The organism is Streptomyces sp. NPDC055962 (assembly GCF_042270185.1).
Classification (GTDB): Bacteria; Actinomycetota; Actinomycetes; order Streptomycetales; family Streptomycetaceae; genus Streptomyces.
Genome location: NZ_JBHJYN010000011.1, coordinates 1 through 112,466 on the forward strand (window position 1 = coordinate 1; position 112,466 = coordinate 112,466).

The 112,466-nt window shown below is 71.4% G+C and carries 101 protein-coding genes and 4 pseudogenes (1 of these 105 running past the window's edge); 51 read left to right on the top strand and 54 right to left on the bottom strand.

Annotated features, from left to right (window positions below; translation table 11 throughout):
• From ACFC51_RS26735 to ACFC51_RS26750, 4 genes and pseudogenes are all read right to left on the bottom strand, one after another.
• Positions 1–101: pseudogene (locus tag ACFC51_RS26735) on the bottom strand (ABC transporter); the annotation flags it as partial.
• A 134-nt stretch (positions 102–235) separates the two neighbouring features.
• Positions 236–625, bottom strand: a complete 390-nt coding sequence (locus tag ACFC51_RS26740) for a VOC family protein (RefSeq protein WP_376381157.1) — start codon at positions 623–625, stop codon at positions 236–238.
• A gap of 244 nt (positions 626–869) precedes the next feature.
• Positions 870–2,867, bottom strand: coding sequence for an NAD-binding lipoprotein (locus tag ACFC51_RS26745; protein ID WP_376531212.1), 1,998 nt, complete (start codon positions 2,865–2,867; stop codon positions 870–872).
• A 280-nt stretch (positions 2,868–3,147) separates the two neighbouring features.
• Positions 3,148–3,666: a GNAT family N-acetyltransferase gene (locus ACFC51_RS26750; RefSeq protein ID WP_376531214.1), complete on the bottom strand. Its 519-nt coding sequence runs from the start codon at positions 3,664–3,666 to the stop codon at positions 3,148–3,150.
• On the opposite strand from ACFC51_RS26750, the gene ACFC51_RS26755 reads away from it, so the two are divergent.
• The 6 genes from ACFC51_RS26755 (at position 3,665) to ACFC51_RS26780 (ending at position 10,154) form a co-directional block, all read left to right on the top strand.
• Positions 3,665–4,273, top strand: a complete 609-nt coding sequence (locus ACFC51_RS26755; RefSeq protein WP_376381148.1) for a helix-turn-helix domain-containing protein — start codon at positions 3,665–3,667, stop codon at positions 4,271–4,273. The two genes, ACFC51_RS26750 and ACFC51_RS26755, sit on opposite strands and share 2 nt — an antisense overlap.
• Complete coding sequence (locus ACFC51_RS26760; RefSeq protein ID WP_376381146.1) at positions 4,270–5,442, top strand: MFS transporter; 1,173 nt, start codon at positions 4,270–4,272, stop codon at positions 5,440–5,442. The genes ACFC51_RS26755 and ACFC51_RS26760 overlap by 4 nt, the downstream gene beginning before the upstream one ends.
• Positions 5,443–5,622: 180 nt before the next feature.
• Complete coding sequence (locus ACFC51_RS26765; protein WP_376531216.1) at positions 5,623–6,822, top strand: 4-hydroxybenzoate 3-monooxygenase; 1,200 nt, start codon at positions 5,623–5,625, stop codon at positions 6,820–6,822.
• A 269-nt stretch (positions 6,823–7,091) separates the two neighbouring features.
• On the top strand, positions 7,092–8,435 hold the full coding sequence (locus ACFC51_RS26770) for an MFS transporter (protein WP_376531218.1): 1,344 nt from the start codon (positions 7,092–7,094) through the stop codon (positions 8,433–8,435).
• A 79-nt stretch (positions 8,436–8,514) separates the two neighbouring features.
• A complete protein-coding gene (locus ACFC51_RS26775) occupies positions 8,515–9,309 on the top strand; it encodes an inositol monophosphatase family protein (RefSeq protein WP_376531220.1) in 795 nt (264 codons plus the stop codon).
• A 206-nt stretch (positions 9,310–9,515) separates the two neighbouring features.
• Complete coding sequence (locus tag ACFC51_RS26780; RefSeq protein ID WP_376377064.1) at positions 9,516–10,154, top strand: Dps family protein; 639 nt, start codon at positions 9,516–9,518, stop codon at positions 10,152–10,154.
• A 119-nt stretch (positions 10,155–10,273) separates the two neighbouring features.
• On the opposite strand, the gene ACFC51_RS26785 is transcribed toward ACFC51_RS26780, so the two are convergent.
• The 3 genes from ACFC51_RS26785 to ACFC51_RS26795 are packed head-to-tail and all read right to left on the bottom strand — an operon-like array spanning position 10,274 to position 14,951.
• Complete coding sequence (locus ACFC51_RS26785) at positions 10,274–11,845, bottom strand: GMC family oxidoreductase (RefSeq protein ID WP_376531222.1); 1,572 nt, start codon at positions 11,843–11,845, stop codon at positions 10,274–10,276.
• A gap of 44 nt (positions 11,846–11,889) precedes the next feature.
• Complete coding sequence (locus ACFC51_RS26790) at positions 11,890–13,485, bottom strand: APC family permease (RefSeq protein WP_376531224.1); 1,596 nt, start codon at positions 13,483–13,485, stop codon at positions 11,890–11,892.
• Positions 13,482–14,951, bottom strand: a complete 1,470-nt coding sequence (locus tag ACFC51_RS26795) for an aldehyde dehydrogenase family protein (protein WP_376531227.1) — start codon at positions 14,949–14,951, stop codon at positions 13,482–13,484. Before ACFC51_RS26795 ends, ACFC51_RS26790 begins: the two co-directional genes overlap by 4 nt.
• A gap of 436 nt (positions 14,952–15,387) precedes the next feature.
• Between ACFC51_RS26795 and ACFC51_RS26800 the strand changes: the two genes are divergently transcribed.
• Together ACFC51_RS26800 and ACFC51_RS26805 are read left to right on the top strand one after the other, a co-directional pair.
• Complete coding sequence (locus ACFC51_RS26800) at positions 15,388–15,819, top strand: subtilase-type protease inhibitor (protein ID WP_376531229.1); 432 nt, start codon at positions 15,388–15,390, stop codon at positions 15,817–15,819.
• 318 nt (positions 15,820–16,137) lie between these two features.
• Positions 16,138–16,830, top strand: coding sequence for a hypothetical protein (locus ACFC51_RS26805; protein WP_376531231.1), 693 nt, complete (start codon positions 16,138–16,140; stop codon positions 16,828–16,830).
• A 212-nt stretch (positions 16,831–17,042) separates the two neighbouring features.
• Here ACFC51_RS26805 and ACFC51_RS26810 read toward each other — a convergent pair whose 3' ends face one another.
• Both ACFC51_RS26810 and ACFC51_RS26815 read right to left on the bottom strand, forming a co-directional pair.
• Positions 17,043–20,051 carry a family 16 glycoside hydrolase gene (locus ACFC51_RS26810; protein ID WP_376531234.1) on the bottom strand — a complete coding sequence of 1,003 codons (3,009 nt, stop codon included), beginning with the start codon at positions 20,049–20,051 and terminating at the stop codon, positions 17,043–17,045.
• A gap of 258 nt (positions 20,052–20,309) precedes the next feature.
• Positions 20,310–21,923 (bottom strand): ATP-binding protein, encoded by a 1,614-nt coding sequence (locus ACFC51_RS26815; RefSeq protein ID WP_376531236.1) that lies wholly within the window; start codon positions 21,921–21,923, stop codon positions 20,310–20,312.
• A 105-nt stretch (positions 21,924–22,028) separates the two neighbouring features.
• Between ACFC51_RS26815 and ACFC51_RS26820 the strand changes: the two genes are divergently transcribed.
• Positions 22,029–22,847 (top strand): response regulator, encoded by an 819-nt coding sequence (locus ACFC51_RS26820; RefSeq protein ID WP_376377078.1) that lies wholly within the window; start codon positions 22,029–22,031, stop codon positions 22,845–22,847.
• 37 nt (positions 22,848–22,884) lie between these two features.
• On the opposite strand, the gene ACFC51_RS26825 is transcribed toward ACFC51_RS26820, so the two are convergent.
• Positions 22,885–23,925 carry an NAD(P)-dependent alcohol dehydrogenase gene (locus tag ACFC51_RS26825; protein ID WP_376377080.1) on the bottom strand — a complete coding sequence of 347 codons (1,041 nt, stop codon included), beginning with the start codon at positions 23,923–23,925 and terminating at the stop codon, positions 22,885–22,887.
• Between the two features lie 171 nt (positions 23,926–24,096).
• On the opposite strand from ACFC51_RS26825, the gene ACFC51_RS26830 reads away from it, so the two are divergent.
• The 6 genes from ACFC51_RS26830 to manD all read left to right on the top strand — a co-directional run bounded on the left by ACFC51_RS26830 (position 24,097) and on the right by manD (position 30,580).
• Positions 24,097–25,041 (top strand): helix-turn-helix transcriptional regulator, encoded by a 945-nt coding sequence (locus ACFC51_RS26830; RefSeq protein ID WP_376531238.1) that lies wholly within the window; start codon positions 24,097–24,099, stop codon positions 25,039–25,041.
• A gap of 68 nt (positions 25,042–25,109) precedes the next feature.
• The gene (locus ACFC51_RS26835) at positions 25,110–25,901 is read left to right on the top strand and encodes a FadR/GntR family transcriptional regulator (RefSeq protein ID WP_376531241.1); all 792 of its coding nucleotides are present in this window, start codon (positions 25,110–25,112) and stop codon (positions 25,899–25,901) included.
• A 294-nt stretch (positions 25,902–26,195) separates the two neighbouring features.
• Complete coding sequence (locus ACFC51_RS26840) at positions 26,196–27,515, top strand: ABC transporter substrate-binding protein (RefSeq protein ID WP_376377086.1); 1,320 nt, start codon at positions 26,196–26,198, stop codon at positions 27,513–27,515.
• Positions 27,515–28,477, top strand: coding sequence for a carbohydrate ABC transporter permease (locus tag ACFC51_RS26845; protein WP_376531244.1), 963 nt, complete (start codon positions 27,515–27,517; stop codon positions 28,475–28,477). Before ACFC51_RS26840 ends, ACFC51_RS26845 begins: the two co-directional genes overlap by 1 nt.
• Positions 28,474–29,328, top strand: a complete 855-nt coding sequence (locus tag ACFC51_RS26850; protein WP_376531246.1) for a carbohydrate ABC transporter permease — start codon at positions 28,474–28,476, stop codon at positions 29,326–29,328. Before ACFC51_RS26845 ends, ACFC51_RS26850 begins: the two co-directional genes overlap by 4 nt.
• A 37-nt stretch (positions 29,329–29,365) precedes the next feature.
• Entirely contained in the window at positions 29,366–30,580 is a 1,215-nt protein-coding gene (gene manD, locus ACFC51_RS26855) for a D-mannonate dehydratase ManD (RefSeq protein ID WP_376377092.1), read from the top strand.
• Positions 30,581–30,656: 76 nt separating this feature from the next.
• Here the strand turns inward: manD and ACFC51_RS26860 are convergent, their stop codons facing one another.
• Positions 30,657–31,157 (bottom strand): metallophosphoesterase family protein, encoded by a 501-nt coding sequence (locus ACFC51_RS26860; RefSeq protein WP_376531248.1) that lies wholly within the window; start codon positions 31,155–31,157, stop codon positions 30,657–30,659.
• A 210-nt stretch (positions 31,158–31,367) separates the two neighbouring features.
• On the opposite strand from ACFC51_RS26860, the gene ACFC51_RS26865 reads away from it, so the two are divergent.
• The gene (locus ACFC51_RS26865; protein WP_376531250.1) at positions 31,368–33,377 is read left to right on the top strand and encodes a GxGYxYP domain-containing protein; all 2,010 of its coding nucleotides are present in this window, start codon (positions 31,368–31,370) and stop codon (positions 33,375–33,377) included.
• Positions 33,378–33,492: 115 nt separating this feature from the next.
• Here ACFC51_RS26865 and ACFC51_RS26870 read toward each other — a convergent pair whose 3' ends face one another.
• Both ACFC51_RS26870 and ACFC51_RS26875 read right to left on the bottom strand, forming a co-directional pair.
• Positions 33,493–33,963, bottom strand: coding sequence for a hypothetical protein (locus tag ACFC51_RS26870; RefSeq protein WP_376531252.1), 471 nt, complete (start codon positions 33,961–33,963; stop codon positions 33,493–33,495).
• 180 nt (positions 33,964–34,143) lie between these two features.
• Entirely contained in the window at positions 34,144–35,040 is an 897-nt protein-coding gene (locus tag ACFC51_RS26875; RefSeq protein WP_376377100.1) for a helix-turn-helix domain-containing protein, read from the bottom strand.
• Positions 35,041–35,169: 129 nt separating this feature from the next.
• Here ACFC51_RS26875 and ACFC51_RS26880 point away from each other — a divergent pair, with 129 nt between their 5' ends.
• On the top strand, positions 35,170–36,939 hold the full coding sequence (locus tag ACFC51_RS26880; protein WP_376377102.1) for a beta-galactosidase: 1,770 nt from the start codon (positions 35,170–35,172) through the stop codon (positions 36,937–36,939).
• A 95-nt stretch (positions 36,940–37,034) separates the two neighbouring features.
• Here ACFC51_RS26880 and ACFC51_RS26885 read toward each other — a convergent pair whose 3' ends face one another.
• On the bottom strand, positions 37,035–40,118 hold the full coding sequence (locus ACFC51_RS26885; protein WP_376531254.1) for an endo-alpha-N-acetylgalactosaminidase family protein: 3,084 nt from the start codon (positions 40,116–40,118) through the stop codon (positions 37,035–37,037).
• Between the two features lie 244 nt (positions 40,119–40,362).
• Positions 40,363–40,737, bottom strand: a complete 375-nt coding sequence (locus tag ACFC51_RS26890) for a hypothetical protein (protein ID WP_376531256.1) — start codon at positions 40,735–40,737, stop codon at positions 40,363–40,365.
• Positions 40,738–40,884: 147 nt separating this feature from the next.
• Between ACFC51_RS26890 and ACFC51_RS26895 the strand changes: the two genes are divergently transcribed.
• Together ACFC51_RS26895 and ACFC51_RS26900 are read left to right on the top strand one after the other, a co-directional pair.
• Entirely contained in the window at positions 40,885–41,973 is a 1,089-nt protein-coding gene (locus tag ACFC51_RS26895; protein WP_376377108.1) for a magnesium and cobalt transport protein CorA, read from the top strand.
• A 169-nt stretch (positions 41,974–42,142) separates the two neighbouring features.
• A complete protein-coding gene (locus tag ACFC51_RS26900) occupies positions 42,143–42,757 on the top strand; it encodes a cysteine hydrolase family protein (protein WP_376531258.1) in 615 nt (204 codons plus the stop codon).
• Between the two features lie 264 nt (positions 42,758–43,021).
• Here the strand turns inward: ACFC51_RS26900 and ACFC51_RS26905 are convergent, their stop codons facing one another.
• On the bottom strand, positions 43,022–43,597 hold the full coding sequence (locus ACFC51_RS26905; protein WP_376377112.1) for a GNAT family N-acetyltransferase: 576 nt from the start codon (positions 43,595–43,597) through the stop codon (positions 43,022–43,024).
• Positions 43,598–43,711: 114 nt separating this feature from the next.
• On the opposite strand from ACFC51_RS26905, the pseudogene ACFC51_RS26910 reads away from it, so the two are divergent.
• The 5 genes and pseudogenes from ACFC51_RS26910 to ACFC51_RS26930 all read left to right on the top strand — a co-directional run bounded on the left by ACFC51_RS26910 (position 43,712) and on the right by ACFC51_RS26930 (position 50,911).
• Positions 43,712–44,260 (top strand): annotated as a pseudogene (locus ACFC51_RS26910) (hypothetical protein).
• Positions 44,261–44,860: 600 nt separating this feature from the next.
• Positions 44,861–47,683, top strand: coding sequence for a PQQ-dependent sugar dehydrogenase (locus ACFC51_RS26915; protein WP_376531260.1), 2,823 nt, complete (start codon positions 44,861–44,863; stop codon positions 47,681–47,683).
• The gene (locus ACFC51_RS26920) at positions 47,680–49,443 is read left to right on the top strand and encodes a ThuA domain-containing protein (protein WP_376377116.1); all 1,764 of its coding nucleotides are present in this window, start codon (positions 47,680–47,682) and stop codon (positions 49,441–49,443) included. Before ACFC51_RS26915 ends, ACFC51_RS26920 begins: the two co-directional genes overlap by 4 nt.
• Before the next feature lie 286 nt (positions 49,444–49,729).
• Positions 49,730–50,233, top strand: a complete 504-nt coding sequence (locus tag ACFC51_RS26925; protein ID WP_376381367.1) for a DinB family protein — start codon at positions 49,730–49,732, stop codon at positions 50,231–50,233.
• 462 nt (positions 50,234–50,695) lie between these two features.
• Positions 50,696–50,911: a DUF6243 family protein gene (locus ACFC51_RS26930; protein ID WP_376381364.1), complete on the top strand. Its 216-nt coding sequence runs from the start codon at positions 50,696–50,698 to the stop codon at positions 50,909–50,911.
• Positions 50,912–51,088: 177 nt separating this feature from the next.
• Here the strand turns inward: ACFC51_RS26930 and ACFC51_RS26935 are convergent, their stop codons facing one another.
• The 3 genes from ACFC51_RS26935 to ACFC51_RS26945 all read right to left on the bottom strand — a co-directional run bounded on the left by ACFC51_RS26935 (position 51,089) and on the right by ACFC51_RS26945 (position 52,938).
• Positions 51,089–51,304: a hypothetical protein gene (locus tag ACFC51_RS26935; protein WP_376531262.1), complete on the bottom strand. Its 216-nt coding sequence runs from the start codon at positions 51,302–51,304 to the stop codon at positions 51,089–51,091.
• A 305-nt stretch (positions 51,305–51,609) separates the two neighbouring features.
• Positions 51,610–52,341 (bottom strand): 3-keto-5-aminohexanoate cleavage protein, encoded by a 732-nt coding sequence (locus ACFC51_RS26940; RefSeq protein ID WP_376380582.1) that lies wholly within the window; start codon positions 52,339–52,341, stop codon positions 51,610–51,612.
• Positions 52,342–52,389: 48 nt separating this feature from the next.
• Positions 52,390–52,938 carry a GNAT family N-acetyltransferase gene (locus ACFC51_RS26945; protein ID WP_376531264.1) on the bottom strand — a complete coding sequence of 183 codons (549 nt, stop codon included), beginning with the start codon at positions 52,936–52,938 and terminating at the stop codon, positions 52,390–52,392.
• Between the two features lie 52 nt (positions 52,939–52,990).
• Between ACFC51_RS26945 and ACFC51_RS26950 the strand changes: the two genes are divergently transcribed.
• Positions 52,991–53,587, top strand: a complete 597-nt coding sequence (locus ACFC51_RS26950; protein WP_376380576.1) for a TetR/AcrR family transcriptional regulator — start codon at positions 52,991–52,993, stop codon at positions 53,585–53,587.
• 196 nt (positions 53,588–53,783) lie between these two features.
• On the opposite strand, the gene ACFC51_RS26955 is transcribed toward ACFC51_RS26950, so the two are convergent.
• Entirely contained in the window at positions 53,784–54,599 is an 816-nt protein-coding gene (locus tag ACFC51_RS26955; RefSeq protein WP_376380575.1) for a hypothetical protein, read from the bottom strand.
• 157 nt (positions 54,600–54,756) lie between these two features.
• On the bottom strand, positions 54,757–55,440 hold the full coding sequence (locus tag ACFC51_RS26960; protein WP_376380572.1) for an alpha/beta fold hydrolase: 684 nt from the start codon (positions 55,438–55,440) through the stop codon (positions 54,757–54,759).
• Between the two features lie 218 nt (positions 55,441–55,658).
• Here ACFC51_RS26960 and ACFC51_RS26965 point away from each other — a divergent pair, with 218 nt between their 5' ends.
• From ACFC51_RS26965 to ACFC51_RS26975, 3 genes are all read left to right on the top strand, one after another.
• A complete protein-coding gene (locus ACFC51_RS26965) occupies positions 55,659–55,979 on the top strand; it encodes an STAS domain-containing protein (RefSeq protein WP_376531267.1) in 321 nt (106 codons plus the stop codon).
• Positions 55,980–56,095: 116 nt separating this feature from the next.
• Positions 56,096–56,575, top strand: a complete 480-nt coding sequence (locus tag ACFC51_RS26970; RefSeq protein WP_376380566.1) for an ATP-binding protein — start codon at positions 56,096–56,098, stop codon at positions 56,573–56,575.
• A 241-nt stretch (positions 56,576–56,816) separates the two neighbouring features.
• Complete coding sequence (locus tag ACFC51_RS26975) at positions 56,817–58,079, top strand: DUF6357 family protein (RefSeq protein WP_376531270.1); 1,263 nt, start codon at positions 56,817–56,819, stop codon at positions 58,077–58,079.
• 356 nt (positions 58,080–58,435) lie between these two features.
• On the opposite strand, the gene ACFC51_RS26980 is transcribed toward ACFC51_RS26975, so the two are convergent.
• Both ACFC51_RS26980 and ACFC51_RS26985 read right to left on the bottom strand, forming a co-directional pair.
• A complete protein-coding gene (locus ACFC51_RS26980; protein WP_376531273.1) occupies positions 58,436–59,863 on the bottom strand; it encodes an MFS transporter in 1,428 nt (475 codons plus the stop codon).
• A 296-nt stretch (positions 59,864–60,159) separates the two neighbouring features.
• Positions 60,160–60,600: an ATP-binding protein gene (locus tag ACFC51_RS26985; protein WP_376531276.1), complete on the bottom strand. Its 441-nt coding sequence runs from the start codon at positions 60,598–60,600 to the stop codon at positions 60,160–60,162.
• Between the two features lie 333 nt (positions 60,601–60,933).
• Here ACFC51_RS26985 and ACFC51_RS26990 point away from each other — a divergent pair, with 333 nt between their 5' ends.
• Together ACFC51_RS26990 and ACFC51_RS26995 are read left to right on the top strand one after the other, a co-directional pair.
• Positions 60,934–61,602 (top strand): IclR family transcriptional regulator, encoded by a 669-nt coding sequence (locus ACFC51_RS26990; protein ID WP_376531279.1) that lies wholly within the window; start codon positions 60,934–60,936, stop codon positions 61,600–61,602.
• A gap of 157 nt (positions 61,603–61,759) precedes the next feature.
• Positions 61,760–62,227, top strand: a complete 468-nt coding sequence (locus ACFC51_RS26995; RefSeq protein ID WP_376380551.1) for a hypothetical protein — start codon at positions 61,760–61,762, stop codon at positions 62,225–62,227.
• On the opposite strand, the gene ACFC51_RS27000 is transcribed toward ACFC51_RS26995, so the two are convergent.
• Positions 62,133–63,731, bottom strand: coding sequence for a dihydrolipoyl dehydrogenase family protein (locus ACFC51_RS27000; protein WP_376531282.1), 1,599 nt, complete (start codon positions 63,729–63,731; stop codon positions 62,133–62,135). The two genes, ACFC51_RS26995 and ACFC51_RS27000, sit on opposite strands and share 95 nt — an antisense overlap.
• Before the next feature lie 115 nt (positions 63,732–63,846).
• Here ACFC51_RS27000 and trxA point away from each other — a divergent pair, with 115 nt between their 5' ends.
• Entirely contained in the window at positions 63,847–64,233 is a 387-nt protein-coding gene (gene trxA / locus ACFC51_RS27005) for a thioredoxin (RefSeq protein ID WP_376531285.1), read from the top strand.
• 202 nt (positions 64,234–64,435) lie between these two features.
• Here trxA and ACFC51_RS27010 read toward each other — a convergent pair.
• The 3 genes and pseudogenes from ACFC51_RS27010 to ACFC51_RS27020 form a co-directional block, all read right to left on the bottom strand.
• Positions 64,436–64,684, bottom strand: a pseudogene (locus ACFC51_RS27010) (hypothetical protein); the annotation flags it as partial.
• A gap of 151 nt (positions 64,685–64,835) precedes the next feature.
• The gene (locus tag ACFC51_RS27015; RefSeq protein WP_376531287.1) at positions 64,836–65,864 is read right to left on the bottom strand and encodes a LacI family DNA-binding transcriptional regulator; all 1,029 of its coding nucleotides are present in this window, start codon (positions 65,862–65,864) and stop codon (positions 64,836–64,838) included.
• Between the two features lie 93 nt (positions 65,865–65,957).
• Positions 65,958–67,088 (bottom strand): glycosyl hydrolase family 18 protein, encoded by a 1,131-nt coding sequence (locus ACFC51_RS27020; RefSeq protein ID WP_376531290.1) that lies wholly within the window; start codon positions 67,086–67,088, stop codon positions 65,958–65,960.
• Positions 67,089–67,159: 71 nt separating this feature from the next.
• Between ACFC51_RS27020 and ACFC51_RS27025 the strand changes: the two genes are divergently transcribed.
• Entirely contained in the window at positions 67,160–67,627 is a 468-nt protein-coding gene (locus ACFC51_RS27025) for a type II toxin-antitoxin system PemK/MazF family toxin (RefSeq protein WP_376370987.1), read from the top strand.
• On the opposite strand, the gene ACFC51_RS27030 is transcribed toward ACFC51_RS27025, so the two are convergent.
• On the bottom strand, positions 67,612–68,448 hold the full coding sequence (locus ACFC51_RS27030) for a TIGR02452 family protein (protein ID WP_376370988.1): 837 nt from the start codon (positions 68,446–68,448) through the stop codon (positions 67,612–67,614). The two genes, ACFC51_RS27025 and ACFC51_RS27030, sit on opposite strands and share 16 nt — an antisense overlap.
• Positions 68,449–68,595: 147 nt before the next feature.
• On the opposite strand from ACFC51_RS27030, the gene egtA reads away from it, so the two are divergent.
• Genes egtA through egtD form a run of 4 tightly spaced genes read left to right on the top strand, consistent with a single transcriptional unit; the run spans position 68,596 to position 72,948 of the window.
• Positions 68,596–69,894, top strand: coding sequence for an ergothioneine biosynthesis glutamate--cysteine ligase EgtA (gene egtA, locus ACFC51_RS27035; protein WP_376370989.1), 1,299 nt, complete (start codon positions 68,596–68,598; stop codon positions 69,892–69,894).
• Positions 69,891–71,234, top strand: coding sequence for an ergothioneine biosynthesis protein EgtB (egtB, locus tag ACFC51_RS27040; RefSeq protein ID WP_376531293.1), 1,344 nt, complete (start codon positions 69,891–69,893; stop codon positions 71,232–71,234). The genes egtA and egtB overlap by 4 nt, the downstream gene beginning before the upstream one ends.
• A complete protein-coding gene (egtC, locus tag ACFC51_RS27045) occupies positions 71,234–71,989 on the top strand; it encodes an ergothioneine biosynthesis protein EgtC (protein WP_376531295.1) in 756 nt (251 codons plus the stop codon). Before egtB ends, egtC begins: the two co-directional genes overlap by 1 nt.
• A complete protein-coding gene (egtD, locus tag ACFC51_RS27050; protein WP_376370994.1) occupies positions 71,986–72,948 on the top strand; it encodes an L-histidine N(alpha)-methyltransferase in 963 nt (320 codons plus the stop codon). Before egtC ends, egtD begins: the two co-directional genes overlap by 4 nt.
• Here the strand turns inward: egtD and ACFC51_RS27055 are convergent.
• From ACFC51_RS27055 to ACFC51_RS27065, 3 genes are all read right to left on the bottom strand, one after another.
• Positions 72,891–73,733, bottom strand: a complete 843-nt coding sequence (locus ACFC51_RS27055) for a lysophospholipid acyltransferase family protein (protein ID WP_376531298.1) — start codon at positions 73,731–73,733, stop codon at positions 72,891–72,893. The two genes, egtD and ACFC51_RS27055, sit on opposite strands and share 58 nt — an antisense overlap.
• The gene (locus tag ACFC51_RS27060; protein ID WP_376531301.1) at positions 73,730–74,536 is read right to left on the bottom strand and encodes a GNAT family N-acetyltransferase; all 807 of its coding nucleotides are present in this window, start codon (positions 74,534–74,536) and stop codon (positions 73,730–73,732) included. The genes ACFC51_RS27055 and ACFC51_RS27060 overlap by 4 nt, the downstream gene beginning before the upstream one ends.
• A gap of 266 nt (positions 74,537–74,802) precedes the next feature.
• Positions 74,803–76,056 (bottom strand): extracellular solute-binding protein, encoded by a 1,254-nt coding sequence (locus ACFC51_RS27065; protein ID WP_376531304.1) that lies wholly within the window; start codon positions 76,054–76,056, stop codon positions 74,803–74,805.
• Between the two features lie 204 nt (positions 76,057–76,260).
• On the opposite strand from ACFC51_RS27065, the gene ACFC51_RS27070 reads away from it, so the two are divergent.
• Positions 76,261–76,476: a dodecin gene (locus ACFC51_RS27070; protein ID WP_329236606.1), complete on the top strand. Its 216-nt coding sequence runs from the start codon at positions 76,261–76,263 to the stop codon at positions 76,474–76,476.
• A gap of 59 nt (positions 76,477–76,535) precedes the next feature.
• On the opposite strand, the gene ACFC51_RS27075 is transcribed toward ACFC51_RS27070, so the two are convergent.
• Positions 76,536–77,024 (bottom strand): hypothetical protein, encoded by a 489-nt coding sequence (locus ACFC51_RS27075; RefSeq protein ID WP_376531307.1) that lies wholly within the window; start codon positions 77,022–77,024, stop codon positions 76,536–76,538.
• Between the two features lie 50 nt (positions 77,025–77,074).
• On the opposite strand from ACFC51_RS27075, the gene ACFC51_RS27080 reads away from it, so the two are divergent.
• The gene (locus ACFC51_RS27080) at positions 77,075–77,635 is read left to right on the top strand and encodes a type 1 glutamine amidotransferase domain-containing protein (protein WP_376371003.1); all 561 of its coding nucleotides are present in this window, start codon (positions 77,075–77,077) and stop codon (positions 77,633–77,635) included.
• Here the strand turns inward: ACFC51_RS27080 and ACFC51_RS27085 are convergent.
• Positions 77,632–77,958 (bottom strand): plasmid stabilization protein, encoded by a 327-nt coding sequence (locus tag ACFC51_RS27085; protein WP_376371005.1) that lies wholly within the window; start codon positions 77,956–77,958, stop codon positions 77,632–77,634. The genes ACFC51_RS27080 and ACFC51_RS27085 overlap by 4 nt on opposite strands.
• A gap of 196 nt (positions 77,959–78,154) precedes the next feature.
• Here ACFC51_RS27085 and ACFC51_RS27090 point away from each other — a divergent pair, with 196 nt between their 5' ends.
• Complete coding sequence (locus ACFC51_RS27090) at positions 78,155–78,346, top strand: DUF6381 family protein (protein ID WP_376371007.1); 192 nt, start codon at positions 78,155–78,157, stop codon at positions 78,344–78,346.
• 104 nt (positions 78,347–78,450) lie between these two features.
• On the top strand, positions 78,451–80,877 hold the full coding sequence (locus ACFC51_RS27095; RefSeq protein ID WP_376531309.1) for an ABC transporter: 2,427 nt from the start codon (positions 78,451–78,453) through the stop codon (positions 80,875–80,877).
• Positions 80,878–80,978: 101 nt separating this feature from the next.
• Here ACFC51_RS27095 and ACFC51_RS27100 read toward each other — a convergent pair whose 3' ends face one another.
• Genes ACFC51_RS27100 through ACFC51_RS27110 form a run of 3 tightly spaced genes read right to left on the bottom strand, consistent with a single transcriptional unit; the run spans position 80,979 to position 84,379 of the window.
• The gene (locus tag ACFC51_RS27100; protein ID WP_376371010.1) at positions 80,979–81,725 is read right to left on the bottom strand and encodes a succinate dehydrogenase/fumarate reductase iron-sulfur subunit; all 747 of its coding nucleotides are present in this window, start codon (positions 81,723–81,725) and stop codon (positions 80,979–80,981) included.
• The gene (locus ACFC51_RS27105; RefSeq protein WP_376371012.1) at positions 81,722–83,671 is read right to left on the bottom strand and encodes a fumarate reductase/succinate dehydrogenase flavoprotein subunit; all 1,950 of its coding nucleotides are present in this window, start codon (positions 83,669–83,671) and stop codon (positions 81,722–81,724) included. Before ACFC51_RS27105 ends, ACFC51_RS27100 begins: the two co-directional genes overlap by 4 nt.
• A complete protein-coding gene (locus tag ACFC51_RS27110; RefSeq protein ID WP_376371014.1) occupies positions 83,672–84,379 on the bottom strand; it encodes a succinate dehydrogenase in 708 nt (235 codons plus the stop codon).
• A gap of 96 nt (positions 84,380–84,475) precedes the next feature.
• On the opposite strand from ACFC51_RS27110, the gene ACFC51_RS27115 reads away from it, so the two are divergent.
• The gene (locus ACFC51_RS27115) at positions 84,476–85,408 is read left to right on the top strand and encodes a LysR family transcriptional regulator (protein WP_376371108.1); all 933 of its coding nucleotides are present in this window, start codon (positions 84,476–84,478) and stop codon (positions 85,406–85,408) included.
• An 18-nt stretch (positions 85,409–85,426) separates the two neighbouring features.
• Here the strand turns inward: ACFC51_RS27115 and ACFC51_RS27120 are convergent, their stop codons facing one another.
• The 3 genes from ACFC51_RS27120 to ACFC51_RS27130 form a co-directional block, all read right to left on the bottom strand.
• Complete coding sequence (locus tag ACFC51_RS27120) at positions 85,427–87,601, bottom strand: putative bifunctional diguanylate cyclase/phosphodiesterase (protein WP_376371016.1); 2,175 nt, start codon at positions 87,599–87,601, stop codon at positions 85,427–85,429.
• Positions 87,598–88,416: an SAM-dependent methyltransferase gene (locus tag ACFC51_RS27125; RefSeq protein WP_376371018.1), complete on the bottom strand. Its 819-nt coding sequence runs from the start codon at positions 88,414–88,416 to the stop codon at positions 87,598–87,600. The genes ACFC51_RS27120 and ACFC51_RS27125 overlap by 4 nt, the downstream gene beginning before the upstream one ends.
• Positions 88,417–88,620: 204 nt before the next feature.
• Positions 88,621–89,580: an SCO0930 family lipoprotein gene (locus ACFC51_RS27130; protein ID WP_376371019.1), complete on the bottom strand. Its 960-nt coding sequence runs from the start codon at positions 89,578–89,580 to the stop codon at positions 88,621–88,623.
• A gap of 751 nt (positions 89,581–90,331) precedes the next feature.
• Between ACFC51_RS27130 and ACFC51_RS27135 the strand changes: the two genes are divergently transcribed.
• Together ACFC51_RS27135 and ACFC51_RS27140 are read left to right on the top strand one after the other, a co-directional pair.
• On the top strand, positions 90,332–91,099 hold the full coding sequence (locus tag ACFC51_RS27135; protein ID WP_376371021.1) for a hypothetical protein: 768 nt from the start codon (positions 90,332–90,334) through the stop codon (positions 91,097–91,099).
• Positions 91,100–91,281: 182 nt separating this feature from the next.
• On the top strand, positions 91,282–91,818 hold the full coding sequence (locus tag ACFC51_RS27140) for a hypothetical protein (RefSeq protein WP_376371023.1): 537 nt from the start codon (positions 91,282–91,284) through the stop codon (positions 91,816–91,818).
• Between the two features lie 98 nt (positions 91,819–91,916).
• Here the strand turns inward: ACFC51_RS27140 and ACFC51_RS27145 are convergent.
• Positions 91,917–92,099, bottom strand: a pseudogene (locus tag ACFC51_RS27145) (hypothetical protein); the annotation flags it as partial.
• A gap of 872 nt (positions 92,100–92,971) precedes the next feature.
• On the opposite strand from ACFC51_RS27145, the gene ACFC51_RS27150 reads away from it, so the two are divergent.
• Positions 92,972–93,634 (top strand): class F sortase, encoded by a 663-nt coding sequence (locus tag ACFC51_RS27150; protein ID WP_376371025.1) that lies wholly within the window; start codon positions 92,972–92,974, stop codon positions 93,632–93,634.
• 21 nt (positions 93,635–93,655) lie between these two features.
• Here the strand turns inward: ACFC51_RS27150 and ACFC51_RS27155 are convergent, their stop codons facing one another.
• The gene (locus tag ACFC51_RS27155; RefSeq protein ID WP_376531312.1) at positions 93,656–94,501 is read right to left on the bottom strand and encodes a polysaccharide deacetylase family protein; all 846 of its coding nucleotides are present in this window, start codon (positions 94,499–94,501) and stop codon (positions 93,656–93,658) included.
• 163 nt (positions 94,502–94,664) lie between these two features.
• Here ACFC51_RS27155 and ACFC51_RS27160 point away from each other — a divergent pair, with 163 nt between their 5' ends.
• Entirely contained in the window at positions 94,665–95,126 is a 462-nt protein-coding gene (locus ACFC51_RS27160) for a universal stress protein (protein WP_376371028.1), read from the top strand.
• Positions 95,127–95,165: 39 nt separating this feature from the next.
• Here the strand turns inward: ACFC51_RS27160 and ACFC51_RS27165 are convergent, their stop codons facing one another.
• Complete coding sequence (locus ACFC51_RS27165) at positions 95,166–96,389, bottom strand: CapA family protein (protein WP_376531315.1); 1,224 nt, start codon at positions 96,387–96,389, stop codon at positions 95,166–95,168.
• A gap of 257 nt (positions 96,390–96,646) precedes the next feature.
• Between ACFC51_RS27165 and ACFC51_RS27170 the strand changes: the two genes are divergently transcribed.
• Positions 96,647–97,216, top strand: a complete 570-nt coding sequence (locus tag ACFC51_RS27170) for a sigma-70 family RNA polymerase sigma factor (RefSeq protein WP_376371031.1) — start codon at positions 96,647–96,649, stop codon at positions 97,214–97,216.
• Here ACFC51_RS27170 and ACFC51_RS27175 read toward each other — a convergent pair.
• Positions 97,150–97,347, bottom strand: coding sequence for a zf-HC2 domain-containing protein (locus ACFC51_RS27175; RefSeq protein WP_376531317.1), 198 nt, complete (start codon positions 97,345–97,347; stop codon positions 97,150–97,152). The genes ACFC51_RS27170 and ACFC51_RS27175 overlap by 67 nt on opposite strands.
• Positions 97,348–97,458: 111 nt before the next feature.
• Between ACFC51_RS27175 and ACFC51_RS27180 the strand changes: the two genes are divergently transcribed.
• Positions 97,459–97,974, top strand: coding sequence for a hypothetical protein (locus ACFC51_RS27180; protein WP_376531320.1), 516 nt, complete (start codon positions 97,459–97,461; stop codon positions 97,972–97,974).
• A 21-nt stretch (positions 97,975–97,995) separates the two neighbouring features.
• Here ACFC51_RS27180 and ACFC51_RS27185 read toward each other — a convergent pair whose 3' ends face one another.
• The 4 genes from ACFC51_RS27185 to ACFC51_RS27200 all read right to left on the bottom strand — a co-directional run bounded on the left by ACFC51_RS27185 (position 97,996) and on the right by ACFC51_RS27200 (position 101,883).
• Positions 97,996–99,222: a sensor histidine kinase gene (locus tag ACFC51_RS27185; protein WP_376371036.1), complete on the bottom strand. Its 1,227-nt coding sequence runs from the start codon at positions 99,220–99,222 to the stop codon at positions 97,996–97,998.
• A complete protein-coding gene (locus tag ACFC51_RS27190) occupies positions 99,219–100,709 on the bottom strand; it encodes a cation acetate symporter (protein ID WP_376371037.1) in 1,491 nt (496 codons plus the stop codon). Before ACFC51_RS27190 ends, ACFC51_RS27185 begins: the two co-directional genes overlap by 4 nt.
• Positions 100,706–101,068, bottom strand: a complete 363-nt coding sequence (locus tag ACFC51_RS27195) for a hypothetical protein (RefSeq protein WP_376371039.1) — start codon at positions 101,066–101,068, stop codon at positions 100,706–100,708. Before ACFC51_RS27195 ends, ACFC51_RS27190 begins: the two co-directional genes overlap by 4 nt.
• A 62-nt stretch (positions 101,069–101,130) precedes the next feature.
• A complete protein-coding gene (locus ACFC51_RS27200) occupies positions 101,131–101,883 on the bottom strand; it encodes a LytR/AlgR family response regulator transcription factor (RefSeq protein WP_376371041.1) in 753 nt (250 codons plus the stop codon).
• Between the two features lie 72 nt (positions 101,884–101,955).
• Here ACFC51_RS27200 and ACFC51_RS27205 point away from each other — a divergent pair, with 72 nt between their 5' ends.
• On the top strand, positions 101,956–102,168 hold the full coding sequence (locus tag ACFC51_RS27205; protein WP_376371043.1) for a zf-HC2 domain-containing protein: 213 nt from the start codon (positions 101,956–101,958) through the stop codon (positions 102,166–102,168).
• Between the two features lie 8 nt (positions 102,169–102,176).
• On the opposite strand, the gene ACFC51_RS27210 is transcribed toward ACFC51_RS27205, so the two are convergent.
• From ACFC51_RS27210 to ACFC51_RS27230, 5 genes are all read right to left on the bottom strand, one after another.
• The gene (locus ACFC51_RS27210) at positions 102,177–103,037 is read right to left on the bottom strand and encodes an Fpg/Nei family DNA glycosylase (RefSeq protein WP_376531322.1); all 861 of its coding nucleotides are present in this window, start codon (positions 103,035–103,037) and stop codon (positions 102,177–102,179) included.
• A gap of 56 nt (positions 103,038–103,093) precedes the next feature.
• Positions 103,094–103,984 carry an amidohydrolase family protein gene (locus ACFC51_RS27215; RefSeq protein ID WP_376531324.1) on the bottom strand — a complete coding sequence of 297 codons (891 nt, stop codon included), beginning with the start codon at positions 103,982–103,984 and terminating at the stop codon, positions 103,094–103,096.
• On the bottom strand, positions 103,981–104,949 hold the full coding sequence (locus ACFC51_RS27220; protein ID WP_376531326.1) for an aldo/keto reductase: 969 nt from the start codon (positions 104,947–104,949) through the stop codon (positions 103,981–103,983). Before ACFC51_RS27220 ends, ACFC51_RS27215 begins: the two co-directional genes overlap by 4 nt.
• Before the next feature lie 93 nt (positions 104,950–105,042).
• Positions 105,043–106,401, bottom strand: a complete 1,359-nt coding sequence (locus ACFC51_RS27225; protein WP_376531328.1) for a wax ester/triacylglycerol synthase family O-acyltransferase — start codon at positions 106,399–106,401, stop codon at positions 105,043–105,045.
• A gap of 120 nt (positions 106,402–106,521) precedes the next feature.
• On the bottom strand, positions 106,522–108,588 hold the full coding sequence (locus tag ACFC51_RS27230; protein WP_376371051.1) for a SpoIIE family protein phosphatase: 2,067 nt from the start codon (positions 108,586–108,588) through the stop codon (positions 106,522–106,524).
• A gap of 160 nt (positions 108,589–108,748) precedes the next feature.
• Here ACFC51_RS27230 and ACFC51_RS27235 point away from each other — a divergent pair, with 160 nt between their 5' ends.
• The 3 genes from ACFC51_RS27235 to ACFC51_RS27245 are packed head-to-tail and all read left to right on the top strand — an operon-like array spanning position 108,749 to position 111,568.
• The gene (locus tag ACFC51_RS27235; RefSeq protein ID WP_376531464.1) at positions 108,749–109,585 is read left to right on the top strand and encodes a YndJ family protein; all 837 of its coding nucleotides are present in this window, start codon (positions 108,749–108,751) and stop codon (positions 109,583–109,585) included.
• A complete protein-coding gene (locus ACFC51_RS27240; protein ID WP_376531330.1) occupies positions 109,582–110,091 on the top strand; it encodes a DUF1990 family protein in 510 nt (169 codons plus the stop codon). Before ACFC51_RS27235 ends, ACFC51_RS27240 begins: the two co-directional genes overlap by 4 nt.
• A 28-nt stretch (positions 110,092–110,119) precedes the next feature.
• Entirely contained in the window at positions 110,120–111,568 is a 1,449-nt protein-coding gene (locus ACFC51_RS27245) for a lipase maturation factor family protein (RefSeq protein ID WP_376531333.1), read from the top strand.
• 80 nt (positions 111,569–111,648) lie between these two features.
• On the opposite strand, the gene ACFC51_RS27250 is transcribed toward ACFC51_RS27245, so the two are convergent.
• Together ACFC51_RS27250 and ACFC51_RS27255 are read right to left on the bottom strand one after the other, a co-directional pair.
• Positions 111,649–111,822 (bottom strand): hypothetical protein, encoded by a 174-nt coding sequence (locus ACFC51_RS27250; RefSeq protein WP_376371115.1) that lies wholly within the window; start codon positions 111,820–111,822, stop codon positions 111,649–111,651.
• A gap of 381 nt (positions 111,823–112,203) precedes the next feature.
• Positions 112,204–112,466, bottom strand: partial view of an SDR family NAD(P)-dependent oxidoreductase gene (locus tag ACFC51_RS27255; RefSeq protein ID WP_376371058.1) — the final stretch only. Its footprint extends 1,225 nt past the window's final position; 263 of the gene's 1,488 nt are visible here — the last part of the coding sequence; the start codon falls outside the window, past its right edge; its stop codon occupies positions 112,204–112,206.

A 112,466-nucleotide genomic window follows, 5' to 3' on the forward strand; every position in this document is an offset into this window, starting at 1 on the left:
ACACCGTCCAGCACCGTCTTGTCCCCGTAGGACTTCCGCAACCCGACCGCGGACACGGCCACGGGCACCGGCCCGACCTCACTCGAACTAGACATAGACATGACAGAAAGAGACATGGGGTCCTCCCCTTTGATGGCTGACGTCGCAGACGTCAGATGAACGGCGATCGGTACGAGCGAGGCGAGGGCTGCGCACGCAGCGGTGAAGGTGAACGGATCCCGAGCGTCAGGGCCTGTCAGGCACCGGCAGGCGGCATCCATTCCACGAGTTGGATGACGATGCCGTTGGGGTCGGTGAGCTGCAACGCCCATTCCCCCCAGGGCTCCTGCCTCAACGGCATCGTGATCCGCACCCCTTCCCGCCGCAGCCGTTCGTGCTCGGCAGCGAGGCCGGTGACCGCGAACGACACCATCACGTCGGGTGGGGCGGCCGGCTGCCGCCACGTCCGGTGATGTTCGGAGTGGTGGCTCAGCACCGCGAGGTCGACGCCGGCGTCGTCGCGGGAGAGCTGGATGAATCCCCCGGTCACCAGTACCTCCCTGAATCCGAGATGACTGGTGAAGAACCGGCTTGACGCCTCCGGATCGCGGACGGCCAGCAACACGGTCGACCCGTTGATGTTCACGTCCTGGGTTCCCTTCCGCGCGTCCGACTGCCCGTCCCGTCAAGCATCCCGGCTGCGACAAGGCTGATCAACGGCACATGTCGCAACGATGGTTAACCCAGAGGTTCACGAACCGCGGGCACTGCACTCCGGCCTCTGCGGCCAGGCCCTCGACGAGCACGACCCCTCGTCGGCACCGGACCGAACGCACACCACAGCCCGGTGCCCCGGTCGCCGAACGTCCATCCCGTGTGCCGCGCCCCTGTCAGCCGCTCGTGCCACCGCGCTCCTGCGGCGTGCAGGAGGTCTCCCCGGCCGAAGGGCGTGCCGGGACGACTGGTGGCGCGGAGGCGTCGCGGGGCGTCGTCGCGACCACCACCACCCGGTCCTCGGCGCTCCACACACGACGCTCCCCCTTCGGCGGGTTGAGACGGACCCCCCGGTTCGCGGGATCGGAGAGACCACCGTGGCTGCGGTAGCCGATCGCACATTCGCCCCGGTCGCGCGCGGCGGCGACGACGGTGGCGAAGGTGGCTTCGGCACCCGGACGGACGTAGGAACCTGCGAAGCGCAGGCACATGCTGGTGCCGCCCGCGGAGAACAGTTCGTCGAAGACCGGTGCCAGGTGCCGGTTCTGCGCGATCTGCGCCATGAGGAGCCCGGTCAGCTTTCCGCTGACGATGACGTCGGAGCCGGTGTTGACCGGCGCCAAGGGCCTGTTCCGGTCATCGGTGAGTTCGGTGACGACGGGGACCTCACGTCCGCTGCGCTCCTCCAGCAGGCGAAGGGCGAGCAGCGTGACCAGGGTCCAGTCGTCGGGGTGGTCCGGCCCGTCGCCCGGGTCCGGACCGAGGACGACAAGGCCGTCGTACGGGCCGAGGTCGAGGCCCAGCAGGGTCTCGGGCCGCGACAGTGCCGCCGACCGGAAACGCACGTCCGGGCTCGTCGGCGCACCGTACTCCGGTTCCGGCCCCCTCGGACCGGGTACGGCGCTGTCGGTGACGACGTCCAGGACGGAGCCGGGGAGCGCCGCGCGCCGCAGCTGGTCGACGACGAGCGGAGCCCGCCGGTTCCAGCCGAGCAGCAGCAGTCGTGTCGGGCCGTCCGGCTCGGAGGGGGCCGTGGTGATCACCGAGGGGTCGACGAGGTGTCCACAGGCGTCCACCCGCGTGCTCTCGTCGTCGAGGGCGAGCACGATCAGGCGGCTTCCCGGGACGACGACCGTCTCGGCGGGCGGGTTCAGCAGCGTACGGCCCTCGGGTGTGAGCATGCCGACCACGCAGGAGGTGGGGTGGGCCAGCAGGGTCGTGCCGAAGGGTTCATGAGGGAACGCGGTGGCGTCGGCCAGATGGAACTCGGCGCCCGCGAAGTCGAGGAGGTCGTGCAGGACGAGGGAGAGGCCGGGCCTGCCGACGCACTGCGCGATCAGCCGGGCGGTGACCATGTCGGTCTCCAGGACCGTGCCGCGCGGGCCGGCGGCCAGTCGGGCCGGAGCACGGTAGCGGTCGTCCCGGACCGCGGCGAGCACAGGCGGGCCGTCCGTCCCCTCACCGAGAACCGAGCTCAGCGCCAGCAGGACGCGCAGCACCTCGGCGTCGGCGGCCGGTCCCGCCGACGGGAGCACCAGGACGGTGCTCGCCGTCCGCGGGCTGACGAGCGCGAGCACGTCCGGGTCGCTCGCGGGGCCGCTGCGGCAGATGATCCGGGCGCGTGCAGCCGGTGGCACGTGGGCGGTCAGCACGCGTTCCATCTCGAGCTTGTCCCGGTCGGCGAGCAGCACGACGGCCCGCGGCCGCTGGGTGGCCTGGGCGGCCACCAGCTCGCTCACCACGGTGGTGACCTGGTCCGACCAGCCGAGCACGACGACGTGCCCCTGCTCCAGAACCGTCGACCGTCCCCGGCTCAACTCCGCCATCCGGTCGGCCAGTCCCGTCGTGATCACCCCGACCAGGGTCGACACACAGAGCAGGGCGACCAGCCCGAGCAGGGCCGAGAGCACCAGCCGGACGGGCGTGCCGGTGGCGGCGCCCAGGCGCAGCGTCTCGGCGCTGGTCCGCCAAGCCGCCGCGAGCCTCCCGGAGAGCGAGGGGGGCGAGCCGGGATCCGTCCACACCAGCAGCGTGCTCACCGGGACGACGACGGCCAGACAGGTGATCACCAGCCAGCCCATCAAGGTGCCGGTGGAGCGCGCCAGCGTGCGGTCGAACCGGTAGCGCGCCCGGCTCCGCAGAGGCACCCGCGACCGTCCCTTGACTGTTTCCACTGCCACTCCCCTCGACCGCCGCGCACCCGCCCGGGGGTACGGCAGCGCCCGTCCCCCGACGCACAGTGCTGCCTGCACCGCAGGGACACGCCGGGTTCGGGAGCCGGTTCATCCTTTCGGGCGGCAGCAACGGACATCACGGACAACGCGGCATACGTCGCTGGTCCGCAGGGTCGGACCGGCTCCTCTCATAGCACCTCGCTGAACAGCGTCTTCACGTGGACGGCCCCCCGGCGGAGGTCATGGTTGCCGGGCCCGGCCGGAGCAGGTGTGCCGCACCTCAGGCCAGCGACAGCTGCATCAGCGTGAGGTCGAGCCAGCGGCCGAACTTGGTGCCGGCCTGCGGGACCGTGCCGACACGACGGAACCCGAACCGCTCGTGCAGCCGGATCGACGCGCTGTTCTCGGCTTCGATGCCGGCGATCAAGCTGTGGTGACCGGCATCCCGGGCGGAGACGACGAGGGCCCCGAGCAGCGCGGAGCCGATGCCGAGCCCGTGCCGGCCCTCGCGGACGTAGACCGAGTTCTCCATGGTGTGACGGAAGCCGTTCAGCTCCCGCCACGGGGCGTACGCGCCGTACCCGGCCACCTCGCCGTCCACTTCGGCCACGAACGCCGATCCGCGCTCCAGGTGCACGGCGAGCCAGGCGGCACCCTCGGACGAGGACAGCTGACGGTCCGTCCACAGGGCCGTCGAGTGCTCCACCGCGTGATTGCGGATCTCACGGACGGCTTCCGCGTCGCCCGCGTGCGCCGGCCGCACGGCCACCGCTCCACCCATCTCGTATATTGGATTCATGTCCAACATAGTAGATCCTCTGGTTCTCCGGATCGCGGCGCGCGTACGCACCGAGCGGGAGCGGCGCCGGTGGACACTGGCCCAGCTGGCCGAGGCCTCCGGGGTCTCCCAGGCCATGATCAGCAGGATCGAGCGCGGCGAGAGCAGCCCCACCGCCGTCGTCGTCGGCAAGCTCTCCGCCGCCTTCCAGCTCGGCATCGCCTCCCTGGTCGCCCTGCCGGACGACGAGGCGCAGGACGGGGTGCAGGAGGGCACGGCGGTCGGCACGGCCGGGGTGTGCCGCTCGGCCGACGCCTCGGAGTGGCGTGACCCCGACACCGGGTACCGGCGCCGTCAGGTCACGGGACCGCACTTCCCCGCGGAGATCGCCGAGATCCGCCTGCCCGCGGGGGCCCGGGTGCCCTATCCGGCCGCGGCGTTCGCCTTCGTACGGCAGGTCGTCTGGGTCCTCGACGGGCGTCTGACCTTCCACACGGGCGACACGGTCCACGAACTGGACGCGGGCGACACCATCGAGCTCGGCGATCCCGTTCCCAGGGTCTTCGCCAACACCACCGACACCGAATGCCGCTACGCCGTCATCCTCTCGCGCGGTACCCAGCCGTGACCCCTCCCCTCTCGCGCGGCGGCACCTTCCTCCTCGCCTCCATAGCGGGGACGGCGATAGCGAACAACTACGCCCTCCAGCCCGCGCTCGCGACGGTCGCCGCCGACCTGGGCGCCCCGCTCTCCGTGATCGGCCTCGTCCCGGCCGCGGCGCTCTCCGGCTGTGTGCTCGGCTTCGCCTTCCTGCTCCCCCTCACCGACCACCTGGCCCCCAACCGCCTGGTCCCGGCCCAGCTCACCGCCCTGGCGGCCGCGCTCGCCCTGGCGGCCGCCGCGCCCGGCGCGCCCGTCCTGCTGACCGCCTACCTGCTCATCGGCGCGGCTGCGGGAGTGGCGGCCCAGGCCGGCAACATCGCCGGCCGCGACGCCCCGCCCGGACGCCGTGGCGCCGGGGTCGCCACCGTGGCCGCCGGCATGTCGGCGGGCATCCTGCTCAGCCGCATGGCGGGAGGAGCACTCACCGACGCCGTCGGGTGGCGGCGCATGCTGCTCGTCTTCTCGGTCCTCGCCCTGCTCGGCGCGCTCGCCGCCGCCAGATTCCTGCCCGGACAGCGGCCGAACGCCCGCCGCACCTACGGTGCCACCCTCGCCTCGCTGCCCCCACTCCTGCTCCGGCACCCGCAGCTGCGCCTCGCGGTGGCCACCGGCGGGCTCTGGTACTTCGCCTTCAACCTCATCTGGGTGGGGCTCGCCCTGGCCCTGGCCCAACACCCCTACCACCTCGGCCCCACCGCCATCGGCCTGTACAGCCTGGCCGGGCTCCTCGGCTTCGCGGTGCTCCCGCTCACCGGCCGCCTCACCGACCGGTACGCCCCGCACGTCCTGATCAGCGCGGGCATCCTCGCCGCCGCGGCCGGCGCGGCCGTCCTGGCCGGCGGTCTGGACACCCCGCCGGTGACGGCGCTCGGGCTCGCCGTCTTCGACGCGGGGTGCTTCGCCGCCCAGGCCGCCAACCAGAGCCGCATCATCGCTCTGGCCCCGCAGCAGTCCGGCAGTCTCAGCAGCGTCTATCTCGTGCTCTACTTCACGATCGGCGCCGTCGGCACCTCTCTCGCCGCCCCGCTGCTCGACACTTTCGGCTGGCGGGGCATCACCTTCACCGCTCTCGCCGCCCTCCTCGCCGCCGCCCTCGTCGCACGCCCGGCACCCGGAAGGCTCGCCGCGAACTGACGCGCAGGGCAGGCCCCCCCCCTTGTTCGCCGTACCGATGCCGGGACAGAACCATTGACAGGTCTCCGACCCGGGCGGCAGACTCACCGCAATCAGTGAAGGAACTTTCACCAGGCGAACAGCAGAATCGGCAGGGACCGGACGGCAGGCATCAGCCCCCGGCCTGCGTCAGGGATGCCCATGCCCCCGCACGAAGGAGAACGAGCGGTGCACACGACCGTAGGAATCGTCGGGGGCGGCCCGGCAGGGCTGCTGCTGTCGCGGATGCTCCACCGGGCGGGCATCGACTGCGTCGTCCTGGAGAGCCGTGACCGCGCCTACGTCGAGCAGAGGCAACGGGCGGGCATCCTGGAGCAGTCCACCGTCGACGCGCTGCGCGAGGTGGAGGCGGCCGGGCGGCTGGATGCCGAAGGGCTGGTCCACGACGGCGTCGAGCTCCGCTGGCAGGGCCGGGCGCACCGCATCGACTTCCCGTCCCTGACGGGTGGTCGCCGCGTCTGGGTGTACGCGCAGACGGAGGTCGTCAAGGACCTCATAGCCCTGCAACTGGCCGACGGGGCGGTCCTCCACTTCGGGGCCGAGGTCCGCTCGGTCGAAGGGCCGGACACCGGCCGTCCGACGATCCAATACACGCACGAGGGCCAGGACAGAACGCTGACGTGCGAGTACGTGGTGGGCTGCGACGGCTTTCACGGGGTCGCCCGGACCGCCGTGCCGGAGAGCGTCAGGCGGACCTATGAGCGGGTGTACCCCTATTCCTGGCTCGGCGTCCTGGCCGATGTGGCGCCCTCCTGCGACGAGTTGGTCTACGCCCACTCGCCGCGCGGCTTCGCCCTGCACAGCATGCGGTCGCCCGAGGTCAGCCGCCTGTACCTCCAGGTACCCAACGGAACGGATCCGGCGGACTGGTCCGACGAGCGGATCTGGGACGAGCTGGACGCCCGGTTCACACACGACGGGTGGAAGCTGGAGCGCGGCACCATCACCTCCAAGAGCGTTCTGCCGATGCGCAGTTCCGTCACCGAGCCCATGCAGTACGGCCGCGTCCTCCTGGCCGGGGACGCCGCGCACATCGTGCCGCCCACCGGCGCGAAGGGCCTCAATCTGGCCGCAGCCGACGTCGTCGTGCTGGGTCGGGCCCTGATCCGGCGGTACACGAGCGGCGAGACCGACCTGCTGGACACCTATTCCGAGACCTGCCTGCGCCGCGTCTGGCGGGCCGAGCACTTCTCGTACTTCATGACCACGACACTGCACACCGACCCGGACCAGAGCCCGTTCGACACCCGGCTCCAGACGGCCCAGCTCGACCGCATAGCCGACTCGCCGCACGCGGCGGCCGAACTCGCGATGAACTACGCGGGGTTGCCGCTGCCTTGACCTCATGAAGACAGGGGCCCCGTCACCTCGGCGGCCCGAGGACGGGTGAGCCCGCAGGCATGTGCCTGCGGGCTCACCCGTCCTGCCCGGACACCGAGGAGCAGCCCTGCGCCCCCCATTGACACGGGCGGAGGCCGGGGAGAAACTCACACCGCCCCAGGAGTGGAGTTAATTTCACCTGGCGAACGATCACTCCCCGATCGTGGAGCCGCTCCCTGAGCACGGGACGGTCCACCCGCCACAACGCCGTGGCAGAAAGCGAGTGCCCCGTGTCTGCCCCGACCACGTCCCCACCCGACCGCTCCTTCCGGGTCGTCGCTCCGGTGATCGCCCTGTGCTGGCTCGCCGTGTTCTTCGACGGCATGGACGTCAACATCTACGGTGCGACGATGCCGCACCTCCTGGCCGACGAGGGTCTCGGCTTCACGCCCGCGCTGGCGGGCTCCATCGGCAGCTGGACCACCTTCGGCATGCTGCTCGGCGCACTGGCCGCGGGCACGCTCACCGACTGGCTCGGACGGAAGCCGCTGGTCACCTTCAGCGTCGTGCTCTTCTCGGTCGGATCCGCGCTCTGCGCCGTCGCATCCGGTGCCACCGTGTTCGGTGCGGGGCGCTTCGTCTCCGGGCTCGGTCTGGGCGGACTGATGCCGATCGGCCTCGCCGTCGTCGCCGAGTTCGCACCACCCCGCCGGGCGGCCCTCGCCACCGGCCTGATGATGACCTCGTACCACGCGGGCGGCATGGCGGCCACGGGCATCGGGCTCGTCGTGGCCCCCGGGCACGGCTGGCGCTGGGTGTTCTGGGCAGGCGTGCTGCCGGCCCTGATCGCCGTCCCGCTGGTGCTGAAGTGGCTCCCGGAGTCCCCGGGGGTGCTCTTCGCACGGGGACGCGTCACGCAGGCGTACGCCGTCGCCGACCGCTACCGGCTGGAGCGCCCGGGCGTGCAACAGGCCCCGGAGGCCGGTGCGAAGGGCCGCATGGCGGCGATCACCGGCCTGTTCGCCCCCGGTACACGCTGGGCGACCCCGCTGCTCTGGATCGCGTCCTTCGCGGGCCTTCTCCTCGTCTACGGGGTCTCCACCTGGCTCCCCGAACTGATGCGCGCCACCGGGTACTCGCTCTCCTCCTCGGTCACCTTCCTCATGGTGATCAACGCGGGAGGCATCGTGGGCATGCTGATAGCCGGCCGTACGGCGGACCGGTTCGGTCCGGTGAAGGTCTCCGCCCTCTGGTTCGTCCTGACCGCCGTGGGCACGTTCCTGCTGAGGGCACAGCTGCCGCTCGGCGCCGCCTACGTCATCGTCTTCATCACCGGCATCTGGCTGTTCAGCGCCCAGGTGATGGTCTACGCGGCCACGTCCCGCGTCTACGCGCCCCGTGAACGCGCCACCGGCCTGGGCTGGGTCACCGGCATCGGGCGCACCGGCGCGGTGGTCGGCCCGACCCTCGGTGGCGCGGTGCTGGCCGGCGGGAACGCGGGCCTCGGCTTCACGACGTTCGCGGTGGCGGCCGTGCTCGGGGCGGTGGCGATCTCCCTGGTCCCTCTGGCGGTGGACAACCGCCGCGCACGCGGCGCGGACGCGGCTCCCGCGCTCGCCCCGGCGACGGACTGAGCGACGTACGGAGGCCGCTTCCCTCCGCTCCGCGGAAGCGGCCTCCGCGCGATGCGGACCTGTGGATACCGTGGCCGCCATGACGGACAGGTATACGGACACCGAGGACATGGACATCGCGACAGCCGCGGCGCTCGCCGGCGCCCGGGTGGTGCGCGAGATGTACGGGCAGCGGCTCACCCGTATCGACAAGGGCGGCGGGGACTTCGCCACCGGCGCGGACGTGGCGGCCGAGAAGGCGATCCTGGACGTCATCCGCTCCGCCCGGCCCGACGACGCGGTGCTCGGCGAGGAGGGCGGGCAGCTGGGCGCGGACAGCGCCGCCCGCCAGTGGCTGGTCGACCCCCTGTGCGGTACCAGGAACTACGCCGTGGGCACCATGCTGGTGGCCGTCAACGTGGCACTGCGCGGCGGTGCGGCGGCGGTGGCCGACCCGTTCAGCGGCGAACTCTTCCGCACCGACGGTGGCAGCGCCTGGGTCCGGCGGGGCGGCGACGACGTACTGCTGACGCCCGCACCCGCCACCGGACTGGTGGACGTCAATCTGGATCCGCCGTTCCCGGGCGCGCCCGGTTTCCGGGCGGTGGACCTGCTGGGGCACCCCGGCTTCGTCGAGCGTTTCCGGCCGCGTGTCGTCTCCACGTCGCTGGCCCTGGCGTGGGTCGCCTCCGGCAAGCGCGCCGCCTACGTCTCGGACGGCGCGGAGCTCTCCGGTGACCTCCACTTCGCCGCGGGCATCGCGCTGTGCCGGGCCGCGGGGTGCGTGGTCACCGGGGTCGACGGTGTTCCCGTGGGCCAGGGAGGCCGCGGACTCGTGGCGGCGGCGGACGCCGAGACCCACGGAGCGCTGATGGCCTTGATCGCACGCGCGTAGATCTGCCGCGCGGTGGACACGGGCGGGACTGCTCGGCGCCGCGGCGGCCGGACGGCTCCGCTCGCCCTCCCTCCACGTGCCGCCCTGGAGCCGCTCCGCCCTTCCGGCAGGGCCGGTCAAGTGGATTCGTGCGCAGGAACGCGTGACCCCGTACGTCCCGGTGGCAGATGAACAGCGGTAGACCGTCCCCTCCTCCCAGGAGCATCATGCCGCCTCAGAACCCCACCCCGCGCTACACCGTTCCCGGCCTCAGCACCAAGGACGGCGGGAAGGTCATCGAACTGCTGACGATGCGCCTGCACTCGCTCAACGACCTGGCGCTCACCCTGAAGCACATCCACTGGAACGTGACGGGCCCTCACTTCATCGCGGTGCACGAGATGCTCGATCCGCAGACCCTGGCGGTCCGGGACATGGCGGACGCCGCCGCCGAACGCATCTCGGCGCTGGGCGGCGTGCCGCACGGCACCGCGGGCGCGCTGGTGGCCGAGCGGACATGGGACGACTACAGCGTGGGCCGGGCGGATGCGATCGCCCATCTCGGCGCACTCGACCTCGTCTACACGGGAATCATCGAGGACCACCGGAAGGCCGCCGCGAAGGCCGCGTCCATCGACCCGGTCACCGAGGACCTGCTGATCGAGCACCTGCGTTCCCTGGAGCAGTTCCAGTGGTTCGTCCGCGCGCACCTGGAGAACAGTGCGGGGGCCCTGACCACGGCCGACGCGGGGAGCGAGACGCAGGCCGCCGCGAAGGCCGGTCCTTCGCGTGCGGTCCCGGCGAAGAAGACGGCCAACGCGAGGCGCACCGCCAAGAAGGCGACCGCCGGCAAGCGCGCGCGCTGACGGGGGCACCGGCCGCCGGCCGCTGGACACGGGGCTGCGTCCCGGGCCGGCGACGAGGTGGGCGGCGCGAACCGCGCCGCACACCTCCCCCACCGGCGCCGGCCGCCCGCGCGGGGGTCTCAGCCGCGGGCCGCCCGGACCATGTCCGCGCACTTCTCACCGATCATCATCGTCGTGATGCAGGGGTTGACGGCGGGCAGGAAGGGCATCACGGACGCGTCCGCCACGCGCAGGCCCCGCACCCCCTTCACCCGCAACTGCGGGTCGAGGGCCGCCTCGGGGTCGTCCACGGCACCCATCCGCACCGTACCGGCCGGGTGGTAGACGGTGTTGTGGGTCTGCCGGATGTAGTCGAGCAGCTCCGCGTCACTCTCGGCGCCGGTCCCCGGCGCCAGTTCCCGGCCGGCCCAGGCGGCCATCGGCGAGCGGCCGACGATGTCCCTCGCGAGCCGCAGCCCGTGGGTCATCACCCGTACGTCGTGCTCGTCCGTGAAGTAGCGGGGGTCGACCCGTGGCTTGTCCCGGAAGTCACGGGTGCGCAGCCGTACGGTCCCCATGGACCGGGCGCGGGTGACGTTGGGCGTCAGGCAGAAGGCGTTCTCGGAGGTCGGGTATCCACGCCGGAAGGTGTTCATGTCGAAGGGCACGGATCCGTAGTGGAACATCAGGTCGGGGCGGTCCAGGCCGGGTTCGGTGTCGGCGAAGATGCCGATCTCCCACCACTGGGTGGACGTGGTGACCATGGGCTGCCGCGCCTCCCACATGATCACGCCCTCCGGGTGGTCCTGGAGGTGGGAACCGACCGCCGGTGAGTCGACCCGGACGTCCACCCCGGTCTCGCGCAGGTGCTCCGCCGGGCCGATCCCCGAGAGCATGAGCAGTTTCGGGGCGTCGATGGAGCCGCAGGAGACGATCACCTCGCGCCGCGCACCGACGGTGTGCGTATGGATGAGGTCAGGCGCCAGGTACTCGACGCCGGTACAGCGCTGTCCGTCGTCGAGTACCAGCCGCTTGGCCTGCAGCCCGGTCCGCACGTCCAGGTTGGGCCGTTGGCCGAGGATCGGGTGCAGGTAGGAGACGGAGGCGGACGAACGCGTCCCGTCGGGGCGGGCGTTGATCTGGAACCAGTGCGCCCCGCGGGTGACGGTCGTGCTGGTGTTGAACGGCGTGGTGGGGATCCCGGCCTCGGCGCAGGCCTCCAGCAGGGCCGCCCCGCAGGGGTCGTTCGGCGGGATCGTGCGGATGGTCACCGGTCCGGTGCGCCCGTGGTGGTCCCCGGGTGCGTCGTTGGTCTCCAGCCGCCGGTAGAGCGGGAAGCAGTCCGCCGCGCTCCAGCCCTCGCACCCCAGGGCGCCCCACTCGTCGAGGTCCTCGGCCGGTGCCCAGAACGCGATGCAGGAGTTGTGGGACGAGCAGCCGCCGAGGACCCTGGCGCGGGCGTGCCGCATGAAGCTGTTGCCGTTGTCCTGCGGCTCCACCGGGTAGTCCCAGTCGTAGCCGGATTCCAGCAGCCCCATCCACCGGTCGAGCCGCAGGATGTTGTCGTCCCCCACGTCGGAGGGACCGGCCTCCAGGACGCAGACGGTGACGGAGGGGTCCTCGGACAGCCGGGCGGCGACGACCGCGCCGGCTGTTCCCCCGCCGACCACCACGTAGTCGAACTCGTCCTGCGGTCGGGTCTCAGCGGGCATCTCTGTTCTCCGGGATCCTTGGGAGGGAACGGGGCGTTGGGCGGCTAGGCGGCAGGCGGGGTGGAGCCCGTCGGGTCGTTCACCTCGGTGCGGTGGCTCTCCAGAACACCTGTCCTGTGCCGCTGCACGAACCAGTAGTAGGCGAAGCCCCCGACCGCGACGATGCCGATGAAGACGAAGGCACCCCAGCGCAGGTACCAGTGCTGCGGACCCGTCGCGTTGTAGACCTCGGCACGGGGCCAGGCCAGGTTGAGTGCCATGCCCGCTCCCCAGAGCACGGCGAGGATGTTGATCGGCAGCCCGAACCGTCCCAGGGTGAAGCTGCCTTCGGCCGGATGCCAGGCCCCCCGCAGCCGGCGGACCAGCATGGGCGCCGTGACCATCAGATAGGCCAGATAGATCATGATGACGGCGATGCTGGTGATCACCGAGAAGATCTGCGGCTGGTTGATGTTGATCACCAGGATGACGACCCCCACCACGCCGATCACGACGGCGGGCACCACCGGGGTCTGGAAGCGGGGGCTGACCTTGGCGAGGACCGAGCCGGCGGGGAGGTTGTTGTCCCGCGCCATGGCGAACATCAGCCGGATGCCGGCGGCCTGCACGGCGAGCACGCAGACGGTGATGGCGACGACCACGCACCACAGGAAGATCTCGCCGATGGTCGATCCGAGCGTCTCCAGGACCACGTACTGCAGGCCGCCGGTCGACAGCTCCTTCGCAGCCAGGTCGGGGACCGCCAGCAGCGCGAACAGCAGGATGAGACCGCCGATGAGGAACGACGCGATGAGCGCCCGCAGGATCGCACGGGGTGCGTTGCGGCCCGGATTGTGCGACTCCTCACCGAGCGACGAGGCTGTGTCGAAGCCGTACATCACGTAGGCGGAGGCGAGTGAGGCGGTGAGGAACGCGCCGAAGTAGCCGAGGGTCCGGCCCTCCCCCAGCCCGTACGTGTCCGTCAGGACGCTGCTGGGACCACGGGTGATGTGTGCGGCGAGGAAGATGATCAGGGCGACGGCGGCGATCAGCTCGATGAACACGCCCGCGGAGTTGATGCGGGCCATGAGCTGGACGCCGAAGGCGTTGACCAGGGTGGAGAAGAGGATCAGGACGGTGCCGAGGAGCACGGCGTTCGTCGCCGCGTCGTTCTTGCCGGTGCCGTCGCCGACGAACTGGAACCAGCTGTCGATCTGCGGAAGCGTGATCTGGTAGGCGAGCGCGACGGCGGAGAGCGAGACCATGGTCGCGGTCATCATCATCCAGCCGCCGAGCCATCCGATGTGCGGGCCGCCCATGCTCTTGGCCCAGTTGTAGATCGAGCCGGCCACCGGATAGCGGGCGGCGAGCTCGCAGAAGCACAGGGCGACCATCAGCTGGCCGACGAAGACCATGGGCCAGGACCACCAGTAGGCCGGCCCGCCGAAGCTCACGCCGAAGTAGAACAGCTGGAAGGTGCCGGTCAGGATCGAGATGTAGCTGATGCCCGCGGCGAAGGTGTGGAAGTTGCCCAGGGTCCGCTTGAGCTCGGGCTTGTAGCCCAGCTCGGCGAGTGAGTCGTCGTCGTCGGTGCCGTCGGCCCGGGTGCCGGGAGGCGGGGTGTCCGCCGGGCCGGGGCCCGCGGGGGCGGAGTTGCTCATTCGAACCACCTCTGCGGTCTCGCCGCGGTGTTGCGCCAGATGTGTTTGGCCTCCTGGTACTCCGCGAGACCGGCCGGGCCGAGCTCGCGGCCGACGCCGGACTGCTTCATCCCGCCCCACTCGGCCTGCGGTACGTACGGATGGAAGTCGTTGATCCACACGGTCCCGGCGCGCAGCCCGGCGGCCACCCGGTGAGCACGCTCGGCATCCTGCGTCCAGACGGCCCCGGCCAGCCCGTAGACGGTGTCGTTGGCCAGGGCGACGGCCTCCGCCTCGTCCCGGAAGCGTTCGACGGTCAGGACCGGGCCGAAGGACTCGTCGCGCACGACGGTCATGTCCGGAGTGCACTCGTCGAGAACGGTGGGCAGGTAGTAGAAGCCGTTCCGCAGGGCCGGATCGTCCGGGCGGGCGCCGCCGCAGCGCAGCACGGCGCCCTCCGCCAGCCCCGCGGCCACGTACGCCTCGACCTTGTCGCGGTGCGCGGCCGAGATCAGCGGCCCGCTGCGGGCGTTCTCGTCGAACGGTCCGCCGAGCCGGATGTCCCGGGCGCGTCGCACGAGCTCGTCGACGAACGCGTCGTGCAGGTCGTCCTCCACGAGCAGCCGGGCCCCGGCCGAGCAGACCTGACCGGCGTGCAGGAACACCGCCATCAGCGCGTAGTCGACTGCGGTGTCGAACTCGGTGTCGGCGAACACGATGTTGGGGTTCTTGCCGCCCAGCTCGAGCGCGATCTTCTTCACGGTGGGTGCGGCGGCCGCCATGATGAGCCGGCCGGTGACCAGACCGCCGGTGAAGGACACCATGTCCACGCGCGGGTCCGAGCTCAGCGGCGCGCCGGCGGTCGCCCCGGCGCCGAGCACCAGATTGGCCACACCGGGCGGCAGTCCGGCCTCGGTGAGCACTCCCATCAGGAGGATCGAGGTGTGCGGCGTGAGCTCGCTCGGCTTGAGTACGAACGTGTTGCCGGCGGCGACGGCGGGGGCCACCTTCCAGGCCGTCTGGAGCAGCGGGTAGTTCCACGGTGTGATCAGGGAGCAGACCCCCACCGGTTCGTGGACCACCCTGCTGTCGATCCCGCGGTCACCCGTGTCGACGACGCGGTCGGTACCGCCGGAGGCGACCAGGTTCCCGAAGTAGCGGAAGCAGTTCGCGATGTCGTCCATGTCGTACTCGCTCTCCACGAGCCGCTTCCCCGTGTCCAGGGTCTCGGCTCTGGCGAACGCGTCCTTGTCCCGTTCGAGCAGGTCGGCCACCCGCAGCAGCAGCCGGCCCCGCTCCGCGGCGGGTGTGCGCGGCCAGGGCCCGCGGTCGAAGGCCTCGCGCGCCGCGGCGACCGCCGCGGCCGCGTCGCGCTCTCCCGCCTCGTCGACGACGGCGACCAGCTCACCGTCGGCGGGACAGCGGATCTCACGCGTTGCGCCCTCGAGGGCGGCGCTCCACCGGCCACCGATGAACAGCTCAGGCATGGCGTCCCTCCGGGCTCGCACGAGGAAGGGGGAGGCGGTGTAGCCGACCGTGCCGAGCTCGCCACCCAAAGTAAGCCTCCGTGGGGCCGCTCGCGCGGCAGGACGCCCGTACGGCTGGGTCGCAACGCTGCTCGACACGCCCGCTCCGGGCGCCGCTTTCCGGCCGAAGCCAGATTTTCCCGTTGCATACCACTCGGGCATCAATGCAGGTCAGAAGGTAGTTCGCGGTTGTACCACTCACTTCTGTCCAGATGCCGGACACCGCGCAGGGTGTACGCGCACCGCCTCCGAGCTGCCCGAACGGCCATTCGGTAGGCGGCCGACCCCTCGGCCGGGCCGGAAAAGGTCGATCGATGTGCGGTCACTGCACGGAGGCAGCAGACTCCCCACCGCAACCACCCCCCGAAATCAAGGAGACACACCAATGCTTCACATGATGCGCAGATCCCTTGCACTCGCCATGCTTTCGTCACTGCTGCTCTCCGGCACCGTGGCGGTGGGTGCCGCCCACGCCCTGCCCTCGCAGTCGGCAGGCCTCTACGCGCCGTCGGCCCTCGTCCTCTCGGTCGGCAAGGGCGATGCCGCTTCCGCCACCGTCCAACGGGCCGTCACCCTGAGCTGTGCACCCCGTCCCAGCGGCACCCATCCCTCGCCGGACGCCGCATGCGCGGAGCTGCGGCAGGTCGCGGGCGAGTTCGCGCAGCTGACCACTCCGCTTCCGCAGGGGCGCTGCACGCGCCAGTGGGACCCCGTCGTCCTCTCCGCGAGCGGTGTGTGGCAGGGCCGCGGCGTCTCCTGGTCGACCACCTTCGGCAACGCGTGCGAGATGCAGGCGAGCCTGGCCGAGGGAGCGGTCTTCACCTTCTGACCGAGCGTCCTGCGACCACGGTCCGGACGGCCGTCGGAACGCCCTCCGGCAGGGCTCCGGCCGTCCGGACGACCAGCAGCTTCCTGCGCCCTCACCATGCACGTGGTGAGGGCGCAGCCCGTCGGTGCCGCTGCCCCGTGCGGCCCGGCGGGGCGGGTCGTCCCGAGCCGGGCGGGTGAGGCCACCCGGCGACGACGCCACGCGGCACCCCCCGCACGCCGCCCGCCCGAACTATGGTGAAGAACCAGACCGAGGGCCGACGAGGGGGACGCGATCAACACCGCCGAGAGGGGCCGGCACGCGCTGGACCCCGCCAACGTGAGGAACGCGAAGAACACCATCTTCGAACTGCTGCACCGCGCGGGACTCTTCCAGGGCGACGCCGAGGAACTGATCGCCCTGGTGGAGGCCGGGGCGGTCGCGGACGCGTACGGCGAGGCGGAGAAGGCAGCGGCTGTCCCGGCCGGCAGCGGAGCGGCGTACGCCGCCGGCTGGCAGGACGGAGCACGGGCCGTCGCCGACGAACTCGTCCGCGTCGCCGAGCGCGCCGTCGACCGCGCGGTGGGCGGATCGGCGGGAGGTGCCGTGGGGGGTCACCACCCCGTCGGCAGGATGGACGTGGAGCGTGCGAAGGTCGCGGTGACGCCGCTCTACCTCACCTTCAGCGATGCCTCGGACCTGGATCCGGAGGTGTCGGACGACGTCCTCACGGCGGTGCTCGGCACGATGAGCGTCGTGGGACGGGTCCGCTACGCCGGCCTGCTGGAACAGTTCACCGGCACCCACCGGCAGCGGCTGGACCGGCTGTACACGCAGTACGGGCCGCGCAGCCGCATCGCCGTCCACGGCCGCTACTCCCTCCTCCACTCCCCTTCGAGCATCGCCGTCCTCGAACGGCTGATCAGCGCGCCGTCGGCGCTCCGGGCGGAGTGGGAGCAGGCGGAACTGCCTCCGGCCTGGCTCGAAGGCCTGTCCAAGGCCTGGCACGCGTCGGAGGGACCCGCCGGCTGACACCCGGCCCGGTCGCACGGGGCCGGGTGTCACCCGGTGCCCGGTCGCACGGGGCCGGGTGTCACCCGGTGCCCGGTCGCACGGGGCCGGGTGTCACCCGGCCCGTCGCGCGGGGCCGACCGGACGCGGGCCGCGTGGCGACCGGCGTCGGACACGCCTGCGGCGCGGGTCCCCGTGGCTCCTGGGGAATCCGCACCGCAGACCGGCCGCCCTCAGCTCAGCGGTTCGATCCGGATGTTGCGGAACCGTACCTTGTTCCCGTGGTCCTGGAGACGGATCGCCCCGGCCGAAGGGCTCTCGGGCAGACCCGCACCGGTCGGCCCGTCGATCGCGACGTCGTCGTGGACCGTGCGGCCGTTCCACACCACCGTCACCCTGGCGTCGGCGGTCTTGGTGCCGCCGGCGTCGAAGCGGGCTGCGCGGAACGTCACGTCGTAGGTCTGCCACGTCTCCGGAGCAGTGGCCTCGTTGGTGTCGGGTGCTCTCTTCTGGTAGATCGCCCCGGCCTCGTTCGTGTCGAGGGTGGTGTCACCGTAGGAGTCGAGGATCTGGAGTTCGTAGCGGTCCTGGAGATAGACGCCGCTGTTGCCCCGGTCCTGGCCGGTCACCTCGTCCGGCAGCAGCGGCACCCTGAACTCCAGGCTCAGCTTGAAGTCCTGGTAGGCGTCCTTCGTCCGGATGTCGCCGCAGCACACCTCCATCGACTTCTCGGCGGCCAGGGGCCATTCGAGGTGACGGCCGTCCGTGTGCTGCCACTGCCCCTGGGAGGCGGTGGTGCCGTCGAAGAGCGAGACGGCCTCGCCATGGGGGTGCACGGTGATCAGGTCGAGGTTCACATGGCCGGTGTCACCGGGGTCGAAACGGTACGAGAGCGTGTTGGGCCCGGCGTGCAGGGAGACCCGCTCGGTCCGTGTCGCCCAGGCGTCCCAGGTGCCGGTGGAGGGGAGTTCCGTCTGCCCGTGCTTCTCGCCGTTCACGTGGAGGGAGAGTGACTTTGTGCCCTGGAAGGGGTTCGGCCCGTTCGAGTAGCGCAGGTTCACGTCGTACTCACCGGACTTCGGGACCGTCACGTCGAAGGTCGTGGCGGCCTTGCCCTCCGTGTCGTAGCGGTCGACGAAGCCGCTTCCCGAGTATCCGGTGTGGTCGGTGCGGATCCCCGCCGTGCCGGTGAGCCGGGCCTCCTCCGCCTCGTACAGCGTGGCCGGCGGCGGCTGCTTCCCCGGCAGGGCGTTGAGCGTGTACCAGGCCTCCGTGCTCCACAGCGCCTCGCCGGACGCGGAGGCGAAGGGACGCGGTGAGCGCAGGTGCACGACCCGGCCGGGCTTGAGGCCGTCGAAGCGCAGCTCGACCGTGCGGCCGTCGTCGGCGAGGGTCGCGGAGCGCACGGTGAGCCGCTCCTCACCGATCTTCGGGCCGCCGTAGTCGGAGGTGGGGGTGTAGCGCCACTGCTCGGCCTGGTACCGGGAGGTCAGATCCTGCGCGGTGGCCTCCGACAGGGGCTGGGTGTACTCCAGGTCGAAGCCGCCGGGGACCGCGCGCATCTCCTGGATGTCGAAGGTGTTGCCGCCGTTCGGCGTGAGCTTCTGGAGGCCGAACTTCAGCTTCCCCTCCTGTCCCCAGTTGCCGTCGGCGCCGAGACCGCCCGCGTAGATCGCTCCGTCGGGCCCCTTGGTGATGCGGTTGACGCCGGCCTCGAGTCCCTGCGTGTAGCGGAACACGGCGCCCTGGTACTCCCCCTTCACCTTCTCCAGGTAGGCGCGCTGGAGTCCGCCGTAGGTGACGTCGCCGATCAGCATCTGGCCGGCGAACCGGCCCTCGGTCAGGTACAGCGGCGTGCTGGGCGAGTTGCCGATCTCGTTCTGCGGCAGCCAGAGCACGGGCTGGGTGACGGGCCGGCCGTCGAACCCGCCCGCCGGCTGGGTGTAGTGGTTGAAGAAGCGGTCCTGCTTGATCTGGACGAGCTTCGACGCGGGCAGCCAGCCCCCCTGGTTGTCCGTGGCGAAGAGGGATCCGCCGGGGCCCCAGCCGATGCCGTTCGGGGTCCGCAGACCGCCCGCGATCGCCTGGATCTTTCCCGTCTTCCTGTTGATCTTGTACGTCGTGCCACGGCCCTTGGCCGGCTGGGGAGTGGTGGTCGCACCGCCGTAGTCGATGGCGACGGACAGGTTCACGTAGAAGAAGCCGTCCCGGTGAAGCAGACCGAACGCGAACTCGTGGAAGTTCCCGCCGTACGGCCACGTGGCGACCGTGCGGTACTCGTCGGTGACGAAGTCCTTGTCCTTGTCGACGAGTTGCGTCAGCTCGTGCTTCTGCGACACGTACAGCGACCCGTCCACGTACGCGATGCCCATCGGCTCGCGCAGGCCCTCCGCGACCTTCTTGACCGTCACCTTGTCGCGGCTGGTGTCACCGGTGACGTGGTCGAGGAGGTAGACCTCGCCGGTCCGGTTCCCGGAGCCGCCCCAGGTGGAGAGGGCCAGGCGGCCGTCGGGCAGCCAGTCCATGCCGGTGACCTGCGGTTCGAAGCCGTCCGGGCGCAGGTCGGTGAGGTCGAGGTCGGGTCGCACCGCGGCGAGCGGCAGGCCGTCGCCGGGGCTGTCCGCGCCCGACTCGCACTCCTTGCGGCCCGGAGCGGTCACCCTGACCACCCCGGCGTCGGTGCTCAGGGCCTCGCTCGGCACGACGGCGAAACCGTCCGCGCCCGGCGGCCTCCAGGCCAGGGTCAGCTGCTGTTCACCGCCCCGCTCGAAGTAGTCGACCTTGAACGGATGTGATCCTGCGGTGAGCTGGACGGATCCGTCCTTGGGTTCGGCGCCGTGCAGACCGTCGTGGTCGATGACCTCCCGGCCGTCGACGGTGAGCCGCGAGCCGTCGTCGCTGTTGAGGCGGAAGGTGTAGGTCCCGTCGGCGGGAATCACCAGGTAGCCGGTGGCCTCGGCCACGAAGTTGTCGGCGTAGCCGCCGAAGTCGGCGACCGCGGACCAGTCCACGGTGGGCATCAGCTTGTCCACGTTGGGCGTCTGGCCCGGCTTGAGCGTGCACAGGGTGCTGAGCGGGACCTGGGTGTCGAACACCCGCAGGGTGACGCCCGGCTCCTGGGGCGGTATGTCGGCGGAGAGGGCGGCGGCCGGGGGGCCGGAGAGGGCGCCTCCGGCGAGTAGGCCCCCGACGAACAGTGTGGTGAGCCTTCTTCGGGCACGGGGGAACAGCCGTAATGACATCGGTCCTCCAGCAGGGTGGTGGCACTCCGGTGGGGCTGTACGGATCCGCGACATCGCAAGGGGGCTGCGGTGGCGCCGCCACGCTAGGGGACTTCTGCTGAGAAAGTCCATACTTTGTCATCTGCAAGTCAAAAGTTCCGCCATGCTCTCTCCGAGGAACGTGGCCGGGCACTCCTGGGCGTCCGTATCCGGCACATCGGGGAGTCCCCCTCGTACGAAGCCCGCGGCTCCGCTCCGCTTCCGCCTCGGTGAGGGGTGCTAGCTCTCGTCGCCTGCGACGGACGCGTCCTCGTGCGCCGCGGGGAGGGTGAAGACGAAGCGGGTGCCGGGGGTGTGGTCCGTGTCCAGGGTGATCGTCCCGCCGTGGTACTCGACGATCTTCTTGCAGAGGGCGAGGCCGATACCGTTCCCCGGATAGGTCTCACGGGTGTGCAGGCGCTGGAAGATGACGAAGATCCGGTCGGCGTACTCCGGGCCGACTCCGATGCCGTTGTCGCTCACGGCGAGCTCCCAGCGGGGACCCGTGTCCTCGGGACCGCCGGGGACGTCCGCCGCTTCCCGGGCGCTGATGTGGATGCGGGGCACGACGCCCGGGGCGCGGAACTTGAGGGCGTTGGAGATCAGGTTCTGCAGCAGGACACCGAGCTGGGTCGGGTCGCCGTGGACCGCAGGGAGCGGGTCGTGGGTGAGAATCGCCCCGCTCTCCTCGATGACCATGCCCAGAGAGCTGGTGGTGCGACGCAGCAAGGTCTCGAGCCCGATGTCGGCGTCCTCGGCGTGCAGACGCCCGACGCGGGAGAACGCGAGGAGATCGCCGATGAGGGTCTGCATGCGGTTGGCGCCGTCGACCGCGAAGGAGATGTACTGCCGGGCACGGTCGTCGAGCTGGTCGGCGTAGCGTCGTTCCAGCAGCTGGCAGAAGCTGGCGACCTTGCGCAGCGGCTCCTGGAGGTCGTGGGAGGCCACGTAGGCGAACTGTTCGAGCTCCTCGTTGGAGCGGCGCAGCTCCGTCGCCTGTTCGTCGAGCTGGGACCGCGCGCGGTCGCTGAACTCCAGCTCTCCGGCGAGGCGCCGGCGCATGCCGTCCACGTCCGTCGCGAGCGCCCGGAGGTCGGCGGGGCCCGAGAGGACGATGGAGTGACCGAACGTGCCGTCCGCGATCTTCCGGACGTCCGTGCGCAACTGGTCCAGCGGCAGCTGGACGCCGCGGCGCAGCCCGGCGAAGGCGAGAGCGATGAGGGCGAGGACCACGCACGCGATGATGGTGAAGACCGTGTTGCGCAGGGAGCGCGCACCTTCCAGGTCTCTTCGCGACTGGTCCCGCGCGGCCTCGATGTGGGTCTGCTGCTCGGCGAGCGAGGTCCGCAGGGCGTCGAAGGCGCCCTTGCCCGACTCGGTGCGCTGCCTGGCCGAGGCGACGGGGTCCGCCGCCTCGCTGACGGGGCGCGCGGTGGAGGCCTGCCACCGCTCGGACCGCTCGCGCACCCGGGCGAGGTCGGCGGCCGCCTGCTCGTCGCCCTCGGTCAGGCGCGCCAGTTCCCGGGCCGCGGCCCTCTCCTGGGCCAGGCCCTCCTGGTAGGGCTCGAGGAATGCGCGCTTCCCGGTCATTCCGTATCCGCGGATGCCCGTCTCCTGATTGATCAGGGCACTTTCCATCCGCACGGACGCGATCAGGGCGGGCGACCAGTGATCGGTGAGACGCCTGTTCACGTCGGTGGCGTGGCCCAGGACCCAGACGCCGCAGCCGGTCAGGACGAGCAGGAGCACCAGTGCCGCCGCGGACCCGGCGCCCAGCCAGCCGCGCGTGGTCCAGCCGTCCTGGGCGGAACGGGGCGGCGTGACCGAGGTCTGCTGCACGATGTCGGTCTGCACGTCGGTCCACCCTCCCTGGGCCCGGCGGCGCACCGGGCTGCGCCACCCTATCCGTGAGGACAACCGTGGTTGTCGACGGGGTGCCCCGGCGTCTACGGTGCTTCCATGGCAGTAGAGACGCAGACCGGCACCGAAGAGGAGGAGCTGGCCGAACGGGCACGTGCGGCCGTCGCCGAGGCCGCCCGGCAGCTCACCCTTGTCACGCCGGTGCCGGACGCCGGCGAGGAGGGCCGGGACGAGCCCACGGGCGACGCTCTGGCCTCCCTGCGCGCCCTGGCCTACCTCGGCCGGGCGGTGGAGGAGTGCGCGGCTCTTGCCGCGCGGGCCGCCGCCCAGGAGGGCGCCGGCTACCCCCAGCTGGGGAGAGCCTGGGGCGTCAGCCGCCAGGGGGCCCGCAAACGATGGCCCGGACTCGTCTTCACCACTCGCCCCGCCTCACGCCCGCTACCCCACCACACGACCCGGAGTTCACTCATGAACGGCCTCGCGCCCCGCACCTACACCGTCCTGCTCGTCGAGGACGACATGGCGGACGCCATGCTCATCGAGGAGGCGCTGACCGAGCACGGTATGGCACGCGGGATCCAGCGTGCCGACGACGGGGTCGCGGCGCTGGAGTACCTCCGCGATCCGCGTACCGACCGGCCGGACCTGATCGTGCTGGACCTGAACATGCCCCGCATGAACGGCCGTGAGCTGCTGAACGTCCTCAAGAACGACAGCGATCTGTCGAGCATTCCCATCGTCGTGCTGACGACGTCCGCAGCGCCGGACGACGTCGAGGACGCCTACCGCCAGCACGCCAACGCGTACGTGACCAAGCCGGTCAATCTCGACGACTTCATGGAGACGGTCCGGAGCATCGATTCCTTCTTCCTCGACACCGCCACGACGCTCCCGCCCCACCTGCGCAACGACGGCTGAGCAGGCGGGGCGGGAGGGGCGGGAGGGGCGGGGGACCTCAGATGGTGGCCGCGTCGATCACGAACCGGTAGCGGACGTCGCTGTTCAGCACGCGCTCGTACGCCTCGTTGATCTCGGACGCACCGATCAGTTCGATCTCCGCGCCGAATCCGTGCTCGGCACAGAAGTCCAGCATCTCCTGGGTCTCCTGGATGCCTCCGATACCGGAGCCCGAGAGGGACTTGCGTCCGCCGATCAGGGAGAAGAGGTTGACGGAGATGGGCTCCTCGGGGGCGCCGACGTTCACCAGCGCGCCGTCCGTCTTCAGGAGGGCGAGGTAGGCACCGAAGTCCAGGGGTGCAGACACGGTGGACAGGATGATGTCGAACGTGCCGGCCAGTTCCTCGAAGGTCTTCGGGTCGCTGGTGGCGTAGTAGTGGTCGGCGCCGAGCTTCAGCCCGTCGTCCCGCTTGCGCAGGGACTGCGAGAGCACGGTCACCTCCGCACCGAGCGCGTGCGCGATCTTGACGCCCACGTGTCCGAGGCCGCCCATGCCGAGGACGGCGACCTTCTTGCCGGGTCCGGCCTTCCAGTGCTTCAGCGGGGAGTACGTGGTGATGCCGGCGCAGAGCAGCGGGGCGGCCTCGTCCAGCGACAGGCCGTCGGGGATGCGGACGGTGTAGTTCTCGTCCACGACGATGTGCGTGGAGTAGCCGCCGTAGGTGGGGTCGCCGTTCTTGTCCAGGGCGTTGTACGTGCCGGTGTTGCCCTTGACGCAGTACTGCTCGAGACCGGCCTTGCAGTTGTCGCACTCGCGGCAGGAGTCGACCATGCAGCCGACGCCCACCCGGTCTCCCACGGCGAATTTGGTGACGCCGGAGCCGGTCTCGGTGACGATGCCGGCGATCTCGTGGCCGGGCACCATCGGGAAGATGCCCTCGCTCCACCCGTCGCGGGCCTGGTGGATGTCCGAGTGGCAGATGCCGGCGAACTTGATGTCGATCAGGACGTCGAACTCGCCGACCGCGCGCCGCTCGATGGTGGTGCGCTCGAGGGGTGCCTTCGCGGAGGGGGCGGCGTACGCAGCGACAGTGGTCATGCGGGAATGCTCCTAAGGAGTGGTCCTGTGCCCGGCAGCCTTCGGTCCGGGCACAGCGTCCAGCCTGCCCCACCTGACGGCGTTCACCCAGGCCACGGTTGTACCTACGTCCAGTGGTCCTACTACTGGCGGGGACAGGATGGTGTGCGTACGACCGTGGATACTGGACACATGGAGGAACAGCCCGCACCCGAACGCCGGCCGTCCGGCCCCCGCGGCCCCGGTCCCGGCGCGGGACACGCCATCGACCGGCGTGCCGAACTCAGCGAGTTCCTGCGCAGCCGGCGTGCCCGGCTGAAGCCGGAGGACGTGGGACTGCCCGACTTCGGGCGTCACCGCCGGGTCCCGGGGCTGCGCCGCGAGGAGCTGGCCCAGCTGGCCGGCGTGTCCGTGGCGTACTACACACGCCTCGAACAGGGCAACGGACAGAACGTGTCCGGCGAGGTACTGGGCGCGATCGCGTCCGCGCTGCGACTGACGGACGCCGAGCAGGCGCATCTCACCCACCTCGCGAAGCCGAAGCAGCACAGGAAGAAGCCGTCGGTACGGCAGCAGCGGGTTCGGGGTGCCCTCTGCCGGCTGCTCGACACCATGGACGGTGTTCCCGCGTACGTCGTCGGACGCCGTTCGGAGATCCTGGCCTGGAACCGGATGGCGGCGGCGGTATTCGGCGACTGGTCGCAGCTGCCGCCTCAGGAGCGGAACTGGGCACGGCTGGTGTTCCTGAACCCGGACTACCAGGCGCTGTACGTGGACTGGGACCAGAAGGCGTCCGACATCGTCAGCTACCTGCGGATGGACGCGGGCTGCCACCCCGACGACCCCCGCCTCTCCGCGCTCGTCGGCGAACTGTCCGTGAAGAGCGAGGAGTTCCGGCGGCTGTGGGCGCGGCACGACGTCAAGGAGAAGAGCCACGGCGTCAAGCGGCTGCACCACCCTCTGGTCGGTGAACTGTCCCTCTCCTTCGAGACGTTCACCCTGCCCGACGACGCGGAGCAGTCGGTGGTCGCCTATCACGCGGAGCCGGACTCCGCGTCCGCCGAGGCGCTCCGGCTGCTGGCGAGCTGGGGCACGGACGCCACGCGGGCGGGGTCGTCCGCCCCCGGGGTGGGCTAGCCCCTCGGCCGCCGGGCAGTGACCGGATCGGCCGTGTGATGCCCCGGACCAGCCTGTACGCTGCGGGGATGCAGCCGTCCGCCCCTTCCTCCTCCGCGCGGTCCGGCCAGTCCGCGGCCCCCGCCCAGCGTGGGCTCCTCACGGAGCGGATCGCACGGGACCTCGAGCACGACATCCGGTCCGGTGACATCCCCGTGGGGACGAAGCTCCCCTCCGAGCGTGAGCTCGCGTCCCAGTTCGGCGCCAGCAGGAACGTCGTGCGGGAGGTTCTGCGGCGGCTGGAGGCCCAGCATCTGATCGAGGTCGCACCCGGTCGCGGCTCGTTCGTCCGCGAGCAGAGCTCGGGCCAGGCGAGGGGCTACGACGCCCTGTACCGCGCCGGCCGTCCGACCGTCCGGCAGTTGATCGAGGCCCGCCTGCCGCTCGAGGTCGAGACGGTGCGGCTGGCGACCGAGCGGGCGACGGACGAGGACATCGAGTCGATGCGGGCGGCCCGGGACGCCCTCGAATCGGCGAGTGACGTCGTCGTCAAGGCGCGGGCCGACATGGCCTTTCACGACGCCGTCGCCGAGGCGAGCAAGAACCCGGTCCTGCGGATCATGCTCTCGTCGATCAGCGGGATGATGTTCGAAATGATGCTCCGCTCCAACTCCGATCCCTCGATCGGCGAGCCCGGTGTCCCGCACCACCCGGAGATCTTCGAGGCGATCGAGGCGCGTGACGTGGATCTGGCCGCCGAGCGGATGCGGGAGCACCTGATGCTCGGACTGCGCACGTACGGCAAGGATCTCGACGTCCAGGTCGACATCATGGCGCGCAACCACATCGAAGCGCTGCTGGACGACACCGCGAACCGGTAGGGCGGCGCCAGGACGGGCGAGCAGCCCCCGAGGACCGGCGAATCCGGGAACGGGCGAGCACCCCCCGAGGACCGGCGGGGCCGCGGACCTCCGGGGCGCACGAGCCGGCGGGAGACACCGCGGGCTCCGGGCGATCCGGCCCGCACAAGGGCTGTTCGGCACGCCTTCCTCCTGCTAACGTCCGTCTGGTTCAACTGGTCCTACCAGTTGGGCCACACAGACCGGAGCTCTCGCGGCGGCCCCACGCCCCTGCGTGAGCATGACGTACGACAGCGCAGAGAGACGAGGACGACGATGTCCACGAGCAGCCAGCTCCTCAGCCGGCGCTCCTTCGGCAGGCTGGCGGCAGGGGTCGCGGGAGCCGCCGGGATGGGGGCGCTCGGCGCGTGTACCACCAGGGGCGGCCGGCCTTCCGCCGACACCCCGTTGCGGATCATGGCGATCAACCACGTGTGGTCGCAGGCGATCCGGCGCCGGACGAAGGAGTTCGAGGAGCGGATCGGGCGGCGGGTCTCGATGACGCTGCTCACCGCGGACCAGCTGGCGAGCAGCTACAACGTGAAGCTCAACGCCTCGGGCACCGACGTGGACGTCATGATGGTCCGCGCGCTCCAGGAGCAGCTGCTCTTCGCGCACAACGGCTGGCTGGCCGACCTGAGCGACCGCGTCACCCAGGACGAGGACTTCGCCTGGCAGGACTTCCAGAAGGCCCCGCGCGAGGCCTCCTTGACCGCGGGCAAGGTGCTGAGCGTCCCCGTCGTCACCGAGCGGCCGGCGCTGTACTACCGCAAGGACCTCGTGGAGGGCTCCGGCGGACCGCCCCGCACCCTGGAGGCGCTGATGTCGGCGGCGCAGGAGCTCACCGACAAGAAGCGGGGCTTCTACGGCTTCGTCGGCCGGGGCCAGCGCAGCGGCGCCGTGTCCCAGTGGTCGAGTTTCCTGTACTCGCACGGCGGGGACTTCGTCGTGCGCGGCAAGTCCGGCATCGGCACGCCCGAGGCGCTCGCGGCGTACCGGTACTACGGCAGTCTGCTGTCGAGGACGGGCCCGCCCGGCGCCACCAACATGAGCCTCGAACAGGCCATGCCGGTCTTCGCGCAGGGCAAGGCCGCCTTCTACATCGACGCGGACGCGATCTACAGCAGCTTCCTCGACCCGAAGGTGTCGACCGTACGCAAGACCGTCGGCTTCGCCCCCTTCCCCGCGGGGCCCGCCGGCGCCCGGCCGCACAACATCCCCTCCTGGAGTCTGGGCATCAGCGAGTTCTCGCTGCTGCGCGACGACGCGTGGGAGTTCATCAGGTGGGCCGCGGGTCCCGAGGTCACCGCGGACCTCCAGAAGGACGGCATCCCCGGAGCGCGCAGCTCGGTGTGGTCCGACCCCGAGTCCCTGGCCTCCTTCCCGCCGGACCTCGCCGAGGCCATGCGGCTCAACGCCGAACGGGGGCTGGGGTACGACAGGCCCCGTGTCCTCCAGGTCGGCCGCGCCAGGGACATCGTGGGGCGGCCCCTGGTCGCGGGCATCCTCGGCGACGACGTACGGCCGGTGGCCCGTGACGCCGACGCGGAGTTCGCCGATTTCCTCGTCCGCGACAACCGCCACAAGGAGTCCTGATGTCCACCACGGAGGTCTCCCCGACCACCCGTCCGGCCGCCGCGCCGGGCGCGGGACCTGCGCCCGCGCGCCGTCCCCGTACCTTCGAACAGGCCAACAGGCGGCTGAAGTGGACGATGCTCGCCCCGGCACTGCTGTTCGTCGGGTTGATGATCGTCTTTCCGCTGGCCTACACCGTCGACCTGAGCCTGACCGACGCCTTCGGCGCGGTGAACGCGGGCAAGGGGTACGTCGGCCTCCAGAACTTCGCCGACGCCCTGGGCGACACCCGCCGGTTCTGGCCGGCCGCGCAGCGCACGCTGGTCTTCACGGTCGGCGCGGTGATCCTGGAGACGGCGCTCGGACTCGCCCTCGCGATGCTCATGCGCAAGCCGTTCCGGGGCATGCGGTGGGTGCGTACGGTCCTGATCATCCCGCTGCTCACCACCCCGGTCGCGATCGGCATCCTCTGGCTGCTGATCCTCGACCCCACCAACGGCATAGCCAACCACCTGCTCGCCGGGGTCGGACTGCCCCGGCAGGAGTTCCTGGGCTCCGTCAGCCAGTCCCTGCCGACGCTCATGCTCATCGACGTGTGGCAGTGGACGCCCATGATGACGCTCCTCCTGCTCGCCGGGCTCACCACGCTGCCCGAGGAGCCGGAGGAGGCGGCGCGCGTCGACGGGGCGAACGGCTGGCAGCGCTTCCGGCACGTCGTGCTGCCCATGCTCGGTCCGACGCTGGCCACCGCCCTGGTGCTGCGCGCCGTCGACGCCCTGAAGACCTTCGACATCCTCTACGCCACCAAGGGCGCGGGCGGCGGCTCGGACTTCGAGGTGGAGACCCTGAACGTCTACGCCTACGGGCTGACCTTCGACTACCAGGAGTACGGCCTGGCCGCTGCCGTCCTGGTCCTGTTCACGCTCTTCATCATCGGCGTCGTGGTGCTGCTGCGCCGCCGGGGCGGAAGGAAGACCGCATGAGTGCCACCCTCACCCCCGTACCCGTCCGGGCACACCTGCGCCGGCGCACGGCCCTCTCATGGCTGCGCGGGATCACCATCGCCGCCGTGACGCTCGTGTTCGCGCTGCCCCTGGTGTGGATGTTCGCCGCGGCCTTCAAGACCAACGTCCAGGTCACCGACCCGTCGGTGGGCCTGTGGTTCAGCCCCACGCTGGAGAACTTCCGCAGCATCGTCGAGGCCGGGCAGATCCTGCGGTCGATGGGCAACTCCCTCCTGGTCGGAGTGGTCTCCACCGTGCTCTCCGCCGCGATCGCGGTACCCGCCGCCTGGGCGGTCGGACGGTTCGACATGCGCCGCACCGGATCGCTGATCCTGGTCGCCCGTATCGTGCCGGCGATCTCGCTCCTCGTCCCCTGGTACTACCTGTTCGCGCGGATGGGCCTCGTCGGCTCCTACACCGTGCTGATCCTCAGCCAGATGTTCGTCTCCGTCCCGCTCATCATGTGGATCATGATCAGCTTCTTCGCCGGCCTTCCGGTGGAGCTGGAGGAGGCTGCGCGCACGGACGGGCTGAGTGCCTTCGGAGCGTTCTGGCGCATCTCGCTGCCGCTCGCGGCGCCCGGCACGGCGACGGCCTCCCTGCTCGCCTTCGTCTTCAGCTGGAACAACTTCATGTTCGCGCTGATCTTCGCCGACGACCGCACCCAGACGGTGCCGGTCACCCTCTTCAACTTCATCTCGTACGCGAGCACCGACTGGGGCGGGCTGATGGCCGCGGCGACGCTCATCACCGTCCCCGTGGTGCTCGCCGCCGTCCTCGGACAGAAGTACCTGGTGGCCGGTCTGACCTCCGGCGCCACCAAGGGCTGAACGCCCCTCACCACCGCATCCTGAAGAAAGAACCCCCATGAACATTGTCGACGCGAAGGTCCTCGTCACCAGCCCCGGCCGCAACTTCGTCACCCTCAAGCTGACGACCGACGAGGGGATCACCGGCCTCGGCGACGCCACGCTCAACGGCCGGGAACTGGCCGTGGTCAGCTACCTCGAGGACCACGTCGCACCGCTCCTCATCGGTCTCGACCCGCACCGGGTCGAGGACACCTGGCAGTCGCTGTACAGGGGTGCGTACTGGCGGCGCGGCCCGGTGACGATGGCGGCGATCGCCGCCGTCGACGTCGCGCTGTGGGACATCAAGGCGAAGGCCGCGGGGCTCCCCCTGTACCAGCTCCTCGGCGGTGCCAGCCGCACCCGGGTGGGGACGTACGGCCATGCCAACGGCCGCGACATCCCCGAACTCCTCGACTCCGTCCGGGCCCGGCTCGCCGAGGGCTACCCCGCCGTCCGTGTGCAGACCGGCATCCCCGGACTGAAAGCCGTCTACGGCGTGTCGAGCACGGACGACGACGGCTCCCCCGTGCTGCACCAGCAGGCCCGGCCCCTGGTCGAGGACTGGGACACCGACGCCTACCTGCGCCACATGCCGTCCGTGCTGGAGGCGGTGCGCGCCGAGTTCGGACCCGACCTCCCCCTCCTGCACGACGCGCACCACCGGCTCACCCCCATCCAGGCCGCCCGCCTCGGCAAGGACCTGGAGCCGTACCGGCTCTTCTGGCTGGAGGACTGCACACCCGCCGAGAACCAGGAGGCCCTGCGCCTGGTCCGCCGCCACACCACCACCCCGCTGGCCATCGGCGAGGTCTTCAACACCGTGTACGACTACCAGTCCCTGATCACCGAGCAGTTGATCGACTACGTACGCTCCGCGGTGACCCACTTCGGGGGCGTCACCCCGCTGCGCAAGCTCTTCGACTTCGCCGCCCAGTACCAGATCAAGAGCGCGATCCACGGCCCGGAGGACATCTCCCCCGTCGGCATGGCGGCCGCCGTCCATCTCGACCTCGCCGTGCACAACTTCGGCATCCAGGAGTACTCGGGCCACACCCCGCTCACGAACGAGGTGTTCCGCCACGCGTACACCTTCGAGGACGGCCACCTGCACCCGGGCGAGGCCCCGGGGATCGGGGTCGACCTGGACGAGGACCTGGCAGCGGCGCACCCGTACGAGGCGGCGTACCTCCCGGTCAACCGTCTGCACGACGGGACGGTCCACGACTGGTGAACCGCCCCGCGGTGAACCTGTCCCGGGGAGCGTGTGCAGCGCTCCCCGGTGCCTTCCGCGTCCTGCGGGCCCTGCGTCAGGCCGGACGCGGAAGGCGGTGCAGTCGCACGTCCACGCGCGCGTCCGCGACCTCGGCAGTCATGTAGGTGCAGTACGGCTGCCGGCGCCTGTCGGTCGGCGAGCCCGGATTGAGCAGGCGCAGCCCTCCGGGAGCGACGGTGTCCCAGGGGATGTGGCTGTGGCCGAACACCAGGACGTCGAGGTCGGGGTAGCTGTCGGCGCACCGCTTCTCCCGCCCCTGCGACGCCCCTGTCTCGTGGACGACGCCGAAGCGGAGACCGTCGCACTCCACACGGGCGAACCCGGGGAGCCTGGACCTCAGCTCCGGCCCGTCGTTGTTGCCGAAGACGCCGACGAGGCGCCGCGCGCGGGCCTCGAAGAGGTCCAGAGTCGCCTCGTCGACCCAGTCACCCGCGTGGACGACGACATCGGCCGCGTCCATCTCCGCGAGGAGCGGTTCGGGCAGCCGCCGGGCCCGCCTGGGCAGGTGGGTGTCCGAGGTCAGCAGCAAGCGCACGGGCACACTCCGGGGCCATGGGCAGCGGCCGGGATGTGCCGCTCACCGTGCCACAGTATGTGCGGCACGCTCGGCCGGAGGCGCAGACACCGTCGGCGCCCGGCAATGTCTCCTGTAGGCACCATGGACAACTCCTCCCCCTGGCGCTACCTTCGGCGATTGTTTGACAACGATGTCATTCCCTCTTCTCCCAAGGAGCAGTGATCGCGAATGGTGTCCCGGAGAACTCTTCTTCAAGCAGGCGGAGCGGCCCTGGCGGCCGGCGGGCTCGGGATCTCCCTGCCCGGTCGGGCCGACGCGGCCCCGGCCGGGCCCGTCGCCCCTCTGCTGCCGTCCTTCGGCCGTCCCACCCGGCTCGACGTCGCCGACGTCAGCTCGCTCGACGGGAACGACCAGCTCTTGCTGACGACTCTTCAAGGGGTGGTCAACCGTCGGCGCCCACGCCTCTACTTCAGCTTCGACGAGGGCGACACCGACCTCCGCTGGCTGCCCGGCACCGGAGCCTCGGTCACCCGCCACGACAACGCCCTGGACCTGGTCGCCCTCTACCGGAACGAGGTACGCGGCGCGATCCTGCACGACCCCGGCGTCCCGGACTCGGTGAACGTCGCGACCACCCTCGCCGGGCTGGAGAACGCCGTGGTCGCCACGGCCGAGCAGGCGCGCGAACACCGTCTGAGGACCGTCGCCGACCTGCGAGGCCGCTTCGACGCGGAGGACGTGGTCGCCACGTACCGCTGGCAGCTGGACCACCTGTTCCCGCGCTGCGCCCACACCCTGCTGGCTGGGCTGCCGCCCACGCGGACCGTACGGGAGGAGGGCGTGCGGTGGCGCGAGACAGCCCGGGAGGCCGGGCGCGTCCGCGATGCGTCGAACCGGCAGGTCCGCACCTTCGACCTGAGCACGGAGCTTGCCGGCGGGGACGGCGTGTACCTGCGCTTCCAGGACTCCTTCGGCGACGACGGCTGGGGAGCCTCGGTGGGTTCGGTCAAGGTGACGGCCGACAACGGGCAGGTGATCGCGGCCTTCGCACCGGGCACGGCCGGCGAGAAGCCGTACCTCTTCGACAGCTCCGGCTCCTCCATCGGCGACGACGCCAACCGGTTCTGCGACGGGAGCGGGTACTTCACCTACCGCTTCACCCCTCCGTCAGGTACGCGGCAGCTCCTGGTCGAGGCAGACGTGTGGAACCAGTTCCTCGTGTCCGCCACCACCACCGCACCGACGCGCGTCGAGCCGTTCCCCTGCTTCCGGGACTACGCCGTCGCCGCCCGGGCCATGGTCGTCTGGCTGCCCCCGTCCGGCGGGACGGGGGACCTGTTGGACGAGGTCTTCCGCCGGGTCGGGCCCACCACCCCCTACGCGGGCTGGTTCTCCGACGACGTGGCGGGCGAGTGGGGAGGGGTCGACCGCGCATCGCAGCACGGCATCGAAGTGGTGCCCGCAGACTTCTACATGAACGGCACGGTGCACGCCGGCGTGCCGGCGAAGATCTCGGACAGGGTCCGGCCGAGACCGAAGGCCCCGCTCCGCAACCGCGTCTACCTCACCCTCACCGTCGGCGAGGGTGACAACATCCAGTACTGCCAGCGCCGCATGCGGACCATCTGGGACGACCCCGCGCGGGGCCGTGTGCCCGTCAACTGGACCGTCAGCCCACTGCTCGCGGACATCGGGCCCGCGCTCCTGGCGCACTACCAGGCGACGGCCACCGACAACGATCTGTTGATCGCGGGCCCTTCCGGCGCCGGCTACACCTATCCGGGTTCCTGGCCCGAGGAGGCCCTGGACGCGTACACCGCACTCACCGGACGCTTCCTGCGCCGCACCGGCATGGACCTGGTCTACGCGTACAACCCCCGCAACGCCGCGGGGGACGGATGGGTCCCGTTCGAGGAGCGCGTCGTGCGCTCGTACCGGGAGAACACCCCGCTGCGGGGGATCATCCAGTCCTGGGAGAGCGGCGACCTGAGCATCCGCCCGGCGGGCATCCCGGTGATCGGCAACTTCTTCCCGCAGGGGAAGGCCGCGGAGTACCGCGACGGCCTGCTCCGGCACATCGAGGGCTGGGACGGCACCGCGCCGCTGTTCGTCGCCGGCGCCGTCAACGCCTGGAGCTGGACCCCGGGCGACATCGCCGAACTCGTCGGCCTGCTGGGCGACCCGTTCGAAGTCGTACGCGGCGACACCTTCTTCGACCTGGTGAAGCGGGCGGGCTGACACTCCTGGAGTGGCCTCCGCGCGGGTGCCGGTGCGGGCGATCAGCGCCCGTCCGCACCGGCACCCGCGGCTCCCCGCCCTGTACGGCTCGTGCGGCGCGCGCGGCCCGTGCCCGTCAGCCGAGGGATCCGACATACGCGGCGGCAGCGTCGACGAAGCGGTCGTGTGCGGCCCGCGCGGTGTCCTGCGCCGCGGTGAGCTCCTCGATGCTCGCGGTCGCCTCGACCATGTCGTAGGTGGCGACGACCATCGCCTGCGCGGTGGTGTGGACGGCCGGGTCGGGCACGAGCAGGCGCAGCGCGACCAGGGGGCGGGTGAGGGCGGAGCGGGTCCTGTGGGATGCGGCTCGCAGCTCTTCCAGCTCCTCGTGGCCGGCTCCACGCAGGCGGGCCTCCCCGCGCATCCACAGGGCGCGACGGTGGTCGGAGCCCGCGGAGGCGAGCGTGGTCACCGCGTCGAGCCGGTCGCGGCGCACCTGCTCGGCGGCGGCCGCGCGCTCGGCACGGCCGGCCGACAGGTGCTGGAACGTGCCGGTGACGATCGATCCGAGCAGCGTCCCGACGACGGCGAGGACGGTGGCGATCATGAGCTGCTCCCTGGGTGTGCGACCGCTCCACGTCCGGGTCGACGGCGGGTACGGCCACCGGTGGTCATCGTGAGTCGCACGGGCGGTCGGAGGGGAGTGGCCGTGGCTGCTGCCGTGGTCGACACAGGTCTCGTACGAGAGCGGGAAGCGTCCGCACAGGACGTGACGGCCCGTCAGCCGTCATACCCGGCTCTCCGGGTGGGCGGCGATGGTCGGGGGGTGTTCGGGATCGGGGATCCGGTCGCTCCAGCCGCCGGGGACCGTCCGGCCCTGCTGGTCCCGGAAGCGGATGGGGGCCGTCCCGACGCGGCGGGTGAAGAGGCGGGAGAAGTAGGCCGGGTCGTCGTAACCGACGCGGCGGGCCACCGCGGCGACGGGCAGCTCGGTGGCGGCGAGGAGTTCCTTGGCGCGGCCGAGGCGGATGCCGAGGAGGTAGTCCTTGGGACTGCACCCGGCGGCGCGCCGCACGGCGATACGCAGTTCGGCGGGGGTCATCCCGTGGCGGGAGGCGTGTTCGGCGACGGACAAGGGCTGGAAGGCATCGCGCGCGAGGGCGTGCAGCACGGGGTCCCCGTCGGCCCCCACGTCGGCGCGGGCACGGCGGAGTGCGACGAGGAGTTCGTGCACGGCGGCGCCGGTCTCCACCTCCAGGAGGGGGTTGCCCAGGCGTGCGGCGCGGGCGATGCGGCCCACGGCGGCGCGGGCGGACGCGGTGTCGGCGAGGGGCACGACCGGGCGGTCGGGCTCGATGTAGCCGAGCTCGGTGTACGGGGCGGTCGCCGGACCGGTGAAGTCGACGAAGCTCTCGTCCCATCCGGTGTCGGGGTCGGGGCCGTAGTGGTGCGGGATGCCCGGCACGAGCCAGATCAGTGCGGGGGCGGTCACGGGAGTGTGTGTGCCGTCGGGGCGGCGGTACCAGCCGGTGCCCGCGCTGATGACGACGGCGACGTGGTGGTCGAGGGTGCGGGGTCCGACGACGGGCAGCGCGCCGTGCTGGAGGCCGACTCCGAGGCAGACGAGACCCAGCTTGTGGTGGGTGGGGCCCGGCGTGAAATAGCGCATCCAGGTGTGGTACATCGGCTTCGGTGTCCTCCTCGCCCGTCCGGTCGGTGTTCCGTTGCGTCCAATCGCTCCCGATCTTTGTCCATGGACCGCTTCGCCGCCAGGGTGTGAGGTGGGGGCCGGTGGAACGAGAGGTGGGCAACCGTGCCTGAATTCACGGTCGGCGAGCGGGATTTCGAGCTGGACGGGCGGCCCGTACGGCTGTTGTCGGGTGCTCTGCACTACTTCCGGGTGCACGAGGACCACTGGGAACACCGGCTGGCGATGCTGCGGGCCATGGGGCTGAACTGTGTGGAGACGTACGTCCCGTGGAATCTGCACGAGCCGGAGCAGGGGCGGTTCCGCGACGTGGAGGCACTGGGGCGCTTCCTGGACGCCGCGGAGTCGGCGGGACTGTGGGCGATCGTTCGGCCGGGTCCGTACATCTGCGCGGAGTGGGAGAACGGCGGTCTGCCGCACTGGCTGACGGGGGCCCTGGGGGCCCGGGTGAGGACCCGGGATCCCGAGTACCTCGGGCAGGTGGAGCGGTGGTTCCGGCGCCTGCTGCCGCAGGTCGTGCGGCGTCAGATCGACCGGGGCGGACCGGTGATCATGGTGCAGGCCGAGAACGAGTACGGCAGTTACGGCTCCGACCAGGTCTACCTGGGCCGTCTCGTCGAGATGCTGCGCGAGCTCGGGACGACGGTGCCGCTGTTCACGTCCGACGGGCCCGAGGACCACATGCTGACGGGCGGGTCCGTGCCGGGTGTGCTCGCCACGGCGAACTTCGGTTCGGGGGCGCGGGAGAGCTTCGAGACCCTGCGGCGGCACCGTCCGGACGGGCCGCTGATGTGCATGGAGTTCTGGTGCGGGTGGTTCGTCCACTGGGGGGCGGAGCCGGTGCCCAGCGAGCCGGCCGAGGCTGCCGCGGCGTTGGAGGAGATCCTCGGGTGCGGCGCGTCCGTCAACATCTACATGGCGCACGGCGGGACCAACTTCGGCGGCTGGTCGGGGGCGAACCGTGCCGGGGAACTCCACGGCGGCGAGCTCCGGTCGACCGTGACCTCGTACGACTACGACGCCCCCGTCGACGAGTACGGCCGCCCCACGGAGAAGTTCTGGCTGTTCCGGGAGGTCCTCGCCCGGCACCGGGAGGGCGGTGTCCCGCTCCCCGACGTACCGGCTCTGCCGCCCGCCCTGGGAGCGCCCGTGCGTGCGGAACTCACGGAGTGGGCACCGCTGGGTGACGTCATGGACGGCCTCGGCGGCCCGGAGGGCGAGTGGGCGATGCCGCCGACCTTCGAGGAGCTGGGGGTGGACCGGGGGGTGGTCCGCTACCGGGTGGAGGTGCCGGGGCCGCGCGCGCCGTATCCGCTGGGAGTGACCGGGTTGCGGGACCGGGCGGTCGTGTACGTCGACGGGGCGAGGGCGGGGGTGCTGGGCGGAGGCACGGCCGAGGCAGGCGCGTACACGGCGCTGGACCGGCCGGTCGCGGGGCCGGCGGTGGTGGACCTGTGGGTGGAGTCGCTGGGGCGGGTCAACTACGGGCCGCGTCTCGCCGAGCCGAAGGGGATCACGGGGGGTGTGCTCCACGAGCGCCAGTATCTGCACGGCGTACGGGCGCGGGGTCTGGCTCTGGACGCGTTCGAGAGCGCGGACGCACTCCGGAAGGTGCCGTTCCGTTCACCGGAGGCGGGCGCTCCCGGGCTGTTCCGGGGGACCTTCGACGTGCGCGGTGCGGGTGACGCCGGGGTCTCCCTGCCGGGATGGGGGCGCGGCTTCGTGTGGGTCAACGGCTTCTGTCTGGGCCGCTACTGGAGCGTGGGACCGCAGGAGTCCCTGTACGTTCCCGGGCCCGTGCTGCGCGAGGGCGTGAACGAGGTGTGGGTCCTGGAGCTGGAGCACTCGGGCGAACACCTGCTGACCGTCGGCTGAGGAAGCGCCCGGAGACGGAGGAGGGCCGGTCCTGCGTACAGGACCGGCCCTTCTCTCGTCCTCACCCCTCGCCCGCGCCTCCTCTCATCCGTCCGTCACGCCTCACGGACCTCGAAGGAGTCGAGGACGAACTCCGCCTTCCCGTCGCTCCCGGTCTTGCGCAGACCCACCCAGGTCTCGCCCTCGGTCGGAGCCGTGAACTCGTAGCTCAGCACGGCCGGTGAGGTCGCGACGGGAAGGTCCCTGCGGTCGAGTTCGCGGGCGTCCGGCGCGTCGACCGCAGTGATCCAGGCGTACTCTCCGGCCTTCTCGTTCTCGTACCGGAAGGTCACCTGGTAGCGCTTCCCCGCCTCGAAGCGGACGGTGTGCTGCACGGTGCGGTGGACGAGGCCGTCGTTCTCCCCGCGCGACTTGAGCGACTGGGTCCCGTCGACCACGTCGTCGATCGCCTTGCCGTTCCAGCCGCGCCGGGTGAACGGGGAGTGCCGCTGTGCGATGTGCGTGCGCGGGTCCGTCGAGCCTCCCGCGTCCCCCTTCACGAAGGCGCCCCAGCCCTGCGGCACGCGCTCGAAGTCCTCGAAGGCCACGGCTCCGGACTTGGTGGTGGGCTGCGCGGCGACGATCCGTACGTTGTCGAAGCGGACCCGCGCGTCCCCCTCCCCGGCGTGCAGGGTGAGGTCCACGGGGCCTCCGCCGTCCGGCACGGTGAAGTACGTGAACATCCTCTGGAAACGGGTGCCGTGCTTGCGGTCCGCCGCGACGAAGTTGACGGCGGTCGAGGAGACGGTCCAGTTCTCGGTGGTCGTCCCGTCGGCGGTGCGCACGGTGAGAGCGGCTCGCCGCCGCTCCCCCGCGCTTCTGCCCACCTCCACCTGTACGGACGCGGCGTAGGTGCCCGGTGCCAGGCGGGCGAGCCGCTGGCCGACGGCTGCCGCGGTTCCGGGGCCGATGACCAGTTCGTAGTCTCCGAGGGCGCTCAGCTCGACCGACGCCGGGCCGCTGACATTCCAGCCCGCCAGGGAACCGGAGTGGAAGCCCGGGTCGTGGAGCGGTGTCCCCTGCCCCCACTCCGGGTCCCGGTGCGCGGGCACCCGGGTGCGGTGGACGACGTACGGCTGCCTGGCCTCGGCCTCGATGGTGACGCGGCCGGAGCGGACGGGAACATCCCGGACGTGGACCCGTCCCTGGTCGGTGAGCCGGTACAGGGCGAGCGCCGACCGGCCGGCCCAGCCGCGCGGGACCTGCCAGGTGCTGCTGCCACCTGCCGGGTTGTAGTGGTAGAGCCGGTCCGGGTCGGTGGCCTCGCGCGGCTCCCAGGGCAGCAGATAGCGTCCCTCCTCGTACACGACACGGCCGTCCGTGATGATGCGGCGGGTGCCCTCCACGTCGTCCACGGACGTCCTCGTCGGGCCGAAGAACGTGATCTCGTGCGCGCCCCAGGTCCGGACGGGGTACGCCTGGAGGTACTTGGCGGGCAGGCTGTCGGTCCAGATCTGCTGGTAGAAGGTGTTCCAGTCGGTCTTGTTGACCCAGCCCTCGAAGTTGCCGGTGCGCGGGATGCCGAGGAGTGTCGGCCACTTGTCGGCGAAGACGTCCTTCTGGTGGTTTCGGATGAACCGGATCAGCCGGGAGTTGATGCCCCGCGACGTGTCCCCGCCGTAGTCGGTCTCGGTCGCCCAGTGGGACCAGAGGGAGGAGCGTTCGAGGCCGTGGCCCCACTCGGTGGTGACCTGCCAGCCCTGCTCCCGCAGGGCTCGCTGGAGGCGGTCCGAAGTCCAGCCGGACTCCCGGAAGACGTCGATGTACAGCATGTTCAGCGCGGGGTCGGTCTCGTCCCTGAGGTCCTGGAAGCGCTTGACGATGTCGCCGGACACGAGATCGCGACGCTGGTCGATGCGGTAGCTCTGGTCGAGCCAGTCCCACTGTTCGTCGTTCTTGTCGACGAGCGTCTCGGAGAACGCCTTCGCCACGGGATACGACTCGGTGGCGTTCACGTGGACGCCGAAGTCGCTTCCCCATCCACGCCCCTCGCGTACGAGCGTGTTGAGGTCCTTCAGGCCGCCCGCGCGCTCGTTGTGGTTGCCCGCGTAGTCAGGGTGGGCGGAGTCGTGGCCCTCCGACTGGTAGCCCTTGAGGAGCGTGTACTGGCGCAGTCCGTCCGTCGCCAGGGAGATCCGTTTGACGTTGTCGAGTGTCGCGAGGAACGGATTGGTGGCCTGGCTGGCGAAGTTGAAGGGGATGTGCGGGACGACCCGCAGGTGCTGTTCACCGGCGCCCAGCGGGTCGGTCATGATGTCGCGGAAGGCGATGGCGGCGTCCTGCCAGTCCACCACCCCGTCGCCGTTGCGGTCACCGGTGACGATCACGGTGGCGTACGGGAGCGGCTCGGTGGCGTCGAGGGGCGCGGTCGCGGCACGGTGCGTCCACTGCCCACAGGTGAGCTGCGCCTTGACATAGCCGTCCCTCCCGACGGTCTGGCGCCAGAGGCGCCCGTTCTCCCAGGTGGCGCCGGGGACGCTGTCGGGCCTGTCGTACGTCGTGTTGGTCTCCAGGGCGCCGCCGAGCAGGTCGTGGGCGACGACGGCATAGGCACAACCCGACGGCGCGGCGTCGGGCGCGGTGTCGGGGGTGAGTTCGACCAGGGTGTCGCCGCTCGTGGCCTTGTCGAGCTGGATGCGTGCGCCGAGGAGGGCGGCGCCCGGCTGGTCGCTGCGCACCGACAGGAACGCCAGCGACGGGAACTGGAGCGTGCCGATGCGCAGGGCGGAGGTGTCGGTGATGCGGGTGACGCGCCAGTCGACCCGGCAGCCGGTGACACGGATCTCGACCCGGATCTCCGCGCCCCCGTCGAAGGTGAGGGTGTACGACACCCTGTCCCGGTCCGGTCGCGAGGTCACCCTGGGGGTCCGGGCGGTTCCGTCGATCAGCACCGAGGTGACCGGGTCCTCCTGACCGTGGAGTACGGCACCGTGGGCACGGTCGGTGTACGAGACGATGCGCGGGAAGTCCGGATCGACCCGCACCTCCAGTTCGCGGGAGCGCAGCACCGTGTCCCGCTGCGTCGTCCCCCGTTGCGCCGCGCTTGCGGCGCCGGGTCCTGTGAGAGCCAGTCCCGCCCCTGCCAGTGCGGTGGCCGTCACCACGGTCCTGCGGCTCGGTCCGGGGTCCTGTGCGTGCATGCGCGCTCTCCTGACGCTTGACGGCATCTGTGCACGCCAAGATGCGCCGCGCGAGGTGAACGCGCCCATGGACAAAGGAGGAGCGGCTGTTGGACTAACGTGCCCGGCTCATCCACGGGTCCCGGCCGCCGGAGGGGCTCGGGCGGGACTCCGGCGGGCTCCTGTGGGACGGCGCGGGGAATACGGCGGACTTCTGTGGGACGGCGTACGACGGCGGCGGCGTCATGCGTCCCGCCCCGACGGCCTACGACGCGGTCCGGCCCTCGTCCGGCGGGTCCGCGTCGAGCCCGGTGGCGCCGTCCTCCCACCGTCGGCGGCGCTCGTCGACGGACTGTTCCCACCAAGGGGTGCCGCGTTCGCCGAGCGCCACCTTCGCCGTCTGCACCCGGCTTCGGGCCGCTCTCTCGGCCGCCGGGTCCTTGCTCCGGTGCGCGGCGGCCACGGCGCGCCGGGCCGCCATGAGGTGACGCCGCAGGCCGGCGGCGATCTCCTCGGGAATCTCCGGATCCGTCGCTCGCCATCTCCGACCGCCCACCACGATGTACCGGCCGTCCGGCGTCCGTTCCGGCTCCGGCTTCGGTGTCGGATCCGGCTTCGATGGAGGTCCCATCCGGCTCATGCTGCCCCACCCGCCGGTCTCCGCGGACCGGCCACGCCGCCTTCTCCCCGCAAACGTGCAGGGGTGGCAACGGAGCCCGCTCACTCATCGTCACGGCCTGGCCCCAGGAGTGGCACACTGGCTGCTGATCCGCCCGAAGGAGCCACCGTGTCCACGTTCAGCACCATCCGACGAGCGGTCCGCCGCGGCTACCGGCGTGCCGTGGATCTCAGTCATCCTGCACGCTCGCCGCTGGGCAGCTCGGTGGTGAACTGCGTGGTCTATCGCGACGGTGCACGGCAGGACGGGACGGTCGACGCCGCGGAGGCTCTGCGGCGGGTCCGCAGGTCCGGTGACGGATTCGTCTGGATCGGGCTGCACGAACCGGAATCGGACGAGCTCACCGGCCTCGCCGAGCTGTTCGGACTTCACCCGCTCGCGATCGAGGACGCCGTCCACGCCCATCAGCGGCCCAAGGTGGAGCGGTACGACGACATCCTGTTCGCCGTCTTCAAGACGGTCTGCTACGTCGAGCACGCGGAGCTGACAGCCACCAGCGAGGTGGTCGACACCGGCCAGCTGATGGCCTTCGTCGGCACCGACTTCGTCATCACCGTCCGGCACGGCCGGCACGGCTCCCTCGGCCCGTTGCGGGAGGCCCTCGAGAGCACGCCGGCGCGACTGGCCGGGGGGCCGGCCATGGTCCTGCACGCGATAGCCGACCAAGTGGTCGACGAGTACCTGGCCGTCGCCGACGCGGTGCAGAACGACATCGATGCCGTGGAGTCGGCAGTCTTCAGCGGCAGCAGCGGCCGGGGCGACGCGGGATGGATCTACCAGCTCAAGCGGGAGCTGCTGGAACTGAAGCGCGCGGCGGCGCCGTTGGACCGGCCCCTGCAGCAGCTCGCCACCCAGCCCATGCCCGCTGTCCAGCCCGACATCCGCGCCTACTTCCGGGACGTCGCCGACCACCTGACCCACGCCCGGGACCAGATCACCTCGTTCGACTCGCTGCTCGACTCGATCCTCCAGGCACATCTGGCCCAAGTGACCGTCGCCCAGAACGAGGACATGCGAAAGATCACGGCATGGGCAGCGATCATCGCGGTGCCGACCATGGTGTGCGGGGTCTACGGGATGAATTTCGAGCACATGCCCGAGCTCGGCTGGACCTACGGCTACCCCCTTGCCCTCGGGGTCATCGCCGTCGCCTGTTTCGCCGTGCACCGAGGGTTCCGCCGCAACGGCTGGCTCTGACCCGCCGCCCGCGCCAGGTGACCGCCGGTCCCGTGCCGGGACGGGCGAGACCGGGGACGGCCGGTTCCGTACGGGCGGCCACCGATCCTGGTCACTGCCGTCCGGTTGCTCCCCTTGTCGGGCAAGATATCCCTGCCACTGGTGTGTCCGACATCGCTAAGGAGCCGTCATGTCCGAGACCTTCCACCTCGATCCGGCGAAGACCGCACTCGTCCTCATCGAGTACCAGAACGACTTCACCAGCGAGGGCGGTGTACTCAACGGCGCCGTGGCGGGAGTGATGGAGAAGACCTCCATGCTCGCGAACACCGTGGCCCTCACCGGAGCCGCGCGCGCTGCGGGCGTCACCATCATGCACGCACCCATCACCTTCGCCCCCGGCTACGGCGAGCTGTCCCGGCACCCGTACGGCATCCTCAAGGGGGTCGTGGAGGGCTCGGCCTTCGTCAAGGACAGCTGGGGCGCCGCGATCGTGGACGACCTCGCCCCGGCCGAGGGTGACATCGTGATCGAGGGCAAGCGTGGCCTCGACACCTTCGCCAGCACGAACCTCGACTTCATCCTGCGGAACAAGGGGATCGACACGATCATCCTCGCCGGCTTCCTCACCAACTGCTGCGTCGAATCGACGATGCGGACCGGATACGAGAACGGCTACCGGGTCATCACCCTGCCGGACTGCGTGGCCGCCACCTCCCAGGAGGAGCACGAGAACGCGATCACCTACGACTACCCCATGTTCTCGCTGCCCATGACGTCGGCCGAGGTCATCGCCGGCCTCTGAGAGTCCGGAGGCCGTGACGGCACTCCGTCGGCCCGATGAGCGGGCCGACGGAGTACGGCCTCGAACAGCGGGTGGCCACGCCGCACGGACCCCGCTCGCAACCCGTCCGTGAGCAGGTGCGCAGTCGTTCACCGCGCCCACTGCGCCGGTGGGATGCCGCTGGGAATCCGGGACAGCCTCGCAGCGGTGGGTGGGAACGAACGCCGTCAACGCACCGGCTCCGGACGTGCCTGGAAAGCGCTTCGTCGTCATCCAGTGAACCGGTCAACTGCGCCGGCGGAAGTCGACCATGTAGAGGACCTTGTCGAAGCGGTGCTCGCCGACCGCGACGAAGTCGGTCAGACGGCCGTACTCGCTGAAGCCCAGCGACCGGTAGAGGTGCAGAGCACCGGTGTTGTCACCACGGGCGTCCAGGGTGAGGACCTCGATGCCTGTCTCCCGGGCGTCGGCGATCAAAGCAGTGGTCAGCGCACGGCCGACGCCACGGCCGTGGACCTCGGCGTCCACCGCGATCTTCTCCAGATCGGCGTGCGGCCGATGGGTCGGCCGCGCGTAGCGAAGCCAGTAACCGAACCCGACCAGTCGACGGTCGAGGTAAGCGGCACGCAGGGCCGCGTCCCCGACGTGTGCCAAGGAGAGGACGCGTCCGAGCAACTCCGCCACCTCGTCCCGCGAGGGCGGCTCGACCCAGCCCAGCGCGGCACCTCCGACGACCAGGTCCGCGAGGATCCGGTGGGCCGACTCCGCGAACCGGGCCTCCAGGTCAGGATCGGACGTCAGGTCCCGGGCGTCGAGGACGGCGGGCCGGGTACTTCCTCCGCTGGTCATGGCCGCATTCATGGGTGCCAGCCTAGTACTCCGGCCGTGGATCGTGATCTTGTGGGCCGGGCAGGACCGGCGGCCTGGTCGATATCGGATCGCGTGAGGGGGGTCGCCCGCCGGCACGCCGGCCTCGTGGATCGCGCAGAGGTAGTGCTCATCGGAGGACGAGCCGGTGTCGGCAGGACGACGGTGGGACGGGAGGTCTCGGCGCTCCTGCGCTCCGAGGCGGTCGCTCGCGCGGTCATCGATGGTGACCTCATTGGGGCAGGTGCATCCGGCGCCGGAAGGAGACCCCCCTCGCAGGGAGATCACCGAGAGCAATCCGACTGCCGTGTGGGCGAACTTCGCCCACACGGCTACAGACGCCTGGTCCGTACGAACACCATGAGTGTGCTGCCGGAGGCGACGGGCATGCTCGGGCGTGCCATGGGAGCAGGAATCGGACGCGTACTGCTCACCGCCTCCGATGCCACCGCCCGCGAGCGGCTGGTGGAACGAGAACTCGGCGCAGAGCTGGAGCAGGAGTTCGAGACGCCTGTCCGCAAGGCACGGCTCCTGGAGCAGCAGGCTTCCGAGGAGACCGTCCGGGTGCCGACGGACGGACGTCTCGTCGTCGACATCGCGCGGGAGGTGGTTGCCGCCACCGGCCGGGCCGGGCATGGCCCTGCTCGTGGAGCCTGACGAGTGAGTGGCTGGTCCAGCGGGATCAGGCCGATCGACCGTCGACGAGGGCACCTGGGCATGCCGACTCGTGCGGGGGCCCAAGGCGATGGCCCCCTTCGGAGTCACGTCGGACACGCGCACTGCCCGCTTCCGCGAGGCCGTCGCTCGTCATCAGCCGCGCTCCACCGGTCAGGGCCCCCCGCCTGGCAGCCACCGGACCAGGCCTCGCGGTGCCGGCCGACCAGCGGCCCGGGCCAGGGCGACAGCGACTCCGGTTGCTCACGAAGTGCCCTGGAGGCCGGACGGCGCGGAGGGGGCCGGTGGCCGAGCCGGCCGTCACCGCCCTGAGCACGCGCCTCGGGCCGCGGGACGCCACCGACCCGGACCGCGGGGCGCCACCGGCGCGGGCCCACACCCAGCACCTTTGTCCCTCTACTAGAGAAAGTTGTGTTCCGGTACGTCAAAGGTCTATCTGAGCGCCGCAAAAGCCACTACTTTCCTGATCTGAACCGGACGACAAGGACCGGGTGCCCTCCTCCCCCTGGGGCACCCGGCTCCCGGCGCGACGGCGCGCGCCTGTGCTCCACCCCCGACCCCGTCTCCACACGGAGGATTCGCGTGCACAGGAAACTCATCAGACCTCTCGCGGCCGTGGCGTGCACCTTAGCCATCGCCGCGGGTGCCCTTACGGCCCAGCAGAGACCGGTCGAAGCCGCACCCGTGGCGGCCGAGGAGTTCCAGCAGGTCACCCTGGCCAAGGGAGTGGCGGAGACCGGTGAGCCGATGACGCTCGCCGTCCTGCCCGACCGGTCCGTCCTGCACACCTCACGGGACGGCACGCTGCGCCTCACCGACGCGGCCGGCACCACCAAGGTGGCCGGGCGGATCGACGTCTACTCCCACGACGAGGAGGGGCTCCAGGGCGTCGGCGTCGACCCCGGCTTCACCACCAACCGCTTCGTCTACCTCTACTACGCCCCGGTGCTCTCGACTCCCTCGGGGGACGCCCCCGCCAACGGATCGGCCGCAGACTTCGCCCCGTTCAACGGCGTCAACCGGCTCTCACGGTTCGTCCTCAAGACCGACGGCACCCTCGACACCGCGTCCGAGAAGAAGGTCCTGGACGTCCCCGCCAGCCGCGGCCTCTGCTGTCACGTCGGCGGGGACATCGACTTCGACGCCCAGGGCAACCTGTACCTCTCCACGGGCGACGACAGCAATCCCTTCGCCTCCGACGGGTTCACCCCCATCGACGAACGGTCCGGCCGCAACCCCGCCTACGACGCCCAGCGTTCGGCGGGCAACACCAACGACCTGCGCGGCAAGGTGCTGCGCATCAAGGTGAACGCGGCGGGCGACTACTCCATCCCGTCGGGGAACCTGTTCGCTCCGGGAACGGCGAAGACCAGGCCCGAGATCTACGCCATGGGTTTCCGCAATCCCTTCCGGATGAGCGTCGACAGGCCGACCGGCACCGTCTACCTCGGTGACTACGGCCCCGACGCCGGCACGGCGAGCGCGAGCCGCGGGCCGGCCGGGCAGGTCGAGTTCAACCGCATCACCAAGGCGGGCAACTACGGCTGGCCGTACTGCACCGGCAAGAACAACGCGTACGTCGACTACGACTTCGCCTCCTCCACGTCCGGAGCCGCTTTCTCCTGCTCAGCCCCCAGGAACACCTCGCCCAACAACACCGGCCTGACCGACCTGCCTCCGGCCCAGCCCGCCTGGATCCCCTACGACGGCGGATCGGTCCCCGAGTTCGGCAGCGGTTCCGAGTCGCCCATGGGCGGGCCCGTCTACCGCTACGACGCGGCCTCGACGTCGGACGTCAAGTTCCCCCAGAGCTACGACGGCGACTTCTTCGCGGGTGAGTTCGGCCGCAAGTGGATCAAGCGCGTCGAGCAGGGTACCGACGGCACGGTGCAGTCGATCAACGCCTTCCCGTGGCAGGGCACGCAGGTGATGGACTCGGCCTTCGGGCCGGACGGCGCCCTCTACGTGCTCGACTACGGCACGGGCTACTTCAACGGGGACGCGAACAGCGCCGTCTACCGCATCGAGCACATCACCGGCGGACGGTCCCCGCTCGCCAAGGCGGCAGCCGACCGTACCTCAGGCGTCGCTCCCCTTGCGGTTAAGTTCTCCTCGGCGGGCAGCTCCGACCCCGACGGAGACCCCCTCACCTACGCCTGGAAGTTCGGTGACGGCACCACCTCCACGAGTGCTTCCCCCTCCCACACGTACTCCGCCAACGGGCGCTACACCGCGGAACTGACGGTCTCCGACGGCACAGGGAAGACCGCGACCGCGTCGGTGATCATCACGGTCGGCAACACGGCGCCGAGCGTCACCCTCGAACTGCCCGTCGACGGCTCCGTCATCGACCCGGGTGCCGCCGTGCCCTTCAAGGTCACCGTCACCGACCCCGAGGACGGCACGGTCGACTGCTCCAAGGTGAAGGTCACCTTCATCATCGGCCACGACAGCCATGGCCACCCCCAGACCTCCGCCACCGGCTGCTCCGGAACCGTGCAGACCATCGCCGACGGTGAACACGACCCCAACGCCAACATCTTCGGCGTCTGGGACGCCGAGTACACCGACAAGGGGGCGAACGGACAGCCGGCCCTGACCACCCATGACCAGAACCTCAGCCAGGGCAGCCAGCGCCAGGCCGAGCACTTCGGGGAGTCCGCCGGTGTCACGATCGTCGACAAGGCCGAGGCGCACGGCGGCAAGGCGGTCGGCTACATCGACAACGGCGACTGGATCTCGTTCAAGCCGTACCTCCTCGCCGACGTCACCAAGCTGACGGCCCGTGTCGCCTCCGGCGCCACCGGAGGAACCCTCGAAGTGCGGGCGGGCTCACCCACCGGCACCCTGCTCGGGTCGGCGGCCGTCCCCGCCACCGGAGGCTGGGAGTCCTTCCAGGACGTGTCCACGAACCTCACCGCACGTCCCGCCGGCACCACCACGCTCCATCTCGTCTTCAAGGGAGGCAGCGGATCCCTCTTCGACGTCGACGACTTCACCGTCACCACGAGTACGCAGCCCGCCCGGACCGGCCCGATCACGGGGATCGGCGGCAAGTGCGTGGACGTCGCCGCCGGGGCCACGGCCGACGGGACGCAGATCCAGTTGTTCGGCTGCAACGGGACGACCGCACAGAGCTGGACGGTCGGGACGGACCAGACGCTGCGCGCGCTCGGCAAGTGCCTGGACATCAGCGGAGGTGCCACGGCCGACGGCACGAAGATCCAGCTCTACGGCTGCAACAACACCGGAGCCCAGAAGTGGGCGCCGCAGGCCGACGGCACCCTGAAGAACCCGGTGTCCGGCAAGTGCCTGGACGCGGCCGGTGGTGCTTCGGCCGACCGCACCAAGCTCCACCTGTGGACCTGCAACTCCGGTGCCAACCAGAAGTGGATCCTGCCATGAGCCGACTCCACGGGCGCCTTGCCGCCTGGGCCGCGTCCGCCCTGCTCGCCACAGCCGCTCTCCCCATGACGGTCTCCAACGCCGCACCCGAGGCCGGGGCACCCGCGCCCGCGGGGCTCTCCGCGGCGGCCGCCGCCGACCCGCGGTACGACGTCCTGGTCTTCTCCAAGACCGCCGGCTTCCGCCACTCCTCCATCGACGAAGGCGTCACCGCCCTGCGCGAGCTTGGCGCCGCCAACAACTTCACCGTGACCGCGACCGAGGACGCGGCCGCCTTCACCACCGCCAACCTGGCCGGCTACGAGGCCGTCGTCTTCCTTTCCACCACCGGCGACGTCCTCAACAGCGCGCAGCAGACCGCCTTCGAGGGGTACATCACGAGCGGCGGAGGCTATGTCGGCATCCACGCGGCGGCCGACACCGAGTACGACTGGGCCTGGTACAGCGGCCTCGCCGGGGCGCTGTTCAAGTCCCACCCGCAGATCCAGCCGGCCACGGTCAAGGTCGAGGACCGCGCCCACGACGCCACCGCCCACCTCGGCCCCACCTGGCAGCGGACCGACGAGTGGTACGACTACCGCACCAACCCCCGGACCACCGCGCACGTCCTGGCCTCGCTCGACGAGTCCACGTACAGCGGAGGCACGATGGGCGGCGATCACCCCATCGCCTGGTGCAAGGACTACCAGGGCGGCCGTGCCTTCTACACGGGCGGCGGCCACACCGAGGACTCGTACACCGATCCCGCCTTCCGCCGCCATCTGCTCGGGGGCATACGCTGGGCAGCGCGTCTGACGGAGGCCGACTGCGGCCCGGAGACGGGCTACACGTCTCTGTACGGAACCTCGGGCACCGGCGGATGGAAGCAGGCCGGCCCAGGCTCCTTCACCGAATCCGATGCCACTCTCACCTCCCAGGGCGGCCTCGGCCTGCTGTGGTACCAGGCCAAGGAGTACAAGGCGTACTCCCTGAAGCTCGACTGGCGGCAGGCCGGTGACGACAACTCCGGGGTGTTCGTGGGCTTCCCGGCCTCGGACGACCCGTGGTCGGCCGTCGACAGGGGATACGAGATCCAGATCGACGCGACGGACTCCCCGGACCGCACGACGGGTTCCGTCTACGGTTTCAAGTCGGCCGACCTGACCGCTCGCGACGCGGCGCTCAACCCGCCGGGAGAGTGGAACACGTACGAGATACGGGTCGAGGGCGAACGCCTCCAGCTCTTCCTCAACGGCCGGAGGATCAACGACTTCACCAACACCGATCCCGTGCGCAGCCTCCAGCAGGGCCACATCGGCCTGCAGAACCACGGCACGGGGGACGACGTCTCGTTCCGCAACGTCCGCATCAAGGAGCTCGGAGGCACGGCCGGCCCCAAGGAGGGCGCCGTCACGGGCGTCGGAGGCAAGTGCCTCGATGTCGCGAGCGGCGCGAGCACCGACGGCACCCAGATCCAGCTGTGGACCTGCAACGGGTCGGCTGCCCAGAGGTGGACGGCCGGGGCGGACCAGACCCTGCGGGCGCTGGGCAAGTGCCTGGACATCAGCGGCGGCGGCACAGCCGACGGCACGAAGGTCCAGCTCTACGGCTGCAACGGCTCGGGCGCCCAGAAGTGGGTGCCGCAGGCCGACAGCACGCTGAGGAATCCTCAGTCGGGCAAGTGCCTGGACGCGTCGGGCGCCTCCTCGGCGGACGGGACCAAGGTCCACCTCTGGTCGTGCCACACCGGCGCCAACCAGAAGTGGATCCTCCCCGGCTGAGTACGCACCCGACTCCGTGGTCACCGCGGGAGGCGGTGACCACGGAACCGGCCGCGGTCCCGGGCCGGTGGCGGCGGCAGGGCGCCACGCCGTAGCGCCCTGCCGCCGTTCTCACGCGCTCCGCGCACTGCGAGCGTTCCCGTGCGCCCTGGCGTGCCCTGTGAGGTCACACCGGACGGTCGTCGGGAGTCGGATCCTCCGGTGCTCCGCGGGACGAGGTGCAGGCGGAGCGGTCCGTCGGTAAATGCCTCGACAGCGGGTGCGGTGATCGGGGATTCTTCGCGCGATGACCAGAATCGACGACACACCGCCCGCATGGGACGAACGCGCCCAGCTCACCTCGTTCCTCGACTACGCACGCGGCACCGCACACGCCAAGTGCGACGGCGTCTCCGCCGAGAACGCACGCAAGGCGCTCCTGCCGGGCTCACCCCTGATGACGATGAGCGGAGTGATCAACCATCTCCGCTGGGTCGAGTACTACTGGTTCCACGTGGTCTTCCTCGGCGAGGAGGACCAAGGACCCTGGACCGACGAGGACCCCGACCGCGAGATGCGTATCGCTGTCGATTTCCCGCTCGCCCAGTTGCTCGCCGAATACGCCGAACAGGCCGCCCGCCACAGGGAACTGGTCGCCGGGACCAGTCTGGACGAGCATGCCCGGCGCGCCGTGCGCAACGGTGTCCACGTCGACCTGCGCTGGATCCTCCTCCACCTCACCGAGGAGACGGCCCGCCACAACGGCCACCTGGACATCCTCCGCGAGATGCTCGACGGCACGACCGGCTAGAAACAGGTCGGGCGGCACGCCCGTCCTGTGTGCCCACCCGTCCCGGGTGAGCGCCGGCCGGCCCCAGGGCGCAGACGGCCCGCTGAGTGCCTGCTCCGTCGGCGGGGTGCGGAGGCAGGCCGGGTACGGAGCCGGCAGGGCCTGGCGAGACCTTGCCGTCGGAACCGGTGCACAGCCGTGCCCACGATCGGGTCTGCGCCCACGTCGGGCGTGACCGGCCCCGGGACTGCGCCGACGACCTGGCCGAGAGCAGGACGGCGTAGCCCGGCCGGGCCGCCAGGACGGCGCAAGGCCTGGTGCGCGGGGCCGACGGGACCGGGTAACGTCTTGGGCATGTTCTTCCAGACACCGATGTACGAGTGAGCGAGTGATGGGCCGTTCTCCGGCGTCCTCCGACGTCACCGCGCCCGTCGCCCCACCGATGAATCCGCAGTTCACTTCACATCATTGCCGGGAGAACCCGTGACCGACAGCAAGAACATCAACAACCCCGTGGGCCAGGGCGGCGGCAAGCGCAAGAGGCAGTCCCGCGCCGAACGCCAGAACAACGGTCCTCACCGCAATCTCGACCGCCGGAACGCCGCCGACCAGAAGGCGGAGCTGGTGCGCAAGATGCGGGAGAAGACAGCCGCAGCCGAGGCCGCCGCGCCGGCCGGTGACGACACCGCCCAGAGCTGACGCACCACCGCCGGGCGACACCGCACGGTACGCCAGAGCCCGGACCGCGTGCCGCGGTCCGGGCTCTGGCGTACCGAAGCAATGATCAAGGTGGCGACGGCCGGCCTCATGCGCCGCAGGCCCACCGGTGAACCGGCCCCGCACCGGCGCGGCGCCTGACCGCTGCGGTCAGTGTCGTCACGAGCTCGCCGGTCGCTGCCGCAGAACTCTGAAGCGACGGCCGACCACATCGACGCAGTCATGCAGATGCGGCTTCGGAAGGCCCGCGCGCTCACGCATCAGAGCAATGGCCTGCACGTTCCGCCCGGCCGAAACGAGGCTGTCCACCTCGTGGCGCAGCTCCACCGACAGCCGGCCCCACAGATCGTTCTCCATGTCCGCATTGAACTCCATGAACACCCCTGTGGGGCGACCGCTGCCTGATTGAACGCGGCCTTGCCCCACACCCCCGGCGGAGCAGACGCTCCACGTGCATCGCCCGCGGCACGTGAAAGGCGCGCCTGTGACGGGGCCCGCTCGAGGGTTCACGCCGCCCGGACCACCGCAGGGTGCCCATGGGCCCGGCGAGGAGCTGACAGTGCATCATGCGCGTGGTTCAGCCCTGACGGACGTCAGGACGAAGCCCGGCAGAGCCCCGTCAGATGCCATTCGGCCGTCGGCCGGTGTGCCGACCGTACGAGCACGAGCTGCACGACGGACTACGGCATGTCCCGTACCGCACCGTGGATGATCGCGCGCGCCTTCCGGACCAGGTCCGCGTTGCTCGATACGGAACTGCCGTCGGGGAGGTGCAGTACGTCCTCCAGGCCGATGCGGGTAGCCAGGCGGCGGGACACCGCGTGCCGGAGGACGGGCCAGGCCGTGGCGTCCTCACCGTGCAGCAGGATCGGCGCGGCAACCGGGGCGAGTGCGCCGAGAAGGCCGTCCGCGGCATGGAGTGCATCGCCCTGGGCGGTCCCGGTGATCTCGGCGAGGACGCGCAGGGCTCGGTACGCATCGGGCCAGGCGAGGAACCGCTGGGCGGCGGGAGTGCCGGAGTAGATGCCTGCTTCGATGCCGATGCCCCGGTCCAGCAGGACAGCGGAGACGTGGGCGGCGCCGTCCTCGTGCCAGTTGACGGAGGCGTGGTCGGGCAGCACGGTCCACGCCCGGACCTGCGCGGCACGGGCCCGGGGATCGGCCGTGGCCCAGGCCCCGGTCGTGACCCCGACGGGGATGCCCGGGACGACGGCCCGCACCGCGCCGACAGCGGCAGCGACGGCGGTGGCCTCCAGGGTGTCCCGGCCGTCGCGATCCTTGGGGTGCAGATGGATGTCCTCGGCCCCGGCGGCGACAGCCTCGCGTGCCGCAGCCGCCAACTCTGCCGGGGTCACCGGCAGGTGGAAGCACTGGGCACGGCTCCGGGCTCCGTTGAGACAGACCTGCAGCATGGCACCATCCTGGCAGGCCGCGCCCTCGGCGTCTCCAGCCTCGTGCGCTCAGCCTCCCGCAGCACCGGGGCCGAGGTCGAGGGACCACGTCTGGCCGACGAGAGGGTGGCCGAAGCCCTGGTGAGGCCCTTCGTCGGCAAGGGTGAAACCGAAGTGCTGGTAGATCCTGCGCGCGGACACCAGGTTGTCCGTGGTCCACAGAGTCACGCGTCCGTAACCGGCCTTGCGGGCGAAGGCGAGGGCCTCCTCGACCAGGCGGGTACCCATCCCGAGGCCCCGGGCAGCCGGGGTGACGAGCAGGACGCGCAGCTTGGCCTCGCCCGGCTCGTCGCCTCCGGCCAGCATCACGCAACCGGCGCGTTCGCCGTCGACCTCGACGATCCAGGCATCTTCCGCGGCCGGGGAGTCCTTCGCCGCGTACTCGGCGACGATGCCGGCGACCAGGGCCTCGAACTCCGTGTTCCAGCCGAACTGCTGGCCGTACAGCTCGCCGTGCGCCATGACCATCCAGCCCAGATCACCGGGGCGGTCGGCACGGCGGATCCCGGCCTGCCGTCGGTGGGCTCCGTCCAGCATGGCAACACTCTCCGAAGTCATTCATCACCTTCCGCTACTGACACGAGTGTGTCAGTAGCTTTAGGCTAGACCCATGCCCCCGACGACCGCAAACCCGTCCGCGCGCCAGACCGAGCTGCTGGAGGCCGCGTACCGGTACGCATTGACCCACGGCTTGGCCGACCTGTCCTTGCGCCCGCTGGCCGAAGCCGTCGGCTCCAGCACCCGAGTGCTGATGTTCCTGTTCGGGAGCAAGGAGCAACTCGTACGCGCCCTGCTGGAGCGCGCCCGAACCGACGAACTGGAGCTTCTGAACAGCCTGCGACAGGCGGACGGGCCACACGGTCTGGCAGCGGCGGCCGAGCAGGTGTGGAGCTGGCTCGCGGCGGCCGAGCACCGTCCACTGCTGCGCCTGTGGGCCGAGGCCTACGCACGCTCCCTCGTCGAGCCGGGCGGCCCCTGGGCCGGATTCGCCAGGGCCACCGTGGACGACTGGCTCGATGTCCTGGCCGCCTGCCAGCCTCGGCAGGAACGGGACGCCGCTGACGGCCTCATCCGCCGCACTGCGACGCTGGCGCTGCTGCGAGGCGCCTTGCTCGACCTGCTCGCCACCGATGACGAGCCCAGACTGACCGCTGCCGTCCACCGACAGCTGGCGCTCCTACGACACGAGGAGCCTGGCACCGCCTGAAGCTCCGAGTGAGGTGCACCTCGGCCAGTGGCTCGTGCCGATCTCAGGGGCGCCGCCCCTGCTCGCTTCCTGAGGACGGCAGGGGGCTGTAGGCGGCGGGTGGCATCACGCCTGACCACCGCGTCCGGCGTCACGGCAGGCCGCGGCCGCCGCGGGACGGAGCGGACGTCCGCGCGGTCTGCTGCCTCCTGACGCCTCAGGAGTGACAGTGGAGCCTGACGAGGATCGTCTCAGCGGGGAGAGCCTCGAGGTACGCCTCACTGCCCGGCCACACGGTGGGCAGCGGAGGGTCGTGGGGGCAGAGGGCGGGTTCGCACGAGCCATGGACGGCATGGCTACCGCCTTCCAACCACCAGCCGTCCAGGGTGAGCACGTCGGTGTCCGGCCGGGCCGACGAGCTGAACTCCCGGATGTAGGCAGCACGGGAGCCGTCGTAGCCGATGACGGGGTGCTCCTCGGGGTCGTGAGGGCCGATGAAACCCAGATATCCCAGCCCGAGGCTGAAGGGATGGTCGTGGTAGGCCGCGATCAGTGGCTGAGCCCGGTAGGCGGAGATCATCCGCTCGCCCCAACGATCGCCGGGGAACGCGTCCGGATCGTTTCGCCACCGGTCGACGAAGACCGCGAGAGGAACGGCTGGCGGGTGCAGGGCGGACAGGCTCTGCCACAGGTCCCAGGACGCGGCGACCGCACGCTCGGAAGCACGATGCGGCTGCGAGAAGTCGAGGAGGCCGCGCGGCCCTCCGGCGCAGACACCTGGGGCGCTGGGACAGGGAGTGCCGTCGTGACCCGGATCGTCGTGGATGAGTCCGGGATCGTCGTCGTGCCCCGGAAGCACCGCGAAGCCCATGCCGTCGCTCCCTCCTTGGATACGGCGGTGGTCCCACATGCCCCGGTCGACGGGGTTGTCGCTCGTGTCCTGGTAGAAGGGCGCCAAGGCGTCGGTAAGAGCCCCTTCCACGTCGTCAGCGGCCTCGGCCGGCAGACAGACCGTCACCCATACCCCGGCCATGCACACCTCTTCACCTCGCGTCGGCGAACAGGATGATCGCACGCATACGGTGACCCACCACAGTCCGGGGGCCTCGGTCCGGATCCATGCGACATGTGGATCCGAGGGCTGCTGCCGGGACGGCGGACCACTGTCGACGACGGCCGCCCGGCCTGCGCTACGACCGGACGGCTTCTGACAGGACACGGGCGAGCTCGCCGGGGCAGGTGATCATCGGCCAGTGCCCCGAGTCGATGTCGACGTACTCGAGGTGGGCGGCGCGGGCCAGGTCCGGGCTCTCCCCGGCATCGATCCACGCCGCGGCCTGGACCGGGGTGAATTCTGGGCAGACGAGTACGACGGGGACGTCGAAGCGGCGCTCGTCGGTCAGGGCCACCACTCCCCGGGCGACCCCTTCGGGGACGGGGACAGCCGTGGAGGCGAAGCGGTGCCTGGCCTCCTGGTCCAGGTCGGCCGCGTCCGCTCCTTCGAAGGGCCCCCAGCCCGGGAAGGGCATGGCTCCGCCCTCCATCGCGAAGTAGTCGGCGTAGGCGCGCCCGTCGGCGCCCGGGAAACCGCCGATCAGGACGACCCCGGCCACCTTCTCCGGCCGGGCGTCGGCAGCCAGCCAGGCCAGGCTCGACGCGGCGGAGTGCCCCACCACCACCGGTTTCCCCGGCGCCGCGTCAACGGCCGCGAGAACCGCCGCCCGTTGGTCGTCGAGCGTCGCGAGGGCATTGCCGTCGCCCTGGCCGGGAAGACCGATCGGCACGGGACGGTGCCCGAGGGCCGCGAGTTCGGGTACGACGGCGTCCCACGCAGTTGCGTCGAGCCACAGCCCGGCGATGAGCAGGATGTCCACAGCGGTACTCCCGGAGAGGCGTCGGATCTGGCTGCCGGGACGCTATCGGAAGGCTCTGACATCCATGCCGGCAGTCAGGATCAACGAGCTCCGCCCACCCGCCTCGCCCGGCCGGGCCATCACGACGCCCGGCCGCTCCGCCCGCCTGCGGCTTCGTCGTGGAATTTCCGTCGCTCCTGTCACGCCACACCGCCCCGGCAAGGGGCGATAATCGCACCATGACGACACCTGAGTCCGGACAGCCCAGTACGGAGCGGCTACCGGTGATCTCGCCCAGCGGTGAGTTCGACCTCGACAATCTTCCCGTGCTGGAAGCACAGATCACAGCGCTGATAGCCACGCACCCCGGGCTGATCCTGGACGCCGGCGGCATCACCTTCGCCGACTCGATGTTCCTGCGGCTGGTCCTCGCGACGCACCAGCGCACCAACTTGCGCATCGCAGCCCCGTCCCCCACGGTGGCCCGTCTTCTCGGCGTCGTGGGCGCCGACCACTTCCTCCGCATCCACCCGACCGTCGAGGCCGCACGCGCCGCCTGACCACTGTCCTCTCCTCCTCCGTCGTGCGCCGGTCCTGTCTGAAACATGTCGGGGCGGGTAGGCAGAAACTGTTCCGGCCCGCGGCACACGCGGTTCAGATCGACGGGGGATGGCTCATGGAGCAACTGATGTACGGCATGACCGGGCAAGAACGACGAGAGGCGGCCACCACGGGCACCGTGCGGGGCAGCGCCGCCTACGACATGGGCTCGGAGGAGATCTCCCTCGCCCGTCGCTTCGTCGGAGAGTTCCTGGATGCCGCGCGGTCGCGGCACGGACTGGAGGTATCCGCCCGGGCGGTGGAGATCGCGCAGCTGGTCGTGAGCGAACTGGCGACGAACGTCTGCAAGTACGCCCCAGGACCGTGCCTGCTGGACCTGGAGACGGACGGCAGCACGCTCGACATCGTCATGTGGGACTCCGGCCCCGTCCTGCCGGCCGCCTCCCCCGCCGACCCTGCCCGGATCGGCCAGCACGGACTGGAGCTGGTCCTGATGGTCTGTCAGAGCTTCGCGGTGCACCGCGAACCGGTGGGCAAGCGCATACGTGTCCGGATCGCCCTGCAGGACGATCCGCCCGGCCGTACCACCTGGTAGAGCACCGCTTTCCGGGTGCGCCTTTCGGCCGCGCTCCGTGAGAGGCGGGAGGGGTGCAACCGCGCCGGATCGGTCTCCGCCGCACGGCCGTGATCGGCGCGGGTGCGTCACCACGACGCGTGAGAACTGCACCGACGCATGACACGCCGGGAGGGCGGACAGCGAACCTCCGGGTCTCACGGACGCCCACCTCAGCGGTGCCGACCGGCCGCAGCCTTTTCCCATGGGGAAGACTGAGCTCATGAGAGACGTCGTTTTCACGCGCAGGAGCGGCTGGATCCCGAACGTGATCCGCGAGGACGGTGAGCTGAAGCTGATGCTCGGCGCCGGAGCCGATGCCAACCACGAGCCTCGCACGTTCACCTTCCCGATCAAGGATGCCCATCTTGCGGTGATCCGGGAGGACCTGGCCAGGCATCTGCTGCTGTGGAGTGCGGTCCTCCCGCTGTGCGACGCCGCCGGAACCCGGGGCAGGCTGGACGAGAGTGCCGCCACCGCGCTCCTGGATCCGGTCCTCCTCTCCGCGCCCGAGGACGTCGACGCGCTCTTCCGGCGCATCCCGTGGGACAAGGGCCGGCTCATAGCTCACGGGGCTGACATCGACCTGCTCGAACGTGGCCAGGTCTGCGCGGCGATGCGTGCGGCGACGGAGACCTCCGACGGGAAGCGAGTTCAGGAGCACCACGCGGCCCGCCGTCGCGCCGAGCGCGGGGTCACACTGGGTCCGCTCGACACCGCGATCCTGAAGTACACGGGCCAGTACCTGCACGGTGCGACGATTCCGAAGCGCCTCCCCGAAGCCGTGGCTCCCGCCCTGCTGTCCGAGGTCATGCGTGTGATCGCCACCGCGGAGCAGGCGTGCGCCGGGATGCGCATCGGCCGCGATCCGCGACGGGGAAAGCGCGCCACGGACAAGAGCGACTGGGACCGCGTGGCCACGACGGTCGACACGGCCGTGCGCAGCGCACACCCCGAACTCGTCGATGACGCGGTGCGGACCGTGAGCTTCCTGATGTGCTCGGAGGCCACGGACCGCTCCAGGAACGCGCCCATGGACGACGACGAGGAGACTGCCGGCGACCGTGCCGGCTCCGGTGCACGTCCGGGGAAGACGATCCTGTCGTTCACCGACGACAAGGGCGCCGAGAAGAAGTGGAAGGCAGGGGGTCCCCGCAGCGCCACTGCGGAGTTCTGGGAGTTCGTCGGCGATCGTTCCGCTGCGGACAACGACGTGTTCACCATCGAGGACGAGGAGATGGGCGAAGGGATCCAGCTCCACTTCTACGCGGACTCCATCGCCCGGATCACGACGGAACGCGCGGGTGAGGGAGGGTCGGAACCGGAGTACCGGGTCGAGTACGGCCTGGTCGACGGGCTCCGCGCGTACCGGAACCTGGTGAGTGCCTTCGTCCGCGGCGGCTGCGCCGCACTCGACGAGCACGGCCCATGGATACCGGACGCCGCTGCGTTCGAGCGCGCCCGCCGGGAGCGCAACGCCAGGTAGCCCCCGCCCCGTACTCGTGGCGGACGGAGCTACGGGCGGGGAGACCGACGGCAGGAGCCACCGGCGAGGGCGCCCTGCTGAACCGGGCGCTACCGGACCGAGAACCCGCGCGACGTCACGCGGCGCCCGTGCGAGCGCCGTCGAAGACCATGCTGCAAGGAGGTCTCCCCCACCGGGCCCGGGCAGTTGGGCCTGCTCCCTGTGCGCCCGGGCCCTCACCGCACGGAGTCAGGCGAAGTACGACCTGATCTCGGTGGTTGCCGTGACAGGCAACATGCCTCCGTCCGACAGGCGACATGCCTCCCTCCGGGAGTTGGCATGCGCGCCGCACCGATCGCCGCGGCAGCGGGTCCGCGTCAGTCGGACGGGGCCCCGGTCCGGGCGGGGGTCGCCGGGGTCTCGCCCTCGTCCAGAGCGACGTCCTTCGTCTCCTTGCCCATGAGGAGGGCGGTGAGGGTGAGCACGCCCATCACGGAAAGGTAGACGCCGACCAGCCACGGGGAGCCGTCCCCGGCCTCCCACAGGGCGACCGCGACGAACGGGGCGACGGCCGCGCCGAGGATGGAACTGACGTTGTAGGCGATGCCGGAGCCCGTGTAGCGGACGCTGGTCGGGAAGAGTTCCGGGAGCATCGCGCCCATCGGGCCGAACGTCGTGCCCATCAGGGTGAAGCCGAGGACCAGCCACAGGACGACGCCGAGCGTGCCGAGGTTGATCAGCGGCACCCAGACCAGGCCGAAGACGATGATGCCGGCGGTGACCCAGGCAAGGGTCCTGCGGCGGCCGTACTTGTCCGCGAGCGGGCCGGAGATCAGGGTGAACGCGGCGAAGAACAGCACACCGAAGATCATCATGAGGACGAACGTGGTGTAGCTGTAGCCGAGGCCCGGGACGTCCGCGTCCTCGGCCGTGCGGCCGTAGCTGAGCGAGAACGTCGTCATCAGATAGAAGAGGACGTACGTCGCCAGCATCGCGAAGCTGCCCAGGACCAGCTGCTTCCAGTGGTGACGGAAGACCGTGGCCAGGGGAAGCTTGCGGACCTTGCCGGTCTCCTGGGTCTTCGCGAAGACCTGCGACTCGACCAGGCGCATCCGCACCCACAGGCCGATCGCGACCATGACGGCCGAGAACAGGAACGGGATCCGCCAACCCCAGCTCTGGAAGGCGTCGGAGGGCTGCGAGGGGTCGGCGCCCGCAGCGGAGGGCAGGAGCGCGCCGATGACCAGGAAGAGGCCGTTGCCGATGATGAAGCCGAGCGGGGCGCCCAGTTGCGGGAACGTGCCCCACAGCGCGCGCTTCCCGGCCGGTGCGTTCTCGGTGGCGACCAGGGCCGCGCCGCTCCACTCACCGCCGAGCGCGAAGCCCTGGGCGAGCCGCATCAGCACCAGCAGCGCCGTGGCGACCCAGCCGGCTTGCGCGTACGTCGGCAGAACGCCGATCAGGAAGGTGGCGATGCCCATCGTGAGCAGCGAGGCCACCAGGGTGCCCTTGCGGCCGAGTCGGTCGCCGAGGTGGCCGAAGACGATCGCGCCGATCGGGCGGGCGACCATCGCGGCGCCGAACACCGCGAAGGAGGAGAGCAGGGCGGTGGTCGCGTCGCTGCTCGGGAAGAAGAGTTTCGGGAAGACCAGGACCGCGGCGGTCGCGTAGACGTAGAAGTCGTAGAACTCGATCGTCGTACCGATGAGGCTGGCGATCAGGACGCGGGACCTCGAGTTGACGGGCGCGGCCTCGGCCTGGGCGTGCGACGGGGCCTGGGCGGGCCCGGTGGTGGGAGCGTACATCTCTGGGACTTTCCCACGAGGGCGTAGTGCGGCCGTCGACGTAGGGGGCCGACGGTCCCGTACGGCGGTGCAGGTCCCCCTCGTGGCAAGGCCGCGCGACCCGTGCGGGCGCCTCGACGATCTCACGCATCTCACGGATCGGTTATGTCTCGTCCAGCATGTGGGATCAGGGGGGCGGGCAGCCGCAGGCCGAGGACCAGCCCGGCCTCACGGCGCCGGCTGACGACCGGGCCCGTCTCGACGAGCCCTGCGGCAATCCCTCGCACCTCGACGCTCCAGGACGCCTCCCCCGGAGGTCAGCACACGTCCCCGTCGTGCCGGGGCTTCGGAGCGCCCGGTGGCACGAAGCAGGCGGTGACGGTCTTGCCCGACGCCTGCGGATGGGTGGTCCAGTCGTCGGCGAGTGCGTCGATGATGGCCAGGCCGCGCCCACCGGTCGTCGTGAGGTCCTCGGGCTGCTTGGCGGGGGGCAGTGAGTCGGAGTCGTGGACGCTCACATGCAGGCAGTGACTGTCCCAGGTCAGAACCAGCTGGGCGTCGCTGTGTGCGTGGACGTGCGCGTTGGTGATCAGCTCGGAGACACTGAGCAGGATCGCGTCCACCGTCTCGGGGGCGTCCTTGGTCCACTCCAGGGACACGAGGTGCTCCCGTGTCCACCGACGGCCGGCCCGCACCCCTTCCGTCACCGGAAACGACTGCGCCCACCCCATCGCACGCAGCGATGTGTTCTTCGCCATCGGTTCTCCCTCACTCGGCTTTCCCACCGTCTACCCCGTCTGGGCGCCCACCCCCCACCAACCGGCACGCGGCCCCCGCCGCCCGGGCGACGAACCCGGAGCCGCGCCACCGACCGGCCCCCGCACCCTCCTGTGCTCCTCCCGTCCCACGGGTGGCGACAGCCGGTGTGCCATGGGTCACGTTCGCGTGTGGCGGGGTGTGCGGCTGCTGTGAAGGTCGGGCATTCTCTCCCGGCGGCCGTGCGAAGAGGCGCGGCCCGGCGACCGACTGGGGGAGAGATGTCCCGACGCGCGAGCAAGGATCAGGAGCGGGGAACGGACCGCGGGAGAGGCGTGATCGAGGGAGCGTTCGCGCTCCTGGAGGCGTTGCGCAGGTGTGGCGGGGAGGCAGGGCTGACCGAGATCGCCGCGGTCTGCGCCCTGCCCAAGGGGAGCGTGCACCGGCTGCTGGAGCAGCTGCTGCTGGTGGGCGCGGTGGAGCGGCGGGGCAGCCGCTACCGCGTCGGCTCGCAGCTCTACCGTCTGGGGCAGGCGTGGGAGCCGCACCCGGGCTTACGGGTGGCGGCCCGTCACCCGCTGCACCGGCTGCGTGCGACCACCGGGGCGAGCGCGCTGCTGACCGTCCTGCACGACGGCCGGGCGCTCACCGTGGCGTCCGTGCCGGGCGAGGTGGAGCCGCTGGTGCCGGTGCGGAACGGGATGAGCTTCCTGCTGGACACGGCGGCCGGCCAGGTGCTGAGCGAGCGGGGCCGGGCCGGCTCAGGGGGCCGGCTTCCGGGGGCGGTGCTGGAGTGCGCGGAGGTGGTCGACGGGGTGTGCTGCGCGGCACTGCCGGTGCGGGGGCGCGACGACCGGACCGTCGCCGCGATCGCCGTCATGACGTTGTCCTCGCAGGGGCTGCAACGGGCGGCCGAGGAGGCGGCGCGGGCGGCCACGGCCGTCACCGCGGCCCTCGTCCGAACCGGCGCCCCGCCCCGCCTGCCTCCCGTGCTGCACTACTGACGCATCGTCACCTTCCGGGCGTCTGACGTGACCGGACTTGTTCCAGGCCCCCGGTTCCGCTCAGTGGAACGCGCGTAGAACGGCAGACGGCGGTCCGGCAGTCTCTTCTTCGAGCCGGTCGGGGGACCGGCGAAAACCTGAGACCACGGGGGACAAGATGACCGTCCGACGACTGACCACCTTCGCCCTGGCGGGCGCGCTGGGCCTCACCTCGCTGGTGGGCGCCGCCGGCGCGGCGCAGGCCGATCCGGTCGACTACGTGCAGATCCAGCTCGTCGACCTGTACTGCGGCGACGAGAGCGAGGGCGACCACGACGAGGCCTACCTCAACATCGCGGCGAACGGCGGAAAGGCCGTGAAGCTCTGGCCCGCCAAGGCGTCGTACCAGACCATGGGCACCGGCTACCGCCGCGCCCTGGACGAGAGCAACGGCAACGCGCTGCTGGTCCTCGGCAGGACCGAGTCCCGCACGCTCTCGCTGTGGGACTACGACAGCACCAGCGGCGACGACCGGCTCGGCTCGGTGACCGTCACGGGCAACGAGGCCGGCGCGGAGACGCAGTACCGGGTGCTGGAGGGCTCGGGTGGCGTCTACACCATCGCCTACCGGGTCGTGGACATCTGATCCGCCGTTCCGGCCGGGCTCTGCCGCGGTCCGGCAGGACCGCGGCAGCAACACGGACGCAGCCGCGGTACGACTCCAGCAGCCGCAGCCACACCTCGCTGATCGTCGGATAGGCCGGGACCGCGTGCCACAGGCGTGGGATCGGTACCTCGCCGGCGACCGCGACCGTCGCCGAGTGGAGCAGTTCGCCGATACCCGGTCCGACGAAGGTGACGCCCAGCAGGATCTCGCGGTCCAGGTCGACGACCATCCGGGCGCGGCCCTTGTAGTCCTGCGCGTACAGGCCGGAACCCGCGACCGCCGCCAGGTCGTGGTCGACGGCGCGGACCCGGTGGCCCGCCGCTTCCGCCTCGGCGAGCGTGAGGCCGACCGAGGCGGCCTCCGGATCCGTGAAGACGACCTGGGGGACGGCGGCGTGGTCGGCGGTGGCCGCGTGCGCGCCCCAGCGGTCCGTCTCCAGGAGAGGCGTCCCCTGGGCCCGCGCCGCGATCGCCGCTCCCGCGATGCGGGCCTGGTACTTGCCCTGGTGGGTCAGGAGTGCGCGGTGGTTGACGTCGCCGACCGCGTACAGCCAGTCGCTGCCCTCGACGAGGCAGCTGTCGTCGACGGAGAGCCAGGATCCGGGCTCGAGCCCCACCGTGTCGAGGCCGAGGTCGTCGGTGCGCGGGGCGCGGCCGGTGGCGAAGAGGATCTCGTCGGTCTCCAGCTGTTCCCCGTTGTCCACCTCCACGGTGACCGGGCCGTCATGACCCGCCCTGCGGACAGCGGTGGCCGAGACCCCGGTCAGGATCCGCACGCCTGCCTCGGTCAGCGCCTCCGCGACGAGCTCGCCCGCGAAGGGCTCCATCTTGGGCAGCAGGCCCTCGCCCCGGATCAGCATGGTGACCTGGGCACCGAGCCCCTGCCAGACCGTGGCCATCTCCACTCCGACCACACCCCCGCCCACGACGACGAGCCGTCCCGGGACCTCCTTGGCACTGGTCGCCTCACGGCTGGTCCACGGCCGGACGTCCGCGATCCCGGGAAGCCCGGGAACGACGGCCCGGCTCCCGGTGCAGACGGCGACGGCGTGCCGCGCGGTGAGGTGCTGCTCCGTCCCGTCGGGGGCCGTGACGGACACCTGCCGCACACCGGTCAGGCGGCCCATTCCGCGGTAGATGTCCGCGCCGATGCTCTCCAGCCAGCCGACCTGGCCGTCGTCCTTCCAGTGGGAGGTCTGGTAGTCGCGGTGGGCGAGCACGGCGTCCGCGTCCAGCGGCCCCTGCACCGCATCGCTCAGCCCGGGGACACGGCGCGCGTCCGCGCGCGCGACGACCGGGCGGAGCAGCGCCTTGCTGGGCATGCACGCCCAGTACGAGCACTCACCGCCGATCAGCTCCGACTCGATCACCGCGGTGCTCAGCCCCGCGGCTCTGGCGCGGTCCGCCACGTTCTCCCCCACCGGGCCCGCCCCGATGACCACCACGTCGTACTCGCTGCTCCGCGCACCCTCAACATCAGTCATGGGAACAGTGTCGTCGGGGGTGTGCGCCACGGCCACATGGGCAGGCGGAATAGCGCAAGTGACGTCACCGTTGTGCCGGACAGGTCCGAACGGTCCCAGGAAGAGGTAACAGAGTATGAGCACCGTAGAGCTCACCAAGGAAAACTTCGATCAGGTCGTGAGCGACAACGAATTCCTCCTGATCGATTTCTGGGCTTCCTGGTGTGGTCCGTGCAAGCAGTTCGCCCCTGTCTACGACTCGGCCTCCGAGCGCCACCCCGACCTGGTCTTCGCCAAGGTCGACACGGAGGCGCAGCAGGAGCTGGCGGCCGCCTTCGACATCCGGTCCATTCCCACGCTGATGATCGTCCGCGACAACGTGGCGGTCTTCTCGCAGCCCGGGGCGCTCCCCGAGGCGGCGCTGGAGGATGTCATCGGTCAGGCGCGGAACCTGGACATGGACGAGGTACGCAAGTCCGTCGAGGAGCAGCAGGCACAGCAAGCTCAGCAGGAGCAGCAGTAGTCCCAGCGGACCTGCGGCAGACGTGATGAGGGCCCGGCCGTCCAGGCCGGGCCTTCGTCGTGCCCCGGTGTCCGCCTCAGCCCTCGCCGGGCCGCTCCGGGGCGGCGGTGGTGCCGGAGCGCGGGGCACCGTCGCCGGCCGCTTCCGGCGCCTCCTGTGCCGGGGCCGTCCCCGCAGCCTCCCACGTGCCGCCGATGCGCTCGGCGATCCGGACCGTGAGGCCGTAGTCGAGCTCCGCACCGTCCACCAGCACGGCCTCCACGGTGTGCGAGGCCGGGTCGATGTCCGCTTCCATGCCGTCGCCCGCGTAGCGCGGGTAGCCCGAGGCCCCGGTGTCACCGGTGGCGGCCACCACCGCGGAGCGGATGGCGGTGGCGGGCTCCGGGGCGCCGGTGGCGGTCTCCTCCGGTTCCGGGAACAGCAGGATCTCGTAGCTCTGCGGATGGCTCATGCCGACGACGCTAGACATCCGCCGCCCGTCGCGCACGTCGTGCGGTCATCCCCCGCACGTCGTCAGGTGCCGGCCGACAGGCCGCGAGGCGCCTGGGCAGCCGGCCGCGAGGCCCGGCGCCGCGAGGCGCGCCCGGCGCCGGACCGCGCGGTCAGCTGGACTCACGTGTCACCGCTGCCGCCCGCAGCAGATAGTGGCGCTCCGGCTCGCCGCCGGGGGTCCGCACCAGCCGGTCGATGAGTTCGGCCGGTGGCTCCGGGGTCGCCAGCTCCATCGCGACGCTGCTGAGCCGGGGCCGCAGCAGTCTGGCGAGCATCAGGTCGTCCGCGCCGATCACGGCCGTCTCGGCGGGTACGTCGACACCGGCGTCCTGGAGTGCTCGGAGCAGGAGCATGGCGTACGTGTCGTCGTAGGCGAACACGGCGTCCAGGCCGAGTTCCCGCCAGCGCGCCGCGAGGTCCTCGGCCGAGGCTTCCTCGTACCGCAGGGGCAGTGGCTGGATGCGGGCGTCCGTCCGCGCCTCCTCCGCGGCGCGCACCGCACCCGCCAGGCGGTGTCCGGCGAACAGGGCCAGGCCCGGGTCCTGGGGCATGACGACCCCGATGCTGCGCCGGCCGCGCGCGAGCAGGTGCCGGACCGCGCAGCCACCGACCTCGCGCTGGTCCAGGACGAGGGCGTGCGCGCCGTCCACCGGTTGCGGGCCCAGGGTGATCACGGCCTTGGCGCCGGCGCGGGTGAGCACCCCCGTCCCGTACGGGGTGAGGGAGATGCCGTCGGGCGCCACGACGGCGACGGGGCGGAGTTCGGCCCAGGCCCTGGCTGCCTCGTCGGCGTCGAGGCCGGCGCTGCCGAACTGCACGACGGTGTAGTCGAGGCGCCGCAGGCCGGATTCGAGCCCGGCGAAGAACCGTTGGTACAGCGGCCCCGCAGGGGCCTGCGCGGCGGGCAGCAGCACCGTCCGGCTCTGCCCGGCGCGCAGGCTCCGGGCGGCCGCGTGGGGGACGTAGCCGAGCTGGATGGCTGCGTCCCTGACCAGCCGCCGGGTCGATTCACTGATCCGCACGGTGGTGTTGTTGTTCAGTACGTAGGACACGGTGGCCCGGGAGACTCCCGCGAACCGGGCGACGTCGGCGCTGGTCGGTACGGAGATACCGGCGGGCTGCTCGGGTAACTGGCTCATGGCGTCGGGCAGTCTTCCAGACCCGTTCGCCCGGCTGCCGGGCCGGGGCACCGTAACCGGGACGGCGGCCGTCCGAGGGGGCCGGGAGGGGCGTCAGCCGTCCGCGAGGACCGGCCAGATCTTCGGGTCCTCGAAGTTGAGGGCCCACAGCGCGGTGTTCGTCACGCCGTGCCTGCGCAGCACCGGCAGATGGGCGGCGATCCCGCGCGCGTCCTGGTACCAGACCTCGCGGGACTCCGTGCCGTCGTCGTAGGTGAAGTACGGCGTGCCGGAGAGCTCGTCGAAGCGGTAGGGGACGCCCTGTTCGGCGCGCAGCGCCTCGGCCTCCTTCCAGGTGACGTGCTTCGTCGCGGCCGTACCGGTGCTGTCCGACGGCCAGTTCCAGCCGTAGGCGGGGAGGCCCATCTCCAGCTTGGCCGGCGGGACGAGGGCGGTGGCACGGGTCAGGATGTCCTCGTACCAGCGGGTGTCGGCCAGCGGTCCGGGGTCCCCGCCCTGCCAGTGCAGGTTGTATCCCATGATCCGGACGCGGTCGGCGACACGCCCGAGTGCCGCGTAGTCCCAGATGCGGCCGGTCGTGGCGGTCTTCGGGAAGACAGTGACCACGCACTGCTTGCCGAGGGTGTGCAGGCGGCTGCAGAGGCCGGTCGCCAGGGCGGTGAAGCCGTCGCGCACGGCGGCGTAGGTCGCGTCGCCGGTGGTGGCGATGGATTCGTAGTCGAGGTCGAGGCCGTCGTAGTCGCGGGTGGCGACGGTGCGCATCAGCGCGTCGGTGTGCTCGGCGCGCCGGGCGGTGCTGGTCAGGATCGCGGCGAGGGCACCGGACTTCATCGTCTCCATGACCGTGGGGACGACCTTCGTCCCCACCCGGTGCAGTCCGTCGATGATGCGGCGCTCCCCCGCGCCGGGGTGCGCGTCGATCCGTCCGGCGGATACGGCCTCGTACCAGAACGGGCTGACGGTGTGCAGTTGGGCGGCGTGGCGCAGTGCGTCCTGGTAGGCGCCTTCCTGGTCCCAGTAGGGGAGCCAGGCCGACACGGTCCGGGGAGCCGGCGCGGCGGGGCGTGCGGCCGGGCCCCGGGGGACGGGCACCGCCGGGGCCGTGGCAGGAGCGGGCGGCGGGGCTGACGCGGCACCAGGAGCCGTGGTCAGCCCGGTCGCTGCGAGGAGACCGGCGACCGTGAGAGTACGGGCGAGACGGACGACGACGTCGTGGGTGATCATGGGGTCGAGCCTGTGGCCCCTTTCGCCGACCCGCTCCACGGACTGGGCCGTCCAGGTCCTACGGTGTTGCGATGACGTTCCAGCACATGAACCACAGCAGTGACAGCACCACCGACTTCCCGGGCCGCAGCGGCCCGGCGGCCACCGCGGAGGCCGACCCCCGTGACGTGGGGCCCGTCCGCACCTCGTACGCCCCCGACCGGGACGGCGACCCCGACCCCGGCGAGATCGTCTGGACCTGGGTGCCGTTCGAGGAGAACGACGGACGCGGCAAGGACCGGCCGGTTCTCGTCGTGGCCCGGGAGGAGCGGGGCACGCTCCTCGCCGTGCAGCTGTCGAGCAGGCAGCACGACGGGGACCACGAGTGGGTCGCCCTGGGTGCGGGGCCGTGGGACAGCTCGGGGCGGCCGTCCTGGGTGGATCTGGACCGGGTCCTGCGGGTGCACGAGGACGGGATGCGGCGCGAGGCCTGCGCACTGGACCGTGACAGGTACGACCTGGTCGTGGGGCGCCTGCGGGAGCGCTACGGCTGGAGCTGACCGTCGAAGGCGCGGCTGAAGGCGGCGCGTACGGCGGAATCGGGTGCGCGGTCCGGGATACCGAGGACGAGCTGCTCGAAGTGGCCGGCGAACCGTCCGCCGTCGGTGAGCAGGGCACGGAACGCCTCGGCGACCTGGACGGGGTCGTTCATGAAGACGCCGCATCCCCATGCGCCCAGCACCAGCCGCCGGTAGCCGCGGACGGCGGCGACCTCGAGCACGCGTTCGGCGCGGCTCGCCAGTACGGCGGGTATGCGGGGGGCCAGGGCGGGGTCCCTGCGGCGGACGACTCCGGCGTTCGGGGCGGGCGACGTGAGGAATCCGGCCGTGTACGGGGCGTCGAGCAGCTTCCCCCGGTCGTCGCGGAAGACCGGGACGCCCGGTGAGTGGATGACCCGGTCGGTGTAGAGGGCGCTGCGTTCGGCGCGGTGGTGCGCGTAGAACTCCGGGGCGCGCAGCAGCGTGGCGTGGAGGGCGGAGCCGCGGCACAGGGATTCCTCCTGGGCCTGCGCGCCGTTCAGGTAGCCGCCGCCGGGGTTGCGGGCGGAGGCGTAGTTCAGCACGGCGACCGCGGCCGCCGACTCGCCCGTCATCCGGCGTGCCGCCTGCAGGCTGGTCTCGTCCGTCACCTCGACGACCGGGGTGCGGTCGGTGTCCAGGACGGCCACGGGAACGGGCTCGGGGCCGTACAGCCGGGTACCGGAGAGCGCGGTGGCCAGGGCGCGCTCGATGGTCACCTCGCGTCCCTCGGGCGTGCGGTACCGCCCGGCCAGGACGATGGCCTCGGTCTCTCGCGCGATGCCGCGCAGTCGTGCGCTCACCGGCGCGCCCCCGTGTGGTGCATACGGGGCATGCTGGATGCAGCGGCGGCATGGACGCAACCGGTTTTCCGTCGCCCAGGGGCACCCTTGTGCGAACTCCCGGTAAGGGTTTGGGTGGGAAGCAAGCACCCCAAGAGGAGGCCCAGCATGCCCCCGGACACTCTCGGCCAGCACGGCCCGCCCGTCGACGCGACACCGCTCGGCGAGGGGGAGGCGGAGGATCTTCTCCGCGGCATATGTTTCAAGACGGGACCGCCCCGGACGGTCGGCGTGGAGTTGGAATGGCTCATTCACGACCGTGAACATCCCGAGGCCGCTGTCCCACACGACCGCCTCCGCGCCGCGGCCGACGCCGTGCGCGCGACCCCGCTGGACGCCGCCCTGACCTTCGAGCCGGGCGGCCAGCTGGAGCTCAGCTCCCAGCCCGCCGGGTCCCTCATGGCCTGCATCGACGCCACGGCCTCCGACCTGGTCTCCGTACGTGACACGCTCGGCCGGTCCGGGCTGGCCCTGGCCGGTCTGGGTGTGGACCCGTGGCAGCCTCCGCGCCGGCTGCTCCGGGAGCCGCGTTACGACGCCATGGAGGCCGCGCTCGACCGCTCGGGGTCCGCTGGCCGGGCCATGATGTGCACCTCCGCGTCCGTGCAGGTCTGCCTGGACGCCGGTGAGGAGGAACCGGGGCCGCTCGGCTACGCCCGGCGCTGGCAGCTCGGGCATCTGCTGGGCGCGGTCCTGGTGGCGGCGTTCGCCAATTCGCCGTACCGCGAGGGACGGCGCACGGGCTGGCGGTCGACCCGGCAGTCGCTGTGGGCCGATCTCGATCCGGACAGGTCGCTCGCGCCCCGGAGCAGGCTTTCGCCCCGGGACGCCTGGGCCTCCCATGTGCTCGCGACGCCCGTGATGTGCGTGCGGAACGGCGACGGGCCGTGGGACGTCCCCCAGGGGCTGACGTTTCGCGACTGGATCCGCGGGGGCGGGCCGAGGCCGCCGGTGCGGGCCGATCTCGATTACCACATCACCACGCTGTTCCCGCCGGTGCGCCCGCGCGGGCACCTGGAGCTGCGCATGATCGACGCCCAGTCGGGCACCGACGGATGGCTGGTGCCGCTGGCCGTCACCACCGCTCTGTTCGACGACCCGGAGGCAGCAGAGACCGTGTACCGCACCGTGAAACCCCTGGCCGAGACCGCAGGACTGCCCGCCCCGCCCCGCAACCCGCTCTGGACGGCTGCCGCCCGTGACGGGCTCAGCGATCCGGAGCTGGCCGCGGCCGCGGAGGTCTGCTTCACGATCGCGCTCGAGGCGCTGCCCAGGATCGGGGCGAGCGATCACGTGCTCGACACGGTCGCCGCCTTCCACGACCGCTATGTGGCCAGGGGCCGATGTCCGGCCGACGATCTCCCTGACCTGGTACGACCGCCGCACGGAAAGGGTCTGGTCCGATGACTGACACTCCTGCTCCGCACACCGGCCGGGACGAGCCCGACGCGGAGGCGCTGCGCGAGCGCGCCCTGGCCGCACTCCTCACCGCGCGCGAGCGCACCGCTCTGCTCACCGACAGCGTCGACGACCACGAGCTCACCGCGCAGCACTCCCCCTTGATGTCACCCCTGGTCTGGGACCTGGCGCACATCGGCAACCAGGAGGAGCTCTGGCTGCTGCGGGCGGTGGGCGGCCGCGAGGCGATGCGTCCCGAGATCGACGGACTGTACGACGCCTTCGAGCACTCCCGTGCCAGCCGGCCCTCACTTCCCCTGCTGGCACCCGCGGAAGCCCGGACGTACGCCGCCGACGTGCGGGGCCGTGCCCTGGACATCCTGGGTGGTGCTCCCCTCCACGGCGGGGGACGTCCGCTGGAGCGGGCCGGGTTCGCCTTCGGCATGGTCGCCCAGCACGAACAGCAGCACGACGAGACGATGCTGATCACTCATCAGCTCCGCTCGGGACCGGCGGTGCTCGCCGCCCCGGAGCCTCCGGCGCCCGACGGCGCCGTGACGCTGCCGGACGAAGTCCTCGTCCCCGGAGGCCCGTTCACGATGGGTACCTCCACCGAGCCGTGGGCACTGGACAACGAACGCCCCGCGCACCGACGCGAGGTGGCCGCGTTCCACATCGACACCGCCCCCGTCACCTGCGGCGCGTACCAGCGCTTCATCGAGGACGGCGGTTACACCGACGCGCGCTGGTGGGCGCCCGAGGGCTGGGCGATGGTCCGTGAACACGGCCTGACCGCACCCCAGTTCTGGCACCGCGACGCCGGACAGTGGCTGCGACGGCGCTTCGGGGTGACCGAGCCGGTCACGGCGGACGAGCCGGTGCTCCATGTCAGCTGGTACGAGGCGGACGCGTACGCCCGCTGGGCGGGCCGGCGTCTGCCGACCGAGGCCGAGTGGGAGAAGGCCGCACGGCACGACCCCGCCTCCGGGCGTTCACTGCGCTACCCCTGGGGCGACGAGGACCCGACACCCGAGCGGGCCAACCTGGGCCAGCGCCATCTGCGGCCCGCCGCGGCCGGTGCGTACGCGGCCGGCCGGTCACCGGCGGGCGCGGGCCAGATGATCGGCGACGTGTGGGAGTGGACGTCGAGCGACTTCCTGCCCTATCCCGGCTTCGTCGCGTTCCCCTACCGCGAGTACTCGGAGGTGTTCTTCGGCCCCGGCCACAAGGTGCTCCGCGGGGGTTCGTTCGCCGTGGATCCGGTGGCGTGCCGCGGCACCTTCCGCAACTGGGACCTCCCGATCCGCCGCCAGATCTTCTCCGGCTTCCGTACCGCGAGGGATGCCTGATGTGTCGCCATATCGCTTATCTGGGGACCTCGGTGGCACTCGGAGAGGTGCTCACCTCCCCCTCCCACGGTCTGGTGCGCCAGTCGTGGGAACCCAGGCGCCAGCGGAACGGGACGGTCAACGCGGACGGCTTCGGGGTGGGCTGGTACGCGGACGGGGACCCCGTCCCGGGCCGCTACCGCCGCACCGGGCCCGTCTGGGGCGACGAGACCTTCGCCGACCTGGCCCGGGTGGTGCGCAGCACCGCCCTGCTCGCCGCCGTCCGTGACGCGACGTTCGCCGGGGCGGACGGAGAGGCGGCGGCGGCTCCCTTCGCCGAGGGGCGCCTGCTGTTCAGCCACAACGGCGCGGTGCGCGGCTGGCCCGGCTCCCTGGCGCAGGCGGCCGGTTCGCTGCCGCCGGAGCGGCTGCTCGCCCTCGCGGCGCGGAGCGATTCGGCCCTGGTCTGGGCCCTGGTGCTCCACCGGATCGCTCAGGGCGACGAGATAGCTCAGGCGGTCGCCGACACCGTGCTCGACGTCGCCGCCGCCGCACCCGGTTCACGCCTCAACCTGCTGCTGACCGACGGCTCCACGATCGTGGCGACCGCCTGGGGCGACTCCCTCTGGTATCTGCACGAACCGGGCCGCCGCACGGTGGTGGCCTCGGAGCCGTACGACGACGATCCCGCCTGGCGCGAGGTCCCGGACCACACCCTGCTGGCCGCGACCCGCGCCGATGTCCTGCTGACCCCGCTCAAGGAGCCCACTGCGTGAGTCCCTTCCTGCTGACCCGCACCCTGCCTGCGGACGCGACGGACGCGGCGCTGCGCGCCGACGTGCGGAGCGGTCTGACCCGGCACCCGAAGACGCTGCCGCCCAAGTGGTTCTACGATGCGCGCGGCAGCGACCTCTTCGAGGAGATCACCCGGCTGGCCGAGTACTACCCGACACGTGCCGAACGGGAGATCCTCGTCGCCCGCGCCGGTGAGATCGCCAAGGTGTCCGGGGCGAGGACCCTGATCGAGCTGGGGTCCGGATCCTCGGAGAAGACCAGGCACCTGCTGGACGCACTCCCGGACCTGCACACCTATGTGCCGGTCGACGTCAGCGAGAGCGCCCTCGCCGGCGCGGCGGAGGCCCTGCTGGCCGAACGCCCGGAGCTCGACGTGCACGCGCTCGTCGCCGACTTCACCCATGCGCTGGAGCTTCCGGAGAGCCCGGGCCCGCGGCTGGTGGCGTTCCTCGGCGGCACGCTGGGCAATCTGCTCCCTGCGGAGCGTGCGGAGTTCCTGCGCTCCGTACGGGCGCGGCTCGCGCCCGGGGACGGGCTGCTGCTCGGTACGGACCTGGTCAAGGACGAGGCGACGCTCGTCGCCGCGTACGACGACGCGGCCGGGGTGACCGCCGAGTTCAACAAGAACGTGCTGGCGGTGGTGAACCGCGAGCTGGGGGCGGACTTCCCGCCCGACGCGTTCGACCATGTGGCCCTCTGGGACGCGGATCACGAGTGGATCGAGATGCGGCTGCGTGCGCGCCGGGCGCTGACCGTCAAGATCCGGGAGCTGGATCTCGTGGTCCGGTTCGAGGAGGGCGAGGAGCTGCGGACGGAGATCTCGGCCAAGTTCCGCGAGGAGCGGGTGCGGGAGGAACTGGCCGCGGCGGGCCTGCGGCTGGATCAGTGGTGGACGGACGAGGCAGGGAGGTTCGCGCTGTCCCTGGCGACGGCGGACTGAGCCGCGCATGCCAGTCCCCGCCGGCCGGCTTCGGCTCCGGCGGGGACCGGCGGCATGATCCGGATCTCGGCGGTGAGCCCGGCGGCGGTCACCACGCGCCACAGTGAGGCGGCGAGCGGGTCGTCGCCGACGAACGCGGCGGCTCCCGCCGCGTTCGCCCCCGTCCTCGTGCGGTAGCTGATCCGGACCGGGCGGACGGCGGCGCCCGCGTCGATCGCCGCCTGGAAGGCGGCGGGCCGGAAGCGGCCGTCGCGGCAACGGCCGCACCAGGTGCTGCCCTGCGGGAACACCGCCACCCGTGATCCGGCGGCCAGGGCCCCCGCGAGGGCCCGTACCGCGTCCGGCAGGGCCCGCAGCCGGCGCCTCTCGATGAACAGCGTGCCGCCCAGCGCGGCCAGCGGTCCCAGCACAGGCCAGCCCCGTATCTCGCTCTTGGCGACCATGCGGGCGGGGAGCGCCGCCGCGACGAGCGGGATGTCCAGCCAGGAGACGTGGTTGGCGACCACCAGCTCCCCCGACGCCGGCCGGTCCGGGCCCACCGGGTCACCGGTGATCTGTACGCGTACGCCGAAGGCCCTGACCACGGCGTACGCCCACCGGCGGATGAGCTGGTCGCGGCGCGAGGGGCCCAGGAGCAGCACCACGGGCACGCAGAGGACGCCCAGGAGGGTGAGGGCGCATCCGGCGCACAGCAGGACCGCGGCGGGCAGTGGGGCCCGTGCGGCTCCCTCGTGACGCGCGCACCGGCGCGGGGTGCAGAGGCCGGCGGGCAGCCACGCGCTCATCGCAGCGGCGCCAGCGAGAGGAAGTGGCGCAGATAGCGCGGGTCGGTACGGCGCATGGACAGCAGGACGTAGAGGTCGGCGACCCCGAAGTCGGGGTCGTGGGCGGGAGCTCCGCAGACCCAGGCGCCGAGCCGCAGGTAGCCGCGGAGCAGCGGCGGGAGACCGGCCCGGCCGCCGGCCCCGCCCCCGGGGTGGCCCGTGGTGTCCCACAGCCGGTGCGGGGTGACCCGGTACTCCTCGGGCGCCAGGTGGTGGGCCCGTACGGTGTCCCAGCTCCTGGCGGCCAGCGCGCCTCCGTCGGCGAGGGGTACGGAGCAGCAGCCGGCCAGCCAGGTGTGGCCGGTGCGTTCCATGTACCGGGCGAGCCCGGCCCATATCAGGGCGATGACGGCGCCGTCCCGGTGGGCGGGGTGGACGCAGGACCGGCCCACCTCGACGAGGTCGTCGCGGATCGGGGCGAGCCGGCTGAGGTCGAACTCGCTCTCCGCGTAGAGGCCGCCCGCGCGCCTCGCGCCCTCGGGCGGCAGCAGCCGGTAGGTGGCGACGACGTCGCCGGTGGACGTCTCACGGACCAGCAGGTGGTCGCAGTGGGCGTCGAAGGCGTCACTGTCCAGGCCGGGTTCGTCGCTGTCGAGACGGGCTCCGAGCTCTCCCGCGAACACGAGGTGGCGCAGGCGCTGGGCGGCCCGTACGTCGTCCTGGCAGGTGGCCAGGGAGACCTGGTACGCCGAGGGGGCGGTGAGGCGTGGCGCGGGGACCCCGGCGGGTGCGGGAGTCGGGAGGGCGAGGGGCTGCACGGTCATGGCGGTCTCCGGGGACGGATCGGCGGGGCGGCTGCCGGGTCGTCGCGGAGGTGCGACGTCCCGGCCCCCTACTTCTTCCGTCACTGGCTGGATTCGACATGACCGCTGTGGAGCGGGGGGATGTGAGACGCCTGAATCCCCGGGTCACCGGGGAGGCCGGCGCATGCCCCACCGTGGGGACGGCGCGAGGGGCGACGGCCGGAAAGAGCCCCCGCCTGCCCGTCCGGAGCCGGCGGCGGTTCCGGCGTCCGCCCGGCTGCCTGACGTCAGCCGGTGATCAGCTTGGAGGTGATGCGGTCGGACGCCTTCTTCGCCTCCTCCGCAGGATCGCCGCCCTCCAGCACCGCCGTCATGTACGGCTTGATCGGGTTGTCCGCCTCCACGGCCGGCCAGAAGGGCGAGTTGGGGGTCGCGCGGCCTTCGGTGGCGCCCTCGGCCATCGCCGCGGTCCCCTCCTGGCCTTCGACGACGCTCGCGAGGGCGGGCTTGTTCGGCACGTAGCTCATGGCCCGGGCCAGCTCCGTCTGCCACTTCTCCCCCGCGAGGGCCTTGACGACGTCGATGCCCTCGCTCCGCTTGTCGGCACCCTCCGGCACGATCAGGTCGGATCCTCCGGTGAAGACGGCGCCCGGCTTCCCGGCAGTCTTGCCGGGAATGGGGAAGTAGCCGAGCTTTCCCTTGAGTTCCGGGTTCTGCTGCTCGATGAGCGCGGCGCTCCCGGGTACGGAGACGATCTGGGCGACCGTGCCGTCGGCGAACACGTCGGTCTCCGGGGGTGTCTGTTCGTCGGCGTCCGTCGGTCCGTCGCCGAGCGCCTGGAGCGTCTTGTAGAAGTCCATGCCCCGCAGCGCGGCGGGCGAGTCGAGCGCGCCCTGCCAGTCGCCGCTGTCGTCGTCGGCCAGTTCACCGCCCTCGTCCCAGACGAATCCGGCGAGCACGTACCAGTTCTGTCCGGCGAGGTAGATGCCCTGCCGGCCGGCGGTGTTCAGCCGCTCGGTGACCTCCACCCACTCCGCACGGGTCTTGGGGAGTTCGGTGATCCCCGCCTCCGCGAAGAGGTCCTTGTTGTAGATCACCACGCGGTTCGCCGCGTACCAGGGGATCCCGTATTGTCCGCCGTTGACCTTGCCCGGTTCGGCGAGGCCCGGCAGCCAGTCCTCCCCGCCCAGGTCGCGCATGGACTCCAGGGTGAGGTCGCGCAGTTCGCCGCTCTCCGCGTACTGGGCGACCTGGGTGTTGCCGACCTCGATGACATCCGGCGCGTCATCACCCTCCAGCGCCTTCAGGACCTTGGGCCCGATGCCGCCCCATTCCTGGATCTTGAACTCCAGTTCGACCGACGGGTGCTCGGCCTCGTAGGACTCCTTGAAGCGGTCCAGGAAACCCTGGGAGGCGCTGCCCTTCATCAGCCACACGGTCACCGTGCTGCTGTCCGAACCCGCGCCGGGGAGAAGACCGCAGCCGCTCAGCGTGACGGAGGAAACGAGCGCGACGGCTCCGGCCAGTTTGCGGATCTTCACGGGGCCACCTTCTGCGAAACGGCACGACAACAGGACAGAACCCGGGTGGGGGGACTGCGGGCGGCGCTCGCACGGGCGTGTGACTGGGAGTTTGGTATGGACCAATCCGCAGGTCAAGGCCCTGCCCGGCACGGATCACCGGCCGGGACACCTCGCGCGACGACACGGGGTGAGGCACCGTGGAATCACGAAAGGAGACATTAGATGTCCAATCACACCTACCGGGTCACCGAGATCGTAGGAACCTCCGAGGAGGGCATCGACGCGGCGATCCGGAACGGCATCGCAAGAGCCTCCGAAACGTTGCACAATCTCGACTGGTTCGAGATGACACAGGTCCGCGGCCATATCGAGAACGGCCGCATCGCCCACTACCAGGTGGGTCTCAAGGTCGGCTTCCGGCTCGACGGGGACGCCTGATCCGACCGCTCCGGCACCGGACCGAGGAGCGGGGCACGCCCGGCACCCAGGTCGGCCGCTCAGGTGCGCCCCTCGCGCTGCTGCGCGTCCTTCATCCGCTTCGGGGTGACGGCCCAGCGCGCGCGTACGACCGTGAATCCCGCCTGCTCGGCCGCGTCGCACACCAGCTCGTCGTCGTCGACGAGGACGCGCACCTCCCGCCGCCTGCCCAGTCGCTCCAGGATCTCCAGCTTGGTGCGGCGGGCGGGCCGCCTGTCGGCGTCGCGCCTCATGTGGAGGTCGCCCCGCGGCAGCCCCTGCCGCTCCAGCCAGTCCAGGGTGTCCTGGCGGCAGCGCTCCGGCCGCCCGGTCAGATACACGACCTCGCACTCCTGCGCGCTCGCGAGGACCATGCGCACCCCTTCCTCCAGGGGCGGATCCTGGGGGGCCGCCGAGAAGAACCGCTCCCAGTCGCGCCGGCGGCCCTCCACGAAGCGCTGCCGGTGGCCGCTGTCGGCCAGCGTTCCGTCCAGATCGAATACGGCCAGCGGCCGGGGGCAGTCGCTCAATGCAGGCCCGTCCTCGAAGAGATGCCGAAAGAACAGAAAGGATAGAACGGATGACTGACGACCTCGGCGGACGTCGCGTTCTGGTGATCGTGACCAACTACGGCGTGGAGCAGGACGAACTCGTCATGCCCGTGAGGCGGATGCGGGCCGCAGGAGCCACGGTGGACATCGCGGCGGTCTCCACGGACCCCGTCCGGACGCTCGTGGGCGACAAGGACCCCGGCGAGGCCGTGCGGCCCTCGCTGCCCCTCTCCGACACCGACCCCGGCGGCTACGACCTGCTGCTCGTGCCCGGAGGAACCCTCAACGCCGACACCCTGCGCCTGCAGGACGCCGCCACCCGGATCGTCCGCTCGTTCACGACGACGGGCCGGCCGGTCGCCGCCATCTGCCACGGCCCCTGGGTGCTCGTCGAGTCGGACGTCGTCAGGGACAAGACCCTCACCTCGTACCCCTCGCTCCGTACGGACATCCGGAACGCGGGCGGCAGCTGGGTGGACGAGCCGGTCGTCAAGGACGGACAGGGCGGGTGGACCCTGATCACCTCGCGCACTCCCAGGGACCTGGACGCCTTCGTCGGCGCGGTCAGCGAGGAACTCTCGGCCGCCTAGCGTCCGAGGGCCTTGCGCAGCTGCTCCTTGTTCATCGAGGAACGGCCCTCGACGTTCCGCTTCTTCGCCTCCTCGTACAGCTGGTCCCGCGTCGGCCCCTGCGCCCCGCTGTGCGACCGCCGTCCACCTCGCTCGGAGGCCGATTCGGGATCCCGGAGCGATGCCGGGCTCGCCGTCCTGGACTCCCCCGCACGGGCCCTCTCCTTGTTCACGGTCCGCGCCGCGATCTCCTTCGCGCGCTTCGTGGAGGTGCCGCGGTCCTCGGCGCTCTCCTTGATGTGCTCGTACTGCCGTTCGCGCTTGGAGCTGGATCCTGCGGGCATGGCACCTCTCCTCACAGCCGGGGCGTCGGTGGCTCACCGCCGCACCCACTACCCCACACCTTCGCCTTCACGCCTGCCGGGCGGGAGGTCCGAACGGGGCACGGGCCCGGTCGCCGAGCGTGACCCTTCGAGATGCAGGTGCGCCGGTGCGCTGTTTCGCTGAGGGGGTCCGCTCCCCACAGATCCAGGAGTGATCATGAGCGTTGCAGGTGAGTCCGGCGGCCGAGCCAAGCAGCTGCGGGACAAGGCGCAGGAACTCAACGAGGCCGCGGAACGCGCCACCGATCCGGAGCAGCGGCAGCGGCTCCAGGACAAGGCCCGCCGTCTGCGGGAGCAGAGCGAGCAGGAGAGCTCCATGACCGACCGCGGCATGGACCCGATGGTGTAGGGCCGGACACCCCGCGCTGCCGGTGGCCCTCGCCCGTGCCCCGTACGGAAGGATCACCGGCAGCAGCACGCCCACCCCGCCGAGTCCACGGAGCCGCACCGCCGATGTCCACCCCCCACGATCCCTACGTCCGGGTACGCGGCGCACGCGAGCACAACCTCCGTGACGTGGACGTCGACATCCCCCGCGACACCCTCGCGGTCTTCACCGGCGTCTCCGGGTCGGGGAAGTCCTCCCTGGCGTTCGGGACCATCTACGCGGAGGCGCAGCGGCGCTACTTCGAGTCGGTCGCCCCGTACGCCCGCCGGCTGATCCACCAGGTGGGGGCTCCCGACGTCGGGGAGGTCACCGGCCTGCCGCCCGCGGTGTCCCTGGAGCAGCGCCGGTCGGCGCCCGGGTCGCGTTCCTCGGTGGGCACGGTCACCACCCTCTCCAACTCCCTGCGGATGCTCTTCTCCCGCGCCGGTGACTACCCGCCCGGCGCCGAGCGCCTCGACTCCGACGCATTCTCGCCGAACACGGCGGCCGGGGCGTGCCCCGAGTGCCACGGACTGGGCCTGATCCACCGCACCAGCGAGGAACTGCTCGTGCCGGACCCGTCGTTGTCGATCCGGGACGGGGCGATCGCGGCCTGGCCGGGCGCCTGGCAGGGCAAGAACCTCCGTGACGTGCTGGACGCCCTCGGGTACGACATCGGCCGCCCGTGGCGGGAGTTGGAGCCGGCGGACCGCGAGTGGATCCTGTTCACCGACGAGCAGCCGGTGGTGACCGTCCACCCGGTACGGGACGCAGGGCGCATCCAACGCCCCTATCAGGGCACGTACATGAGCGCGCGCCGCTATGTGATGCACACGTTCGCGGACACCAGGAGCCGGTCACTGCGGGCGAAGGCGGAGCGCTTCCTGACGAGCGCGCCGTGTCCGGTGTGCGGGGGCGGCCGGCTGCGGGCGGAAGCCATGGCGGTCACGTTCGCGGGCCTCACGATCGCCGACTTCGTCGCGCTCCCCCTCACCGCCCTGACGGAGGTGCTGCTGGAGGCGGGCGGCGGGAGCGACACCGCGCGGGTACTGACGGCCGATCTGCTGTCCAGGATCGAGCCGGTCACCGAGCTCGGCCTCGGCTATCTCAGCCTCGACCGTACGGCCCCCTCCCTCTCGTCGGGCGAGTTGCAGCGGCTGCGGCTCGCCACGCAGCTGAGGTCGGGGCTGTTCGGCGTCGTCTACGTGCTGGACGAGCCGTCCGCAGGCCTCCACCCCGCCGACACGGAGTCACTGCTCGGCGTGCTCGGCAGGCTCAAGCGGGCGGGGAACACGGTCTTCGTGGTCGAGCACCAGATGGACGTGGTGCGACAGGCCGACTGGCTGGTGGACGTGGGCCCACTGGCGGGCGAGCACGGGGGCAGGGTGCTGCACAGCGGCCCGCCGGCGGACCTCGCCGGTGTGACCGGGTCCGCGACCCGGCGGTTCCTCTTCGCCGAGGACCCCGCACCGGCCCGGGAGCCTCGCGAGCCTTCCGGCTGGATCACGCTGCGCGGGGTCGATCTGCACAACGTGCGCGGGGTCGACGCCGCGTTCCCGCTCGGTGTGCTGACGGCGGTCACCGGTGTGTCCGGTTCGGGCAAGTCGACGCTCGTCGGCCAGGTGCTGGCGGGTGTGCTCGCCGACCGCCGGCCCGCGGAAGCGGCCGGGGCACCCGCCGGACCGGTGGTGCGGGGCTGTGCGTCGGCGGAGGGCCTGGATGCGGTGGACCGGCTGGTGCAGGTCGACCAGAAGCCCATCGGCCGCACGCCACGGTCCAACCTGGCCACGTACACCGGGCTGTTCGACACCGTGCGGAAGCTCTTCGCCCAGACGGAGACGGCGCGGGCCCGGAAGTACCGCGCCGGCCGGTTCTCGTTCAACGTGGCGGGCGGGCGGTGCGAGACCTGTCAGGGCGAGGGGTTCGTCTCGGTCGAGCTGCTGTTCCTGCCCAGCACGTACGCTCCCTGCCCGGACTGCCACGGCGCGCGCTACAACCCGCGGACGCTCGAGGTCACCCTGCGCGGCCTCACGATCGCGGGCGTGCTGGACCTGACCGTGGAGGCGGCGGCCGAGTTCCTCGCCGGGACCCCGGCGGCCGAGCGCAGCCTGCGGGCGCTCCTCGACGTGGGGCTGGGCTATCTGCGCCTGGGGCAGCCGGCGACCGAGCTGTCCGGCGGTGAGGCGCAGCGGATCAAGCTCGCCACGGAGCTCCAGCGCGCCAGGCGGGGACACACGCTGTACCTGCTGGACGAGCCGACGACCGGGCTGCACCCCGCCGATGTGGAGGTGCTCATGAGGCAGTTGCACGGCCTGGTGGACGCGGGCAACACGGTGGTCGTCGTGGAGCACGACATGTCGGTGGTGGCGGGCGCGGACCGGGTGATCGACCTCGGCCCCGGGGGCGGCGACCGGGGCGGCCGGATCGTCGCCACCGGGACGCCGCGGGAGGTCGCCGCCGCGGCGGGGAGCCGTACGGCCGCTTACCTGGCGAAGGCGTTGCGGACGGGCTGACTCCCCGCCGGGCCGGCGGGTGGTCAGCGGCTGGTGGTCAGCGGCCGGAGGCCGGAGGCGGGTGGCCGGAGGCGGGTGGCCGGAGGCCGGCGGCCCCGCGGTCAGCGGCGCACCTTGCGCGTGGCACGCAGCCACTCCTTGTTCATCGCAGTGATCGAGGGCAGCGGGATGCCCTTGGGGCAGGCCGTCGCGCATGCGCCGGTGAGGGTGCAGCCGCCGAACCCCTCGTCGTCCATGGTGGCGACCATGTCGAGCACCCGTGTCTCCCGCTCGGGCGCACCCTGGGGAAGCACGTTGAGGTGGTTGACCTTGGCCGAGGTGAAGAGCATCGCCGAGCCGTTCGGGCAGGCGGCCACGCAGGCACCGCAGCCGATGCACTCGGCGTGCTCGAAGGCGGAGTCGGCGTCGGGCTTGGGCACGGGGGTGGCGTGCGCGTCGGGTGCCGTGCCGGTGGGCGCCGAGATGTATCCACCGGACTGGATGATCCGGTCGAAGGAGGAACGGTCGACGACGAGGTCCTTCACGACCGGGAAGGCCGAGGCGCGCCACGGCTCGATGTCGATCGTGTCGCCGTCGCTGAAGGACCGCATGTGGAGCTGGCAGGTGGTGGTCCGCTCCGGACCGTGGGCGTCGCCGTTGATGACCAGGCTGCACGCCCCGCAGATGCCTTCGCGGCAGTCGTGGTCGAAGGCGACGGGCTCGTCCCCGCCGAGGATGAGTTCCTCGTTGAGGGTGTCGAGCATCTCCAGGAACGACATGTCCTGCGAGATGCCGTCGACTTCGTAGGTGGCCATGGCGCCGGGCGCCTCGGCGTTCTGCTGGCGCCAGACGCGCAGGGTGAGCTTCATGCGTAGCTCCGCTGAGTGGGGTGGACGTACTCGAAGACCAGGTCTTCCTTGTGCAGGACGGGGGCGTCGCCGGTGGCGCTGAACTCCCAGGCGGCGGCGTAGGAGAACTCCTCGTCCCTTCGGGCGGCCTCGCCGTCCGGGGTCTGCGACTCCTCGCGGAAGTGGCCGCCGCAGGATTCGGCGCGGTGCAGGGCGTCGAGGCACATGAGCTCGGCGAGCTCCAGGTAGTCGACGACCCGATTGGCCTTCTCCAGCGACTGGTTGAACTGTTCGCCGGTGCCGGGGACCTTGATGCGGCGCCAGAACTCCTCGCGGATCCGCGGGATCCGGTCGAGGGCCATGCGGAGCCCCTCCTCGGTGCGGGCCATCCCGCAGAACTCCCACATGAGTTCGCCGATCTCGCGATGGAAGGAGTCCGGTGTCCGGTCTCCGTCGACCGCGAGGAGCAGGTTGAGCCGGTCCTCGGTCTCGGCGACGGCCTCGGTGACCGCCGGGTGACCGGCGTCGACCGCCTCGGTGTGCGGGTTGCGGGCGAGGTAGTCGTTGATGGTCGACGGCAGGACGAAGTAGCCGTCGGCGAGGCCCTGCATCAGCGCGGAGGCTCCGAGGCGGTTGGCCCCGTGGTCGGAGAAGTTGGCCTCACCGATGGCGAAGAGGCCGGGGATGGTGGTCTGGAGGTCGTAGTCGACCCAGAGGCCGCCCATCGTGTAGTGCACGGCGGGGTAGATGCGCATCGGCGTCTCGTACGGGTTCTCCGCGGTGATGCGGGCGTACATGTCGAAGAGGTTGCCGTACTTCTCCTCGACCTTCTTCCTGCCCATGCGCCCGATGGCCTCGGCGAAGTCGAGGTAGACGCCCTGACCGCCGGGACCGACGCCGCGGCCCTCGTCGCAGACGTTCTTCGCTGCGCGGGAGGCGATGTCGCGGGGCACGAGGTTGCCGAAGGCCGGGTAGATGCGTTCCAGGTAGTAGTCCCGCTCCTCCTCGGGGATCTGGTTCGCGGGACGGTCGTCGCCCTTGGCCTTCGGGACCCAGATGCGTCCGTCGTTGCGCAGCGATTCACTCATCAGCGTCAGCTTGGACTGGTGGTCACCGGTGCGCGGGATGCAGGTGGGGTGGATCTGGGTGAAGCAGGGGTTGGCGAAGTACGCGCCACGCCTGTGCGCGCGCCAGACGGCGGTGGCATTGGAGTTCATCGCGTTCGTCGACAGGTAGAAGACGTTGCCGTAGCCGCCGGTGGCCAGCACGACCGCGTCGGCGACGTACGTGTCGATCCTCCCCGTGACGAGGTCGCGGGCCACGATGCCGCGCGCCTTGCCGTCGACGACGATCAGGTCGAGCATCTCCGTACGGGAGTGCAGTTCGACGTTGCCGGCCGCGATCTGCCGGGAGAGCGCCTGGTACGCGCCGAGGAGGAGCTGCTGCCCCGTCTGGCCGCGGGCGTAGAAGGTACGGGAGACCTGGACGCCGCCGAAGGAACGGTTGTCGAGGAGGCCGCCGTACTCACGGGCGAAGGGGACGCCCTGGGCGACGCACTGGTCGATGATCTCCACGGAGATCTCCGCCAGGCGGTGGACGTTGGACTCGCGGGCCCGGAAGTCGCCGCCCTTGACGGTGTCGTAGAAGAGCCGGTGGACCGAGTCGCCGTCGTTGCGGTAGTTCTTGGCCGCGTTGATCCCGCCCTGCGCGGCGACGGAGTGGGCCCGCCTGGGCGAGTCCTGGAAGCAGAACTGGACGACGTGGTAGCCCTGTTCGGCGAGGGTGGCGCCGGCGGAGCCGCCGGCGAGGCCGGTGCCGACGACGATCACGGTGTGCTTGCGGCGGTTGGCCGGGTTGACGAGCTTCGCCTCGAAGCGCCGGGTGTCCCAGCGGTCGGCCACGGGGCCCCCGGGCGCCTTGGCGTCGACGACGGGCTCGCCGGTGCGGTAGTTCGTGTAGTCGCTCATTCAGCTCACCACTCCGGTCATCACGGCGACGGGCACGGAGACGAAACCGGCCGTCAGTACCACTGCGAAGGCAGTGGCGAGGGTCTTCAGGACGCGGTCCCGGGTCGCACTGCCCACTCCGAGGGTCTGCGCCGCACTCCAGAACCCGTGTTGGACGTGCAGGCCCAGGGCGAGCACGGCGACGATGTAGATGACGTTGCCGTACCAGGTGGAGAAGGTGTCGAGCACGTTCTGGTAGGGGTGCCCGGCCTGGAACCCGCCGGGGTGCACCGTGCCGGTCGTGAGGTCCAGGATGTGCCAGACGATGAACAGCGCGAGGATGACACCCCCGTAGCGCATGGTGCGTGTGGCATAGCTGGAGCGCGCCTTCCTGTTGACGTACGCCGTGGGGCGCGCCCGGAGGTCGCGGCGGCTCAGCTGGTAGGCGGAGACCGCGTGCAGGACGACGGCCGCGACGAGCACCACGCGGATGATCCAGAGCGCCCACTCGTAGTGCAGGAAGGGCTCCCCGATCGTCCGGAGCCAGTGCGCGTAGTGGTTGAACTCGCCGGATCCGAAGAAGATCTTCAGGTTGCCCAGCATGTGGACCGCCAGGTAGCCGAGCATGATCAGGCCGCTCACAGCCATGATCGTCTTCTTGCCGACGGACGAGTCCCAGAGCGTACGCGTCATGGACGGCCGTCGGTCCGTCCGCGTTGCCAATGCCATGAACACGACGCTAAGGGCAAAGGGCACCATCAGTCCAAGACATGAAACGTCTCATATCCATAGGCAATGGCTATGAAGTTCGCTAGGGTCACCCCCATGCACTTCCAGCAGCTCGCCTACTTCGTGGCCGTGGCGGAGGCCAGGCACTTCACCCGGGCCGCCGAGGAGGTGCACGTCTCGCAGCCCTCGCTGTCCCAGCAGATCAAGGCCCTGGAGAACGAGCTGGGTGCCGAGCTCTTCAGCCGGGCGCGCGGCAACATCGCGCTGACGGACGCCGGCGAGGCGCTGCTGCCGCTGGCCCGCAGGATCCTGGCGGACGCGGACACCGCACGCCACGAGGTGCAGGAACTGGTCCAGCTGCGCCGGGGGCGGATCCGGCTGGGAGCCACTCCGAGTGTCTGCACGGGACTGCTGCCCGACGTGCTGCGCGCCTTCCACGGCGCCCACCCGGGGATCCAGCTCCTGATCGAGGAGGGCGGCTCCCACGACCTCGTACGGCAGCTCGCCCGCGGGGCCCTGGACCTGGCGCTGCTCGTGCTGCCGCTGCCCGCCGGCTCCCCGGCGCTCACCACCGTGGAGCTGCTGCACGAGGACCTGGTGGTGGTGTCCCCGGCGTCCCGGCCCGCCCCGGGGCGCAAGGGCTCGGTGCACGTCGCCGACCTCGAGAACGAACCGCTGGTGATGTTCCGGCACGGGTACGACCTGCGGGAACTGACCGTCGCGGCGTGCCGCGCGGAAGGCTTCGAGCCCTCGTTCACGGTGGAGGGCGGCGAGATGGACGCCGTCCTGGGCTTCGTACGCGCGGGGCTCGGGATCGCCGTCGTCCCCCGCATGGTCGCCGTGCGGGCGGGCCAGGACCTGCGGACGACGCCGCTGGCCTCGCCGGGGCTGCGGCGGACCATCGGGCTCGCGCACCGCAGCGATGTCGAACCCCCGCGTGCGGCGCGCGAGCTGCAGCGGATGCTCCTGGGAGCGGGCCCGCACTCCGTGCCCCCGGCCGCCGGCGGGCAGGGCCCGGCCGGCGGCTGAGGAGTGCGGCGGGGACCGTCAGACCGCGTCGGCCAGCAGCAGCGAGTGGATCCGGTCCGGGGCACCCGGCCGTGCGTAGTACCAGCCCTGGGCCGTGTCGCAGCCGAGCTGCCGCAGCTGCTCGGCCTGGGCGCCGGTCTCCACGCCCTCCACCGTGACCGCGAGGTCCAGGCTGTGGGCGAGCGACACGATGCCCTCGACGATCTTCAGATCGACCGGGTCGGCCGGGTGGTGCTGCATCCCCTGGGTGAAGGAACGGTCCAGCTTGAGCACGCTCACCGGCAGCCGGCGCAGGTTCGCCAGATTCGAGTACCCCGTGCCGAAGTCGTCCAGGGCGATGTCGACGCCCATCTCGGCCAGCTGACGGAGCGGCTTGAGCAGGTCGTCGTCCGCGCCGATCAGCGCGGACTCCGTGACCTCCAGACAGAGGGCGCCCGGGTCGAGGCCGGACCGTTCCAGGACGTCGACGGTCTCGGCGACCAGGCTCGGGTGGTGCAGCTGGGTCGGGGAGAGGTTGACGTTGATCCGCAGGGGCCCGCCGTCGGTGTGACGTTCCTGCCAGAAGTTCGCCTGCCGCACGGACTCCTCCAGCACCCAGCGCCCGAGCGGCACGATCAGCCCGGTGTGCTCCGCGAGCGGGATGAACCGGTCAGGTCCGAGCACACCGTGCTGCGGATGGCACCAGCGCACCAGCGCCTCGGCGCCGTGCACGCTGCCGTCGCCGAGGTGCACGAGCGGCTGGTACTCGATGAAGAACTCCCCCCGGTCCAGCGCCGCCGGGAGTGCCGTGGTCAGTCCGTGCCTCGTGATGGCACGGGCGTCGGCCTCGGCATCGGACAGTGCGAAGCGGTTCCCGCCCGCCGCCTTGGCCCGGTACATCGTGATGTCGGCGCTGCGCAGCACCTCGGCGGCGGTGCGTTCGCCCGAAGGGCCTTCGACGACGCCGATGGAGCCGCGTACGGTGAGCTCCCGGCCGTCGAGGCGTACGGGCGTGGCGAGTGCCGAGAGGATGCGCCCGGCCAGCTCGTGGACCTCGTCCTGGGTCCGCGGTCCGGTCGTGAGGGCCACGAACTCGTCGCCGCCGAGGCGCGCGACCATCTCGCCCGGGGCGGTCGCACAGCTCTGCAGCCGGTCGGCCACCTCGACCAGGAGCCGGTCCCCCGCCGCGTGCCCCAGGCTGTCGTTGATCGCCTTGAAGCCGTCCAGGTCGAGATAGCAGAGCCCGAAGCGCATGCCGTCCCTGGGTGCGAGGGCCTTCTCCAGCCGCTCGAAGAACAGCGTCCGGTTGGGGAGGCCGGTGAGCGCGTCGTGGGTGGCCTCGTAGCGCAGCCGCAGATTGAGCAGCCGCCGTTCCGTGGTGTCCTCCATCAGGGCCAGCTGGTACTCCGGCCGTCCCTCCGAGTCCCGCAGGAGCGAGACGGTGAGGTTGGTCCACAGCACGGTGCCGTCGTTGCGGTAGTACGGCTTCTCGACGCTGTAGTGCTCGCGCTCACCCCGTACGAGCTCGTCGTAGTACTTCCATACGTGCGGCGAGTCCTCGGGGTGAACCCACTCGTTCACCTTGTGGCTGCGGACGTGGTTCTCCAGGCCGCCGAACATCCGGGTCAGGGTGTCGTTGATCTCCAGGATGTTCCCGTCGAGATCGGCGATGCCGATTCCGATGGCGGCGTCCTTGAACACGGCACGGAAGCGCGCCTCGGTGGCGTGCAGCGCCTGCTCGGCGTGCGAGCGGGCGGTGAGCGCCGAGCGGGCGATCGCCTCCTGCTCGGCGAGCGTGCGCTCCCGCAGCGCCTGGGTGAACCCGCCGGCGAGCGCATGCTGGATCCGTGCGCACCGGGCCCGGCTGTCCTCGGTCGACAGGTCCACCGGCCCGTTGCCGCCGCAGTAGAGGACCAGATAGGAGTCGACGACGCCGAGGGTGGAGCTCAGGGCGTCGGGATCGGTGCAGTGCGCGGCGACCAGCGCGGCTCCGACGCGGTGTGCCGGGGTCGCGTCGAAGATCCGTGTGTGCAGGATGCCGTTGAGCTCCCGGGCGAGCGGCAGCAGGTGCTCCTCGAACTCCGGGCGGGTCAGGGAGGTGGCCGTGGAGGGGAAGATCGCCCGGCTCCAGATGGTGGCGAATCTCCTGAGACGGTCCTCGGGACCGTCGGGCTCCGCGTCCGGGGCACCGGACGACTGGGCGGGAATGCTCACGCCTTGCGCCCAACCCCGGCGAAGCCCGAGAAGGCGAACGGGTCTTCCTGCGCGAGGGCCTCGGGGGACTCCGGACGCCACTCGGGCATGGACACGAGGCCGGGCTCGACCATCTCGTACCCCTCGAAGAAGCGGCTGATCTCGACACGCGACCGCATGATCAGCGGGTTGCGGATGGTGCGGTAGACACCGACGGTCCCACCCGCCTCCTCCTCGCTGAGCGGGATGCCCTCGTACGAGGCGTGGGTCAGGACCAGCAGGCTTCCGGGAGCCAGCGCGTCGCGCAGCTCGGCCACGGCGGCGTACGGGTCGTCGGTGTCCTCGATGAAGTGGAGCACCGCCACCAGCAGCAGCGCCACCGGCCTGTCGAGGTCGAGGAGGCCGGTGACCTCCGGGTCGTCCAGGATCTCCCGGGGCTTGCGCAGGTCTGCGGCGGCGATGACGGCCCGTTCGTTGCCTTCGAGCACCGCCTGGCTGTGTGCGACCGCGACCGAGTCGTGGTCGACGTAGGCGATCCGGGCCTCGGGGTCAGCGGCCTGGGCGACCTCGTGGACATTGCCGAAGGTCGGTATGCCGGAGCCGATGTCGAGGAACTGATTGATCCCCGCGTCCGTGGCGTACTGCACGGCCCGTCGCATAAAGGCCCGATTCGCCTGCATGACCTTGGGCAGGCCCGGCATGAACTCCATGGCCTTGCGGGCCGCTTCCCTGTCCACCTCGAAATTGTGCGAACCGCCCAGGTAGAAGTCGTACATGCGAGACACGCTCGGCACCGAGATGTCTATGCCTTGCGGTGCCCAGGCGGGACGCTCCATCGATGTCTCCAACAAGTCGCCACGGCGGTCCGGCCATGTTCATGGTCAGTGTTGACCAGAGGCTACTGATCGACCGCCAAGAGAGCGAGTGGAAACGGAAATTAGAGATCCGTTATTGGTCACACACCGGAGGCACGTGCGACCGGTCCGTCGCTGCGTGTGCGCATGCGGCGACGGACCGGTACCACAGGGCCTGTCCGGCACCTACTTCGGGGCCCCGACCAGCTTCGCATCGGGCGAGACCGCGTACCATGTCCCGCCGACGCCTTGGCCGTTGGTGTCCCCCGGCTTCTTGTCACCGGAGAAGGTGTAGACGGGCCAGCAGTCGAGCGACTGCTGCTGGATGCCGTCCGGGCGATTGAAGGTGACAAATCCCTTCGTGGTGACTCCGGCGACCTCATTCTTCTTCACCGGAGGGACGACCGGCCACTTCTTCAGGCAGTCGCCCGTGCAGGCGGACTTCATCGGCCATGCCGAGTCCTTCTTGAAGCGGTAAACCGTCATGCCCCGCTTGTCCACGACGACGTCTCCGAGTTCCGGGTCCTTACGGACCGAAAGTCCGGCAAGGCCGGCCTCGTCGACCGCGGAGGCTCCGTCCGCGTTCACCGCCGCTTTCTTTCCGTCGGGGGCCGAGGCGAACCAGGTGCCCCCGACGCCCTGCCCGTTGGCGTCACCCGGAGCGGTGTCCTTGGCATAGCGGTACATCGGCCACCCGGCGACGGTCAGCTGCTTGGTCCCGTCGGCCCGTGTGACCTCGCCGATCAGCGAGGGATCGGTCCCGGCGGCGGCCGTGGCACTCTCCGCGGGCACCGCGGGCCATACCTTCGCACAGTCGCCCTCGCAATTCGACGCGGGAGGTTCGGCGGTGTCCTTGTCGAACCGGTAGAGGGTGAATCCCTCGCTGTCGGTCAGCACCTCACCCAGCTTCTTGCTGTCCCACACCGCGAGTTGCCCTGCCTGCTTCGGTGCCGTGCCCGTGTCCGAGCCGGATCCGTACCCCCCGTCCGAGCCGTAACCGCTGTCCGCCGGCTGCTGTGCGGGGGCGGCGTTGCCCACGGCCTGGCCGTTGGGGGACACGCTGCCCTTCTCCTGACCGCACGCCGTCGTCAGCGCCAGCAGGGCCACCGCCGTGACCGCGAGCGAGGCGTTCCGCCAGGTATCCATGTCGACTCCCGATGTGCTCTGCCGTCCGGGACGCGGGTCCGCGCCTTTCGTGGCCCTAGGTACGGTCCGCCGATGGCCCGTTGTTCAAAGAGCCGAGAAAAAAGTTTTGCCGGGCGCAAACGCGAATCGCCGAATGTCCCCACCATCAGGCGAATCGTCTCCCCCGTCCGCGTGCACGGCGGCCGGGTGGAACATGCTCCACGGCGTGTACGGATCACGCATATGGCGGACGGCCGCCGCCACCCTTCTCCTGATGCTCGCCGTCCCGCTGCCGGCGGCCGGTGACGACTGCGCGGTCGCCTCCATCGGTCAGGGGGACGGCGGCTCCTCCATCGCGGTGGCAGGAGAGGGGCGGTGCGGCGCTGTCATCGCCGAGCCCGAGCCGGAGCCCGAACCCGCGCCGCCTCCTCCACCACCCCCACCGCCACCGCCTCCACCACCGCCCCCTCCACCACCGCCTCCACCCCCTCCACCACCGCCGCCGCCCCCACCACCCCCTCCCGCCCCGGCACCTCCCGAACCGGAACCAGCACCGGAACCGCCACCGCCGCCGCCGCGCCCCACCGTGCGCCCGACACCACCGCCCCCCGCGCCCGTCGCGCTGCCCACCTATCGCAAACCGCCCCGCAAGACACCCCGGAGCGGGCCGTCACTCGTCTCGCTCACCCTTCTGATCACCGCACCCGCCGTCTTCGCCGTGGCCGTGCTGCGGCCCCGCTCGTCCCGCTGACGAAAGAAAAGAAGGGAACCCATGTCGGAATGGCTTGTTCTGACCATTGCCATGGCGTCGGCCTGCGCCGTTGTCCTGACCACCGCCGTGCTCAGCAACCGCCGCCTCGCCGATGACGACGATCCGTCGGAGACCCCCGATGTCATCGAGTACATGACGATGATGATCGGCGTGGTCTACGCGATCGTCCTCGGCCTGGCCATCGCGGGAGTCTGGGAGGGCCGCAGCGCCGCCCAGGAGTCGGTACGCCTGGAGGCGCAGGCCCTCCACGAGGTGAGTGCCCGGTCGGCCGTCTACCCGGTCGAGGTCCGCGACCGCATCCGCACCGACGTCGACGCGTACGTCGCCCATGTCGTCGGTGACGAGTGGAGGTGGATGACGGATCACGGGAGTCTCACCGAGGAGGGCACCAGGCTGCTCGACAGGGTGCGGGCCGACGTCACGGAGTACGAGCCGCGGAACGACCACGAAGGCCAGGCGTACCAGCCGCTGGTGGACCAGGTGGCCGCCGTCGACGACGCGCGAGGGGCCCGGGGGCAGAACGCGGGGGCGACCATGCCGGGCGTGGTCTGGTTCGGCCTGATCACCGGGGCCGTGGTGACGGTCGGTCTGATCTTCACGCTCCAGATCCGCAGAACCTTCCGGGAACTGCTTCTGGCGGGCCTCTTCAGCGTCCTGATCGCGTTCCTGCTGTTCCTGATCTGGGACTTCGACGCGCCGTTCGGCCGGGGTATCTCGGCCACCACGGCTCCCTTCGTCGATCTCTTCCCACACGCGACGGGCGGATAGCCGCCCGCCACGCCGCTGTGTCCCCCGGGCGGTCCGCCGGCCGGGGGACAAGGCTGCCCCATTCGCCTGACCCCGATAGCGGGTGGTATGCGGCACTTCTACGGTTTCGGCATCGAGGTGCATCTCTCCTGTCTGGCGGAAATCCGTTCCGCGGGTGCTCCTCGGGACCCGGAGGATTCACCATGCGCGCGATACGTGTCGCACCCGTCGCCCTGCTGGGCGCCGCCGCCTGCTTTCTGACGGCACCGGCCGCATCGGCCGATGTGCTCACCGGCGGCACGTCCACCTCGTTCACGCCGACCATCACTCCGTCGACGGTCGCGCCGGGAGGCCAGGTCACTCTCGGCGCCATGGGGTGCACCACCGATGCGACCGCGTTCTCGGGCGTGTTCGACACGACCACCATCCCCAGCGGGCGGTCGGCCACCGCCCGGGTCGACTCGGACGCCAGGCGCGGCGCGGTCTACGAGGTGACCTTCCGCTGCGGCACCACGACGCGCTCGGCGAACCTGACCATCACGAGCGGTGCGACCACGACGCCCACCACCGCCCCCACGACCAGCTCCACCGCCTCGCCCAGCGGCGTGCTGGGCGGACTCGGCGGCAGCGTCGACACCATGGATCCGGCCGAGATCGCGGCCGGCTCCGCACTGGTGGCTGTCGCTTCGGCCGGAGCCTTCTACGTCCTGCGCAAGCGGCGCACCGGTCGTCAGCACTGACGTTCCGGCATCGTCCGGAGACGTACGACAGTCGCCCCGGGTCCTGTTCACAGGACTCGGGGCGACGGGCTATCGGGCCGGGCGGGAGGTTCGCGCCGTCAGATCGCCGCATTGCTCATCCGGCGACGACGGACGACGAAGACGGCGCCGCCGACAGCCGCTGCCGCGACGAGACCGCCACCGACCTGCATCTCCACGGAGCTGGGGCCCATCGAGCCGCCGAGGCCGCCCTGCGCACCCCGCGAAGGGAGCACGGTGAAGCGGGCCGTGGCAACCGGGTCGCCGTTGTTGCCGTTGCCACCCTGACCACCGTTACCGCCCTGGCCACCGTTGCCACCGCCCTGGCCTCCATTGCCGCCCTGGCCACCGTTGCCGCCCTGGCCACCGTTGCCGCCTTGACCGCGGTCGCCGCCCTGGCCACCGTTGCCCGGCCCGCGGTCACCTCCGTCTCCGCCCTGGCCACCGTTGCCGCCGTCACCTCCGTTGCCGCCGCCGAAGTTGTTGTCGCTGGTGTTGCACCGCACGGAAAGGCTGTACTGACCGGGCGTCGCGTTGTCCCGGATACGCGCGGTGGCGTAGCCGACCCGCCCCGGCGAGAGGTTCACCGTCGGGAACGCGTTCGACCACACCCGCCCGCCGGAGCGGCCGCAGCCCTCTGCGCTGACCTGCATCGTGGCGCCCTGGAAGACCCGGGACGGGTTGACGGTGACGTTGGTCGGGAAGTTGCTCGGGTTGCTGCCCGGGCCACCTCCGGCGACGGCCAGCGGGGCAGCGAGCCCGACCGCCGCGAATGCGGTCGCGGTCACCGCGAGAGCGCGTGAAGCACGCATCTTCGAACCTCCAGCGGGAAGCGCCCCGGAGTCAGGTCCTCCGGGATCAGTCGACGAGTACGCGTCCCATGACGAACCCTCACCAGATACCGCACATGTCGCACTTCGGCACTGCTCCACCCCGGTGAGCCGACACGCCGCGCGCCGGATACGGAATCTGACGGACCCGCAGGTCACGGTCCGTCAGAACTTTTATCCGCTCATTACTCCGACAGGCAGAACGCGCTCGGGATGCCCGGTCGGCCGCCACCCGTTCGCCCTTCCCTGATCGCCCCGTCACGGGGCCGCGCCTACCGTGACGATGTCGCGACGAAGGGAGAACCATGGGCCGGGACCAGTGGGGCGCCGAGCGGAGCAGACGCACACCGTGGGGTGCCATCGCCCTGGTGATGCTCACCGGGCTCGCACTCATGCGCAACGGCGTGGAGACGTCGCCCGGACCGCCCCAGCCCGCCGCCGCGGCCTCGGTGGCCGGCGCCGGGGACGCGACGGTCTCCGCGCCGGTCGAGGGCGAGCCCGTGCAGCCGCTGGCGTACGCCCCCGCCGAGCGCATCCGGATCCCCTCGATCGAGGTCGACGCACCCGTCGTAGACGTGAACCTGGACCCGGCCGGCTGGATCGAGGCGCCGCCTCCCCAGGACGCGAACCTCGCCGGCTGGTACCAGAACGGCATCGCCCCGGGCCAGCGTGGAACCGCGGTGATGGTGGGCCATGTCGACAACCTCGCGGGCCCCGCGGTCTTCTACGGGCTGGGCTCCCTCAGCAAGGGCCATCAGATCGAGGTGTCCCGCTTCGACAACCGGGTCGCAGTGTTCGAGATCTACGGCGTCGAGGTGTTCTCCAAGCACGACTTCCCCGGTGCGCGGGTGTACGGCGACACCGGGTACGCCGAGCTCCGGGTCATCACCTGCGGGGGCGGTTACACGAAGGCGAACGGCTACGACGGGAACGTGGTGGTCTTCGCCCGGCTGGTCGGGACGCGGTAGCCGGGCGGACACCGGCCACCGTCAGCTGCGATGCGGAACGGTCGGGCGGTACCCCCTCTCGAGGAGCGCCGGCAGATACCGGCGCAGGGCGGCCACGCTCTGGGAGCGGTTGCCGCCCGCGTCGTGCGACAGCACCACGACGCCGGGCGCGGCCCCCTTCTCGACCCGGCGGACGATGGTGTCGGTGCCCGGGCGCGTCCAGTCCAGGGTGTCGACGGTCCAGGCCATCGGTTCCATGCCCATCGCGGCACCGATCTCGAAGGAGTTGCGGTTCCAGGCACCGTACGGCGCCCGGTACCAGAGCGGCGGGGCGCCCAGCGTCTTCTCGATCACCTCGCTGGTGCTGCCGAGTTCGTCGCGGATCGCTCCGCGGGAGAGCTTCGGGATCAGGGGGTGCGACCAGGAGTGGTTGCCGACCACGTGTCCGTCGTCGGCGATCTCCCGGAGCAGATCACGGTTGTCGGCCGCCATCTCGCCGCAGACGAAGAACATCGCCCGGACCCCGTACCGGCGCAGTGTGGCCAGAACGTCCGGCGTGTACCGGGGGTCTGGACCGTCGTCGAACGTGAGCACCATCGCGTCGTCGCCCAGTTCGGGAAGCTCCTCGAAGGGCCGCGTCCGGACCGGCGGCGCGGCCGGACGGAAGCGGGCCGGGGTCTCCGAGGTCATGGGCCGCAGCCGGTAGGCGCCGGGGCCCGCCTGGGCCCGCGCCGGGGGCCCGGCGGCCGCGGCCGGGGGTTCGCCACCGGGACGTACGGGCGTGCCGGCCGGATCCGCCGCGATCAGGCGTACCGCGGTGGCAGCCCCCAGCGCGAGGGCGAGACGCAGGAGGGTACGGCGTTCCGTCGGGATCTGATCATGCTTCATGACCAACTGCTCGCACGGAGCCACCTCCGCGCCCGCCGCCGACACCGGGGACGAGGCGATTTGCACCCGATGGATGGAGTGTCACGGACGCATCCGGCGGGTGCCGCCGGGAGGCCCGGAGGCGCCGGAGGCGCGCGCGGGACGAGCGGCTACCCTCGGGGCCGTGACAGACCAGCAACACCACAGGTTCGAGCGCGGCACGGACGGTCCCAAGGTGATCGTCGCGGGCCTCGACGGATCCGAGTCCTCGATGCGGGCCGCGGCGTACGCGGCGGGCCTCGCCCGTCGGCAGAACGCGATGCTCGCCCTCGTCTACGTCCAGCCGGTGATGACGGCCGGTGCCTCGCTGGGCGCCCCGGTCGCCGACACCACCGGGGAGGTGGCCGAGGGGCTGGTGAACGAGATCAGGGCCTCGACGGAACGGCTCAAGGACATATGGAACGTGCGCTGGGAGTTCCACACGTTCCGCGGGGATCCGTACAACGGGCTCGTGACGGCGGCCGACGAACTGAAGGCGGACGCCGTGATCGTGGGCGCCTCGGAGTCGGCCGGGCACCGGTTCATCGGCTCCGTGGCGGTCCGCCTCGTGAAGGCCGGCCGCTGGCCCGTCACGGTCGTTCCGTAGCGCTCCGCCCGTCACCGTCGTTCCGTGACGTGGCCGACGTCACCCGCCGGCCGCGAGCCCGTCCTGACCCGCACCGCGGCTCAGGACGGCCCGGTGGATCCGGTCACGGATCCCCTCGAGCCGGCCACCGTCCTCCCCCGCGCTCGCCAGGCTCTCGGGACCCAGGGGGACGATGCGCCCGGACGCGGGGTCGAACCACTGGGGAATGAATTCGGCCTTGCTCACGGCCCATCGTTCCCCGGGCTTCGCGGGCGGCGTGAAGGTGAAGCGGGCCATCGAGCTCTCGTTGGCCCGGGGGTCCTGGACGCCGTCGTGGTTCTTCATGGCACCGGCGACCTGGTCGCCCATGCCGTAGACGATCCAGGTGCCGTTGGCCTTCTCGTAGGCCTGCGGGACATGGGCGTGGGTGCCGAGGATCAGGTCGATGTCGGGTCGTTCGCCGGTCCGGGAGGCCGTGAGCTCGCGTCCGAGTCCGGTCTGGACGTCGTCGGGGGCGTCCTGCCACTCGGTTCCCCAGTGCAGGGACACCACCACCACGTCGGCGCCGGCCTTGCGGGCCGCCCGGGCGTCCGCCACGATCCGGCCCCTGTCGATCAGATCGACCGCCCAGGGCCGACCGGTCGGCAGTGGCAGGCCGTTGGTGCCGTAGGTGTACGCGAGGTGGGCGACCCTGGCCGCGTTCTTCTCCTTGCCGGCCCGGAGCAGTGTGGGCCGTGCCGCCTCCTCGGCCGAGCGTGCGGTGCCGGCGTGCGCGACACCGGCGCGGTCCAGCGCGTCGAGCGTACGGCCGATGCCCTGGGCGCCGTCGTCCAGACTGTGGTTGGAGGCGGTCGAGCAGGAGTCGAATCCGGTGGACCGCAGGGCGGCCGCCACCTCGGGCGGTGACTTGAACAACGGGTAGCCGGTGTAGGGGCCGCCCTCCTGGCCGTACACCGTCTCCATGTGGCAGATGGCCAGATCCGCCCCTGAGACCAGCGGGGCGGCGCCCTTGAGCATGGGGCGGAAGTCGTAGCCCCTGCCGCCGGCGTCGGCGGCGGCCCGGTCGATGATCGAGGAGTGCGGCAGGATGTCGCCCGAGGCCAGCAGCGTGAAGCCGCCCGCTCCCTCCGCCCCCCCGGATCCCGCACCGTTCGCGCCCCGCTCGGCGGACGGGTGCCGGCCCGCGAATCCGGGCGTCCCGGACGGCTGGCCGGTACAGGCTGTTGCGGTGGCGAGCAGGCCGGCGACCGCGATCGCCGCACCCAGTCGGATGCGCTTCGTCATCTGCACGACTCCCAGTTCGCATGATTTCGGCCATCCGAATACACATATATTCATACTGGCGAGTCAAGGACAAAGGTGCGCAAGTACCTGAATCGGCCGTATCGGCGCCCGTCGACCGTTCACCGCACCACTCGTCGCTCCGTGCGACCGCTCGGCGCACACCTCGGCGCACCGCCTGTTCCCCCGCGCCGCGATGCGTTCGTATACGCCAGGCGGGAGCGAGGCGTCAGGGGCCTCTTCGGGAAAGGACGTTCACGATGACCACTGCGACAACCGATGAGCGGACCCTCGCGGAGATGCAGCGGGAACACGGGCCCGCGCTCCTCCACTTCCTGCTGGGGCTGACCTACGGCGACCGGCAGCGTGCGGAGGACCTGATGCAGGAGACCCTGGTACGCGCCTGGCAGCACCCCGAGGCCTTCGACGCCCCGTACGACTCGATGCGCCCCTGGCTCTTCACCGTCGCCAGGCGGCTGGCCATAGACGCCCGCAGGTCCCGCCAGGCCCGGCCGACGGAGGTCAGCGACGCCGTCCTTGAGAGCGCCCCCGCCCAGGCCGACACGGCGGACTCGGCGGTCCACGCCCTGGACGTGCGCGAGGCCGTGCGGACGCTCAGCGCCGAACACCGCGCGGTGCTCGTGCAGATCTACTTCCGCGGACTCAGCGTGGGCGAGACCGCACAGGTCCTGGGCATACCGGCGGGCACCGTCAAGTCCCGCTCCTACTACGCGCTGCGGCTGCTGAGCCGCAACCTCCCCGGCTACTCCAGCAGGTCGTCCACGTCGAGCAGTGCGAGCAGGGACACCGCATCGACGACCTCCACATAGGCCGCGGCGCACCCCGCGCACCGCTGGAGATGCCGGGCGACCGCGGCGCTCTCCTCCGCCTCCAGGGCGTCGAGCACGTACGCGCCCAGCAGCCGGTGCACATGCGGGTCGTCGCCGCTGTCGGCCGTCATCGCACCTCGAATCTCCCGACGGATCCTGCCCTTCTGCCCACGCGGGGCGCGTGCCCCCGGTTCAATGCTGCGTGTAGCCCGGTGCCGAGTCGACGAAAGAGGCGAGACGGGATGCGTCCCGAACATCACGAAGGAACCGGTGGGGACGGGCTGCTGGTCCCGATGGCCTGGATGTACTCCGAGTACATCGCCGACGAGGTGCTGGAGACCGGCGACCTGATGGAGCCGACGACCCTGGAGTACCGGGCGGGGCGCGACGCGCTCGCCCTGACGATCTTCCTCTCCGACGGGGCGGTCGCCGACGAACTCCCCGCGGCGCGGGTGGACGAGCTCCGGCTTCTCACGGCGTACGGCGCCGCCTGGAGACGATGGGTCTGCGCGCGGCTGGAGGCCCTGGAGCGGCCGACCGCTCCGGCCCGGATCGCCGACCCCGACCTCGCGCTGGCACGGGCCGCATGGCGGTGGCTGGAGGAGACCGAACTGCTGGCCGCGGACCTCGACGCGATCGGCCCGCCGCCGTGGGAGCCCCTCGACGACGACGAGGAGGAGGAGAACGAGGCGCAGGTGTGGACGCCCGCATGGCAGCTGGGGCTGCCGCTCGGCCATCTCGCCGTCCATCTGTACTGACCCGCGGACACGCTGCCGGGATCAGGAGCCGTGCACACCCGCACGGTACTTGGGCAGCCTCAGAGTGATCTTCATGCCCGCCCCGACCCCCGTCTCGATGACGAGCCCGTAGTCGTCGCCGTAGACCTGGCGGAGGCGTTCGTCCACATTGAGCAGACCGATGCCGGTGGAGGTTCCGCCCTCGCCCCGCAGGATCTGCCGGAGACGCTCCGGCTCCATCCCGGCGCCGTCGTCCTCGATGACGACCTCCGCCTCCGCACCGGCGTCCAGCGCGCTGATCGTGATGCGGATCGGAGCGTCCGCCGGCCGCATGGGGACGGGGGCCCGAGGGTGCGTGACAGCGCCCTCCAGGCCGTGCTTGACGGCGTTCTCGACCAGCGGCTGGAGGCAGAGGAACGGGAGCGAGACGGGCAGCACCTCGGGGGCGACCTGGAGGGTCACGGAGAGCCGTTCACCGAACCGGGCACGCACCAGGGCCAAGTACTGGTCGATGGAGTGGAGTTCGTCGGCCAGGGTGGTGAACTCCCCGTGCCGGCGGAACGAGTAGCGGGTGAAGTCGGCGAACTCGAGCAGCAGTTCACGTGCGCGCTCGGGGTCGGTCCGTACGAACGAGGCGATCGCGGCCAAGGAGTTGAAGATGAAGTGCGGGGAGATCTGGGCCCGCAGCGCCTTGATCTCGGCCTCGATGAGCTGGGTGCGGGAGCGGTCGAGCTCGGCGAGCTCCAGCTGTACGCAGACCCAGCGGGCGACCTCCCCCGCCGCTCTGGCCAGCACCGCCGACTCCCTGGGCGCGTAGGCGACGAGGGTGCCGAGGACACGGTGCTCGACCGTCAGAGGGACGGCGACGGCCCAGCGCAGGGGGCAGTCGAGGTCACCGCATCCGCTGGGGAAGGCAGTGTCCCTGCCGCTGTCGAGGACGCCCCGCACCTGGTGCATGACGTCCGTGCCGTGGTGGTCGCCCTCCCCGTCCCACACCAGCACCCGGTCGCGGTCGGTGAGGCACAGGGCGTCGGTGCCGAGCAGTGAGCGCAGCCCGCGCGCCGACCGGCGGGCGCTCTCCTCGGTGAGTCCCGCCCGCAGCGGGGGCGCCGCGAGGGAGGCCGTGTGCAGGGTGGCGAACGTGGCGTGCTCGACGGGCGTGCCCACGTCGCTCGTGCGTACGGGGCGGGCGGTGCGGCCGAGGAGGAAGCCCGTGCCGAACAGCAGCAGGGCGAGCACGGCGATGGCGGCGATCCCGGCCCCGGTCACCGCCCGCGCCCCGAGGTGAGTGCTTCGGGCAGGTGGAAGCGGGTCATGGCCGCGTTGGTGCCCGGCGGTATGCGCCCGGGGGTGGCGAGCGAGACCAGGATCATCGCGAGGAAGCCGACCGGGACGGACCAGACGGCGGGCCAGGCGAGCAGCGCGTGCGGCCAGCCCGGCGGGCGCACGGCGCCGCTGACCGTGATGGCCACCGAGAGCAGTGCGGAGCCGCCGCCGAGCAGCAGGCCGGCGATCGCGCCCGGCGGGGTGAGCCGCCGCCACCAGATGCCGAGGACGAGCAGCGGGCAGAAGGACGACGCGGAGACCGCGAAGGCCATCCCGACGGCGTCCGCGACCGGGACCCGGCTGACCACGAGGGAGCCGGCCAGCGGCACGGCGATGGCCAGGACGGTCGCCAGCCGGAAGTGCCGTACGCCCCTCGAGGGCAGGACGTCCTGGGTGATCACCCCGGCGACGGCCATGGTGAGCCCCGAGGCGGTGGAGAGGAACGCGGCGAAGGCACCACCGGCGAGCAGCGCGCCGAGCAGGTCGCCGCCGAGGCCCCCGATCACCCGGGCGGGCAGCAGCAGGACCGCGGCGTCGGCGTCACCCCCGTGCATGAGTTCGGGCGCGTACAGCCGCCCGAGGGCCCCGTAGACCGGGGGCAGCAGATAGAACAGGCCCACCAGGGCGAGGACGGCGACGGTGGTCCGGCGGGCGTCGCGGCCGTTGGGGCTGGTGTAGAAGCGGACCACCACGTGGGGCAGGCCCATGGTGCCGAGGAAGGTCGCCACGATCAGTCCGTACGTCGCGTAGAGCGGGTGGTCGGCGCGGAACACCGAGATCTCTTCGTCGAAGCTGACGCGGGGCCGGCCGTCGCCCTGCCAGGCCAGCACCAGGAAGATCGCGGGCACCAGCAGCGCGGTGAGCTTCAGCCAGTACTGGAACACCTGCACGAAGGTGATCGAGCGCATGCCTCCGGCCGCGACGGCCACCACCACGACCGAGGCGACGAGCACGTCGCCGAGCCAGCCGGGGGCGCCGGTGAGGATCTTCAGCGTGAGACCCGCTCCCTGGAGCTGGGGCACGAGGTACACCCAGCCGGCGCCCACGACGAAGACGCTGACCAGGCGGCGGACCTGCCGCGACTCCAGGCGCCCCTCGGCGAAGTCGGGCAGCGTGTACGCACCCGAGCGGCGCAGCGGAGCGGCGACGAACACCAGCAGCACGAGGTAGCCCGCGGTGTACCCGACCGGGTACCAGAGCATGTCGGGCCCGTGCACCAGCACCAGGCCGGCGATGCCGAGGAAGGAGGCCGCGGAGAGGTACTCGCCGCTGATCGCCGCGGCGTTGAGCCTCGGGCGCACGGTGCGCGAGGCGACGTAGAAGTCGGAGGTGGTGCGGGAGATCCTCAGCCCGAAACCGCCCACGAGGACGGTGGCCAGGACGACGAGGGCCACCGCCGCCACCGCCGCGGGGTGGTCGGGTGCGCTCACGGTGCGGGCAGGTCTTCCACGAGCCGGGCGAAGTCGCGCTCGTTGCGCTCGGCGCGGCGCACGTACCACCACGCGGCCAGGACGAGCGGCGGGTAGGTGGTGAATCCGAGCACCGCCCAGACGACGGCGTTGCTGTGCAACGCCTCGAAGACCAGGGGAAGGGTCCCCGCGACCAGGGCCAGTGCGGCGAAGGCGGTGAGCCCCGCGCGGAGCTGGCTGCGCATCAGGGAGCGCACGTAGGCGCCGCCGAGGGCGGTCTGCTCGTCGATCTCCGACTGCGCGCGGTAACGGGGCAGCGGACGCACCCGCCGGGGCTCGCCCGTGACCACTTCGCGGCGGGGCGCGCTCTCTGCGGACATGGGCCCGGAGTGTAGGCGGCGCGGGGCCCGGCTGGGAAGGGGCTGCCCCCGGTAGGGCCAGGTCAGCGGCCGGTCCGGCGCATCAGCAGATCGCGCAGGGCGCGGGTGTGACGGCGGCTGACCGCGAGCTCGGCGTCCCCGATCCGGACGCTCATGCTGCCCGCGTCGAGCCGGAGTTCGTCGATGCGGTTCAGCGCCACGAGATGCCGTCGGTGGATGCGTACGAACCCCCGGGAGCGCCACCGTTCCTCCAGGGTGGTGAGCGGTATGCGGACGAGATGGCTCCCTGTGTCGGTGTGCAGCCGGGCGTAGTCGCCCTGGGCCTCGGCGTACGCGATGTCGTCGACGGCCACGAAGCGGATGACGCCGCCGAGTTCCACCGCGACCTGGTCGGCGGCCGCGTCGTGGACGGACGCCGAGCGTTCACCGACCTGTTCGGCGACCCGGCGAACGGCCTCGGCCAGGCGCTCACGGCGGACGGGCTTGAGGACGTAGTCGACGGCCTTGAGGTCGAACGCGTGCACGGCGAAGCCTTCGTGGGCGGTGACGAAGACGATGAGCGGGGGCGACGCGAAGCCTGCGAGGAGCTGCGCCACGTCGAGGCCCGTGAGCCCGGCCATGTGGATGTCCAGGAAGACGACGTCGATCGCCGACGGGTCCTCCGGTCCGGCGTCCACGGCACCGCCGATGCGGCGCAGCGCCTCCGTGGCACCCGTGGCGCCCTCGGCGCTGCGGACCCGGGGATCGGCGCGCAGGAGGTAGAGGAGTTCCTCCAGGGCGGGTTCTTCGTCGTCGACGGCGAGTACGCGCAGCATGAGGCCGGAGTTTAGGTGCTCCGCCCGTGTGCCGGCGTGAGTGATTCGCGGGTTCGTCACGTACCTGGGGCCATGCGCGCCATCGAACCTCACCGCGACGCCGGGGCCTACGCGCTCGGGGTGCTCGGGTCTGCCGACACCTGCCGCTTCGAGGAGCATCTGGCGGAGTGCGCCGCCTGCGTGCTCCAGGTGCGCGAGTTCGGCGCGGTGGTGGCGCACCTGGCGGTGTACGCGCACGCGCTGCCGCCCGGGGCCGGCCCGCCGCCAGCCCGGTGGCGGCGGTGACGAGGCGGTCACTTGAGGAGGCGGGAGAGCCGCCTGTCGGCGAGCGGCTTGCCTCCTGTCTGGCAGGTGGGGCAGTACTGCAGCGACGAGTCGCTGAAGGACACCTCCAGCACGGTGTCGCCGCAGACCGGGCAGGGCTGCCCGGCCCGGCCGTGGACGCGCATGCTGCTCTTCTTCTCGGCCTTGAGCCGCCCCGCCGCGACGCCCCGGGAGCGCTCGACGGCGTCCTGGAGCGTGGTGCGCATGGCGTTGTACAGATGGGTGATGTCGCTGTCACCGAGGCTGGTGGTGAGCTTGAACGGCGACATCTTCGCGACGTGCAGGATCTCGTCGCTGTAGGCGTTGCCGATGCCCGCGATCAGTGACTGGTCGCGCAGCGCGCCCTTGACCTGGCGGCGTTCCGCGCCGAGCACCATCGCGAGGGCGTCCCGGTCGAACGAGTCGGCGAGCGGGTCGGGCCCGAGGCGCGCCACCCCGGGCACGTCCGCGGGGTCGTGCACCAGGTGGACGGCGAGACGCTTGGTGGTGCCCATCTCGGTCAGGTCGAAGCCGTCGCCGCCGGTGAGGACGGTCCGCAGCGCGAGCGGCCCCTTGCCGGGGCGCGGCGGGGTCGCGGGAAAGCTGTCCTTCCACTGCAGCCAGCCCGCCCGCGCGAGGTGGACGAGCAGGTGGAGATCCCCGGCCGTGATGTCGAGGAATTTTCCGTGCCTGCCGACCGAGGTGACGGTGGCGCCCTCCAGGGCGGTGGGCGGCGGGTCGTACGTCTTCATGACGCTGATCGCGAGCGGCAGGACGCGGGCGATCTCCTTGCCGACCAGATGGTCGTCGAGGAAGTCCCGCAGGGCTTCGACTTCCGGCAGTTCGGGCATGCCTCCAGCCTGCCGCAGCGGCCGCGCGAACGCGCGGCGCGGTGGCCGTACGGCTTCTACGGACGCGCGGCGCCATGCTCGGACGCGGGCTCCCCCAGGCCGTACACCCGTCGCGCGGTGCCGGCGAAGACGGCCTGCCGCCCGGCGTCCCCCAGCAGCCCGGTCAGCTCGCGGGCCGCCCCGAGGACACCGGCGTACGGGGCGGCGAGCAGGCACACCGGCCAGTCGGAGCCGAACATCAGCCGTTCGGGGCCGAACGCCTCGATGACGGTGTCCGCGTAAGGCCGCAGGTCCCCGACGGTCCAGGACCCGGGATCGGCCTGGGTGACCAGGCCGGACAGCTTGCAGACGGTGTTGGGCAGGGCGGCGAGCGCCCGCAGGCCGTCGGCCCAGGGGTGTGTGGCGCCCAGCGCCACCGGCGGCTTGCCGGCGTGGTCGAGTACGAAGGTGAGCTCCGGCAGCAGCGCGGCGGCTCGGGCGGCTGCGGGCAGCTGGTGGGGCAGCACGACGAGGTCGTAGGCGAGTCCCGCGGCGGCGACGGCACGCAGCCCACGCAGGACGTCGGGACGCAGCAGCCACTCCGGGTCGGGTTCGCCCTGGACCTGATGACGGATGCCGACGAGCCGGCCGCCGCCGGGCAGGGCGCGGAGCGCGGCCAGGGTGCCGGCGACGTCCGGCGCGGTCAGGTCGGTCCAGCCGACGACGCCCGCGACGAGGGCGCTCCCCCCGGCCAGCGCGAGGAGCTCGGGGGTCTCCTCGGGGACGGTGACCGTCTGGACGAGGACGGTGGCGGCCACCCCGGCGGCACGCGCCTCGGGCTCCAGGTCGGCGAGGGTGAAGGTACGGCGGATCGGGGCGAGTTCCTCGCCGGTGATCCAGTCCTGGTCGCGCACCGCGAGGTCCCACACGTGGTGGTGTGCGTCGACGACCGTCAGGGGCGTCGTCACAGCAGCCCTTCGGTGCGGAGGTCGTCCCACAGCGCGTCCGGCACCGGCGTGCGCAGCTGCGCCGCCGCGTCCCGCACCTCCTCCGGGGAGCGTGCGCCGACGAGGACACCCGCCACGGCCGGGTGACGCAGGGGGTGATGCAGGGCTGCGGCCCGCAGCGGGACGCCGTGCCGCGCGGCGACGTCCCGGATGCGCAGGGCACGGTCCAGGAGGGGCTGGGGGGCCGCCGCGTAGTCGTACGTCGCGCCGGGGCGCGGGTCGGCGAGCAGCCCGGAGTTGAAGACACCTCCGATGACCACGCCGCGGCCGCGGGCGGCCGCCTCCGGCAGGAGCGTCTCCAGAGCGCTGTCGTCCAGGAGGGTGTAGCGGCCTGCGCACAGGACCACGTCGACATCGGTCTCGCGCAGGAAGCGGGTGAGCATCGCGGTCTGGTTCATCCCTGCGCCGATGGCGCCGACCATGCCCTCGGCGCGCAGCTTCTCCAGCGCCGGACAGCCCTCGCGGAACGCCGCTTCCGCGTGGTCGTCCGGGTCGTGGAGATAGACGACGTCGATCCGGTCGAGGCCGAGCCGGCCGAGGCTGTCCTCGATGCTGCGGCGGATCCCGTCGGCGCTGAAGTCCCAGCGGCGCCGGTGGGTGTGGGGTACGGCGAACCCGTCGGAGAGCCCCTGCCGGGACGCGGTCTCGGAGGGGGGCAGGGGGTCGAGCAGCCGTCCCGCCTTCGTGGACACGGCGTACGCGTCCCGGGGCCGGCCGCGCAGCGCTTCGCCGAGACGGCGCTCCGAGAGGCCGAGGCCGTAGTGCGGCGCGGTGTCGAAGTAGCGGATGCCCTCGTCCCATGCCGCGTCGACGGCGGCCGCGGCCTGTTCCGGACCGACCTCGGTGAAGAGATTGCCGAGGGCCGCCGCCCCGAAGGAGAGTTCGGTGATCTCGACCGCGCTGCGTCCGAGTCTGATGCGCCGCATGTCTGGCCACCCCCGCCGGTGATCTCTGATGGTCCGTGGAGGACTATTCATCGGATCAATCGGATGCGTCAACCGTGCGCGCGGGATCAGCTCTCACGCGGGGGCGGGCACCGTCGGTACGAGGGCGTGCAGTTCGCGCAGTTCCTCCTCGACCGCGGAGGCGAGCCGGTCGAGATCGGGGAGCGCCTTCCCGTCGGCGACCAGTCCGACCTGGACCCGGCCGCCGTACGTGGACAGGGCGACGGCCAGGGACTGCCCGCGGGCCAGCGGTGCCATGGGGTAGACCGCCCGCAGGGGGCATCCGCCGAGCGAGAGGGCCGAGCGGGGCAGCGGCACACTGGTGACCAGGATGTCGAAGAGCATCCGGGCCGCGTTCCCGGCCAGCGGTGCTCCGAACCGGTGGGCCAGTGCCGGCAACTGGTCGGCCAGCACGGCCACGGCGCCCGCGCCGCGCAGTGGTCCGGCCGCCTTGTTGCGGTCCATGCCCGTACGGACGACGCGCAGCCGCTCCCGGGCGTCGGGTTCACCGACGGGCAGCCCGAGCAGGTAGGCGGACAGCCTGTTCCCGGTGGCCGCCCCGCCGGGCCGGCGCCGGGAGACCGGGACCAGGGCGCGCGGATCGGCGCCCGGGAGCGCCTCCCCCCGTTCGACCATCCAGCGCCGCAGCGCACCGGCGACGACCGCGAGCAGGACGTCGTTGGCCGTGCCGCCCTCGGCGCGCCGGACGCGCTGCACCGTCTCGGCGTCGAGCTCGGCGGTGGCCAGCCGGCGCGTGCCGCTGGAGCGCGCGGTCAACGCGGTGGTGGCGCGCAGGTCCAGGCGGCTGGCGCGGACCACCGAGGCACCGACCCCCAACGCCCGCCGGACGTCCCCGAGACGGTCCATGGCGAGTCCGGCGGCCTCGTAGGGGCCGGGCAGCCAGGAGCGGGGCGGCACCGGGTTCCGGCGCCGCACCGCGCCGCGGCCCGTCCCGGCCGAGGCGATCTGGTCGAAGATGCCGGCGCCGATGGCGACGGCCCGCATGCCGTCGGCGAGCGCGTGGTGCAGCTTCACGAGTACGGCGAACGGGCCGTCACCCGTGCTGTCGAGGAGGTACATCTGCCAGGGCGGGAGGCCCCGTCCGAGCGGCTGCTCCATGAGCTCGCCGGCAAGCCGGGTCGCCTCCGCCATGAAGTCTCCGGCCGGGAGCACGACCCGCTTGACGTGGTGGTGCACGTCGAAGTCCTTGTCGGTGAACCAGGCCGCGCCTCCCACCGGCAGCAGGACGTCGCGCACCCGCATCCGGAGCCGGGGGATGGCGGCGGCGCGTGCTCCGAGGAGTTCGAGCAGATCCTGTGCGGCCACGCCGGGCACCGGGTCGAAGACGGCGAGTGCGCCGAGGTGCATCGGATGGGCATCGGATTCGAGGTGCCAGAAAGCCAGATCAAGAGGGGCCAGAAGCTCGGTACTCAACGGGGCCTCGCGTCTTCGACAACGGAACGGCAGGATCGCAGTCAATCCCGCACACTCGGTTACGGTCAAGTATGGACATGTTACGTACTGTTACAGTCTCACTGCGTCCCGGCCGCCGCGCTACCGGTGGTCCTCGATGAGGAATTCGCACCACACGCACTTGCCGTTGCCCCGGGACTCCACCCCCCAGACGTCGGCCAGCCGGTCCACGAGCATGAGTCCGCGGCCCGAGACACCCGACTCCCCCGCCTCCCTGCGGCGCGGCAGCGCGCTGGAGCGGTCCTCGACGTCGACCCGGAGGCGGCGTTCGGATCCGGTGAGCACCCGGATGGTGACGATGGCGCCGCCGTCGGTGTGCATCAGCGCGTTGGTGATCAGCTCGTCCGCCGCCAGTTCGACCTCGTCCGCCCGGCCCCTGGCCCCCCAGGCGCGCACCGCGGCACGGATCATGTGGCGGGCGGAGGTGAGTGCCTCGGGGTCGTTCTGGGCGACGTGCTGCTGGAGCCGGCCGCCCGGGTGGGGGGCGTGCGCCGCGTTGCGTCGGAGCAGGAGCATCGCCATGTCGTCCTCGCCGCCGCGCTCGTCGACGACCTCGCAGAGCCGGTCGGCCAGCTTCTGGAGATCCTCCGGGCCGTCGCGCACGGTGGAGGCAAGCAGCAGCAGCCCCTCGTCGAGGTCGGTCCCCGGGAGCTCCACCATGCCGTCGGTGTAGAAGATCATCGTCTGCCCCGGGTCCAGATCGACGGTGCTGACCGGGTATTCGAGCTGTCCGAACTCCGCGGACAGGCCCAGCGGCAGACCGCCCTCCACCGGCAGCTTGCGACAGCTCCCGTCGACGTCCCGCAGGGCGGGATCGACGTGCCCGGCCCTGACCAGCTGGACGACTCCGGTGGTCATGTCCGCTTCGGCATAGGTGCAGGTCGCGAAGCGGTCGGTGTCGAGCTCGTGCAGGAACACGGAGGCGCGCGCCATGACCGTGGCGGGGCTGTGCCCTTCGGCCGCGTAGGCGCGCAGGACGATCCGGAGCTGCCCCATCACGGCCGCCGCGTGCGTGTCGTGCCCCTGTACGTCGCCGATGACGGCGCCGACCCTGCCGCCGGGCAGCGGGATGATGTCGTACCAGTCGCCGCCGATGTCCCGTCCGAGCCGTGCCGAGCGGTAGCGGACGGCCACCTGCGCCCCCGGCACCTCGGGGATCCGGCGCGGAAGCATGGCCTGCTGGAGCCCCTCGGCGAGATCGTGCTCCTGCTCGTAGAGCATCGCCCGCTGCAGACTCTGGGCGATCGAGCTGCCGAGGGCCACGAGCAGGTTCCGCTCGTCGGCGGTGAATCCCGCCTTGTTGCCGTAGAGGAGCCCGAGTGCACCGATCGGGCGGGCCTGGGCGATGAGCGGCATGTACGCGGCCGCGGTGATGCCCAGGTGACTGATGTGGGGCCAGAGGATCGGATAGGAGGCCGCGAAGTCCTCGGGGGTCTCGATGAAACGCGGCGTGAGCGTGCGGATCACCTCGCTCATCGGATACGGCTCGTCGGTCCGGGTGTAACGGGTGCCCTGCACGAACGCGCCTTCGGGGCCGTCCGCCACGAGGTGGATGCGCCCTGATTCGAGCAGCCCCATGACTAGGCTGGTGGCCCCGAGGTTGGCCAGCCCCTGGGAGCTCTTCAGCACCTCGGTGACGTCCTTGACCGTCCGCGCGTGGGCCAGGGCCGCCGTGGTGCCCTCGACCAGACTGGTGCGGCGGCGCCGTTCCTCGTCGACGGTCCGGCGAGCGGTGGATTCGGCCAGCTCCTGGGTGGCGTCCCGGATGATCCCGATGATGCGGCGGGGCCGCCCGGTACCGTCGCGGCGGATGAACCCCTGGGTGTGGGTCCAGCTCAGCGTTCCGTCCCGCTGCATCCTGCGGAAGTACGCGCCGTAGTTGTTACGGCCGCTCTTGAGCGCCTGAGAGACCATGCCGTCGAGCCGGATCGCCTCGTCGGCGGGCACGCGCTGCGCGAGTCCCTCCGGACGGCCGTCGTACTCGTCGGCGCGCAGTTCGAACACGTCGAGGGCGGGCTCGTCCATATGCATGAGGCCGCTGTCCAGATCCCAGTCGAAGCTGCCCATTCGGTTCAGGGCGAGGCTGAGGTCCGGGTGGGCGGGCCAGTCGTCCGGGAGTGACAGGGCACCCGCTACCCGATCATCCATGTGCGCCACTCTGCCATCATTTGTCCAATTCATCGACTGAACAGGCCGCCTTGAACGCGGTCACGTCACGCCCTATGCTCCACACGTTGATTTGAACATGTTCAATTCGCGTCGGACGTACGTGACGGGGCTTGTTCGTGATGAGGCGGGGGTGGGCACGGTGTCCGTACTGGTCGGACTGATCGTGATGCTGGGCATGCTGGTGGTCGTGCCGATGGGCCTGGGGCTCGTCGGTGATCCGGCCCTCGACCGGATACGGCGCTCGTGGCCGCTCTTCGCGCTGCCCGGCGCCGTGTCCCTGTGGCTGCCCCGGGGCACCACCGCCACCGCGCTGGCCCTCGGCTACACCCTGGGCACGTTGCTCCTCGCCTCCCACGCACCCCGGCGTCTGGCCCGCACCCGCAGCGCACGCCCCGTGGAGGCCGCCCTGCTCACGGCGCTCGTCACCCCCTCCGTCGCGGCGCTCGCCCTCGTCGCCGAGCGCTCGGGCCATGAACTGTTCGGATTCGGACTCGGCATCCTGGCGCTGACCGTGCCGCACTTCCATTTCGCCGGCTTCGCCGCCGCTCTCGTCGCCGGTCTGGTCTGCCGGGCGGAGAACGGCCCGGCGGGCCGGTTCGCCGCCCTGAGCGTCCCACTCGGCACCCTCCTCGTCCTCGTCGGCTATTTCACCGGTGAGTGGACGGAGCTGGCCGGGGCGCTCCTGCTCACCGCGGGGATGTGGACGGTCGCCCTGCTGACCTGGCGCACCGTCCGCCTCGACGGCCGTGACCGCCTCACCCGTACGCTGCTCGCCGTGTCGGCCGGCGTGCTCGTGGCCACCATGATGCTCGCAGTGAGCTGGGCTCTGGGCGAGGCCACCGGACTTCCCCACCCCACCCTGACCTGGATGGCCGCCACGCACGGACTCGGCAACGCGCTGGGCTTCGCCCTCTGCGCGCTGCTCGCCCGGCGCCGGCTCCAGGACCTCACCCACCCGGAAGGCAGGACCGCATGAGCACCCTGACGTACCCCGAGGCCGGAGCCACCCGGCTCGGACCGCTGCCGGACGGCTACAACCACCTGCACCACCGTGCGGAGATCGGCAGGGGCCGCGCGGACTTCGAGGCGGCGGGCGCCGCCGTGACCGAATGGCGCATGCACCGCGCCGCGGGGGCCGGGGTGAGGGCCTCCGCACCGCGGGCCGCCGAAGGGGTCACCGTCGATGTGTCGGCGGGCATCGGGCGGCTCCGCGTCACCGCTCCCTGCGAGGTCGTCTGGACCGCGTACGAGAAGGACCGCACCGGCTTCGCCTACGGCACACGGCCGGGGCACCCGGAACGCGGGGAGGAGAGCTTCTTGGTGGAGCTGGCCGACGACGGCACCGTGTGGTTCACGGTCACCGCGTTCTCCCGGCCGGCCTGCTGGTACGCCCGCCTGGCGGGTCCGCTCGTACCGGTGGCCCAGCACTGGTACGCCCGGCGGCTCACCACCGTGCTGCGCCGGACCGCGCCGGCTGCCTGAGGACGGACCGGGCCCGATACTGGAGTCGATGCAGTGGTTCACGGCAGACGGCTACTGGCTGAGCAGACTGGTCTTCCAGCGCGGGCTCGCCGCCGTCTATCTGGTCGCGTTCGTCGCCGCGGCGCTCCAGTTCCGGGCGCTGATCGGTTCACGCGGCATGCTCCCCGTGCCCGACCTCCTGCGGCACACCTCGTGGCGTGCCGCGCCCGGCCTGTTCCGGCTCCACTACTCCGACCGCTTCTTCGCAGTGGTCGCGTGGACCGGAGCCGCGGTGTCGCTCGCCCTGCTGGCGGGCCTGGACGGCTGTGTTCCGCTGGGAGCGGCGATGGCGCTGTGGGCGGTGCCGTGGGTGCTGTATCTGTCCGTGGTGCAGGTCGGACAGGTCTGGTACGGCTTCGGCTGGGAGTCACTCCTGCTGGAGACGGGGTTCCTGGCGGTGTTCCTCGGCAACGGGGACACGGCGGCGCCGGTGCTCGTGCTGTGGCTGCTGCGCTGGCTGCTCTTCCGGGTGGAGTTCGGCGCCGGCCTCATCAAGATCCGGGGGGACGCCTGCTGGCGGCGGCTGACCTGCCTGGACTTCCACCACGAGACCCAGCCCATGCCGGGCCCCCTGAGCCGGCTCTTCCACCGGCTCCCGAGACCCGTCCACCGGGTGGAGGTCGCCGCCAACCACGTCACCCAGCTCGTGGTGCCCTTCCTGCTGTTCACCCCGCAGCCCGTCGCGAGCGTCGCGGCCGGGCTCATGGTGCTCACCCAGCTCTGGCTGGTGCTGTCGGGCAACTTCGCCTGGCTCAACTGGCTGACCATCGTCCTCGCCCTCTCGGCGGTCGACTGGTCGCCCCTCGTGGGCCCGCCACCCGTCCAGCCGGGTTCGCCCCTCTGGTACGAGGTGGTGGTCCTCGCCGTCACCGCCCTCGTCCTGGCACTCAGCTACCGGCCCGCCCGCAACCTCCTCTCCCGCCGTCAGGTGATGAACCGGTCCTTCGACCCGCTGCACCTGGTCAACACCTACGGGGCGTTCGGAAGCATCAGCAGGATGCGACTGGAGGTGGTGGTCGAGGGCACCGAGGAGGCGGTGATCCATGAGGGGACCCGCTGGCTCGAGTACGGCTTCCGCGGGAAACCCGGTGATCCGCGCAGGCTCCCGCGCCAGTTCGCCCCGTACCATCTGCGGCTGGACTGGATGATGTGGTTCGCCGCGCTCTCCCCCGCCTATGCCCGCCCCTGGTTCGTCCCGTTCGTCGAGCGGCTGCTGCGGGGCGACCGGGACACCCTGCGGCTCATGGGTCACAACCCGTTCCCCGACGGCCCGCCGGCCCACATCCGGGCCAGGGTCTTCCACTACCGGTACACGGACGGGCAGGAGCTGCGGGCCACCGGGTGCCGGTGGCACCGGACCCCTGTGCGGGACTTCATGAGGCCGGTGGCCCGTCCCGTACCGCTGCGGCCCCGCGGGCACGCTCCCGAGGAGGAGTAGGTACCAGGCCGGAAACGAGCCTGCCCCCGTCCGGGGACGGGGGCAGGTACCGAGGCGCTGTTCCGGAAAGGGTGCGGGGATCAGTCGATGCCGGGCAGGATGTGCGGCTCGGCCAGATCGTCCTCGTAGCCGGCCAGCCTGATCGGTGCCGACCTGGCCCAGACCTCGATGTTCAGGAGCTTCTCGGGCCGGCGGGCCCGCTCTCCGGACCGCTCGGCCGGACGCGTCTCGGTCTTCGTCATTTCAGGTGTCACCGCGGACTCCTTCGTGTCGCGTAACCCCGGGCGGTGGCGACGCTGCGGCTGTGAGAACCGTGTCGACCGCCCTCTGCGGGGCAGGGGCAGAAACAGTTCGGTCGCGGTGGCGCCGGTACGGGGCGGGACGGCGGGCTGGTTACAGACCTGTCCCAGGACGGCCGAGGAAGCTTCGTGGATCCCTTGGTGGCGTCCGTTGACCTCAGACTAACCAAATGAGCGCCGTCCCGCTCGACAGAACGTGTGGCCTGGGTCACTTTCAGCCAACAGTACGGCGACGGCCCCGTGATTCACGGGGCCGTCGCTGTGCCGCCTGCACACGCAGGTGGCGGGAGATACCGGAGAGACCGGGGGTACGGAGAGCCGGGACCCGGCCGGACGTCACCAGCCGGCAGGCGCGTAGTCCTTCAGGAAGCAGCCGTACAGCTCTTCGCCCGCCTCGCCGCGGACGATCGGGTCGTAGACCCGTGCCGCGCCGTCGACGAGGTCCAGCGGGGCGTGAAAACCCTCCTCCGCGAGGCGCATCTTGTCGGGGTGTGGGCGCTCGTCCGTGATCCAGCCGGTGTCGACGGCCGTCATGAGGATGCGGTCCTTCTCGAACATCTCCTGGGCACTGGTGCGCGTCAGCATGTTCAGCGCGGCCT

What these genes read in the sequence shown, in the direction of transcription:
- ACFC51_RS26755 (WP_376381148.1), top strand. Translation starts at nt 3,665, where the DNA reads ATGTCCAACATAGTAGATCCTCTGGTTCTCCGGATCGCGGCGCGCGTA.
- ACFC51_RS26750 (WP_376531214.1), bottom strand. Translation starts at nt 3,666, where the DNA reads ATGAATCCAATATACGAGATGGGTGGAGCGGTGGCCGTGCGGCCGGCG.
- ACFC51_RS26765 (WP_376531216.1), top strand. Translation starts at nt 5,623, where the DNA reads ATGCCCCCGCACGAAGGAGAACGAGCGGTGCACACGACCGTAGGAATC.
- ACFC51_RS26775 (WP_376531220.1), top strand. Translation starts at nt 8,515, where the DNA reads ATGACGGACAGGTATACGGACACCGAGGACATGGACATCGCGACAGCC.
- ACFC51_RS26780 (WP_376377064.1), top strand. Translation starts at nt 9,516, where the DNA reads ATGCCGCCTCAGAACCCCACCCCGCGCTACACCGTTCCCGGCCTCAGC.
- ACFC51_RS26785 (WP_376531222.1), bottom strand. Translation starts at nt 11,845, where the DNA reads ATGCCCGCTGAGACCCGACCGCAGGACGAGTTCGACTACGTGGTGGTC.
- ACFC51_RS26790 (WP_376531224.1), bottom strand. Translation starts at nt 13,485, where the DNA reads ATGAGCAACTCCGCCCCCGCGGGCCCCGGCCCGGCGGACACCCCGCCT.
- ACFC51_RS26795 (WP_376531227.1), bottom strand. Translation starts at nt 14,951, where the DNA reads ATGCCTGAGCTGTTCATCGGTGGCCGGTGGAGCGCCGCCCTCGAGGGC.
- ACFC51_RS26800 (WP_376531229.1), top strand. Translation starts at nt 15,388, where the DNA reads ATGCGCAGATCCCTTGCACTCGCCATGCTTTCGTCACTGCTGCTCTCC.
- ACFC51_RS26810 (WP_376531234.1), bottom strand. Translation starts at nt 20,051, where the DNA reads ATGTCATTACGGCTGTTCCCCCGTGCCCGAAGAAGGCTCACCACACTG.
- ACFC51_RS26820 (WP_376377078.1), top strand. Translation starts at nt 22,029, where the DNA reads ATGGCAGTAGAGACGCAGACCGGCACCGAAGAGGAGGAGCTGGCCGAA.
- ACFC51_RS26825 (WP_376377080.1), bottom strand. Translation starts at nt 23,925, where the DNA reads ATGACCACTGTCGCTGCGTACGCCGCCCCCTCCGCGAAGGCACCCCTC.
- ACFC51_RS26830 (WP_376531238.1), top strand. Translation starts at nt 24,097, where the DNA reads ATGGAGGAACAGCCCGCACCCGAACGCCGGCCGTCCGGCCCCCGCGGC.
- ACFC51_RS26835 (WP_376531241.1), top strand. Translation starts at nt 25,110, where the DNA reads ATGCAGCCGTCCGCCCCTTCCTCCTCCGCGCGGTCCGGCCAGTCCGCG.
- ACFC51_RS26840 (WP_376377086.1), top strand. Translation starts at nt 26,196, where the DNA reads ATGTCCACGAGCAGCCAGCTCCTCAGCCGGCGCTCCTTCGGCAGGCTG.
- ACFC51_RS26845 (WP_376531244.1), top strand. Translation starts at nt 27,515, where the DNA reads ATGTCCACCACGGAGGTCTCCCCGACCACCCGTCCGGCCGCCGCGCCG.
- ACFC51_RS26850 (WP_376531246.1), top strand. Translation starts at nt 28,474, where the DNA reads ATGAGTGCCACCCTCACCCCCGTACCCGTCCGGGCACACCTGCGCCGG.
- manD (WP_376377092.1), top strand. Translation starts at nt 29,366, where the DNA reads ATGAACATTGTCGACGCGAAGGTCCTCGTCACCAGCCCCGGCCGCAAC.
- ACFC51_RS26865 (WP_376531250.1), top strand. Translation starts at nt 31,368, where the DNA reads ATGGTGTCCCGGAGAACTCTTCTTCAAGCAGGCGGAGCGGCCCTGGCG.
- ACFC51_RS26870 (WP_376531252.1), bottom strand. Translation starts at nt 33,963, where the DNA reads ATGATCGCCACCGTCCTCGCCGTCGTCGGGACGCTGCTCGGATCGATC.
- ACFC51_RS26875 (WP_376377100.1), bottom strand. Translation starts at nt 35,040, where the DNA reads ATGTACCACACCTGGATGCGCTATTTCACGCCGGGCCCCACCCACCAC.
- ACFC51_RS26885 (WP_376531254.1), bottom strand. Translation starts at nt 40,118, where the DNA reads ATGCACGCACAGGACCCCGGACCGAGCCGCAGGACCGTGGTGACGGCC.
- ACFC51_RS26890 (WP_376531256.1), bottom strand. Translation starts at nt 40,737, where the DNA reads ATGAGCCGGATGGGACCTCCATCGAAGCCGGATCCGACACCGAAGCCG.
- ACFC51_RS26900 (WP_376531258.1), top strand. Translation starts at nt 42,143, where the DNA reads ATGTCCGAGACCTTCCACCTCGATCCGGCGAAGACCGCACTCGTCCTC.
- ACFC51_RS26905 (WP_376377112.1), bottom strand. Translation starts at nt 43,597, where the DNA reads ATGAATGCGGCCATGACCAGCGGAGGAAGTACCCGGCCCGCCGTCCTC.
- ACFC51_RS26920 (WP_376377116.1), top strand. Translation starts at nt 47,680, where the DNA reads ATGAGCCGACTCCACGGGCGCCTTGCCGCCTGGGCCGCGTCCGCCCTG.
- ACFC51_RS26925 (WP_376381367.1), top strand. Translation starts at nt 49,730, where the DNA reads ATGACCAGAATCGACGACACACCGCCCGCATGGGACGAACGCGCCCAG.
- ACFC51_RS26935 (WP_376531262.1), bottom strand. Translation starts at nt 51,304, where the DNA reads ATGGAGTTCAATGCGGACATGGAGAACGATCTGTGGGGCCGGCTGTCG.
- ACFC51_RS26940 (WP_376380582.1), bottom strand. Translation starts at nt 52,341, where the DNA reads ATGCTGCAGGTCTGTCTCAACGGAGCCCGGAGCCGTGCCCAGTGCTTC.
- ACFC51_RS26945 (WP_376531264.1), bottom strand. Translation starts at nt 52,938, where the DNA reads ATGACTTCGGAGAGTGTTGCCATGCTGGACGGAGCCCACCGACGGCAG.
- ACFC51_RS26950 (WP_376380576.1), top strand. Translation starts at nt 52,991, where the DNA reads ATGCCCCCGACGACCGCAAACCCGTCCGCGCGCCAGACCGAGCTGCTG.
- ACFC51_RS26955 (WP_376380575.1), bottom strand. Translation starts at nt 54,599, where the DNA reads ATGGCCGGGGTATGGGTGACGGTCTGTCTGCCGGCCGAGGCCGCTGAC.
- ACFC51_RS26965 (WP_376531267.1), top strand. Translation starts at nt 55,659, where the DNA reads ATGACGACACCTGAGTCCGGACAGCCCAGTACGGAGCGGCTACCGGTG.
- ACFC51_RS26970 (WP_376380566.1), top strand. Translation starts at nt 56,096, where the DNA reads ATGGAGCAACTGATGTACGGCATGACCGGGCAAGAACGACGAGAGGCG.
- ACFC51_RS26975 (WP_376531270.1), top strand. Translation starts at nt 56,817, where the DNA reads ATGAGAGACGTCGTTTTCACGCGCAGGAGCGGCTGGATCCCGAACGTG.
- ACFC51_RS26980 (WP_376531273.1), bottom strand. Translation starts at nt 59,863, where the DNA reads ATGTACGCTCCCACCACCGGGCCCGCCCAGGCCCCGTCGCACGCCCAG.
- ACFC51_RS26985 (WP_376531276.1), bottom strand. Translation starts at nt 60,600, where the DNA reads ATGGCGAAGAACACATCGCTGCGTGCGATGGGGTGGGCGCAGTCGTTT.
- ACFC51_RS26995 (WP_376380551.1), top strand. Translation starts at nt 61,760, where the DNA reads ATGACCGTCCGACGACTGACCACCTTCGCCCTGGCGGGCGCGCTGGGC.
- ACFC51_RS27000 (WP_376531282.1), bottom strand. Translation starts at nt 63,731, where the DNA reads ATGACTGATGTTGAGGGTGCGCGGAGCAGCGAGTACGACGTGGTGGTC.
- trxA (WP_376531285.1), top strand. Translation starts at nt 63,847, where the DNA reads ATGAGCACCGTAGAGCTCACCAAGGAAAACTTCGATCAGGTCGTGAGC.
- ACFC51_RS27015 (WP_376531287.1), bottom strand. Translation starts at nt 65,864, where the DNA reads ATGAGCCAGTTACCCGAGCAGCCCGCCGGTATCTCCGTACCGACCAGC.
- ACFC51_RS27020 (WP_376531290.1), bottom strand. Translation starts at nt 67,088, where the DNA reads ATGATCACCCACGACGTCGTCGTCCGTCTCGCCCGTACTCTCACGGTC.
- ACFC51_RS27025 (WP_376370987.1), top strand. Translation starts at nt 67,160, where the DNA reads ATGACGTTCCAGCACATGAACCACAGCAGTGACAGCACCACCGACTTC.
- egtA (WP_376370989.1), top strand. Translation starts at nt 68,596, where the DNA reads ATGCCCCCGGACACTCTCGGCCAGCACGGCCCGCCCGTCGACGCGACA.
- egtB (WP_376531293.1), top strand. Translation starts at nt 69,891, where the DNA reads ATGACTGACACTCCTGCTCCGCACACCGGCCGGGACGAGCCCGACGCG.
- egtC (WP_376531295.1), top strand. Translation starts at nt 71,234, where the DNA reads ATGTGTCGCCATATCGCTTATCTGGGGACCTCGGTGGCACTCGGAGAG.
- ACFC51_RS27055 (WP_376531298.1), bottom strand. Translation starts at nt 73,733, where the DNA reads ATGAGCGCGTGGCTGCCCGCCGGCCTCTGCACCCCGCGCCGGTGCGCG.
- ACFC51_RS27060 (WP_376531301.1), bottom strand. Translation starts at nt 74,536, where the DNA reads ATGACCGTGCAGCCCCTCGCCCTCCCGACTCCCGCACCCGCCGGGGTC.
- ACFC51_RS27070 (WP_329236606.1), top strand. Translation starts at nt 76,261, where the DNA reads ATGTCCAATCACACCTACCGGGTCACCGAGATCGTAGGAACCTCCGAG.
- ACFC51_RS27080 (WP_376371003.1), top strand. Translation starts at nt 77,075, where the DNA reads ATGACTGACGACCTCGGCGGACGTCGCGTTCTGGTGATCGTGACCAAC.
- ACFC51_RS27085 (WP_376371005.1), bottom strand. Translation starts at nt 77,958, where the DNA reads ATGCCCGCAGGATCCAGCTCCAAGCGCGAACGGCAGTACGAGCACATC.
- ACFC51_RS27090 (WP_376371007.1), top strand. Translation starts at nt 78,155, where the DNA reads ATGAGCGTTGCAGGTGAGTCCGGCGGCCGAGCCAAGCAGCTGCGGGAC.
- ACFC51_RS27095 (WP_376531309.1), top strand. Translation starts at nt 78,451, where the DNA reads ATGTCCACCCCCCACGATCCCTACGTCCGGGTACGCGGCGCACGCGAG.
- ACFC51_RS27100 (WP_376371010.1), bottom strand. Translation starts at nt 81,725, where the DNA reads ATGAAGCTCACCCTGCGCGTCTGGCGCCAGCAGAACGCCGAGGCGCCC.
- ACFC51_RS27105 (WP_376371012.1), bottom strand. Translation starts at nt 83,671, where the DNA reads ATGAGCGACTACACGAACTACCGCACCGGCGAGCCCGTCGTCGACGCC.
- ACFC51_RS27110 (WP_376371014.1), bottom strand. Translation starts at nt 84,379, where the DNA reads ATGGCATTGGCAACGCGGACGGACCGACGGCCGTCCATGACGCGTACG.
- ACFC51_RS27115 (WP_376371108.1), top strand. Translation starts at nt 84,476, where the DNA reads ATGCACTTCCAGCAGCTCGCCTACTTCGTGGCCGTGGCGGAGGCCAGG.
- ACFC51_RS27125 (WP_376371018.1), bottom strand. Translation starts at nt 88,416, where the DNA reads ATGGAGCGTCCCGCCTGGGCACCGCAAGGCATAGACATCTCGGTGCCG.
- ACFC51_RS27130 (WP_376371019.1), bottom strand. Translation starts at nt 89,580, where the DNA reads ATGGATACCTGGCGGAACGCCTCGCTCGCGGTCACGGCGGTGGCCCTG.
- ACFC51_RS27135 (WP_376371021.1), top strand. Translation starts at nt 90,332, where the DNA reads ATGTCGGAATGGCTTGTTCTGACCATTGCCATGGCGTCGGCCTGCGCC.
- ACFC51_RS27140 (WP_376371023.1), top strand. Translation starts at nt 91,282, where the DNA reads ATGCGCGCGATACGTGTCGCACCCGTCGCCCTGCTGGGCGCCGCCGCC.
- ACFC51_RS27150 (WP_376371025.1), top strand. Translation starts at nt 92,972, where the DNA reads ATGGGCCGGGACCAGTGGGGCGCCGAGCGGAGCAGACGCACACCGTGG.
- ACFC51_RS27155 (WP_376531312.1), bottom strand. Translation starts at nt 94,501, where the DNA reads ATGAAGCATGATCAGATCCCGACGGAACGCCGTACCCTCCTGCGTCTC.
- ACFC51_RS27165 (WP_376531315.1), bottom strand. Translation starts at nt 96,389, where the DNA reads ATGACGAAGCGCATCCGACTGGGTGCGGCGATCGCGGTCGCCGGCCTG.
- ACFC51_RS27170 (WP_376371031.1), top strand. Translation starts at nt 96,647, where the DNA reads ATGACCACTGCGACAACCGATGAGCGGACCCTCGCGGAGATGCAGCGG.
- ACFC51_RS27175 (WP_376531317.1), bottom strand. Translation starts at nt 97,347, where the DNA reads ATGACGGCCGACAGCGGCGACGACCCGCATGTGCACCGGCTGCTGGGC.
- ACFC51_RS27180 (WP_376531320.1), top strand. Translation starts at nt 97,459, where the DNA reads ATGCGTCCCGAACATCACGAAGGAACCGGTGGGGACGGGCTGCTGGTC.
- ACFC51_RS27195 (WP_376371039.1), bottom strand. Translation starts at nt 101,068, where the DNA reads ATGTCCGCAGAGAGCGCGCCCCGCCGCGAAGTGGTCACGGGCGAGCCC.
- ACFC51_RS27200 (WP_376371041.1), bottom strand. Translation starts at nt 101,883, where the DNA reads ATGCTGCGCGTACTCGCCGTCGACGACGAAGAACCCGCCCTGGAGGAA.
- ACFC51_RS27205 (WP_376371043.1), top strand. Translation starts at nt 101,956, where the DNA reads ATGCGCGCCATCGAACCTCACCGCGACGCCGGGGCCTACGCGCTCGGG.
- ACFC51_RS27210 (WP_376531322.1), bottom strand. Translation starts at nt 103,037, where the DNA reads ATGCCCGAACTGCCGGAAGTCGAAGCCCTGCGGGACTTCCTCGACGAC.
- ACFC51_RS27220 (WP_376531326.1), bottom strand. Translation starts at nt 104,949, where the DNA reads ATGCGGCGCATCAGACTCGGACGCAGCGCGGTCGAGATCACCGAACTC.
- ACFC51_RS27230 (WP_376371051.1), bottom strand. Translation starts at nt 108,588, where the DNA reads ATGGATGATCGGGTAGCGGGTGCCCTGTCACTCCCGGACGACTGGCCC.
- ACFC51_RS27240 (WP_376531330.1), top strand. Translation starts at nt 109,582, where the DNA reads ATGAGCACCCTGACGTACCCCGAGGCCGGAGCCACCCGGCTCGGACCG.
- ACFC51_RS27245 (WP_376531333.1), top strand. Translation starts at nt 110,120, where the DNA reads ATGCAGTGGTTCACGGCAGACGGCTACTGGCTGAGCAGACTGGTCTTC.